The 90,893-nt window shown below is 68.5% G+C and carries 85 protein-coding genes and 1 pseudogene (1 of these 86 only partly in view); 37 read left to right on the forward strand and 49 right to left on the reverse strand.

Annotated elements, in window-relative coordinates; translation table 11 throughout:
• From J8I34_RS12020 to J8I34_RS12040, 5 genes are all read left to right on the forward strand, one after another.
• Positions 1-1,255, forward strand: partial view of an AMP-binding protein gene (locus J8I34_RS12020; protein WP_209806132.1) — the 3' portion only. It extends 299 nt beyond the left edge of the window; only the last 1,255 of its 1,554 coding nucleotides appear in the window; its start codon lies off the left edge, out of view; it ends in the stop codon at positions 1,253-1,255.
• A gap of 18 nt (positions 1,256-1,273) precedes the next feature.
• Complete coding sequence (locus tag J8I34_RS12025; RefSeq protein ID WP_029044522.1) at positions 1,274-2,479, forward strand: acyl-CoA dehydrogenase family protein; 1,206 nt, start codon at positions 1,274-1,276, stop codon at positions 2,477-2,479.
• Between the two features lie 63 nt (positions 2,480-2,542).
• Positions 2,543-3,532, forward strand: a complete 990-nt coding sequence (locus J8I34_RS12030; protein WP_209770309.1) for a tripartite tricarboxylate transporter substrate binding protein — start codon at positions 2,543-2,545, stop codon at positions 3,530-3,532.
• Between the two features lie 28 nt (positions 3,533-3,560).
• A complete protein-coding gene (locus J8I34_RS12035) occupies positions 3,561-4,661 on the forward strand; it encodes a CaiB/BaiF CoA transferase family protein (RefSeq protein WP_209806133.1) in 1,101 nt (366 codons plus the stop codon).
• Between the two features lie 138 nt (positions 4,662-4,799).
• Positions 4,800-5,492, forward strand: a complete 693-nt coding sequence (locus J8I34_RS12040; protein ID WP_209806134.1) for an aspartate/glutamate racemase family protein — start codon at positions 4,800-4,802, stop codon at positions 5,490-5,492.
• 73 nt (positions 5,493-5,565) lie between these two features.
• Here the strand turns inward: J8I34_RS12040 and J8I34_RS12045 are convergent, their stop codons facing one another.
• From J8I34_RS12045 to gtdA, 5 genes are all read right to left on the reverse strand, one after another.
• The gene (locus tag J8I34_RS12045) at positions 5,566-6,906 is read right to left on the reverse strand and encodes an MFS transporter (protein WP_209806135.1); all 1,341 of its coding nucleotides are present in this window, start codon (positions 6,904-6,906) and stop codon (positions 5,566-5,568) included.
• Between the two features lie 111 nt (positions 6,907-7,017).
• On the reverse strand, positions 7,018-8,244 hold the full coding sequence (locus tag J8I34_RS12050; RefSeq protein ID WP_209806136.1) for a 3-hydroxybenzoate 6-monooxygenase: 1,227 nt from the start codon (positions 8,242-8,244) through the stop codon (positions 7,018-7,020).
• Between the two features lie 28 nt (positions 8,245-8,272).
• Positions 8,273-8,914 (reverse strand): maleylacetoacetate isomerase, encoded by a 642-nt coding sequence (gene maiA / locus J8I34_RS12055; RefSeq protein ID WP_209806137.1) that lies wholly within the window; start codon positions 8,912-8,914, stop codon positions 8,273-8,275.
• 36 nt (positions 8,915-8,950) lie between these two features.
• On the reverse strand, positions 8,951-9,649 hold the full coding sequence (locus J8I34_RS12060) for a fumarylacetoacetate hydrolase family protein (RefSeq protein ID WP_209806138.1): 699 nt from the start codon (positions 9,647-9,649) through the stop codon (positions 8,951-8,953).
• 92 nt (positions 9,650-9,741) lie between these two features.
• Positions 9,742-10,788, reverse strand: coding sequence for a gentisate 1,2-dioxygenase (gtdA, locus tag J8I34_RS12065; RefSeq protein ID WP_209806139.1), 1,047 nt, complete (start codon positions 10,786-10,788; stop codon positions 9,742-9,744).
• 155 nt (positions 10,789-10,943) lie between these two features.
• On the opposite strand from gtdA, the gene J8I34_RS12070 reads away from it, so the two are divergent.
• From J8I34_RS12070 to J8I34_RS12080, 3 genes are all read left to right on the forward strand, one after another.
• Positions 10,944-11,885, forward strand: a complete 942-nt coding sequence (locus tag J8I34_RS12070) for a LysR family transcriptional regulator (protein WP_209770251.1) — start codon at positions 10,944-10,946, stop codon at positions 11,883-11,885.
• Positions 11,886-12,022: 137 nt separating this feature from the next.
• Positions 12,023-12,211 (forward strand): YjfB family protein, encoded by a 189-nt coding sequence (locus tag J8I34_RS12075; protein ID WP_209770243.1) that lies wholly within the window; start codon positions 12,023-12,025, stop codon positions 12,209-12,211.
• A 109-nt stretch (positions 12,212-12,320) separates the two neighbouring features.
• Complete coding sequence (locus J8I34_RS12080) at positions 12,321-13,226, forward strand: YihY/virulence factor BrkB family protein (protein ID WP_029044551.1); 906 nt, start codon at positions 12,321-12,323, stop codon at positions 13,224-13,226.
• 11 nt (positions 13,227-13,237) lie between these two features.
• Here J8I34_RS12080 and J8I34_RS12085 read toward each other — a convergent pair whose 3' ends face one another.
• From J8I34_RS12085 to J8I34_RS12100, 4 genes are read right to left on the reverse strand one after another with little or no spacing between them, the layout of a single operon-like run.
• A complete protein-coding gene (locus J8I34_RS12085; RefSeq protein WP_209770241.1) occupies positions 13,238-14,182 on the reverse strand; it encodes a CobW family GTP-binding protein in 945 nt (314 codons plus the stop codon).
• Positions 14,179-15,834 carry an amidohydrolase gene (locus tag J8I34_RS12090; protein ID WP_209806140.1) on the reverse strand — a complete coding sequence of 552 codons (1,656 nt, stop codon included), beginning with the start codon at positions 15,832-15,834 and terminating at the stop codon, positions 14,179-14,181. The genes J8I34_RS12085 and J8I34_RS12090 overlap by 4 nt, the downstream gene beginning before the upstream one ends.
• A 24-nt stretch (positions 15,835-15,858) precedes the next feature.
• Positions 15,859-17,241 (reverse strand): sodium:solute symporter family protein, encoded by a 1,383-nt coding sequence (locus J8I34_RS12095; protein ID WP_209806141.1) that lies wholly within the window; start codon positions 17,239-17,241, stop codon positions 15,859-15,861.
• 10 nt (positions 17,242-17,251) lie between these two features.
• Positions 17,252-17,458, reverse strand: a complete 207-nt coding sequence (locus tag J8I34_RS12100; protein ID WP_209806142.1) for a DUF3311 domain-containing protein — start codon at positions 17,456-17,458, stop codon at positions 17,252-17,254.
• A gap of 147 nt (positions 17,459-17,605) precedes the next feature.
• On the opposite strand from J8I34_RS12100, the gene J8I34_RS12105 reads away from it, so the two are divergent.
• Complete coding sequence (locus J8I34_RS12105; protein ID WP_209806143.1) at positions 17,606-18,541, forward strand: LysR family transcriptional regulator; 936 nt, start codon at positions 17,606-17,608, stop codon at positions 18,539-18,541.
• Positions 18,542-18,603: 62 nt separating this feature from the next.
• Positions 18,604-19,641 (forward strand): LacI family DNA-binding transcriptional regulator, encoded by a 1,038-nt coding sequence (locus tag J8I34_RS12110; protein WP_209770218.1) that lies wholly within the window; start codon positions 18,604-18,606, stop codon positions 19,639-19,641.
• A gap of 4 nt (positions 19,642-19,645) precedes the next feature.
• Here the strand turns inward: J8I34_RS12110 and J8I34_RS12115 are convergent, their stop codons facing one another.
• Genes J8I34_RS12115 through J8I34_RS12125 form a run of 3 tightly spaced genes read right to left on the reverse strand, consistent with a single transcriptional unit; the run spans position 19,646 to position 23,188 of the window.
• Positions 19,646-20,353, reverse strand: a complete 708-nt coding sequence (locus J8I34_RS12115) for a sulfite exporter TauE/SafE family protein (protein WP_209770387.1) — start codon at positions 20,351-20,353, stop codon at positions 19,646-19,648.
• A 2-nt stretch (positions 20,354-20,355) separates the two neighbouring features.
• A complete protein-coding gene (locus J8I34_RS12120) occupies positions 20,356-21,819 on the reverse strand; it encodes an amidohydrolase family protein (RefSeq protein WP_209770216.1) in 1,464 nt (487 codons plus the stop codon).
• A 19-nt stretch (positions 21,820-21,838) separates the two neighbouring features.
• Positions 21,839-23,188: a uracil-xanthine permease family protein gene (locus J8I34_RS12125; RefSeq protein ID WP_209770214.1), complete on the reverse strand. Its 1,350-nt coding sequence runs from the start codon at positions 23,186-23,188 to the stop codon at positions 21,839-21,841.
• 300 nt (positions 23,189-23,488) lie between these two features.
• On the opposite strand from J8I34_RS12125, the gene sorA reads away from it, so the two are divergent.
• From sorA to J8I34_RS12145, 4 genes are all read left to right on the forward strand, one after another.
• The gene (gene sorA / locus J8I34_RS12130) at positions 23,489-24,751 is read left to right on the forward strand and encodes a SorA family sulfite dehydrogenase catalytic subunit (protein WP_209770212.1); all 1,263 of its coding nucleotides are present in this window, start codon (positions 23,489-23,491) and stop codon (positions 24,749-24,751) included.
• Between the two features lie 10 nt (positions 24,752-24,761).
• A complete protein-coding gene (gene sorB / locus J8I34_RS12135) occupies positions 24,762-25,406 on the forward strand; it encodes a SorB family sulfite dehydrogenase c-type cytochrome subunit (protein ID WP_209770210.1) in 645 nt (214 codons plus the stop codon).
• A gap of 88 nt (positions 25,407-25,494) precedes the next feature.
• Entirely contained in the window at positions 25,495-25,881 is a 387-nt protein-coding gene (locus J8I34_RS12140; RefSeq protein WP_029044563.1) for an ArsR/SmtB family transcription factor, read from the forward strand.
• The gene (locus J8I34_RS12145; RefSeq protein WP_209770207.1) at positions 25,853-26,341 is read left to right on the forward strand and encodes an SRPBCC family protein; all 489 of its coding nucleotides are present in this window, start codon (positions 25,853-25,855) and stop codon (positions 26,339-26,341) included. The genes J8I34_RS12140 and J8I34_RS12145 overlap by 29 nt, the downstream gene beginning before the upstream one ends.
• A gap of 30 nt (positions 26,342-26,371) precedes the next feature.
• Here J8I34_RS12145 and J8I34_RS12150 read toward each other — a convergent pair whose 3' ends face one another.
• Entirely contained in the window at positions 26,372-27,208 is an 837-nt protein-coding gene (locus J8I34_RS12150; protein ID WP_209770205.1) for a universal stress protein, read from the reverse strand.
• 173 nt (positions 27,209-27,381) lie between these two features.
• Positions 27,382-27,690, reverse strand: coding sequence for a hypothetical protein (locus J8I34_RS12155; protein WP_029044566.1), 309 nt, complete (start codon positions 27,688-27,690; stop codon positions 27,382-27,384).
• Positions 27,691-28,141: 451 nt separating this feature from the next.
• Between J8I34_RS12155 and J8I34_RS12160 the strand changes: the two genes are divergently transcribed.
• A complete protein-coding gene (locus J8I34_RS12160; RefSeq protein WP_209770203.1) occupies positions 28,142-28,528 on the forward strand; it encodes a hypothetical protein in 387 nt (128 codons plus the stop codon).
• Between the two features lie 76 nt (positions 28,529-28,604).
• Entirely contained in the window at positions 28,605-28,829 is a 225-nt protein-coding gene (locus J8I34_RS12165; RefSeq protein WP_063240740.1) for a DUF3820 family protein, read from the forward strand.
• 11 nt (positions 28,830-28,840) lie between these two features.
• Here the strand turns inward: J8I34_RS12165 and ggt are convergent, their stop codons facing one another.
• The 7 genes from ggt to J8I34_RS12200 all read right to left on the reverse strand — a co-directional run bounded on the left by ggt (position 28,841) and on the right by J8I34_RS12200 (position 36,893).
• Entirely contained in the window at positions 28,841-30,559 is a 1,719-nt protein-coding gene (gene ggt / locus J8I34_RS12170) for a gamma-glutamyltransferase (RefSeq protein WP_209806144.1), read from the reverse strand.
• 77 nt (positions 30,560-30,636) lie between these two features.
• Positions 30,637-31,173: a DUF1097 domain-containing protein gene (locus tag J8I34_RS12175; protein WP_029044570.1), complete on the reverse strand. Its 537-nt coding sequence runs from the start codon at positions 31,171-31,173 to the stop codon at positions 30,637-30,639.
• Positions 31,174-31,200: 27 nt separating this feature from the next.
• Positions 31,201-32,469 (reverse strand): amidohydrolase family protein, encoded by a 1,269-nt coding sequence (locus tag J8I34_RS12180; protein ID WP_209806145.1) that lies wholly within the window; start codon positions 32,467-32,469, stop codon positions 31,201-31,203.
• A gap of 136 nt (positions 32,470-32,605) precedes the next feature.
• Positions 32,606-33,274 carry a response regulator gene (locus J8I34_RS12185; protein ID WP_209806146.1) on the reverse strand — a complete coding sequence of 223 codons (669 nt, stop codon included), beginning with the start codon at positions 33,272-33,274 and terminating at the stop codon, positions 32,606-32,608.
• Positions 33,271-34,341: a PAS domain-containing sensor histidine kinase gene (locus J8I34_RS12190; protein WP_029044573.1), complete on the reverse strand. Its 1,071-nt coding sequence runs from the start codon at positions 34,339-34,341 to the stop codon at positions 33,271-33,273. Before J8I34_RS12190 ends, J8I34_RS12185 begins: the two co-directional genes overlap by 4 nt.
• A gap of 232 nt (positions 34,342-34,573) precedes the next feature.
• Entirely contained in the window at positions 34,574-35,713 is a 1,140-nt protein-coding gene (locus tag J8I34_RS12195; RefSeq protein WP_029044574.1) for an acyl-CoA dehydrogenase family protein, read from the reverse strand.
• Positions 35,706-36,893 (reverse strand): CaiB/BaiF CoA transferase family protein, encoded by a 1,188-nt coding sequence (locus J8I34_RS12200; RefSeq protein WP_029044575.1) that lies wholly within the window; start codon positions 36,891-36,893, stop codon positions 35,706-35,708. The genes J8I34_RS12195 and J8I34_RS12200 overlap by 8 nt, the downstream gene beginning before the upstream one ends.
• Before the next feature lie 93 nt (positions 36,894-36,986).
• Here J8I34_RS12200 and J8I34_RS12205 point away from each other — a divergent pair, with 93 nt between their 5' ends.
• The gene (locus J8I34_RS12205; RefSeq protein ID WP_209806147.1) at positions 36,987-37,961 is read left to right on the forward strand and encodes a LysR substrate-binding domain-containing protein; all 975 of its coding nucleotides are present in this window, start codon (positions 36,987-36,989) and stop codon (positions 37,959-37,961) included.
• Positions 37,962-38,017: 56 nt separating this feature from the next.
• Positions 38,018-38,821 (forward strand): BPL-N domain-containing protein, encoded by an 804-nt coding sequence (locus J8I34_RS12210; protein WP_029044577.1) that lies wholly within the window; start codon positions 38,018-38,020, stop codon positions 38,819-38,821.
• A 15-nt stretch (positions 38,822-38,836) separates the two neighbouring features.
• Here the strand turns inward: J8I34_RS12210 and J8I34_RS12215 are convergent, their stop codons facing one another.
• The 5 genes from J8I34_RS12215 to J8I34_RS12235 all read right to left on the reverse strand — a co-directional run bounded on the left by J8I34_RS12215 (position 38,837) and on the right by J8I34_RS12235 (position 44,334).
• Complete coding sequence (locus J8I34_RS12215) at positions 38,837-39,889, reverse strand: DUF2955 domain-containing protein (protein WP_209806148.1); 1,053 nt, start codon at positions 39,887-39,889, stop codon at positions 38,837-38,839.
• Entirely contained in the window at positions 39,879-41,030 is a 1,152-nt protein-coding gene (locus J8I34_RS12220; RefSeq protein ID WP_209806149.1) for an HlyD family secretion protein, read from the reverse strand. The genes J8I34_RS12215 and J8I34_RS12220 overlap by 11 nt, the downstream gene beginning before the upstream one ends.
• Positions 41,027-42,601, reverse strand: a complete 1,575-nt coding sequence (locus J8I34_RS12225) for an efflux transporter outer membrane subunit (protein ID WP_209806150.1) — start codon at positions 42,599-42,601, stop codon at positions 41,027-41,029. Before J8I34_RS12225 ends, J8I34_RS12220 begins: the two co-directional genes overlap by 4 nt.
• 16 nt (positions 42,602-42,617) lie before the next feature.
• Positions 42,618-43,739: an AI-2E family transporter gene (locus J8I34_RS12230; RefSeq protein ID WP_209770178.1), complete on the reverse strand. Its 1,122-nt coding sequence runs from the start codon at positions 43,737-43,739 to the stop codon at positions 42,618-42,620.
• Positions 43,740-43,893: 154 nt separating this feature from the next.
• Positions 43,894-44,334, reverse strand: coding sequence for a ferritin-like domain-containing protein (locus tag J8I34_RS12235; protein WP_029044582.1), 441 nt, complete (start codon positions 44,332-44,334; stop codon positions 43,894-43,896).
• Positions 44,335-44,534: 200 nt separating this feature from the next.
• Here J8I34_RS12235 and J8I34_RS12240 point away from each other — a divergent pair, with 200 nt between their 5' ends.
• The 5 genes from J8I34_RS12240 (at position 44,535) to J8I34_RS12260 (ending at position 48,298) form a co-directional block, all read left to right on the forward strand.
• Complete coding sequence (locus tag J8I34_RS12240; RefSeq protein ID WP_232232282.1) at positions 44,535-45,446, forward strand: adenylate/guanylate cyclase domain-containing protein; 912 nt, start codon at positions 44,535-44,537, stop codon at positions 45,444-45,446.
• Between the two features lie 200 nt (positions 45,447-45,646).
• Positions 45,647-46,102 carry an Ohr family peroxiredoxin gene (locus J8I34_RS12245; protein WP_029044584.1) on the forward strand — a complete coding sequence of 152 codons (456 nt, stop codon included), beginning with the start codon at positions 45,647-45,649 and terminating at the stop codon, positions 46,100-46,102.
• Between the two features lie 141 nt (positions 46,103-46,243).
• The gene (locus J8I34_RS12250) at positions 46,244-46,705 is read left to right on the forward strand and encodes a MarR family winged helix-turn-helix transcriptional regulator (RefSeq protein ID WP_029044585.1); all 462 of its coding nucleotides are present in this window, start codon (positions 46,244-46,246) and stop codon (positions 46,703-46,705) included.
• 39 nt (positions 46,706-46,744) lie between these two features.
• The gene (locus J8I34_RS12255; RefSeq protein ID WP_029044586.1) at positions 46,745-46,996 is read left to right on the forward strand and encodes a hypothetical protein; all 252 of its coding nucleotides are present in this window, start codon (positions 46,745-46,747) and stop codon (positions 46,994-46,996) included.
• A gap of 105 nt (positions 46,997-47,101) precedes the next feature.
• Positions 47,102-48,298 (forward strand): MFS transporter, encoded by a 1,197-nt coding sequence (locus J8I34_RS12260; protein WP_209806151.1) that lies wholly within the window; start codon positions 47,102-47,104, stop codon positions 48,296-48,298.
• Positions 48,299-48,426: 128 nt separating this feature from the next.
• On the opposite strand, the gene J8I34_RS12265 is transcribed toward J8I34_RS12260, so the two are convergent.
• Entirely contained in the window at positions 48,427-49,329 is a 903-nt protein-coding gene (locus tag J8I34_RS12265) for a LysR family transcriptional regulator (RefSeq protein ID WP_209806152.1), read from the reverse strand.
• A 104-nt stretch (positions 49,330-49,433) separates the two neighbouring features.
• On the opposite strand from J8I34_RS12265, the gene J8I34_RS12270 reads away from it, so the two are divergent.
• Entirely contained in the window at positions 49,434-50,435 is a 1,002-nt protein-coding gene (locus J8I34_RS12270) for an NAD-dependent epimerase/dehydratase family protein (protein WP_209806153.1), read from the forward strand.
• Here J8I34_RS12270 and J8I34_RS12275 read toward each other — a convergent pair.
• The 4 genes and pseudogenes from J8I34_RS12275 to J8I34_RS12290 all read right to left on the reverse strand — a co-directional run bounded on the left by J8I34_RS12275 (position 50,389) and on the right by J8I34_RS12290 (position 55,904).
• Positions 50,389-51,434, reverse strand: a pseudogene (locus J8I34_RS12275) (transporter). The gene J8I34_RS12270 and the pseudogene J8I34_RS12275 overlap by 47 nt on opposite strands.
• A 95-nt stretch (positions 51,435-51,529) precedes the next feature.
• Entirely contained in the window at positions 51,530-51,757 is a 228-nt protein-coding gene (locus tag J8I34_RS12280; RefSeq protein WP_245175896.1) for a DUF2501 domain-containing protein, read from the reverse strand.
• 129 nt (positions 51,758-51,886) lie between these two features.
• Positions 51,887-52,228, reverse strand: a complete 342-nt coding sequence (locus J8I34_RS12285; RefSeq protein WP_209770161.1) for a hypothetical protein — start codon at positions 52,226-52,228, stop codon at positions 51,887-51,889.
• 97 nt (positions 52,229-52,325) lie between these two features.
• Positions 52,326-55,904: an indolepyruvate ferredoxin oxidoreductase family protein gene (locus tag J8I34_RS12290; RefSeq protein ID WP_209806155.1), complete on the reverse strand. Its 3,579-nt coding sequence runs from the start codon at positions 55,902-55,904 to the stop codon at positions 52,326-52,328.
• Between the two features lie 116 nt (positions 55,905-56,020).
• On the opposite strand from J8I34_RS12290, the gene J8I34_RS12295 reads away from it, so the two are divergent.
• Positions 56,021-56,956, forward strand: coding sequence for a LysR substrate-binding domain-containing protein (locus J8I34_RS12295; RefSeq protein ID WP_029044592.1), 936 nt, complete (start codon positions 56,021-56,023; stop codon positions 56,954-56,956).
• A gap of 168 nt (positions 56,957-57,124) precedes the next feature.
• Positions 57,125-57,577 (forward strand): cupin domain-containing protein, encoded by a 453-nt coding sequence (locus J8I34_RS12300; protein ID WP_209806166.1) that lies wholly within the window; start codon positions 57,125-57,127, stop codon positions 57,575-57,577.
• Positions 57,578-57,903: 326 nt separating this feature from the next.
• On the opposite strand, the gene J8I34_RS12305 is transcribed toward J8I34_RS12300, so the two are convergent.
• Together J8I34_RS12305 and J8I34_RS12310 are read right to left on the reverse strand one after the other, a co-directional pair.
• Positions 57,904-59,205, reverse strand: coding sequence for a UDP-N-acetylglucosamine 1-carboxyvinyltransferase (locus J8I34_RS12305; protein ID WP_029044594.1), 1,302 nt, complete (start codon positions 59,203-59,205; stop codon positions 57,904-57,906).
• A 189-nt stretch (positions 59,206-59,394) separates the two neighbouring features.
• Positions 59,395-60,459, reverse strand: a complete 1,065-nt coding sequence (locus J8I34_RS12310; protein ID WP_209806156.1) for a VWA domain-containing protein — start codon at positions 60,457-60,459, stop codon at positions 59,395-59,397.
• Positions 60,460-60,533: 74 nt separating this feature from the next.
• Here J8I34_RS12310 and J8I34_RS12315 point away from each other — a divergent pair, with 74 nt between their 5' ends.
• The 4 genes from J8I34_RS12315 to J8I34_RS12330 are packed head-to-tail and all read left to right on the forward strand — an operon-like array spanning position 60,534 to position 64,546.
• Positions 60,534-61,457: a S1C family serine protease gene (locus J8I34_RS12315; protein WP_029044596.1), complete on the forward strand. Its 924-nt coding sequence runs from the start codon at positions 60,534-60,536 to the stop codon at positions 61,455-61,457.
• Between the two features lie 23 nt (positions 61,458-61,480).
• Positions 61,481-62,494 (forward strand): AAA family ATPase, encoded by a 1,014-nt coding sequence (locus J8I34_RS12320; RefSeq protein ID WP_029044597.1) that lies wholly within the window; start codon positions 61,481-61,483, stop codon positions 62,492-62,494.
• On the forward strand, positions 62,472-63,470 hold the full coding sequence (locus J8I34_RS12325; RefSeq protein WP_209806157.1) for a DUF58 domain-containing protein: 999 nt from the start codon (positions 62,472-62,474) through the stop codon (positions 63,468-63,470). Before J8I34_RS12320 ends, J8I34_RS12325 begins: the two co-directional genes overlap by 23 nt.
• Complete coding sequence (locus J8I34_RS12330) at positions 63,467-64,546, forward strand: VWA domain-containing protein (RefSeq protein ID WP_029044599.1); 1,080 nt, start codon at positions 63,467-63,469, stop codon at positions 64,544-64,546. The genes J8I34_RS12325 and J8I34_RS12330 overlap by 4 nt, the downstream gene beginning before the upstream one ends.
• Before the next feature lie 28 nt (positions 64,547-64,574).
• On the opposite strand, the gene J8I34_RS12335 is transcribed toward J8I34_RS12330, so the two are convergent.
• Genes J8I34_RS12335 through J8I34_RS12345 form a run of 3 tightly spaced genes read right to left on the reverse strand, consistent with a single transcriptional unit; the run spans position 64,575 to position 68,184 of the window.
• The gene (locus J8I34_RS12335) at positions 64,575-65,576 is read right to left on the reverse strand and encodes an NAD(P)H-dependent flavin oxidoreductase (protein WP_084402319.1); all 1,002 of its coding nucleotides are present in this window, start codon (positions 65,574-65,576) and stop codon (positions 64,575-64,577) included.
• 28 nt (positions 65,577-65,604) lie between these two features.
• Entirely contained in the window at positions 65,605-67,155 is a 1,551-nt protein-coding gene (locus J8I34_RS12340) for an AMP-binding protein (protein ID WP_245175897.1), read from the reverse strand.
• Positions 67,156-67,182: 27 nt separating this feature from the next.
• Positions 67,183-68,184: a Bug family tripartite tricarboxylate transporter substrate binding protein gene (locus J8I34_RS12345; protein ID WP_209806159.1), complete on the reverse strand. Its 1,002-nt coding sequence runs from the start codon at positions 68,182-68,184 to the stop codon at positions 67,183-67,185.
• 188 nt (positions 68,185-68,372) lie between these two features.
• On the opposite strand from J8I34_RS12345, the gene J8I34_RS12350 reads away from it, so the two are divergent.
• From J8I34_RS12350 to J8I34_RS12365, 4 genes are all read left to right on the forward strand, one after another.
• On the forward strand, positions 68,373-69,020 hold the full coding sequence (locus tag J8I34_RS12350) for a TetR/AcrR family transcriptional regulator (RefSeq protein WP_051320267.1): 648 nt from the start codon (positions 68,373-68,375) through the stop codon (positions 69,018-69,020).
• A gap of 343 nt (positions 69,021-69,363) precedes the next feature.
• Entirely contained in the window at positions 69,364-70,665 is a 1,302-nt protein-coding gene (locus tag J8I34_RS12355) for an MFS transporter (protein WP_029044603.1), read from the forward strand.
• A gap of 2 nt (positions 70,666-70,667) precedes the next feature.
• Positions 70,668-71,900, forward strand: coding sequence for a metal-dependent hydrolase family protein (locus J8I34_RS12360; protein ID WP_209770136.1), 1,233 nt, complete (start codon positions 70,668-70,670; stop codon positions 71,898-71,900).
• A 58-nt stretch (positions 71,901-71,958) separates the two neighbouring features.
• Positions 71,959-72,861 (forward strand): LysR substrate-binding domain-containing protein, encoded by a 903-nt coding sequence (locus tag J8I34_RS12365; RefSeq protein WP_029044605.1) that lies wholly within the window; start codon positions 71,959-71,961, stop codon positions 72,859-72,861.
• Here J8I34_RS12365 and J8I34_RS12370 read toward each other — a convergent pair.
• A complete protein-coding gene (locus tag J8I34_RS12370) occupies positions 72,858-74,078 on the reverse strand; it encodes a M20 aminoacylase family protein (RefSeq protein WP_209770134.1) in 1,221 nt (406 codons plus the stop codon). The two genes, J8I34_RS12365 and J8I34_RS12370, sit on opposite strands and share 4 nt — an antisense overlap.
• An 8-nt stretch (positions 74,079-74,086) precedes the next feature.
• Positions 74,087-75,091, reverse strand: a complete 1,005-nt coding sequence (locus J8I34_RS12375) for a Bug family tripartite tricarboxylate transporter substrate binding protein (protein ID WP_209770132.1) — start codon at positions 75,089-75,091, stop codon at positions 74,087-74,089.
• A gap of 126 nt (positions 75,092-75,217) precedes the next feature.
• On the opposite strand from J8I34_RS12375, the gene J8I34_RS12380 reads away from it, so the two are divergent.
• Positions 75,218-76,129 (forward strand): LysR family transcriptional regulator, encoded by a 912-nt coding sequence (locus J8I34_RS12380; protein WP_209770130.1) that lies wholly within the window; start codon positions 75,218-75,220, stop codon positions 76,127-76,129.
• A gap of 32 nt (positions 76,130-76,161) precedes the next feature.
• Here J8I34_RS12380 and J8I34_RS12385 read toward each other — a convergent pair whose 3' ends face one another.
• The gene (locus J8I34_RS12385; RefSeq protein WP_209770128.1) at positions 76,162-77,058 is read right to left on the reverse strand and encodes a LysR family transcriptional regulator ArgP; all 897 of its coding nucleotides are present in this window, start codon (positions 77,056-77,058) and stop codon (positions 76,162-76,164) included.
• A gap of 74 nt (positions 77,059-77,132) precedes the next feature.
• Between J8I34_RS12385 and J8I34_RS12390 the strand changes: the two genes are divergently transcribed.
• A complete protein-coding gene (locus tag J8I34_RS12390) occupies positions 77,133-77,783 on the forward strand; it encodes a LysE/ArgO family amino acid transporter (RefSeq protein WP_209806160.1) in 651 nt (216 codons plus the stop codon).
• Between the two features lie 67 nt (positions 77,784-77,850).
• Here J8I34_RS12390 and J8I34_RS12395 read toward each other — a convergent pair whose 3' ends face one another.
• The 10 genes from J8I34_RS12395 to J8I34_RS12440 form a co-directional block, all read right to left on the reverse strand.
• Entirely contained in the window at positions 77,851-78,861 is a 1,011-nt protein-coding gene (locus tag J8I34_RS12395) for a transketolase family protein (protein ID WP_209806161.1), read from the reverse strand.
• Entirely contained in the window at positions 78,858-79,703 is an 846-nt protein-coding gene (locus J8I34_RS12400) for a transketolase (RefSeq protein ID WP_209770121.1), read from the reverse strand. Before J8I34_RS12400 ends, J8I34_RS12395 begins: the two co-directional genes overlap by 4 nt.
• An 83-nt stretch (positions 79,704-79,786) precedes the next feature.
• Complete coding sequence (locus J8I34_RS12405; protein WP_029044612.1) at positions 79,787-81,115, reverse strand: MFS transporter; 1,329 nt, start codon at positions 81,113-81,115, stop codon at positions 79,787-79,789.
• 83 nt (positions 81,116-81,198) lie between these two features.
• Complete coding sequence (locus J8I34_RS12410; RefSeq protein WP_029044613.1) at positions 81,199-81,948, reverse strand: SDR family NAD(P)-dependent oxidoreductase; 750 nt, start codon at positions 81,946-81,948, stop codon at positions 81,199-81,201.
• 172 nt (positions 81,949-82,120) lie between these two features.
• Positions 82,121-83,008 carry a LysR substrate-binding domain-containing protein gene (locus J8I34_RS12415; RefSeq protein ID WP_029044614.1) on the reverse strand — a complete coding sequence of 296 codons (888 nt, stop codon included), beginning with the start codon at positions 83,006-83,008 and terminating at the stop codon, positions 82,121-82,123.
• 89 nt (positions 83,009-83,097) lie between these two features.
• Positions 83,098-83,436 carry a copper-binding protein gene (locus J8I34_RS12420; protein WP_209770117.1) on the reverse strand — a complete coding sequence of 113 codons (339 nt, stop codon included), beginning with the start codon at positions 83,434-83,436 and terminating at the stop codon, positions 83,098-83,100.
• Positions 83,433-86,603 carry an efflux RND transporter permease subunit gene (locus J8I34_RS12425; RefSeq protein ID WP_209806162.1) on the reverse strand — a complete coding sequence of 1,057 codons (3,171 nt, stop codon included), beginning with the start codon at positions 86,601-86,603 and terminating at the stop codon, positions 83,433-83,435. The genes J8I34_RS12420 and J8I34_RS12425 overlap by 4 nt, the downstream gene beginning before the upstream one ends.
• On the reverse strand, positions 86,600-88,147 hold the full coding sequence (locus J8I34_RS12430; protein ID WP_209806163.1) for an efflux RND transporter periplasmic adaptor subunit: 1,548 nt from the start codon (positions 88,145-88,147) through the stop codon (positions 86,600-86,602). The genes J8I34_RS12425 and J8I34_RS12430 overlap by 4 nt, the downstream gene beginning before the upstream one ends.
• Positions 88,144-89,445: a TolC family protein gene (locus tag J8I34_RS12435; RefSeq protein WP_209806164.1), complete on the reverse strand. Its 1,302-nt coding sequence runs from the start codon at positions 89,443-89,445 to the stop codon at positions 88,144-88,146. The genes J8I34_RS12430 and J8I34_RS12435 overlap by 4 nt, the downstream gene beginning before the upstream one ends.
• A 68-nt stretch (positions 89,446-89,513) precedes the next feature.
• Complete coding sequence (locus tag J8I34_RS12440) at positions 89,514-89,777, reverse strand: hypothetical protein (RefSeq protein ID WP_369796384.1); 264 nt, start codon at positions 89,775-89,777, stop codon at positions 89,514-89,516.
• A gap of 467 nt (positions 89,778-90,244) precedes the next feature.
• On the opposite strand from J8I34_RS12440, the gene phaP reads away from it, so the two are divergent.
• Positions 90,245-90,640 (forward strand): TIGR01841 family phasin, encoded by a 396-nt coding sequence (gene phaP, locus J8I34_RS12445; protein ID WP_051320268.1) that lies wholly within the window; start codon positions 90,245-90,247, stop codon positions 90,638-90,640.
• The last annotated feature ends 253 nt before the right edge of the window (positions 90,641-90,893 follow it).

A 90,893-nucleotide genomic window follows, 5' to 3' on the forward strand; every position in this document is an offset into this window, starting at 1 on the left:
CGTGCTGATCGCCGGCCCCGGCTACACCGGCTACTCACGCTCCACGCCGGGCTTCGGCAGCGTCGAGACGTTTATCGCCATTGGCGAGGCGCCCGCCGGCTATGTCGGCTACGAATCGCTGCTGGCCAACGCCGGCACCACCGCGCCCGATATCGTCCCCGCCGCCAGCGACCTGGCCGTGCTGCACTTCTCGTCCGGCTCCACCGGCAAGATCAAGGCGGCCATGCAGACCTACGGCAACCGCATGGCGGCGCTGCGCAAAATGGTGGCCGGCATGGACCGCCCGGCTCGCCCCGGCGACCGGCTGGCGCTGATCGGCCCGGTCACGCACGCCTCCGGCATGCTGATGCAGCCCTACCTGTACCTGGGCGCGACGCTGGTGCTGTTCGACAAGTTCGAGCCCGCGCACTTCCTCGCCGAGGTGGCGCGGCTGCGCATCACGCACGTGTTCATGGTGCCGGCGATGATCAACATGCTGATGGCCGAGCCCTCGCTGGCGCAGGCCGACCTGTCCAGCCTGAAGACGCTGGCCTACGGCGCCGCACCGATGGCGCCGGCGCGCATCCGCGAAGCCTGGGAGCGCATTGGCCCGATCCTGTCGCAGGGCTATGGCGCCAGCGAATCCACCTCAGGCGTCACGCGCCTGTCGACCGCTGACCACGCCGACGCGATCGCCAATCATCCCGAGCGCCTGGCCTCATGCGGCCGCGCGCTGGGCGAGACCGAAGTGCGCGTGGTCGACGAGCAAGGCCGCGAGGTGGCAGTGGGCGAGATCGGCGAACTGGTGATCCGCGGCGAAGACGTTTTCCAGGGCTACTGGGGCGAGCCCGCGCTCACCGCCGAGACCATCGTCGACGGCTGGCTGCATACCGGCGACATGGCACGCGTGGACGACGCCGGCTACCTGTACCTGGTCGACCGCAAGAAGGACATGATCATCTCCGGCGGCTTCAACGTGTACCCGACCGAGGTCGAAGCCACGCTGTACCAGCACCCCGACGTGCTCGAAGCCTGCGTCATCAGCGTGCCCGACGACACCTGGGGCGAGAGCGTCAAGGCCGTGGTCACGCTGCGCCCGGGCCGCGAAGCCAGCGCGCAGCAGCTGATCGCGCACTGCCGCGAGCGCATCGCCGACTACAAGTCGCCGCGTTCGGTCGACTTTGTCGCCGAGCTGCCCAAGAACGCCAGCGGCAAGCTGGCCCGCAAGATCGTGCGCGAACGCTACTGGCAAGGCGTGGCGCGCCGCGTCAACTGACTAGCCGAGGATCCCGCCATGTTCGATCACCTGACCAACCCCGTGCTGGTGGAAACCCGCGCCGGCATCCGCCGCTTTATCGACGAAGAACTGCGCCCGCTGGAGCAGGAACTGGGCCTCGGTTCCGAAGACCCGTGGCCGCGCGAGGTGCTGCGCAAGGTCTGGCGCCGCTCTTACGAACTGGGGTTCTATGCCGCCTGCCTGCCGGAATCGCTCGGCGGCAAGGGGCTGAACATCCAGGAGCAATGCGCGTTGAAGGCCGACCTGGCCGCCAGCGGCTCGACGCTGGCCGCGCACGTGCTGGGCGACCTGGGCGGCCCGCCGCGCGTGGGTAACATGCTCAAGTACGCCACGCCGGCGCAACTGAAGCAGTACTTCGAGCCCGTCATCCGCGGCGAGAAGTCGACTTGCTTCGCGCTGACCGAAACGCATTCCGGCTCGGACGCGCAGAGCATCAGGACCACCGCAATCGCCGACGGCGACGAGCTGGTGATCAACGGCGGCAAGCACTACATCAGCGGCGCGCCGTTCGCGGACTTCGCCATCGTCATGTGCGTGACGGATGCCACCACTACGCCGCCGGCGATCAGCGCGGTGCTGGTCGACCTGAACCTGCCGGGCGTGACCGTGACCAATGAATACGTACCGATGTCGGGCCAGCATATCGACGGCGATATCCGCTTCGACAACGTGCGCGTGCCGCGCGCCAACATCTTCGGCGGCGAGGGCAACGGCTTCAGGCTGGGCATGTCGCGCATCAACGTGAACCGCTTGCTGCACTGCCCGTCGATGCTGGGGCTGGCCATGCGCGCCTACGAGTCGTCGGTGGAATACGCCGGCAAGCGCCGCCAGTTCGGCGGCCCGATCGCGCGCTTCCAGGCGATCCAGCACATGCTCGCCGACATGGCCGCGGCGCTGTGGGCCTGCGAAAGCATGATCGCGCACACCGCGGCGCTGGCCGATGCCGGCGCGGACCTGCGCATGAAAGCCGCGGCATGCAAGCTCTTTGTCTCGGAACGCTGCTTCGAAGTGGCCGACAAGGCGGTACAGATCCACGGCAACGTGGGCGTCACGCGCGGGCATCCGGTCGAGCAGACCTTCCGCAAGCTGCGCATGTTCCGCATCTTCACCGGCACCAGCGAGATCCAGCGCAACACCATCGCGCGCGCGATACTGGAGCCGCTGCAGCAGCAAGCGCAGCCGCCGAAGCAGCAACAGGCTTGACCGTGCCGGCGGCACGGTCGCCGCCGGCATCAGGACAATACAACAAGACCACGGAGACCTAGCATGAACCGCCGAGAATGGCTCGCCACCGCTGGCGCCGCCGCGCTGGGAAGCGCCCTGCTGCCCGCCCGCGCTGCCGCGCCCGCCAACTACCCCAGCCGCCCGATCCGGCTGATCGTCCCGTTCATCGCCGGCAGCACGCCGGACAGTACCGCCCGCACGCTGTCTGCGGAGCTGGGCCAGAAGCTCGGCCAGCCGCTGGTGGTCGAGAACATGCCTGGCGCCGGGGGCATCATCGGCGCCACCGCGCTGCGGCGTGCGGCGCCCGACGGCTACACGCTGGGCATCCTCGCCAATACGCATGTGATCAACGTGCACATGTACCGCAAGATGCCGTACGACCCGGCGCGCGATTTCACGCCGATCACGGCGCTGTCCGGCGGTCCGACCGCGCTGGTCGTGCCCGCATCGTCGCCGTACAAGACCGCGGCCGAGCTGGTCGCCGCGATGAAGAAGGCGCCGGGCAAGTTCAACTATGGCTCCGGCGGCAAGGGCAGCATCGCGCATCTGGCGGTGGAAGCCATGCTGCACCAGACCGGCTGCGACGCGGTCCATATCCCTTACAAGGGTGCGCCGGAAATCATTACCGCCATGCTGACGGGGCAAACCCAGTTCGGCATGCCGGTGCTTGGCACGGCCACCCAGTACGTGCGCAACAAGCAGGTGCGCGTGCTGGCCGTCACCGCCGCGGCGCGCTCGCCGTTCTTCCCGGACGTGCCAACAATGGCCGAAGCACTGCCGCCCGGCTTTGTCATCGACAACTGGAGCGGGCTGTTTGCGCCGGCCAATTTCCCGGCCGAACTGGCGCAGAAGCTGCATGCCGCGGTCGCCGCGCTGCAGAATGCAGGCGTTTTCGACGCTCAGCTCAAGGCCAGCGCGGGCGAACTGCGCCGCAGCGCCACCCCGGCCCAGTTTGGCACCGTCGTGGCCGCGGACAACTCCCGCTACGGCGAGTTGATGAAGTCGATCGGCATGGTCGGCGATTTGGGCTGAGCGCACTGCTTTTGAACCGGGATGACACATGAAGCCAGAATGGTCCTGCCTGAAGGACGTCACCATCATCGACGCCAGCCAGCTGCTGCCCGGCCCGCATGCCTGCAGCCTGCTGCGCCAGTTGGGGGCCGATGTGATCAAGGTGGAGCAGCCCGGCAGCGGGGACTCCATCCGCCAGCTCGGTCCGGCGGCCTATGCGCAGTTCAACCGCGGCAAACGCTCCGTGGCGCTCGACCTGAAGACCGACGCCGGCCGCGAAGCCTTCCTTGAACTGGCCCGGAATGCCGACGCCGTGGTGGAAGGCTTCCGCCCAGGGGTCATGAAACGGCTGGGACTCGACTATGCGGCATTGGCTGCCGTCAATCCGGCCATCGTGCTGTGCTCGGTCTCGGGCTTCGGGCAGACTGGCCCGTACGCCAGCCATGCGGGGCATGACCTTAACTACCTGGCGCTGGCGGGCTACTGGGCGACGCCGGTGCAAGTCCACGACAAAGTCTCGCGCCCGCGCGTGCGGGTGTCTGACTACGCGGCCTCAGGCTATGCCGCGCTGTCGCTGGCCGTAGCCATCATGAGCGCGCGGCAGCACGGTCGCGGGCAGCATCTGGACGTATCGATCCACGACGCCATCCTGTCGTGGACCGCCCACGGCGCCTGGGCCGCGCGCGGACACGAGGCCGCGCCGCAGGAATCGCCGACGGTGATGCCGGAAAACGACCTGTTCGAGACGCGCGACGGGCGGCATCTGGCGATGGGGATTCTGGAGAACAAGTTCTGGGTCAATCTGGGCGAGGCGCTGGGGGAGGAATTTCCCGCGCTGCGCGATCCGCGATATGCCACGCGGGCCGGGCGCTATGGGCATAAGCTGGCGGTCAATGACCTGCTGGCCGCTGTGTTCAGCACGCGTGACCTGGCCGAGTGGGAGGCATTCTTCGGGCCGCTGGACGTACCGTTTTCGCCCGTGCTTGGAGCGGGGGAACTGTTTGAGGATGTGCACGTGCGGGCACGGGAGGTGGTAAGGCCAGCCAGGGGCGAGGACGGGATTGCCGTGAACTTTCCGGTCAAATTTTCACTGGGACTGCCGGAGGGCGACGATTTCGTGGCTAGGGTTGGGGAACACGGTGCGGGCTAGACTGCCCGTCCGCGCTCGCCGCTGAAGTCACCGGCACTGGCCGGGTCGGATTCAACGAAACTGTCCATGGCAGGCGCCGTTCCGAGTTGCTAGATTTCCCGGCATCACATGCGCGGTTGGCGAAAAGGGAGTCCAAGCATGAAAACCATCGGACTGATCGGCGGCATGAGCTGGGAATCGTCCGCCGAGTACTACCGGCTCATCAACCAGGAAATGAAAGCGCGGCTGGGCGGGCACAACAACGCCCGCAGCCTCATGGCCACCGTCTGCTTCGAAGAGATCAAGGCACTGCAGCACGCTGGGCAATGGGACGAACTTGGCCGGCTCATGCAGCAGGCCGCACGGCAGGTCGAGGCCGGTGGCGCGGATTTCGTACTGCTCTGTACGAACACCATGCATCGCGTGGCGCCAGCGATCGAATCCGTGCTCAATGTGCCCTTCATCCATATCGTCGACCCGACGGCGCGAGCACTGCAGCACGCCGGCATCCGGCGCGTCGGCTTGCTCGGCACTCGCTTCACGATGGAGCAGGATTTCTACCGCGGGCGGATGCGCGACCTGCATGGCATCGACGTGGTGGTGCCGGAACAGGCGGACCGCGACCGGGTGCACGCTGTCATCTATGAAGAGTTATGCCACGGCATCGTGCGGGATGAGGCAAGGGCCGAATACCAGCGCATCGTCACCGCGCTCGTGGCGCAGGGCGCAGAAGGCGTGATCCTCGGCTGCACCGAAATCACGCTGCTGCTCGGGCAGGGTGATGTGGCGCTGCCGGTGTTCGATACCACGGCGCTGCATGCGCAGGCGGCGGTAACGCTGGCGCTCGGCTGAGCGGCCGTGCCCATGTGTGGGCAATCTCTGAGGCGCTGGCCCACATGATTCAGGCAAGCGCTTCAGTTGCATTTCAAACCGCCAGCCGCCCCGCCACCCGCTCCCGCCTGACCACCCCCAGCGAGAACATCGACACCCCCGCGATCAGCGCCGGGACGCCGACCAGCACGAACAGCGCCGGCATCCCCAGCCCCATCGACAGCATGGTGGCGCCGCCCACAGAGCCCAGCACCGAGCCGATGCGCCCCACCCCGTTTGCCCAGCTCACGCCAGTGGCACGGCAATCAGTCGGATAGAAGCTGGCCGACAACGCATTGGCCCCCACCTGCGACCCGGAGATGCAGAACCCCGCGAGGAACACCGCAAACCCCGCGGCAACCGGCTCGGACGCAAAACTGCCCACCGCCGCGATGCACACCGCTGCCAGCGAATAGCTGGAAGCCAGCACGTAGTGCGGATTGATCCGGTCCATCAGCCAGCCCAGCGCGATGGCGCCCACGGTGCCGCCGACCTGGAACATGGTGGTCACCAGTGCTGCCGTGCGCAGCGAATGCCCGGTGCCGCGCAGCAGCGTCGGCAGCCAGCTCGACAGCAGGTAGATCACCAGCAGGCTCATGAAGAACGTCAGCCAGAACAGCAGCGTGCCGCGCAGCAGCTCGGGGCGGAACAGGTGCCGCACCGGCGAGGTGGTGGCGCGCTGCTCGCCGACGGCGAAGGTGGCGCTGCGCAGGTCTTCATGCGGGGCGATCTTCTGCAGCGTGGCGACAACGCGCTCGCGCGACTTGCCGGTCATCACCAGGTAGCGTACCGATTCCGGCAGCATCCAGACCAATGCCACCGCCAGCAGCAGCGGCAGTACGCCGCCGGCCACCAGCACCGAGCGCCAGCCGAAGGCATCGATCAGCCCGGCCGAGGCCAGGCCGCCGAAGGCGGAGCCCAGCGTGAAGCCGCAGAACATGGTGGTGACCAGGAAGGAGCGCCGCTTGTCGGGGCAGAATTCGGAGGTCAGCGTGATCGCGTTGGGCATGGCGCCGCCCAGGCCCAGGCCGGTCAGGAAGCGCAGCAGCACCAGCGTCCACAGATCTTGCGACCACGCCGAAGCCAGGCTGGCCGCGCCGAAGAACAGCACCGACAGCACCAGCACGCCCTTGCGGCCGAAGCGGTCGGCGAGCGGGCCGAACAGGAAGGCGCCGGCCATCAGGCCGCCGAGGCCCGCGCCAAACAGCGGCGCAAGCTGTGCCGGCGTCAGCTGCCATTCCGCGCGGATGGCGGGCGCGATAAAGCCGATCGCGGCGGTATCGAAGCCGTCGACGGCGACGATCAGGAAGCACAGTACGACGATGGTCACCTGGAACGCCGACAGCGGCTGGCGGTCGATGAACGCGGTGACGTTGAGCGGTTGGCTGGCAGGCATGGTGTCTCCTCCTTGTTGCCAGGATCAGGGGCGAGAGAGGGCCGGCGGCTTCGTCGGCCGCCAGCTCGCTATCAGGGTTTTCAGCGCGGAGAGAACGCCGCGCTCAGCGGCTTACAGCCACGGCGTGGGACTCAGGCAGTTCTGCGCGCGCCAGCCGTGCAGCCACTGCAGCGCGTCGTAGAACTGGGACTGGCTGCGGCCGGTCCACAGGCTGTTGCGCACCAGGCGATCGACGCCCTTGGCGTGGTAGACACGCCCCATGTCGCGCGCGGCGTAGAGCACGCGCGCGGTGCGCGGTATGCGGGCCTGTTCGTACAGCTGGAAGGCCGCTGCGTAGTCGCCATCCGCCGCTTTCACCGCGGCGCCGAGCGTCACGGCATCCTCCAGCGCCTGGCAGGCGCCCTGCGCCACGTACTGGGTCATCGGGTGCGCGGCATCGCCGAGGATGGTGGCGCGGCCGAAGCTCCAGCGCTCGACCGGGTCGCGATCGGCGGTGGCCCAGCGCTTCCATGAGGTCGGCCGGTCCAGCATCTGGTGCGGCAGCGGGTGAATGCCCTGGAAATACGACAGCACTTCTTCCTTGCTGCCGTCGCGCACGCCCCAGGTCTCCTGTTCGCGGCTGTGGAAGGTCACCACCAGGTTGTACTGCTGGCCGCCACGCAGCGGGTAATGCACCAGGTGGCAGTTCGGGCCGGCCCACACCACCGGGGCGTTGACCTGCAGGTCCTGCGGCATGTTGGCCACGTCGACCACTGCGCGGTAGACCACGTGCCCGGTCACGCGCGCTTCATCGCCGATCAGCGCCTGGCGGATCGCGGACTTGACGCCGTCGCAGCCGATCACCGCATCGCCGCGGTGGTGCTCGCCATGCTGGTCGATCACGGTCACGCCGTTGTCGTCCTGCAGCAGTTGCTCTACGCGCGTGCTGGTGCGGAAGGTGATCAGCGGATGATCCTGCACGGCTTCCAGAATCGACAGGTGGATGTCGGCGCGGTGGATCACCGCATACGGGTTGCCGAAGCGCTCGCGGTACGGCTGCCCGACATCCACTTGCGCGATGACGCTGGTGTCGATGGCGTCGCGCAGGCTGAGGTAGTCGGTAAAGACCGCGCGGCCGCGCGCGGCCTCGCCCACTCCCAGCGCATCGAGCGCGGCGAAGGCGTTGGCGGCCAGCTGGATGCCGGCGCCGATCTCGCCGATCTGCTCGGCCTGTTCCAGCAGTTCGATGCGGATGCCCTGGCGTGCCAGCGCCAGCGCCGCGGCCAGGCCGCCGATGCCGCCGCCGATGATGAGGACCTTGCCGGTCGCGTTGTTGGTCTCGTTGTTGGTGCTGCTCATGTCTGTCTCCTGGCCTGCGCCGCTGGCGTCAGGCGATGTAGTCTGGCTGGCGCGCGGGCGCGGCCTGGGCGAAGGCGGGATGGGTGCTGGCGTGGGCGTAGACGGCCAGCGCGCGCTCGTAGCGGCCCAGGTCGCAGCCCATGCGCAGGGCATTAGCCACCTGCGGCACCAGCGCGACATCGGCCAGCGTGGGCGCATTGCCGAAGCACCAGTTGCCGTGGCCGTGGCATGCCAGCAGCCGTTCCACGCCGGCCATGCCTTCGTCGATCCAGTGGCGGTACCAGGCGTCCTTCTGCTCTGGCGTAGCCTTCAGCGTGTCCTGCAGGTAGCGCAGCACGCGCAGGTTGTTGACCGGGTGGATATCGCATCCGACCAGCATTGACAGCTCCAGCACGCGTGCGCGCTGCACAGGATCCTGAGGCAGCAGGCGCGGCTCGGGATGGCGCGCGTCCAGGTAGTCGATGATCGCGAACGACTGGCCCAGCGTGAAGTCGCCGTCGACCAGCGCGGGCACGGAAGCGGACGGGTTGATGCCATCGACATACTCCGCCTCGCGGTGCTGGCCGGTGCGGATATTGACGCCGAGGTAGTCGTACGGCAGGCCCTTGAGGGCCAGCGCGATGCGCACCCGGTAGGAAGTCGAGCTGTTGAAGAAACTGTAGAGCTGCATGGTTCGGAGTGCCTGTGTGCTATGCGTGGCGCGGGATCAGACCACGCGCACGGTCAGTTCGCCCAGGCCGTCGACGCCGGTGACCATGGTGTCGCCGGCCTTGACCGCGCCCACGCCTTCAGGGGTGCCGGTGAAGATGACGTCGCCCGGCTCCAGGCGGAAGAACTGCGACAGGTAGGCCACGGTCTCGGCGACCGACCAGATCAGGTGCGCCACGGTACTGCGCTGCCTGGTCTCGCCGTTGACGGTCAGCCAGAGCCCGGCCTGCTGCGGATGGCCGATGTCGCTGGCGGGGTGGATCGGGCCGACCGGCGCCGACGCATCGAAGGCCTTGCCGATTTCCCAGGGGCGGCCCATCTCGCGCATCTTCATCTGCAGGTCGCGGCGGGTCATATCGAGGCCGACGGCGTAGCCCCACACGTGCTCGAGCGCCTGCTCGACGGGGATATCCGAGCCGCCCTTGCCGATCACGGCCACCAGCTCGGCCTCGAAGTGATAGTTCTGCGTCTGCGCGGGGTACGGCAGGTCGAGCGTGGTGCCAGCCTGCACCGGGACGATGGCGTCGGCCGGCTTGCAGAAGAAGAACGGCGGCTCGCGGTCGGGATCGAAGCCCATTTCGCGGGCGTGGGCGGCGTAGTTGCGGCCGACGCAGTAGACGCGGCGCACGGCGAACTGGTCGTCGCTGCCGGCAACGGGGATGGCAACGGTGGCGGGGGGCGTGAAGACGTAGGACATGGTCAAGGTTTCCAGGGATCTGTCAGGTGAGCGCCGGCGCGGCGGTGCCGGCCGGCATCGCGCGTGGCGGCATTTGTCAGGATTTGTCGGGCTCAGGTGCGAGACTCGCGCAGCAGGTTCAGCGCGGACAGCACCGGCCGGTCGGAATAGCTGAACAGCACGGCGTCTTCCAGCGCGCCGAGCTGCACCGGCGCCCACGACGGCACCACGAACACGTCGCGCGGCTCGAACTGGAACTGCGCATCGCCGATGCGCACGGTGCCGCGCCCTTCCACCACGCTGTACACGGTGGCATCGGTGCTCCGATAGGTCTTGCCCTGGAAGCCCGCCGGCAGGTACTGCATGAAGGTAGCGATGGTCGGCATCGGCCAGCCGCCGGTGGCAGGGTTGACATAGCGCAGCTTGACGCCGTCCCAGGGATCGAGTTCGCCGTTGCGGTAGAGCTGGTCCAGCGCCTCGCGCGACCGGGCGTACGGGTAGCTGAAGATCGGCGAGGTGGGATCGGTCACGCGGTGCCGCACCGGCACCATGTTGTGGCCGAAGCGGGCAAAGCTGTCGCCTTCGGCACGGGTCACGGGCTGCTGCGACTCGGGGTAGTTCTCGGCAAAGCCGGCGTCGAATTGCTGCACCAGGGGGATATCCAGGCCGTCGAGCCATACCACCGGCTCGCCGCCGTTCTCTACGCTCGGATTGCCATGGTCATGCCAGGTCCACGACGGCGTGATGATGAAATCGCCGGGATGCATGGTGGTGCGTTCGCCGTTGACGGCGGTCCAGGCGCCCTTGCCTTCGACGATAAAGCGCAGCGCCGACTGCGTATGGCGGTGGCTGGGGGCGATCTCGCCCGGCAGGATCAGCTGCAGCCCCGCGTACAGCGTGGAGGTAATGCTGGACTTGCCAGGGATGCCCGGGTTCTCCAGCACCAGGACGCGGCGCACCGCTTCCTCGGCGCTGATGACACCGCCGGCCTGCATCACCAGCGGGCGGATCTGCGCGTACTTCCAGATGGCGGGAACGATCTGCGGCCGCGGCTGCGGCGGGACCAGGGCGTGCAGCGACTCCCACAGCGGGGTCATGTGGCTGCGGCCGATTTCTTCGTAGTAGGCCACGCGGGCCGGGTCTGGGGTGTGCTCGGACATGCTGTCTCCGTAACTTCGTACAGGGCTTTCGAGAGCGCTTTGGGTGGGTGCCTGGATCACTGCGCACCGTCTGTGTTGTCGTTATACGCGGCGCCCTATAAGATTTGAAATGAACTTTTCATCTTATCGATACGATTTACCGTATAGGTCACCCAATGGATTGGACCCAGAGACTGCGCCTGCGCAACCTGCAGATGCTCCTGAGCCTGGCCGAGACCGGCAACATGAGCCAGTCCGCCGCCATGCTGAACACCACCCAGCCCGGCCTCTCCAAGTGGCTGAAAGACCTTGAGGACGATATCGGCCTGCCGTTGTTCGAGCGCCAGGCACGTGGCCTGCGCCCCACGCCCTATGGCGAGTCGCTGATCGAGCACGCACGGCGGATCGAGGCCCAGCTCGATACCGCCCGCGACGACCTGCAGGCCATGCGCGACGGCGGCAGCGGGCTGGTGGTGGTGGGCACGTCGGGCGCTTCGGCGGCGGACACGGTGCCGCTGGCCGCGCTGCAATTGCTGCAGCAAATGCCGCGCGCCAGCGTGCGGCTGCTGGAAACCACCATGGACCGGCTGATGGGGCAGCTCGCGCGCAGCGAGCTGGATATCGTGGTGGGCCGTTCGGCACCGGAGCTGCAGGATGCGCAGATGCGGACCGAATCGCTCTACATGGAGCCGATCCATTTCGTCGCGCGCCCGCGGCACCCGCTGCTACAGGGTGGCAAGGTGGCCTGGGACGACCTGTACCGCCACCGCTGGGTGGTCTGGCCGCGCGGCACGCCGATCCGCAATGCGCTGGAAGGGGCACTGGCCAGCGCCGGGCGGGCGTTGCCGGCGGACTGCGTAGAAAGCAACTCGACCGTGCTCAACCTGACCCTGTTCAATAACAGCGACATGGTGGGGCTGGCCTCGCACCGCACCGCGCGGCGGCTGGAAGAGCTGGGCGCGCTGCGCATCGTGCCGCTGCGGCTGGCGGGGTTCGGCTCGGTGTCGATGTACTGGCGCGCGGATGGCGAGTCGCGCGCGGCGGTGGCGGCGATGCTGGATTGCCTGCGGCGGGCGGCGGGGGCGCAACAGGTGCCGGCGGAGGCGCCGCTGGCGTAGGGGCATCCGGACCCCTGGCGCTCAAGGTTGGGCGGACGGGGCCGTCAATGGGTGTTGGCGGCAGCTCCGTCCCGGCCGCCCGGCGCGGCGGCAATCCCGCCGCTTCCTACCAACCGCCTTCACCAAGGAAACTTTACATGGAAATTTCCAACGTCACCGCCGGCCTGGCGGGCGATCCGGGCGCCGATCCGGTGAGCCTGATGATGCTGCGCAAGTCGCTGGACATGCAGGCACAAGGCGTGGCTGCACTGCTGCAGGCCATGCCCCAGCCGGTCGCAGCCAGCAACCCGCCGCACCTGGGCCAGACCATCGACGTCAAGGTCTGAGTTCGCGCGGCGCAAGCCATCGCGACGCGGGCGTCGCCGGCACCTTGGGCCGGACACATGGGCGCCGGCCGACGCATAATGTCGGCACCTGCTCTCTCCGGTGCCCGCCATGCAGCTTCTCGACGCCCGCGTCCGCGACCTGCTCCGTCATCCGGGGCGTTTCCTGTGGCGCACGCTGGTGCAGTTTCGCGCCAACCAGGGCCTGCTGCTGGCCGGCGCAGTGGCCTACTACGCGCTGCTGTCGATCGTGCCGTTGCTGATCCTGATGGTCATCGGGCTGTCGCACGTGATCGACCCGCGGCTGTTGCTGTCGACGCTGGCGCGCTACCTGGAGTGGGTCGTGCCGGGACAGTCCAGGGCGCTGGTGCCCGAGCTGGCGTCGTTCCTGCGCAGCCGCGCCACGGTCGGCTGGGTGCTGCTGGGCACGATGTTGTTTTTCAGTTCGCTGGCGTTCACCGTGCTGGAAAACGCCATGTCAGTGATCTTCGTCCATCGCGTAGCGATCCGGCGCCGCCATTTCCTGATCTCGGCGGTGCTGCCTTACTGCTATATCGCGGTGCTGAGCGTGGGGCTGCTGCTGGTGACAGTGGTCTCGGGCGGGCTGATCGCCATTGGCGAGCGGCACGTGGAAGTGCTGGGCCATGACTGGTCGCTCGACCGGCTTTCCACCACGCTCCTTTACCTGCTCGGCTTCCTGGGCGAGATCCTGCTGCTGACGTCGATCTACATGGTGATGCCAGTCGGCCGGTTGTCTTTGCGGCATGCGCTGTGCGGCGCGGTGCTTGCCGCGGTGCTGTGGGAAATCTCGCGCCACGCGCTGGTGTGGTACTTCACCACGCTGTCGCAGGTGGGGCGCGTCTATGGCTCGCTGACCACCGCGATCGTGGTGCTGCTGAGCCTGGAGATCGCGGCAACGCTCTTGTTGCTCGGCGCGCAGGTGATCGCGGAATTCGAGCGCAGCGGCTGGGAGCAGCCACCTGCTTCGGACGGCCCCGCCGGCGAGTTCCATACCTGACGCTTGCCGCTTCAGGCCAGTGCGGACGCCATGCAGGCGCGGATGGAATCGGCCCCGGCGGCATCAAAGGCGCCGATGAAGACCAGCGCCGATTCGCCGGCCCCGCCGTGCGCCAGGGGCCGCATTCGCATCCTGCCCCCGACCACGTGTACCTCGTGCAGCCGCGGATCGGCCGCCAGCCGGACCAGTCCCTTGGCGCGCAGCAGGCGCACGGGCAGCGTCGACAGTGCATGCCGCAGCCGCGCCTTGTCGAAGCCGCGGCCTGTCTGGTAGGCGATGCTGCGGATGCCGGTATGCGGCGTGGAACGATGCCAGCCTGAATGCGATTGCAGCACGCCGGTGCCCGTCGGCGCCGGGATGGCTGCGTCGATAAAGACTGACAGCGGCATGTCGCCATCGCGCGCTGCCAGCACCGTGGCGCGCGGCGCAATCGTACCGACAGTCTCGGCTACTGCCGCTGCGCCGCCGGCATCGCAGAGATCAGTCTTGGTCACCGCCACCACCGAAGCCCCCGCGATCTGCTGCCTCACCATCTCGCCTACCAGCGGGTCGCGCAGGCTGTCGTGCACGGCGGCGGCATCCACCGCCACCAGCACCGCGTTGAGCCGGAACGCCGGATCCAGCAATCCGATCTGCGCGATGCGCTGCGGATCCGACACGCCGCTGGCCTCGATCACCAGCAGGTCGGGCCGCGCGTCGCGCTCGGCGATCGCCACCAGGGCCTCAGCCAGCCGGCCGCCGATGGAACAGCACACGCAACCGTTCTCGAGCTGGATAACATCGTCGCTGCGCGCCCGAATCAGCGCGGCGTCAATATTGATCTCGCCGAAGTCGTTCACCAGCACGGCAATGCGCAGCCCCTGCGCATTGGCCAGCAGCCGGTTCAGCAGCGTGGTCTTGCCTGCGCCAAGGTAGCCGCCGACGACGACCAGCGGGATCGGAGGCCGGGCGTTCATCGGGAAGGCGCCTCGAACACGCGGCCGCCCAGCACCGTGCCCCACACGCGTACGTCCTTGAGCTGCGCCGGATCCACGGTGGCGGGATCGCCTTCCAGCACCGCGAAGTCGGCCAGCTTGCCGGGCGCGATGCTGCCGATGCGATGGTCGAGTCCGAGCGTGTAAGCCGCGCCCATCGTGACCGCATAAAGCGCGTCGGCCACCGTCAGCCGCTCGGCCTCGCCCATGTCACGGCCCGAGGCGCTCTGGCGCTGTACCGCGCACCAGGCGGTGAAGAGAGGGTTCAGCGGCGTGATCGGCGCATCGGAATGGATCGCGAACGGAATGCCGAGGCGCTGCGCGGTGCCTGCCGGGTTCATGCGCGCGGCACGCGCCGGGCCCACGGTCTGCGTGGCATGGGCATCGCCCCAGTAGTAAAGATGGTTGGCGAAGAAGTTGATGCACAGCCCGAGGCGCTTCGCCCGCGCCAGCTGCGCGGCATCGGCAAGCTGGCAGTGCTGCAGCGTATGGCGATGGCCGGCGCGCGGATGGCGCGACAGCAGCGCTTCCAGCGTGTCGAGCACGACCTCGGTGGCTTCGTCGCCGTTGGTGTGGATATGCAGCGGCAGGCCGGCGAGGTGGAACGGCGCGAATGCGTCCAGCAACTGCTCGGGCGGGATCAGCCACAGGCCGTTGGGCTGGCCGCCGGCGTAGCCGGGCGCGCGCAGCCGCGCGGTAAAGCCCTGGATCGAGCCGTCGACGATGAACTTGACCGGGCCGAAGTGGAGCTTGCCGGAGCCGGCCGCTGCAGCCTGCCGCACGCGCTCCGGCCCGCCCTGCGCGTCACGCTGCGGCGCGAACGCGGGCACGATGCGCAGCGGGAAGCTGTCGTCCGACGTCACGACGTGCAGCGTTTCCAGCCCCCTGGCCGACAGGTCGTTGACCAGGTCGGTCGCCGTGGTCACGCCAGCCAGCTGCGCCACGCGCCCGAAGCGGCGCACTGCCTCAGCGTCCTCCGCCGCAGCCAGCGACAGGCCGCGGCCGATCACGCGCTGCACCGGGAACATTGCCGCGAACTCCTGCAGCTCGCCGGTGGGCTTGCCATCCGCGTCCTTGTGCACGCCGTCGATGTCGGTGTCTTCATCGATGCCGGCCAGCGCCAGCATCGCCGAATTGACGTTCATCAGATGCACGCTGGCATGCATCACCACGACCGGCCGCGTCGCCGATACGCGATCCAGCTCGCGCACCGACAGCCGCGCGCTGCCGAAATAGATGGGATCGAAACCCCACGCCAGCAGGGGCGTGCAGGAGTCTTGCAGCTTGCCGGCGGCATCGGCAAGGCGCTCGATGACTTCGTCCATCGTGCGCAGCCCGCGCCAGAGCCTGCCATCGGGATCGCGGCGGTCGAAGTAGCCGACGTAGACCGCGTCCCACATCGCGCCTTCCATCAAATGGCAATGGCCTTCGACCATGCCGGGCATCAATACCTTGTCGCGGAAGGTGTCGACCACCACCGCGTCGGGCCATGGCGCCATTTCCGCCGCGCCGCCGACCGCAAGGACCTGGCCGTCGCGTACCGCGACATGGGTCGCTTCCGGCTGCGCCGCTTCCATCGTGAGGATCTTGCGCGCCACGAATACCTGCGTGCGCGCCGTGTCGTTGTGATTCATCGCTGCTTGCATGAGTCGTAAGGATCAGGCCGGCTGCACGCGCGCCAGGCGCGGCGCGTAGTTCGCCACCACGGTCACCAGCAGGTTGACCGCAAGGCTGACCAGGCCGAGGTTGATGCCGCCGAAGTCGGCCTGCTGCGCGTACAGCGCGATCGCCAGGCCCTGCCCGCTCAGGATGCCGAGCGCAATCGCCATCGGCCGCACCTTCAGCGAGAACAGGATCACGATGACGCCGGGGAAGAACTGCGTCACGCCGTAGTAAGTGGTGTTGATCAGCGTCAGCATCAGGTTAGGCGTGGCGAGTGTCATCGCGATCGACAGCACCAGGTACACCACGATCACCACCTTGGCCCCCTGCTTCTGGCGCTGCTCGGGCATGCCCGGCAGCAGGTTGCGCGTGACGATCGGGCCGATCGCCAGGCAGATGCCGGCCAGCACCAGCAGGCCCGACAGCGCGGCGCCGGCGGTCACCAGCCCGAGCAGCCAGTCCGGCAGCAGCCGCACCGCCGCCGCGAAGAAGGCTTCATTGGGCGAGGCCAGCTGCAGGTTCTGGCTGATTGCGTAGTACGACGCCAGCACCAAAAACGGGTACATCAGCATGTACAGCGGCATTGCCACCTGCGTGCGGCGGATGGTGTTGGCGCTCCTGGCGGTAAAGAAGTTCTGCACCGCGAACGGCATCACGTAGAAGCCCAGCGCCTGGAACAGCATGGTACTCATCGAGAAGCGCAGCTGCGTGTCGTTCATCTGGTTGCTGACCTGCAGGCTGGCGGCATGGAAGACATCGCCCACGCCGTCCTTCCAGCCAACCGCGACGCCGGTGGCGACGATCGCCACCACCATCAGGATGTCTTTCAGGATGGCGATGTAGGCCGACGCGCGCACGCCGGAGATGGCGATATAGGTAAAGGCCAGCGCCGCCGAGATCAGCACCAGGTACACGGGATCGAACTCCCAGCCCAGCCCCTTGAGCGCCGCCACCAGCCCGGTGAACTGCAACTGGCCCCACGGCAGCAGGAACAGGATCGAAGAACCGGCGACGATCAGTTCCAGCGCACGGCTGCCGTAATGGCCCTTGAACAGGTCGGGCAGCGTGATCGCGTTGTAGCGCGCGCCCGCCTGCCAGATCTTTGGCCCAAGGAAATAGCCAAGCGGGTAAGCCAGCAGGATGTAGCCGAGGAACCAGACGCCATAGGTCGGCCCCTTGGCATAGATGCCGCCGGGAAAGCCCACCATGGTGCCGATGCTGTAGATCTCGCCGGCCGCCAGGAAGAACACCAGGTAGGCGCCGAACTGCCGCGACGCGACGAAAAAGTCATGGACACTCTGCGCGCCGTGGCCCTTCTTCGAGCGAATGGCGAGATAGAGCGAGAAGACGATAAAGCCGAGAAATACCGCTGTAGTCATGGCTGGCCCCTCACGCTTCATGCACCGCTTCGGCGGCATGGCGGTCGAACAGCAGCCAGCAGGCCAGCATGCAGCCCGAGGTCAGCACGAACCAGGCAAAGATCCAGGCATAGATAAAGGGCACGCCGAGCACGAAACGCTCGACCGAAGCCACCCAGGGCAAGAGCCCGATCACCCCGATATACGGGATGCCGAGGCCGATGAACAGCTTGAGCATGTGTTGTCTCCGATGTTTTCCGATAAACGGTGCGCGGTGCCTGCCGCATGGGGCCCACGCTGGTTTCCGGTCATCATAGGGAGCACCGATGTATGATTCAAATGCAAATATCTAACCGCTTCCATAACCAATCCGCATGGATTCCGCATGGACATCCAGAAACTTCTGCACCTGCTCGCCATCGTCGAGCACGGCACCTTCTCCGAGGCCGCACGCGCCGTGCACCTGACCCAGCCCGCGCTGAGCCGCAGCATCCGCGCGCTGGAGCACGAACTGAAAGCGCCGCTGTTCGACCGCGGCGCGCGGCGCGCGCGCCTGACCGTGTTCGGCGAGCTGGTGGCCGACCGGGCGCGCCGCATGCGGCTGGAAGAACGCCAGTTGCGCCGCGACCTGGAACTGCTGCGCGGCGGCGAGGAAGGCTCGCTGACGATCGGCGTGGCGCCCGCGCCCGCCGCGCTGCTGCTGACGCCGTTCCTGATCCACATGGCGCAGGCGCACCCGCGCATCAAGGTCCGCACCGAAACCGGCGCCACCAGCGCGCTGCTCGACGCGCTGCGGCGCGAGACCATCGACGCCATCGTCGGCGACGCCTACGTGCTGCGCGCCGCCGACGACATCGAACTGGAGCCGCTGGGGGAGCTGCCCGCCGGGCTGGTGTGCCGCGCCGGCCATCCGATCCTGCGCAAGCGCCGCATCGATATCGAGACGATCCGCGCCTATCCGGTGGCGACCACCACGCTGAGCACCATCGTCAGCCGCCAGCTGGCCGAGCTATGGGGCCCCGAGGCCGCCCCCGACAAGCTCTTCACCCTGCACTGCGACAACCTCGACATGTTGCGCAGCGTGACGCTGGCCACCGACACGCTGCTGTTCGGCGTACTGTCGATCACCCGACAGGAACGCGCCGCGGGGCTGATGGCGGAAGTGCCGATGCCGCCCGACCCGCGCCGCTGCGGCCGCTACGGCATCGCGCGCATGGCAGCACGCTCGCTGTCGCCGGCGCTCGAGACGCTCTATGCATTCACGCGCGAGCACTGGAAGGAATTGTCGTCGGCGCCGGCGAGGCAGGGCGCGCGGCGCTGACCTGCCTGACCTGCACTGGCCGCTGATGTATGCTCCGCCCTGATCCCCAGCTCAAACCCGGCATGACCGATTCCACGCCAGACCGCCCCCGCCGCCTCACCATCCACGACGTCGCCCGCGCCGCCGGCGTGTCGCTGACCACGGTCTCGCATGCGCTGAACGACCGCGGCGTGCTGGACCCGGCCACGCGCGCACGGGTCAAGCGCATCGCTGCGGAACTGGGCTACCGGCCCAGCGTGCGCGCGCAGCGGCTGCAGTCGGGGCGCGCCAACTGCATCGCGCTGCTGTCGTCGATGCCGTTCGCGGTGGCGGGCGGCACCTCGCGGCTGGGTTTCATGATGGAAGTGGCCGCGATCGCGGCGGAAGCGGCGATGGGCCGCGGACTCGGCGTGGTGCTGGTGCCGCCGCTGGAAGGCGCGGGCGGATTGCTCGATACGCTCGATATCGACGGCGCCATCGTGATCGAGCCGATTGCCGCCGATCCGCATATCGCGCGGCTGCGCGAGCGCGGGGTCAGCATCGTCTCGATCGGACGCGAGCCGCTGACCGAAACGCCGGTGCCTTGCGTCGACCTGCAATCGGCCGAAACAGCGCGACTGCTGCTGGAACACCTGCACGGCCATGGCCGCCGGCATATCGGCCTGATGATCGGCGCCGCCGCGCGCCAGTCGTACGTGGAAACCGAGCGCGCCTATCGCGAGTTCACGCAGGCGGCCGGCCTGCCCTGCCATATCGTCAAGGCGCCCGAGGAGCGCGGCGAAGCCGGCGGTGCCGATGCCTGCGCGCAGCTGCTGGCGCAGATGCCGCAGCTCGATGCGCTGTGCGCGCCGGTGGATGCGTTCGCGGTGGGCGCGATGGCTCACCTGCAAAGCCTGGGCAAGCGCGTGCCCGACGACGTGCTGGTGGTGACACGCTACGACGGCATCCGCGCCCGCGGCGCGCAGCCGCCGATCACCGCGGTCAACCTGCACCTGGAACGGGTGGCGTCGCTGGCTGTGGAGCTGCTGTTTGCCCATCTGTCCGGCGACCGCAGCCGCACGGTGATAGCCGGGCCCGCCCCTGAACTGGTGGTGCGGGCCTCGTCTACGCCAACTGCCTGACTTCCTAGCCGCGCAGCAGCACCACCGCGCCCGACACCAGCGCGAACACCAGCACGCCGATGCGCAGCATGCGCTGGTTGATGCGCCGGTGCACCAGGTGGCTGGCGACCATGCCGACGCCCAGCACCGGCAACAGGCCGGCGGCGTAGAGCACCTGCTCCGTGCCGAGCTTGCCGCTCAGTGCCAGCACCACCAGCGAGATCACCTCTCCCACCAGGAAGCACAGCGCTACGGTGGCGCGCAGCGTCGCCACCGGTGCGTGCTGGTAGGCCAGCGCCAGCGGCGGCCCGCCCACGCCGGTGGCGGTCTCGGTGACGCCGGTGATGAGCCCGGTCGAGGCAAAGGTCAGCCGCCCCGGCGTAAAGGCCGGCGCCAGCAGCGACGCCAGCGCGGCGGCGATGGTGCTGCCCCCGACCAGCGCGTTGAGCCACGCCATCGGCATCGCCACCAGCACCCACAGCCCGCCGAAGGTGCCCGCCAGCCGCCCGGCGCTGATCCAGCCCGCGCCGCGCAGGTCGATGGCATGGCGCTCGCGCCAGGCCACGTAGGCATTGAGCGGCAGCATCGCCAGCAGCAATGCGCCCGGCAGCATCGCCGGCGCGGCCAGCGCCAGCACCGGCACCACGATCAGCGCGAAGCCCATGCCTGTCGCGCCCTGCACCAGCGCGCCGGTGAAGACCGCCACGCCGACACTGAACCACGTCATGTCCATCGTCACGCTGCCTCGCCGGTTGCGGTGGTGGCACCGGCGTGGCGCGCACGGTGCGCGTCGGCCGCTTCGTGCAGCTTGCGGATCGGGGCATTGGCGACGGTGTCGGCGGCCATCGCGTGGATGGCCTGCATCAGCGCGCGGGCATCCCAGTCGGTGGGCCAGCCTTGCCACAGCCGCAGGCTGCCGTCGACAAAGACCGCGCGGATCTGGTCGCGGTTGGCCAGCCGCACCAGCTCCCAGGTCAGGTCCCATGACGGCGCCAGCTCGGGCACGTCAAGGTCGACCAGCAGGAAGTCGGCGCGCTTGCCCGCGGCGATCTCGCCGGTCAAGGCGCCCAGTCCCGCGACGTCGGCGGCATCGTGCGTGGCCATGTCGACCCAGCGCCAGCCGGCGCCGCACGACGAATCGCCCACGCCGATGCCGAAGGCAAAGCGTTGCGCCGACTCGGCGTAGTCGAGCAGGCGGAAAGCGTCGCTGCGGGTGCCGTCGGTACCCAGGCCAAGGCGCACGCCGAAGGTCGCCATGGTTTCGGCGGGCGCCACGGCGTTGCCCTTCCAGGCACTGGCCACGGGGTTGTAGGCCACGGCCGCGCCGGTATCGGCCAGCAGGCGGATCTCGTGCGGCGTCACAAGCGTGGCGTGCGCCAGCAGCGCCGCCGGGCCCAGCGCGCCGACCGCTGCCAGGTGTTCGATGGGCCGGCGGCCGCAGGCGTTGAGCGAACGCTCCACCGCCACCAGGTGCTCGTTGGCGTGGGTCTGGAAGATGCGGCCGGATTCTGCGCAGAGCTGGTAGACGTGGTGCAGCATCGCTTCGGAGGCGACCTCGGGGATCGAGATCGCCAGCGACGGCGCCACCAGCGGGTCGCCGGCGTACTTGTCGAGGTGCGCGGCGGCGCGGCGCAGGATCGGCGCGGCGTCGAGCGTTTCGGCGCCCGGCTTGTCATTGCAGATCAGCCCCAGCACGCAGCGCACGCCGGCATCGGTGACCGCGCGCGCGATCGCATCCAGCCCGGCGTCGCTGCGCGTGCCGGCGTCGACCACGGTGGTGAAGCCGCCGCGCAGCGCTTCCAGCGCCGCCAGCCTGGACGACAGGTACAGGTGCTCCGCCGTCAGGCTGCCCTCCAGCGGCACCCAGACGCGGCGGAAGATCTCCGACGGCTCGCCGAACACCAGCGACTTGCCGAACGACTGGGTCAGGTGGTGGTGCGTGTCGATCATGCCCGGCATCAGCAGCATGCGCGGCAGCGGCAGGGTTTCAAGCCCCGGGAAGCGCGCCTTCACCTCATCGGCGCTGCCCACGGCGGTGAAACGGCCATCCTCCACGACCACGGCATGCCCGCGCACCGCGCCCTGGCGCAGCAGCGTCCATTCCGGCAGCAGGATGCGGGGTTGCCTGAACAGCTCCGGTTGCAGTGCCGGAGTATTTTCGCCGGGCCAGGCCGGCAGGATTGCATCGTGTCGAGTCATTGCGATTCAGGAAACGGGATCAGTGCGTGGCGGCGGCATCGTCGCCGACCGCCGGGGCCGGTGCCGCGGCACGCAGGCCCGTGTGGAAAAACAGGAAGTTGAGCAGCGCGGCGGTGATGGCGCCCATGGCCACGCCGTTGCCGACCAGGATGCGCAGGTTGGCCGGCAGGCCGCCGTAGATGCCGGGCACCAGGATCGGCAGCAGGCCCACGGCCAGCGCCACCGCCACGACATACATGTTGGCGTGATGGCGCAGGTCGACCTTGCGCAGCATGTCGATGCCCATGGTGCCGACGATGCAGAACACCACCAGGCCGGTGCCACCGACCACCGCCTCGGGGATCGCGCTGATCAGCGACGACACCGGCACCAGCAGCCCGAACACCACCAGGATCGCGCCCGACACCGCGGTGACGAAGCGCGAGCGCACGCCGGTCGCACGGACGATGCCGATGTTCTCGCCGCTGGTAATGACCAGCGAGGTGCCGAACATCCCGCCCACCAGCGAGGTGAGCGCATCCGCGCGGATGGTGCGCGGTACGTCGCGCTGCTGGTCCACCGGCTTGCCAACCGCATCGCTGATCGCCAGCGTCTGGCCGGTGGCCTCCACCATCGAGATCACGGCAAACACCATCAGCGGGATCGCGGCCACCACGTCGAAGGTCGGCATGCCAAACGGGAACGGCGTGGGCAGCGCGATCACCGGCGTCATCGACACATGGCCGACATGGAAGGCACCGGTCAGCACCGCCACCAGCGCGCCGCCCAGCAATCCCAGCAGGATCGCCAGCTGCGCCAGCATCCCCGTCAGCAAGCGCGAGGCAGCCACCGTGCAGGCGATGGTGGCAAACGCCAGCAGCAGGTTGAGCGGATCGACCGTGGCGCCCGCGGCAGGATGGCCGGCGACCAGCCGTCCCGACACCTGCGCCAGGTTGATCGCCACCAGCAGCAGCATCGTCCCCACCACCACCGGCGGGAAATAGCGCAGGCAGCGCCGGAACACGGGCAGCACACAGAAGTAGAAGACGCCGGTCAGGATCACGGCGCCGGCGGCGGTCTGCACGTCGGTCTGCTGCGCGATCAGGATGAACAGCACGATCGGCGCGCCGCCGGGCAGCATCACGAACGGCAGCCTGGCACCGACGCCGCGCTTGCCCAGCGACTGCAGCAGCGTGCCGAGGCCGCAGATCACGAAGGTGGCACTGAGCAGCTGCACCGCCAGCGCCGGCGGGAAGTCGAGCGCCTTGCTCATCAGGAACACGGACGCGATCGGCGACGCGGCCATGACAAGGACATGCTGGAGGCCGAAAACGAACAGGCGCCGCCATGGCAGCAGTTCGTCCACCGGCGCGGGGGCGGCGTGGGACATGAATAGGCTCCTCGTTTGGTGTGCCGGGCGTTGTGCGGTGGCCGAAGACCAGCCGCTGCGTCTGTGCGCAGTTCGCCTCAGATGTGATGAAATTCCGCTAACAAAAACGTTTTGGTAAGTCTAGGGAAAGCGAATCTTTGGCGCAAGCGGTTTCTACCGGCGCCAACAGCGGAGTTTCCCCTATATCGATCAAATCGATAACTGCTAGCAGGAAAACCCGTTTCACAAGCTAACGCCGTGGGTGCAAAGTGAGCGCCACACCGCATCGCGCACGCCCCGCGAGCGCCAAGGAGACGCCCCATGCGAGACAAGAACACACCCGCCGACCTTGCCGGCAGCCCCCAGCCTGCCCCCGCCCGCCGCCGCTTTGTCCGGCATGTCGGCGGGCTGGCGCTGGCCGCCTCACCGCTCGGCGCCCTCGCGGCAAAGGCAACCGACGGCGTCACGCTCGCCGACGGCCCGCGCCCGCTGGTGCGCTATCCCGGCAAGCGCCCGCTGGTGCGCGTCAGCACCCGCCCGCCGCACCTGGAAACGCCCTTCTCCACCTTCAACGAAGGGCCGATCACGGCCAACGACGCCTTCTTCGTGCGCTACCACCTGGCCAATATTCCGCTGTCGGTGGACCTGAACACGTACCGGCTGAGTGTGGGCGGCCATGTCGGCAAGCCGCTGCGCCTGTCGCTGGACGAACTCAAGAAGCTGGCCGACCCGGTCGAGGTGGTCGCGGTGAACCAGTGCTCGGGCAACAGCCGCGGCTTTTCCGAACCGCGCGTGTTCGGCGCGCAGCTGGCCAATGGCGCGATGGGCAATGCGCGCTGGACCGGCGTGCCGCTGCGCAAGGTGCTGGAGCATGCGGGCGTCAAGGCCGGCGCCAAGGTGGTGACCTTCAACGGCATGGATACGCCGGTGCTGCCGAGCACGCCGGATTTCCGCAAGTCGCTCGATATCGCGCACGCCATGAACGGCGAGCCGCTGCTGGCCTGGGGCATGAACGGCGAAGACCTGCCGCTGCTCAACGGCTACCCGCTCAAGCTGGTGGTGCCCGGGTATTTCGGCACCTACTGGATCAAGCACCTGTCCGAGATCGAAGTGCTCGACCACCCGTTCGAGGGTCATGACGCGTTCTTCATGACCAAGGGCTACCGCGTGCCGGACAACGATTGCCAGTGCGTGGCTCCCGGCACGCCGGCGGCCAAGACGCGGCCGATCTCGACGCTGGCCGTGCGCAGCTTTATCACAAGCGTGGGGAGCGGCGGCAGGCTGCCGGCCGGCCGCACGGTGGCGCTGAAGGGCATCGCCTTCGATGGCGGCTCCGGCATCCGCACGGTCGAGGTTTCCGTCGATGGCGGGCAGAACTGGCAGGTCGCGAAGCTGGGCGAAGACCTGGGCCGCTTCTCGTTCCGGGCGTGGCACTTGCCGGTGAAGTTCGCCCGCAAGGGCCCTGCGGTGCTGATGGTGCGCGCGACCAGCAACAACGGCGAGACCCAGCCGGCCAAGGCCAGCTGGAACCCCGCCGGCTACCGCCGCAATGTCATCGAAGCCACGCCGGTCACCATCGCCTGAGGAACGCGCCATGAAAGCAACCATCGCCCCCGCGCTGCTGGCGCTCGCCTTGCTCGGTGCCGGCAACGCCAGCGCCGCACCGCAGGACATCAAGCTGCCCGCGGAAAACGTCAAGCTCAAACCCGCCAGGCTGCCGGGCTATGGCATCGCCATGCAGAAATGCGCGATCTGCCATTCGGCCGACTACGTCTCCTACCAGCCGCCCGGGCTGAGCCTGGCGCAGTGGACCGCCGAGATGAAGAAGATGCAGCAGGCCTACGGCGCGCCGATCGACGATGCCGAGGTCGAGCAGCTCGGCGCCTACCTGGCGGTGGCCTATGGCTCGGCCAAGGCGAAGGACCCCGAGATCGTCGCGATCGCGCAGAAGGCGGGCAAACCGGCGGTGCCTGCCTCCGCCGCTCCCGGCGTCGACGTGCAGGGACTGCTGGCGAAGAATGCCTGCCTGAGCTGCCACGGCGTGACGCAGAAGGTCGTCGGGCCGGCCTACCATGAGGTCGCCGTGCGCTACAAGAACGATGCGCAGGCCCAGGCAAAGCTCGAAGCCAGTATCCGCGGCGGCAGCAACGGCAAGTGGGGCGCGGCGCCAATGCCGCCATTTGCCAGCCTGAAGCCGGAAGAAGTGCGCGCGTTGGCGACATACGTGCGCCAGCAATAATTTTCCACGGCAACCAGCGCCCCGGCTCTTCGCCGGGGCGTTTGCATTTCTCCTTGCCACGCGCGACGTGCCCCCTATACTTAGCCACATGGCTAACCATCATGCCGCGCTTCCTGCGGTTCCCGAGCTGTCCGACGTCTTCTACGCGCTGGCCGATCCCACCCGCCGCGCCGTCGTCACCATGCTCGGGCGCGGTCCGGAAACGGTCTCGGCACTGGCGGCGCCGTTCGCGATGGCGCTGCCCTCGTTCCTGAAGCACCTCCAGGTGCTGGAGCGCAGCGGCCTGATCCGCTCGCGCAAGATGGGGCGCGTGCGCACCTGCGAGCTGGTGCCGCAGCCGCTGAGCGAAGCGCGGCAATGGCTGGCCGATCAACACGCGCTTTGGGAGGCCCGCACCGACCGACTCGCCACCTTCGTCGAAGCGCTTCACCAGGAGGAACTGTCTGATGCCGAACGGAAACAACGCAAGCCCTGAAGCCACCCAGGACCTGGTCATCTCGCGCCTGCTCAAGGCCCCGCGCGCCAAGGTCTGGCGCGCATGGAGCGATCCGGAGCTGCTCAAGCAATGGTGGTGCCCCAGGCCCTGGACCACCGAGGTGCGCGCCTTCGACATGCGCCCGGGCGGCGCCTTCCATACCTTCATGCAGGGCCCCGACGGCGGCACCAGCGACAATCCCGGCTGCTTCCTGGAGGTGGTGCCGATGGAGCGCATCGTCTCCACCTCGGCGCTGGTGGCGGGCTATCGGCCGGCCACGCCCTGGCTGTCGATGACCGCGGTCATCACCATGGAAGACGAAGGCGACGGCACGCGCTACACCGCGCGCGTGATGCATCCGGACGAAGCCACGCGCAAGCGGCACGAAGAACTGGGCTTCCACGAGGGCTGGAATATCTGCATCACGCAGCTGGAGGAATTCGCCTCGCAGCTGAAATAACACACGCCATTGCGCCCCGGCGCGTGGTGTTCAGTGCGAGAACAGCACCGGCACGGTCATCGACTGCAGCAGCACGCGGGTCACGCCGCCAAGGACCAGTTCGCGCAGCCGGCCATGGCCGTAGGCGCCCATCACGATCAGGTCGGCGCCAAAGTCCGCGGCGCGCGACAGGATCAGTTCGCCGATGGTCATGTCGGCGCCCCCAGGGCCATGCTCGATCTCGACCGAGGCACCCTGCCTCTCAAGCACCCGCACCGCGTGTCCGACCGGCGTGGCATCGGCGCGCAACTCCCTGGCGGCGGTATGGGCGCCGAGTATGCGGACTTGCGCGCCAGCCAGCAGAGGCAGCGCGTCGTGCAGCGCGCGCGCGGCCTCTCGACTGCCGTTCCAGGCCAGCAGCACGCGTGTGCCGATGATGCTGAACTCGCCGGCGCACGGGACCACCAGCAAGGGCCGGCCAGATTCCAGCAGCAGCGCTTCCAGCAACTGTCTGGCAACCGGGCCTTCGACGTTGTCGCCATCGTACTGGCCGGACACGATCAGCCCGGCCTCGCGCGCTTCGCGCAGCGCCAGCGTGACGGGGTCGCGATCGACCGCACGCCATTCGGCCACGACCCCCAGTTCGCGGGTGGCGGCCTCGAAGGCGCAATGCATGTTTTCGCGCTGCAGCCGGCGGCGCTCCTGGTCTTCGGCCAGGCAGCGCTGGGCATTGTCCATGCGGTAGGACCAGGCGGGGTCGGGCACGCGCCCGGCCAGCAGGCCGATCAACGGGCAGCAGGCAGCGCTGGCGAGGCGGCCGGCAAGGTGCAGACGGCGGGAGGACTGAGGATTGCCGTCCAGGTGGACCAGGATGCTGTCGTAGGCCATGATGCCCTCGCTTCGGTCTTGGTTGCAGGTTGCATCCAGTCTAGGCCGCAAGACCGATTGGGCCTTGACCCGCGTCAAGGCGGCCGGAGCCCGCGCTTCATCCGGCCGGCACGAAAAGGGACAAGAAAAGCGACAAGAAACGGACGACAGGCGCCATTCGCCGCCAGCATCACTCAGTCGTCGTGGTCTTCGTGCCAGTGGCGCCATTCACGCTCGCGCCGCTTCTGTTCGCGCCATTCGCGCTCGCGCCACTTGCGCTCCCGCCATCGCTGTTCGCGCCAGTCGTCGTAATAGCCCGGCGCCACGACCACCGGCTGTGGCGGGGCCACGTAGACCGGCGCCGGCTCGTAGTAGACCGGGGGCGGCGCCACGGCATAGCCGGGAATGCCGATGCCGATATCGACGTTGACGCGGGCCTGGGCGGTGCCCGGGCCCATGACTGCGATGCCTGCCAGAGCGCAGGCGGCCAGAATGCTTCGCATGGTGATGTCCTCCTGGCCGGCAATGTAGCGGCGCCCCGCGGCGGCAGGTGTTCGCAGAAGGTTAGGCACGTAGCAACGTGTAACCGCACCGGCGCTTTTGCTGCGCTGGTGCTTGCCCTTGCTGTCGGCCTTTCTGCGTCCGCTGCCCGGCGCTGCTCCAGGAACTGCATCGGCGCACTGCCCGCGCGCGCCGTGCGCTCACGCCGGGCGGGCACCAGCAAAGCCACCGACGCGCTGTCGCAACTCCAGTCGGCCAGCACGCGCGCTTCGGGCTCAAGGTGGAGGTGGAGGTCGACGTAGAAGCGGTGGCACAGGCATCGCGCGCAATTAACCCACTCACGCGTGCTTGGCAAGACTGGTAAATCACCGTTGCAAAAACAAACAGAATGTCAGGTGCCTCGGCGCTAAAGTGGTCTTTCCCATGCCTGAAGGCTAATTTGGAGGTACACGCATGAAGCAACATCTGGCGAAATCCCTGTTGATGGCTGGCGCGATGGTCGCGTCCTACCCGCTGTTCGCACAGCAGGCCCAGCCCCTTCAACCGGCCCAGCCGATGCAAGCCACGCAACCGATGCAAGCCACCCAGCCGGCGTCCGCGCAACCGATGCAAGCCATGCCGGGCGCTGCACCGTCTGCCCAAGTCGCGCAGGCCCCGGGCGCAGCCAGCCCGTACGCACCGGCAGGCCAGGCCGCTCAGCCGGGCATGGCACCCGCCCCGGTCGATCCGATGCAGGCGAGCGCGCCTGGCAGCGCCGTCGACCCCGCCAGCATGAGCCTGGCCCCCGATGCGCTCGGCACCCGCCTGGGCCTGCGCAGCGCGTTCCTCGACGGCGCCTGACGCCAGCCCCCCCCCCCGCGCGTCAACGGCGGGCGCAAGCTGTGGTAGCGTAGCGCCCTGCCGATTTGACGCCACCATGACTCCGTTCGATTCCGACGCACTGAAGCGGCTGGTCAGCGTCACCATGCCCTACGGCAAGCACAAGGGCACGGTGATCGCCGACCTGCCAGGCAACTACCTGAACTGGTTTGCCCGCGAAGGCTTCCCGCCAGGGGAGATTGGCGGGCTGCTGGCGTTGATGCACGAGCTCGACCACAACGGGCTGTCGCACCTGCTCAAGCCGTTGCGCGGACGCGGCTAGCACCGCGCCGGCTACAGTCCCAGCGCGCGGCCGTCGCTGCGCGGGTCGTGCGCGCCGGCAAGCTGCCCTTGCGGACCGATCCGGATCGCGCCCGGATGCCCGGCCAGCTGGCTCTGCGCCGGGATCGGGCTCAGCTGGTGGCCACGCGCCGCCAGTTCACTGAACACCTGCCGGCCGGCGTCCTGCTCCAGCTTGAGGCTGTCGCGGCTGTCGGAGAAAGTCTTGCCCAGCAGGAAGCGCGGCCGGCCGAGCGCGGTCAGCGGATCCATGCCGTAGTCGATCATCCGCGTCAGCACCGCCGCCAACGTCTGCGGCTGCCCGTCGGCGCCCTGCGTCCCGTACAGCAGCCGGGGTCGGCCGTTCTTCAGGTAGATGCCCGGATTCAGCGTGTGGAAAGGCCGCTTGCCGCCCCGCAGCACGTTGGGGCTGGCGGGATCGAGGCTGAACGACGCGCCGCGGTTGTGCCAGAGCACGCCCGTGTCGCCCACCACCACGCCGCTGCCCCAGTCGAAATACACCGTCTGCAGCATGCTGACGCAGCGGCCCTCGCGGTCGGCCGCGCCGATATACACGGTATCGCCGTGCTGGTAGGCATGCGGCCACGGCATGGCCCGCGCCATGCGGATGCGTTGCGCCTGCGCATCCAGGTGCCGGCGCGACAGCAGCCGGTCCACCGGCACGTCGACAAAATCGGGGTCGGCAACGTAGCGGTTTCGATCGAGGAACGCCAGCTTCACGGCTTCGACCAGCAGGTGGTAGTAGTCGGCACTGCCTTCGGGCACGGCCGCCAGGTCGAAGCGGTCGAGGATCCCCATGATCTCCAGCGTCGTCACGCCCTGCGTGGGCGGACGCAGGCCCAGCAGTTCGCCGCCACGGTAGGCAACGCGCAGCGGCACTTCCTCGCGTGCCTGGCAGCGCGCCAGGTCGCTGGCGCGCAACGGCGAGCCGGCCTGCGCCAGGCCTGCCGCAAGCCGGCCGGCGATGTCGCCCTCATAGAACTCCCGTCCGCCCTGTGTCGCCAGCCGGTCCAGCGTGCGCGCCAGTTCGGGCTGGCGGAACATTTCGCCCGCCTTCGGCATGCGTCCGTCCGGGGCAAACACGCGGCCGAAGCCGCCCCAGGCCGGCAGGTCCGCGGCGCGGAACTCCTGCCAGAAGCATTGCGACGGCGTGACCGGGAACCCGTTGGCGGCGTACTCGGTGGCGCGCCCCAGCAGGCTCGACCATGACTGGGTACCGGCCCACTGGCTCTTGCTGAAGGCAAAGGCACGGTCCCAGATCGCGACCGTCGCGGCCGCGGTCAGCGCGGCGCCCGGCCCGCGCAACGGGATGGCGCCGCTGTAACCCGGCGTCTCGGCGGCGGCCTGCCCGATCCCCGAGAACGAGCGCACATTGCCGTCGCGGTCGCTGATCACCAGGAAGGCATCGCCTCCCAGCCCGGTGAAATGCGGATAGGTCACGCTCAGCACCGCGCCGATCGCAATTGCGGCCTCGATCGCATTGCCGCCGGCCTTCAGCACTTCCAGCCCGGCCTGGCTGGCGAGCCCATGCGGGCTGGTGACCATGCCCGCATCCGAATGCGCCAGTCCGCTGCGCGCCGCGGGCGCGGCGTCCTGCGCCGCCTCGGCGCTTGCCGGCGCGAGGATCGTGCTGCCCGCCAGCGCTGCGGAACTTGCCAGGAAAGCCCTGCGCGAGGTGCCGCCGCAGGGATCGGCTTCAATCATATGTTCCATGTCCACTCCCCCGAATCGGCTGCGCCGTGCTGTCGCCGCGCGGGCAGCCGCGATGATGATGACGATGCGATGGCGGCTCAGGCCTCGCGCTTGCGCGCCTGCCATGGGCGCTCGACCAGGCTTTCCGGCGCCGAGTAGCGCGCCTTGATCCAGGCATAGGCGGGGCCCATTGCATTCATGGCGACGACGGCACCGAGCGCGGCGACCGGATCTCCCGGCGCGGGCCCGAAGCCGCCGAACAGCGTGGCGAAGTACGAGGCGAAGCCGAAGAACATCCCGGGGATAAAGCGCAGCGTGTAAAAGACGCGCGCCAGGAACATCATGCTGGCGTTGAGCATGAACAGGATCACCATCTCCGCCGCGATCAGCGCCGGCCCCGAGAACTGCTCGGCGGCCTGCCTGAAACACAGCACGATCACGAACGCGAACAGCGACCCCACCGGCAAGGTCGGCCAGATCTTCTTCAGGTTCTCCGGCGTGGGCCCGCCCATGGCAAAGGTCGCGGCCCAGCTGATAAAGATGGCCCACGGCGGCAGGTGCGAGGCATGCGCGGCAATGGGAACGGTGGTGATGGCCAGCAGCGAGGCCACGACTTCGGCAGGCAGCTTCTTCATGATCGTCTCCTTGTGGGTTGGGGCGGTTCAGTGCGCGCAGCAGCGGTGCCGGCGGATGTCGCAGCGGTGCTGCGTCACCACCGTGATCCGCCCGCGCTTGACCACCCACAGGCGCGGCGGAATGTCGATCAGCGCGTCCGCTACCTTGAAGGTGTCGAGGATCACGATATCGGCCTGCCGGCCCACTTCGAGGCCATAGCTGTCGTGCAGCCCGATCGCGCGCGCGGCGTTGTGCGTGCCCATGCCGAGCACCGCGAGCTGGTGCTCCGGCACGCCGAACTGCGCCACGTGCGCAAGCATGTTGCCGATCTGCAGCATGTCGGCCTTGCCGAACGGCGTGAAGGCATTGCGGATGTTGTTGGACGAATACGCCACGTTGACCCCGCCGTGATGCAGCGCCTTCACCGGCGTCAGCCCGCGGCGCTGGTTCTGCTGGTCCTTGCGCCCGCCCAGGTACAGGTCGGTAGCAGGCAGGGTCACGATGCTGATGCCGGCCTCGCGCAATTGCGCCACCAGCGGCTCCAGCTGCGCCGCGTCGAGCGCGCCCAGGCTGGTCACATGCCCGAGCGAGACGCGGCCCTGGTAGCCGCATTCAATGGTCTTTTGTGCGATGTAGTCCACCGCGGCAAAGCGCTGGTCGGCGGTGTCGTCGGCAAAATCGGCATGCATGTCGACCGGCGCGTCATAGCGTTGCGCCAGCTCGAACACCAAGTCGATATGGCGCACGGTATCGGCCCAGCTCAGCTCGTTGTACGGGCAGCCGCCGACCACGTCCGCGCCCATGTCCATGGCCTCGATCATCAGTTCGCGCGTGCCCTGCGACTTCAGGATGCCCTCCTGCGGGAAGGCCACGATCTGCAGGTCGAGCAGGTCCTGGTACTCCGCCTTGAGTTCCAGCAGCGTCTCCACCCCGACCAGCCCCTGGATCAGGTCGACGTCGGGATGGGCGCGGATCGCCACGGTGCCATGCCTGACCGCCATGTCCAGCACCTGGCGCGAGCGGTCCAGCACATCGTGCCGCTGCTGCTTGCTCTTCAGGATGCCGGTGACGCGGATGGCCTCGTCCAGCGTGCCCAGCCGGGCGGGCAGCCGGCGATGCAGCAGCGCCTTGTCCAGGTGCAGGTGCGGTTCCACCAGGCCCGGGATGGCGGCGCGGCCGCCGGCTTCGATCACTTCGTGCGCCGGCGCGTCGATGCCCGGCTCGATGGCGGCAATGCGCCCGTCGCGGATGGCGATATCGGTCAGGGGCGCGTCGTCGCGGACGCACGCATCCCGGATCAGCAGGTCCAGCTGCATGGCGTGTCTCCTTCAGGTCTTGTCGTTCTGCCGGAGCCGCTGCTCCGTGACCTGAAGCGTAGGTGCCGGCGTGCGCCGGCTGCATCAGGATCGGCTGAATTCGACCTAAGGATCGGCCTAGCTGCGCTGCACAAACCTATGGGATCTCGCTCACCTCACCTGCTTCTCCCGCTTCCGCCAGCATCCCGTGCCGGATGGCGTAGTGCACCAGCCCCGCGGTCGAAGAGAGTTCCAGCTTGGCCATGATGTTGGCCTTGTGCGTACTGACCGTCTTGCCGCTGAGCGACAGCGTCGACGCAATCTCATTGATGCCTTGCCCTTCGGCCAGCATCTGGAACACCTGCAGTTCGCGCGCGGTCAGCCGCGCATGCGGCAAGGCTGCCAGCGGCTGGCGCGCCTGTCCGATCAGCTTGTCGGCGATCGCGGCCGACACCGCGGTGCCGCCGCGCGCCACCTTGCGGATGGCGCCGATCAGCTGGTCCGATTCGACATTCTTGGTGAGATACCCGGCGGCGCCGGCGCGGATCGCCTGCACCGCGTACTGCGACTCGCGGTACATGCTCAGCACCAGCACGGGCAGCGCGGGATAGCTGGCCTGCAGTTGCTGGATCAGCACGATGCCGCTGCGGCCCGGCATCGACATGTCGTGCAGCAGCACGTCCGGCAGGCCGGCGCGCAGCAGTGCGAGCAGTTCATTGCCGTCGGCGGCCTCAGCCACCACCTGCATGTCCGGCACGGTGGAAAGGATCTTCTTCAACCCGTCGCGGATGATGGTGTGGTCGTCTGCCAGCAGGATGCGGATCATCTGGCATCTCCCCCCGTCGCCTCGGCAACGCCGGCATCGCGCGGGATCAGCGCCTCGATCCGCGTTCCGTGGCCCTTGCCGCTGGTCACCACCAGCTTGCCGCCCAGCATCAGCGCGCGCTCGCGCATGCCGAGCAAACCCAGGCTGCGCCGGCGGCCGGTCACGGAGGCATCGATGCCGCAGCCGTTGTCGGCGACCACCAGCCGCACGATGCCGCCCGTCTCGCCCAGTTCGACGCGCACGCGGTCGGCCTGGCCGTGGCGGCAGGCATTGGTCAGCGCCTCCTGGGCGATCCGGAAAACCGCGGTACTGACTTCGGCGCCGAGGCCTGCCACAGGCTGGAGCGCCTTCTCGCAGGCAATGCCACTGCGCTCCGACATCGACTCGACCAGCCACTCGATCGCCGAGGCCAGCCCCAGCTCGTCCAGAAGGGGCGGGCGCAGGTCCGCGGCAATGCGCTGCACGGCTTCCACCGTCGAGTCGGCGATCTCCTTGAGCATCTGCACGTGCTTGCGATACGCATCGTCGGCGGCCGGGCCCTGCTGTGCCTCGATGAAGCTCAGTCCCAGGCGTAACGCCGTCAGCGACTGCCCCAGCTCATCGTGCAATTCGCGCGAGATACGGGTGCGTTCGGCCTCGCGCACGGATTGCAGGTGCGCTGACAGCTCGCGCAGTTGCGCGCGCGAAGCCAGCAGCTCCTCTTCGGAGCGCTTGCGGTCGGTGATATCGCGCGAGATCCCTACCGTGCCGACGACCTCGCCGCGCGGGTTGCGGATCGGCATCTTGATGGTGTCGAACCAGCGCACGCCGCCGTCCGTGCCATGCCGGCTTTCCTCGTAGCGGCGGCGCACGCCGCTGTTGACCACCGCCCTGTCGGTATCGAGGTAGACCTGGCCCCATTCCGCGGACCAGACCTGGTCGGGCGTGCTGCCCAGGATCTCGGCCTCGGTCCGTCCGCACGCGGCCATGAAGGCGTCGTTGACCAGCACGTAGCGCGAGCTCGCGTCCTTGAGCCAGGCCTGGTCCGGAATGTTGTTCAATATGGCGCGCTGCAGTTCGACATCCATGCCTCCCCCCCGCAGGGCTGCCCACCGCCCTGCCGTTCCAGACTTCCTGATTGATTCGGGGCGCGCATGCATGCATGCCGATCGCGCATAAGTTGCGTGGATTACGCAAGCGGCGCGCTGGGCAAGCCCCGGCCCCCCGCAGACTATAGCCAGCGGCGGGCGGCTGCGCCCTTGTCGTTTTCCTGAATGGGCGAGATCGCCGGATGCAGTCGGGGCGTCTTTGCCGCGCGCCCTATGCCAGCACCGCGCGCGCAATCACCGTGCGCTGGATCTCCGACGAGCCTTCATAGATGCGCAGGATGCGCGCATCCCGCACCAGCCGCTCCAGCGGCATTTCGCGTGTGAAGCCGTAGCCACCGTGGATCTGCAATGCGGTATCGGTAACGAAGGCTACTGTCTCCGAAGCATAGAGCTTGGCCATCGATGCATGCTCGGTGAAAGGCTCGCCGTCGCGGCGCCGCACCGCAGCCTGCAGCGTCAGCAGCCATGCCGCTTCCAGCCGCGTGCGCATGTCCGCGAACATCCACTGCAGGCCCTGCTTGCGCGCCAGCGGCTCGCCGCCGACCTGGCGCTGCCTGGCCCAGTCGACCGCGCACGCGAGCGCCGCCTCGCTGATGCCGAGGCTGGTGGCGGCCACGTCGAGGCGGCTGTTGTCGAGCACCTTCATCGCGGTGCGGAAGCCGCTGCCTTCCGGTCCCAGCCGGTTGGCGGCGGGGACGAAGCAGTCCAGCGCCACCTCGTGCGCCGGTGCGCCGCGGATGCCCATCAGCTTCTCGGCGGGCGCGACGTCCACGCCGGCGCTGTGCCGATCCACCACGAAGGCGCTGATGCCGCGCGTGCCGGCCGCGGGATCGGTCTTGGCGTAGACGACGATAAAGTCGGCGGCGGCGGCGTTGGAGATGAAATGCTTGACGCCGCGCAGGCGGTAGCCATCGCCTTCCGGCGTGGCGCGCGTGGCCATGTCGGCGGGGTTGGAACCGGCGCGGGGCTCGGTCAGCGCGAACGCGCCCAGCTTGCGGCCGGCGGCGGCATCCGGCAGGTAGCGTTCACGCAGGCTGTCGTCGCCGCCGATCAGGATGGAGTCGGTGGCCAGGTAGTGCGCGCCGATCATCGACGAGGTCGAAGCGCAGGCCTTCGCGACTTCGGCCAGCGACAGGATCAGCGCGACCGGCGAGGTTTCGGTGCCGCCCCAGCGTTCGGGCAGGTTCATGCCCATCAGGCCGAGCTCGGCAAGCTGCGGCACGTAGCGCGTGGTGGAGGTTTCGTCGCGATCCACTTCGGCGGCGTTCGGGGCCAGTTCGCTCTGCGCGAAGCGGCCGATCGCATCGGCGATCTCCAGGTCTTCCGCTTCGACGCCCATTCGCTTATGCATGTTGCTTCTCCTTGTCGAAATCGTGCGCGGCCAGGATGGCCTTGGTGTGCTGGCCCAGTGCCGGCGCGGGCGTCACGCGGTTGGCGCCGTAGGCAGAGAACTTGACCGGCTGCGACGGCAGGCGCACCGTGCCGCCGCCCGTGTCGGGCACCTCGGTCAACAGGCGGCGATGCGCCGCGTGCTCGCTCTCCAGCGCTTCCTTGACATTGCGGATCGGGGCGACCGGGATGCCGGCGGCGCCGAGCACTGCGTTCACCTCCGCGACGGTGCGCGCAGCCGACCAGCTTTCCAGCATGGCGCGCAAGTCCGACTCGAAGCGGCACCGCGTCTCGTCATCGGCAAAACGCGGGTCGTGCGCCATCGCAGGCTGGCCGATGGCGTCGGCGAGCGCCTGGAACAGCTTGTTGTTCAGCACCGCCACCACGTAGAAGCCATCCGCGGCGCGATACGCGCCAAACGGCGCCGACGACGGATGGCGGTTGCCGACGCGCCGCGGCGCCAGCCCGGTGGCCGCGTAGCGCGCGACCAGCGTGGCGCTGAGGCTCAGCGTGGCATCGAACATCGACACATCGACATGCGTGCCGCGCCCCGTCTTCTCGCGCGCCAGCAGCGCGGCCAGCACGCCCCACGAGGCGAACAGGCCGCTGACGGCGTCGGACACGGCCTCGCCGAGCATGGTCGGCGCGCCGTCGGGCGCGCCGGTGGCGTCCATCAGCCCGCACATCGCCTGCAGGATGATGTCGTAGGCCGGGCGGTGCGATTCCGGGCCGGTCTGGCCGAAGCCAGACACGCTGGCGTACACCAGCGACGGGTTCAGTTCGCGCAGCGCGGCGTAGCCGATGCCGAGCTTGTCGGCCACGCCGGGGCGGAAATTTTCCACCACCACGTCGGCACCGCGGCACAGCGCGCGGGCGACATCCAGGCCGTCCTGCGTCTTCAGGTCGATCACGATGCTCTGCTTGTTGCGGTTCATCGCGGAGAACAGGCCGCTCTTGCCGTCGGCGAAGGGGCCGACCGCGCGATAGTCGTCGCCGCCGGGCGGCTCGACCTTTATCACCTCGGCGCCGAGGTCGCCGAGCAGCGCGGTGCAATAGGGGCCGGCGAGCACGCGCGAGAAATCGATCACGCGCAGGCCGGCTAGCGGGAGATCGGGCAAATCAGGCAGGTTGGATTGCGTCATGGTCTTGCTCCTCCAGGGCTTGTGGGCCGATTCTGCGCAGCGCAGGCTATCAAGTAAAATATTGATTTCGAGTAGCGCCTATAGGATTTCCTAATGACATCGCAGCAGTCTTCGCCGCGCTCCTCGCGCATCTCGCTGCGCCTGTTGCGCTACTTCGCCGCCACAGCGGAAACCGGCAGCACCACGGCCGCGGCACGGCTGCTGAACGTCTCGCAGCCTTCCATCTCGGTCGCCATCCGCGAGCTCGAAGCCCTGTTCGACGAAGCCCTGTTCGCCCGCGATGCGGGCGCAAGGCTGGCCCTGACCCGCTTCGGGGCACGCAAGCTGGCGGAAGCGCGCCGGATCCTGGGCGCGGCAACGGCATTCGAGATTGACAAGCGCGGCGACGGCGAAGCCGGCGAGGTGCGCATCGGCGTGTTCCGCACGCTGGCGCCGGCCTACCTGCCGGCGGTGCTGCGCGTGGCGCGCGAGCGCTATCCCAGGCTGGCCGTGCGTTTTGTCGAAGGCGACCTGGCGCAACTCGAAGACTGGCTGCACGGCGGCCAGATCGAACTGGCCCTGACCTACGACGTGGGGCTGCCTGCCGAGATCGGCCGCGAAGTGCTGGCCGAACTGCGGCCCTACGGGCTGGTGCCGGCCGGATCGAAGCTTGCCCGCGGCAAGGCCGCAATCTCGCTGCACGCGCTGGCGCGCGAGCCGCTGATCCTGATCGACCTGCCTCACAGCCGCGAATTCCTGATGGCGCCGTTCTGGCAATTCGGCCTGCAGCCGGAGGTACGCTACCGCGCCACGTCGCTGGAACTGGCGCGCAGCATGGTAGCGAACGGACTGGGATGCGCGCTGCTGATCACGCAGGCACCCGCCTCCGGCCAGTCGGCCAGCGTGGTGGAAAAGCCGATCCTGGAGGAAACGGTGCGCCAGCCGCTGGTGATCGCGCAGGCCGGTATCGGCCAGACGCGCGCGGCGGCGCTGCTGGCCGAATGCGTACGTGAAGCCGTCAGTGAAACCATGGCGGCGCGGGCGATCCCCAGGAAATCCGGTACTGCGCCAGCGCGAAAACTAAGGTAGAAAGCAAGCCAGGGGCGCGCATTGCCCGCGCCCCCGACCAAAACGCCACGACCAGCATGTCCAAGCCCCAGATCCTGACGTATGTCGATGCCGGCGCCTCCGACTGGACCGCCTGCCTGATGCGCACCATCGGCCACCAGCTGCAGGCCGGCGCCTACGAAATCCGCGCGGTCATGGCCGACGATATCCGCCACGACCCCACGCTGTTCGACGACGCGGTGATGTTCGTGATGCCCGGCGGCGCCGACCTGCCCTACTGCGCGGCGCTCAATGGCGCACCCAACGCGCGCATCCGCAGCTTCGTCGAACGGGGCGGCGTCTACCTCGGCATCTGCGCCGGCGCCTACTACGCCTGCCGCGAACTTGCGTTTCACGCCGGCACTTCAGGAGCGATCTGCGGCAAGCGCGAGTTGCGCTTTGTCGACGCGGTGGCGGTCGGCTCGTTGCCGGACCTCACCGGCGGACGCCTGTACGACGGCACGCCGCGCACCGCCGCCGCCGTGGAGATCCGCACCACCAACCACCTGACGCAAGCGCCGGTGTCGCTCTACACGCATTACCACGGCGGCTGCCTGTTCGATTTCGGGGGCGAGCCCGGCCCCGATACGCAGGTCCTGGCGGTCTACACGGGCATGGCCGGCACCCCGCCCGCCATCGTGGCGGCGCGCGTCGGCTACGGGCGCGCCATCCTGACGGGGGTCCACCTGGAGATTTCCGAGCGCGAGTGCAAGGACGCGCTGCGCGGCCACAGCGACATGGATGCCCACGTCCACGTGTGCCACCGGCTGGCCGAGACCGGTGAAAGCCAGCTGGCAGTGTTCCGCCAGCTGCTCGCGCATGGCGGGCTGGCGCTGGGATAGAACGCGGCGCCTGGATCAGATAGCGTTGCTGCGCACGGCGCGCGGCTGGTCGAGCAGTTCGATCATCAGCCACGCGTACAGCGTGACGCCGATAAACAGCCCCATGCGCACGATGAAGGCGGTATAGACGTCCTTGCCGGCCGCGCTGTCCTGCACCGACTGCCCCAGCAGGATGACCAGCGTCACCAGCGTATTGAGCCAGAAGCCCGGCGCCAGGCGCGTGGGGCTGAGTCCGTAGAGCTTGCGCGCCACCAGCAGCACGAACAGCAGCATCCACAGGAAATACATCCACAGGTGCACGAACAGGCTGAGCGCGCCCCAGAACGCGATCGCCAGCAGGCCGCCGAGCAGGGTCGAGCCGAGCAGCTCGCGGCCCGCGTTGCGCGCGGAGGTGGTGCAGCTCTGCCGGCCCAGGCTGACCGCCTTCATGATGATCGGCATGTAGGCGGTGGGATCGGTCATGGTGAGCAGGAAGGCGGGCATCACCACCAGCGCCGCGCGCAGCGCCACCCACGCCGCCAGGTCGTCCGGCAGCGCGCTGGCCGGGGGCGCCGGCGGCACGCCTGCTGGCTCGGGAAAGAGCCAGTGCCCGAGCGCCAGCGCCAGCACGGCGAGCAGCAATCCCTTGACCAGCGCGGCAATGACCGTCACGGCCAGGCCGAAGTCGAAGGTTCCTGCCGACGAGATCATGGTCAGGCCGACCACCAGGAAGGTCGACACCAGGTTGTTGCCGCCGCGCAGCCCATAGCGGAATGCCAGGAACAGGCACAGGCCGGTCAGCAGCACGCCGCTCGCCGGGTAGTGGCGCAGCAAGGGAATCAGCAGCAGGCCGCTGCCGGTGGTCAGCATCGTCACCAGCGCCAGGCCCACGCCCGCCTTGAAGGCCAGCGGACGGTTCATGCTTGCCAGCAGAAATATGGCCAGCACGGGGGCGAGCATCGGGATCGGCAGGCCCAGCCCGAAGCTGGCCGCCAGGCACAGCGCGGTGCCGCTGGCCAGGCGCAGCGCGCGCCGTGCGCGTGGCGAAGGCGGCGGCCGCGGTGTCGGCGCGGGGCTGTCAGTAGACATACGACAGCCAGCTCATCAGGTACAGGAAGGCGCGGCCGAGCGGGTTGAGCGGGTTGCCCTCCGTCGGGAACGCCATGACTTCGGCCTGCCCGCCCACGCGCACGCCGCGCAGCGACGACAGCTGCCCCGGATCGAACTCCACCGTCACCGGGAAACGCTGGGCCGGGCGCAGCCAGTCGCGGCTGTTCTGCACTGTCGGCAGGCTGCCGGGCTGCGTGGGGGGCCCGCCGATACTGACGCCGTAGCCGACGCTGCGCACGCGCCCGGTGAAGATGCGGCCCGGCAGCGAATCCAGCACGATCGCCACCGGCGTGCCGGGCACCACGTGGCCAAGGTTGTTCTCGGTCATCTCCGCGTTGATCCACACGTCGTGGATGGTGATCAGCGTCATGACCGGATGCCCCGCGGCGGCAAACTGGCCGGTCTCGGTGCGCAGGTCGGTGACCAGCCCGGCCGAGCGCGCGCGCACGCTGGTATTGGCCAGGTCCAGCTCGGCCTTTTCCAGCGCGGCGGCGGCGCTGCGCAGCTTGGCGTTGTCTTCCGCGCTGCCGCCCTCCTGCTCGCGCGCGCGCTGGACCTCGGCGCGCGCCGCGGCCACCTGCGCGGTAGCCGCTTCCAGGCTGGCACGCGCGATCTCGAGCCGGCGCAGCGAGATGGTGCCCGGATCCTCGCGGTACAGGCGCTCCAGGCGTTCGCTGTCCTGGCGCGCCTTGACCTCGTTGGCGCGCGCCGCGCGCAGCGCCGCCTGCGCCGATTCGATGCCGGCGGTGCTGGCGCCGATCTGCCGGCGCGTCGACTCCAGGTCGGCGCGCGCGCGGTCGGCGGCGATGCGGTAGTGCTGCGGATCGACCTCGAACAACACCGTGCCGGCCGCCACGTCCTGGTTGTTGCGCACGTGCACGCGGGTCACGCGCCCCGCCACCTCGGATGCCACCGGCACCACGAAGGCCTGCACGCGCGCCTGCTGCGTATAGGGCGTGAGCCGGTCGGCCAGCAGATACCACACCAGGCTGACGGCAATCAGCACGAGCACCAAGCGGATGCCTTTCTTTGCCGGATCGGCGGCCGGCGCCGCCGCGGGTGGCGGCGGCGCCGGCGCTGGCGGGGGCGGAACGGCTGCGGGCTGCGGCGTGTCGCTCATCGGGCCTCCACATTGGATACCTGCCGTGGTGTCGCAGGAACACCGGCGCCGGCAGGGACGGCCGGCCGCCCGGCTTCGTCGAACAGGTCGCCCCAGTTGGTGCGCTGCTGCATCTGCTGGCGCGTCGCCGGGTCCACCAGCGGCAACTCGCTGTGCCAGCCACCGCCCAGCGCCTTGTACAGCGCGATCAGGTTGCTCACGGCGCTGCTGCGGTTGAGCACATAGGCGTCCTGCTGGGCCGCCAGTGCGCGCTGGGCGTCCAGCACGCGCTGGAAGTCGGAATAGCCCTCGCGGTAGAGCGAGTTGGCCAGCGACAGCGAGCGGTTGGCGGCGACGGTGCCTTCGCGCAGGATCTGTTCGCGTTCCAGCGACTTGAGCAGGCCGCTGGCGGCATCGTCGGCTTCGCGCGCGGCCTGCCGCACCGCGTCCTGGTAGGCCACGATCAGCTGCTGCAGACGTGCGTCCTGCACCCGCACGTTGTTGCGGATGCGGCCATAGTCGAACACGTTCCAGCGCAGGCTGGGCCCGCCGACCAGCGCCAGCGTGTTGGGCGTGCCGGCCAGCGTGCCGGCGGACCAGACGATGCTGCCCAGCAGCGACAGCGACGGGTAGAGATCGGCCTCGGCCACGCCGATCAGCGCGGACTGCGCCGCGATCTGCAGCTCGGCGGCGCGCACATCCGGACGGCGCACCAGCAGGCTGGCCGGCACGTCCTGCACCACGGCGCGGTCGATCAGCGGGAGCGCCCCTTCCCGCTCCGCGAGGTCGGGCAGCTCCGGCAGCGCGCCGGGAGGGTGGCCCGCCAGCACCGCGAGCGCATTGCGCGTGCGCAGGATCTGGCCCTCGAACTCGGGAATGCTGCTGAGCGTGCCCAGGTACTGCGTCTTGGCTTGCTGCAGGTCGAGCTCGTCGGTCTCGCCGCTGCGGAACAGGCGTTCGGTGATTTCATAGCTGCGCTGCTGCAGCCGGGCATTGTCGCGGGCGATGCGCAGCCGCGCCTCGGCGGTGCGCAGCGCGAAGTAGGTTTCGGCCATCTGGGCGCGCAGCAGGACCAGCACATCCTCGTGGTTGGCGCGCGCGGCAAAATACGCGGCATCGGCCGACTCGATGGCGCGGCTGAAGCGCCCCCAGAAGTCCAGCTCCCAGCCGATGTCGAAACCCGCGCTGAACTGCCAGAAGCGGCTGTTCTGCGGATTGCGCCCGCCGGCCTGGCGGGTGGAGGTGTACAGCGCATCGGTGCTCACCTGCTGCAGCTGCGGGTAGCGGCCGCTCTGGGCGATGCCGAGCTGCGCGCGCGCCTCCATCACGCGCAGGCCGGCGATGCGCAGTCCGGCGTTGTTGGCATCGGCCTCGGCGATCAGGCGCTCCAGCGTCGGGTCGCCGAATATCTGCCACCATTGCCGCAGGTCGGGGGCGGGGCGCTGCTCGGTGGCGGCCTGCAGCGCAGGGCTGTCCCATGTGGGCGTCCACGCCTCGCGCTGCGGCTGGAAGTCGGGCCCCACCCGCGCGCATGCGCCCAGGCACAGCACGCCGGCCAGCAGCATTCCGTTCGGCCGGTTGCGGACGGGCATGAGGCGAACGCCTGCACTATTCCGCGGTCTGCTCGATCGATTCGTGCACCGGCTGGGCAGGCTGCGGTGGCGGCTGGTCTTCGACCCACTGCCAGAACAGCCGGTAGGCCACGGCCAGCATCACGGGGCCGATAAACAGCCCGATGACGCCGCCTGTCACCATCCCGCCCAGCGCGCCGATCAGCACCACCGGCATCGGCACGTCCACGCCGCGGCCGAGCATCAGCGGCTTGAGCACGTTGTCGGCCAGTCCGGCGATAAAGGTGTAGACGGCAAATACCACGGTCGCCCCGGTGGCACCCTCGGCGGCAAAGACAAGGATAATCACCGGGATGGTGATCAGCGTCGCGGGCAGCTGCATGATACCGAGCAGCAGCACCGCCAGCGCCAGCAGGCCGGCGCCGGGAATGCCCTTGATCACGAAGGCGACGCCGATCAGCAGCATCTGGATGAAGGCGATGCCCACCACGCCCTGCGCCACCGCGCGGATAGTGGCGGTGCACAGGTCGGCCAGCCGGGGGCCGCGCTCCTGGCCAAACACGCGCGAGGCGATCTGCCTGGCGCTGCGCGTCCCTTCCTCGCCATAGGCCATGATGATGCCGGCGATGATCAGCGCGAACAGCAGGACCAGCAGGGCCACGCCGACGCCGGCGAGCTTGCCCAGCAGCGCCAGGCTGAAGCCCTTGAGTTGGGGCATCAGCTTTTCCATCACCGCGGCCATGTCGGTGGCGGCCTGCAGCCAGAAGTCGTAGAGCCGCTCCCCGACGAATGGCCAGGCGGCGACCGACTCCTCCGGCATCGGGATATGCACGCGGTCGTCCCTGACCATGGCGATGGCGTTCTCCACGGACTCGACCAGGGCGTTGCCCAGCAGGTAGGTCGGCACCAGGATGATGGCGAGGACCAGCACCACGATCAGCGTGGCGACGCGCCCGTCATGGCCGCCCAGCCGCGCGCGCAGCCTGACCTGCAGCGGGTACATGGTGACCGCCAGGATCACCGACCACAGCAGCAGGTCGACGAACGGGTGGAAGATCTGGAAACAGAAAACCGCCAGGACGGCGATCAGCCCGGCGCGGATCAGGACGTCAAGCAAGCCGCGGGACAGCGCCTTCTCGGATATGGGCGTAGGCAACATCGATCGACTCCCCCGGGTGCAAGCCGCAAAGGTTCACATCGGTACGCCAGCCTTGTACTCAGCGCCGGCCGCAATCCAGTCTAGGCGAGCCAGGGGGCTCGGGCAACCTTTTCGTCACCCGGACCACAGGCGTGCCGCCCGGGCACGCACGGGCTTACGGTTGTCCGGGCTTGCGCAGCATCTTCTCGACCTCGCCGGCGTGCAGTTCCTCCAGCTGGATCGACTCGCGCGCATATTCTTCCAGCGCCACCGAGCGGCCCTCGACCAGGGCCAGCAGCTGGCGGTACAGCTCCAGCGCCTGCCGCTCGGTCGCCAGCGATTCGCGCAGGATGGTGCCGATGTCGGTGGTGTGGCTGTCCAGCAGCGCGGCGATGCCGAGCGAGGGATACGCGCCCAGGGTGGTGATCCACTCCCCGGCCTGCTGCGCATGGAGCAACGATTCGCTGGCCTGTTCGCGCAGCCAGGACACCACGGGGATGCGGCCGAAGCCGAACACCAGGAAAGAATAGTGCGTATAGCGCACGACCCCGGCGAGTTCGGCTTCCAGTATCTGGTTCAGCACCCCGACGACCTTGTCTTTCTCGATTTCCGCCATGGCATCTTCCTCACGGGTTGCAGGCACAAAAGCAGGCTGATTCATTCTAGTCGGCGCCGCGCCACACCTGAGCGTTCGCGCCTGGCGGCAAACGCGTGCGGGGCAGCAATCCGGCATTGGAATTCCTATCATGCAGACGTGGCGCGCGCCTGAGGTAGCCGGGCGCGGCCCGCCCCGGAAAACTGACAACATCGCCGGTGATGCAAAAGGATCCAGGTTCGCCAGCCGACCAATGCGACGGCGCCGTGATGTTCGCGGACATCTGCGACAGCACGCGGCTCTATGACAAGGCCGGCGACGCGGTGGCACTCGCCGCGATCCGCCATTGCCTGGGGCTGATGAAGACGCGCGCCGCGCTGGCGCAGGGGCGCGTGGTCAAGACCATCGGCGACGAGATCATGGTGCTGTTCCCCGCCGCCGACCAGGCGATGCAGGCGGCACTCGACATGCAGGAAGGCGTGGCCGGGCTGGCGCCGATCGCCGGCATTGCCCTGTCAATCCATATCGGCTTCCACCATGGCCCGATCCTGTCGGACGAAGGCGGCGACGTGTTCGGCGACACGGTCAACCTGGCCGCGCGGCTGGTCAAGCTGGCCTCGCGCGGGCAGATCATCACCAGCAAGCATGCCGTCGAGCAGCTGTCGGCACCGCTGCGGCAGATGACGCGAGCGCTGTATCCGATCCAGGTGCGCGGCAAGCACCAGCTGGTGGAGCTGTACGAGGGGATCTGGCAGCAGAACACCGAACTGACCCTGGTCGCCCCGATGGACGTCGCCGTGCGCCGCTCGCTGTTCCTGTCGCTGCGCTACCGCGACACCCTGTTCGAGATGGACGCCACCTCGGCGCCGCTGACCATCGGCCGCGACTCCACCATGAGCATCGTCATCCTGGACCGGCAGGTGTCGCGCTTCCAGGCCACCGTCGAGCCGCGCGGCGGCCGCTTCGTGCTGATCGACCGCAGCTCCAACGGCACCCACGTCCGCATCGACGGCGAAGACAGCCTGATGCTGCGCCGTGACGAGATCACGCTGCGGGGCCACGGCTGGATCACGTTCTCGCCGCCCGGGGACGCCCACCAGGAGGCGATCGAGTTCTTTGTCGAAGAAGACTGAGGCGGTCACCGCACAGCTGCAGGATAGCGTGGAAATTCTCCTTGACTTCAGCTGTTCCGTATCCCATCATGCTTTCCATCGCATGCGATTGAAACGCTTGCGACAGATCAGCGGAAGCTGATTGTTTTTTGCCTATATATATCGTATGCGATGTAATCGCATACGATTATGAAAGCCAACCCACCGAGAGGAACCCCACCATGAGCAAGATCGCCAAAGTCCTGGCCAGCGGCAAGACCTACACCACATTCAGCGCCGCCGGCAACACGCCCCGCGGACATGACGGCACCGTCGACATGCGGCTGTCGTCGCCCGGCACCGAGGCCAACCCGACCCATGTCTTCGATGGCAGCGACGCGCATCCCACCGCCGAGCGGCTGTTCGCCGGTGCGTGGTCGGCGTGCTACATCAGCGCGGTGGCACTTGCGGCCAAGACGCACAAGCTGACGCTGCCCTCGGACCTTGCCGTCGAGATCGAGGTTGACCTGGGCCAGACCGGCCGCGAGTACCTGCTGCAGGCCCGCCTGAACGTGCGCATGCCTGGCGTGCCGCACGACGTGGCGACGGCGGTGGCCCATGCCGCCGATGAAATCTGCCCGTACTCCAAGGCCACGCGCGGCAACATCGACGTGGCGATCAACGTCATCACCGGCTGACGCAGGCGCGCGGCGCCGGACCGCGCCCCCCCGGGGCGCGGTCCGGCGCCCATGGGTCCGAGCCGGTTATCGCATCCCCGATACAATCGCATACGACCTATAATTTCCCGCAGCGTCACATCCAGACACGGGAGCCAGACCATGAAAGCCACCGACAAGGCCGCTGCCGCGGACCCCAAGCTGTCCGATTTCCTCTGCTTCGCCGTCTATTCCGCCAACCTGGCGTTCGGCAAGGCGTACAAGCCCGTCCTCGAACAGCTGGGCCTGACCTACACGCAATACATCACCATCGTGGCGTTGTGGGAGGAAGACAACCAGACCGTGGGCAGCCTGGGCGAAAAGCTCTTCCTGGAATCGAACACGCTGACGCCGATCCTGAAGAAGCTGGAAGCCATGGGCTACGTCGAGCGGCAGCGCGATCCCGAGGACGAGCGCCAGGTGCGGGTCAGCCTGACCCGCAACGGGCGGCGCCTGCGCGAAAAGCGCCTCGAAGGCAGCCTGGCGGGCGCCACCGGCCTGGCGCCGGACGAGTTCGCACGCCTGCAGAAGGCGGTGGCGACGCTGCGCAACAACCTGATCCGGTCGGTCAGGTCCGGCGACTGAAAATGCGCCGGCGACCGCCCTGCTTTGCGAGCTACTGACATGAACCACGCATCCACCCCGTACATCCCGATCAGCTGCGAATTCCACGATCGGCTCGAAGCGCTGGCCACCGTGCGCCGGCCCGCCGTGATCCGTTATCGCGACCATGATGGCGCTGCGCAACAAGTGACGGCCACGATCACCGATATCTTCAGCCGCGAGCGGGCGGAGTTTGTCTCGCTCAGCTCGGGCGAGGCGCTGCGGCTTGACCAGCTCGTCGAGGTCAACGGCGACAAGCTCAGCGACGACTGAGCCCCTCCCCCGGCTTTACTCCCGGCATTACGCCCGGCATTACTCCCGGCTTTACCCCGTCCTTGCCCTATCCTTCCAAGGAAAACACCGGGCAAGGTGGGCCGCATGCGCGCATTGATCTTCTGCTCCGTGCAGTTCCTGCTGGCGGTCACGTGGACCCTCTACGTCGCGTTCCTGCCGCAGCTGGCCACACAGGCCGGCATCCCGCGCGCGCACGTGGCGTGGATCCTGGTGATGGACCAGGTGATCTTCGTCGCCATGGACCTGGCGCTGGGCATCGCCGCCGACCGTGTCGCCAACGGCATGCGCCGGCTCGGCGGCTGGATCCTGGCGCTGTCGGTGGTTTCCGCGCTGGCGTTCGTGCTGCTGCCTTCGGCTTCCTCGCCTGTGCTGCTGCTTGCCCTGACCGCGTTATGGGCCGCCACCTCTTCGGCCTTGCGCGCGCCGCCCATGGTCATCATCGCGCGGCGGCTGCAGGGATCGGCTTCCTCGTTCCTGATACTGGTGTCGCTGCTCGGCATCGGCCTGGCCGGCGCGGTCGCACCAGTGCTGACGGCGCGGCTGCGCGAGGCTTCGCCGCTGATCCCCTTCGCCGCGGCCAGTGCGGCGCTGGTGCTGGCCGTGGCCGCCCTGCGCTGGGTTGAACTGCCGCCGGCAAGCCAGCGTGCCGACGCGGCGCCGACTGCCAGCGCCGGCCCGCGGCGCCTGTGGCTGCTGTTCGCGGCGGTCTGGCTGCTCGCGCTGGGCTTCCAGGTCCACACCGCGATCAATTCGGGGCCGGCCTACCTGCGCTTCGTTGCCAGCGCCGAGCTGGTGCGGGTGATGCCGGCGTTCTGGATCGGCTTCGCCCTGTGCGTGCTGCTGCCCGAGACGCCATGGCTGCGGCGCTTTCCTGCCTGCGTGCTGCTGCTCGCCGCATCGGTGCTGGGCACGCTGGCTTTGTCCGGCTTCATTGGCGCCGCTTCGCTGCAGGCGGTGCTGGCCGCGCAATGCCTGGCCGGCGGCATGTGGGGCATCATGTTCGGCGCGGCGGCCAATGCCGCGCTCGATGCCGGGCATGTGGGCCGCGAAGGCAGGCTTGCCGGGCTGGTGTTTGCCGTGCTTGCCATGGCCGCTTTCCTGCGCATCGCCATGGTGGCGTCCGGCGCCGCCAGGGGCGCGATGCTGGCCAGCCTGATGCCGTGGGTGCCGGCGCTCGCATGGAGCGCGGGCGCGCTGCTGCTGGCGTTCTTCGTCACGGCAAACCTGCCCTATCTCGCCGCCCGCACTCGCAACTTGCGCCAGCAGGCACGCTCCGGCTAGCGTGGCCGGCGACCGTTCACGGGCGCCACGGCAGTTCGACCACATGGCCGCGCAGCAAGCGGCCCGGGGCGGACTGGCAGCAAGGCCACCGGCGTGCCGCCGCAGCAAGGCCCCGATCGACGCCGCGGCTATGCCCCTTCCGCGTAGCCTCGCAGCCCGGCCACCAGCGCGGCAAAGGTCACCGCGCAGCGCGCACTGCCGCGCAAGTCCTCATGCATCGCCACCCAGGTATCCATCGCCACGGAAAACTCGCTGCGCAACACCCTGGCCAGCCGCGGGTCGCGCGCCGCCAGCGCGGTCTGGCACACGCCGATGCCGAACCCGGCGCGGATCGCGCCCAGTTGCGCCAGGTCGCTGTCGGCGCGAAAGGCCGGGCGCTGGCGCGACAAAGCCGGAAAGCGCTCCAGCAAGCGGCGGATGAACGGCGTCTCCCGGTCGAAGCCGATTACGGCAAACCCGGCCAGTTCCTCCAGCGACTGCGGCGCCCCGTGCACGGCCAGGTAGCGCTCATGCGCATGCAGCCCCAGTTCGATGCCGCCGACACGCTGGGCCACCAGCGCGTCCTGCTCCGGCCGGAACATCCGCACGGCGATATCGGCTTCACGATGCAGCAGGTCGTCGACGCGGTTCGACAGCACCAGCTCGATCTCCAGCGCCGGGTGGGCTTCGCGCAGTGCCGCGAGGATCGGCGGCAGGACTTCGACGCCGACGACTTCGCTCGCCGACAGCCGCACCGTGCCGCGCACGCCGTCGCCATGCCCGCTGGCGGCGCGCCGCATGGCCGCGGCCGTGGCGGCGAGTCCGGCGGCATAGGGCCGCAGTGTGTGCGCGGCGTCGGTGGGGGCGAAGCCGTCGAAGGAGCGCGTGAAGAGCTTGATACCCAGCGCGGCCTCAAGACTGTCGATATGACGGCCGACGGTCGGCTGCGTCAGCCCCATCGCGCGCCCGGCGGCCGACAGCGAGCCGGTTTCCAGCACGTGGAGGAAGGTGCGGTACCACTCCCAGTTCGGTTCGCCGGCCATGCTATGCATTTTTGTTTAGCGACCAGCCGATTATAGGTAATTTTCTTTTCGCTCCGGTGGCCGCAAACTGGCCTGCATCAGACCACGGCAGTACCCATGCAAAGGAGAATCCCATGTCCAGGATCGCGCTCTTTGGCGCCGCCGGCGCCATCGGCCACAGCATCGCCACCGCGCTGGCAAGCCGGGGCGAGCCGTACCGCGTGGTCGGCCGCGATGCGACGCGCCTGCGCCAGGCCTTCGGGGCCGACCCGCTCGCCGAGATCGTCATGTGGGATCCCGACTCGCCGGCCTCCGTCCAGGCCGCGGCGAACGGCATCGACACACTGGTCTACATGGTCGGCGTCGACTACTGGCGCTTCGAGCTGCACCCGGAACTGCTGCGCAAGACACTGGATGGCGCGCTCGCAGCGGGCGTCAGGCAATTCATCCTGATCGGCACCGTCTACCCATATGGGCGCGTCCAGGGCGGCAATCCGGTCAGCGAGAACCACCCGCGCGCGCCGCATACCTTCAAGGGCCGCATGCGCAAGGCGCAGGAAGACCTGCTGATGCAGGCCGACGCCGCCGGCCGCATCCGCGCCACGGTGCTGCGGCTGCCCGACTTCTACGGCCCGGGCGTGCAGGCCAGCCTGCTGCACCGCGCGGCGCAGGCTGCCGCATGTGGCGGCACCGCGGACCTGATCGGGCCGATCGATGCGCCGCACGAGTTCGTCTATGTGCCGGACGTCGGGCCGGTGGTGACGCGGCTGGCCGATACGCCCGCGGCCTTCGGCAAGATCTGGCATCTGGCCGGCGCCGGCGTCACGACACAGCGCGAACTGGTGTCGGAAATGGAAAGGCAGACCGGCCGCCAGCTCAAGCTGCGCATCGCCGGCAAGGGCATGCTGCGCCTGCTCGGGCTGTTCAACCCGTTCATGCGCGAACTGGTCGAGATGCACTACCTGATGACCGATCCGCTGATCCTGGACGATGCCGCGCTGCAGCGGCTGATCGGACCGATCCGCAAGACGCCGTACGCCGAGGGCATCCGGCAGACGCTGGCGGCATGCCACCCAGGCCGGCCCGCCCCTAACCTGCCTGCTTGCGAAACGCCCAGCGCCCCGCCAGCACGGTGAAGCTGGCCACCAGCGCCACCAGCACCCAGAAGCCGTGCGGGTGCCCGGCCAGCGGGACGCCGCCGACGTTCATGCCGAAGAAGCCGGCCACGATATTGATCGGCAGCGCCAGCACGGTCACCAGCGTCAGCGTGAACAGCGTGCGGTTGGTCTGCTCGTTGAGCTTGGCGGCGATCTCTTCCTGCAGCAGCTTGATGCGTTCGACCAGCGCGGCAAGGTCGTTGAGCACCAGCGAGAATTCTTCGGTCGATTCACGCAGTTCCTGCAGGTCGGTTTCCTGCAGCCACGCCGGCGGCCGGTTCAGCAGCCGGAACAGCGCGCCCGGCTCTGGCGCCAGCAGCCGTTGCAGCCGCACCAGCCCGCGCCGCATCGCGCCCAGGTCAGCCCGGTTGCCCTGCAGGCGCTGCGACAGCAGCTGGTCCTCGATCTGGTCGACGTTCACGCCGGTCTCGCGCACGATCTGCACCAGCACGTCGGCCTGGTCGCGCAGCAGGTGCACCATCAGGTCCAGCGGCGAGCGGAACATCTCGCCGTGCCGCACCGCCTCGCGCAGCCGGTCCACCGAGCGCAGCGGGCGCGCCCGGGCCGTGACCAGCAGGCGGCGGTCGGCGTGGACCCACATGGTCGAAATGTCCGTCGATGCGACGCCGAAGTTGTAGATCACATCGTTGACCACGGCCAGCAAGGCGGCGTCCAGACGCTCGATCCGGGTCGAGCGCGAGCCCTGGCGCAACGCCTCGAAGTACTCGTCCGGCAGCCCCAGGTGCGCCTTCATCCAGCGTTCGCAGGCGCTGTGCGACAGGTTGAATGCAGCCAGACGAAGGGGCCGAAGGAGCCGGAGGGGCGCTCGTGCGCGGCATCCGGCGGCGCCTGCTGGAGCCACGCCGCCGCGCCCCGCGAATCGATCTCGCGCACGGCCCCGCCGGGCGCGAACAGGAAACCGCTGACCAGGCCGACCGGGTCCGATCCATAGCCCGCCTCGACAATGCCCGCTTGCATGCCTGCTCCCTTCACATTGAATTTGCCTCGCGCGACGTTAGCACGCCGCCATGACAGTGCCGCGAAGTGAAGGCGCGGGCGCGTCGTGTGGCTTGTCAGAGCATCGACTTGCCCTGCGCCAGGATCTTGTCGCAGACCTGCTTGGTGACTTCGGCCTTCAGGCCGCTGCCGCTCAGGTCGAGCTTGTTGCTGCCGCTGGTGGACAGGATGCCGCGCGAGCCATCGGTGTAGCCGCTGTCACTGGTCCCGCCGGACACCGAGCCGAGCAGCTTGTCCTTCACCGCGGAAGTGGCGGCATCTGCGTTCAGGTAATTGTTTTTCATGCAGAACTCGATCACGCCGGCGGCATTGCCGGCAGTGCCGGACGTGAGGGAAGACGGCCACAGCCCGCCCATGCCGCCGAGGCCGCCCAGCGCACCGGCCGCGCCGGCTTTCGCCCCGTGCCGGTCCGCTCAGCGCTGACCCGCATCGAAGGCCTTCCGCCAGACATCGTGGTCCGGCGGATACACCGCGTCGAAATGCTCGCGCAGCGCGGCGATCTCCTGCACGATCGCGAACGAAAAGCCCTGGCGGCCGCCGCGGTCGTCGAACTGCAGGCCGTTCAGGTAGTCCCGGCACCCGACCGCATCGAACCACCTGGCGGCGACGGTATTGATGATCCGGGGGAAGGCCCGCCCGAGTTCTACCGGACGGACGGCTTCGGGCAACTCGGCCATCCAGCGGATGGCCTCGCGGCGCAGCGTCAGGTCATCGTCGGTGGCGGTCTTGCGGTGGAAGGCTGGGTCTTGCGTCAAGGGAGTCTCCGGGTGCAGCCGGGAGGATAGCCGATTGTGGCCGGACCATGCCAGGCCCGGCCAGCCGGGCTTTCCCCCGGTTGCACGCCGGCAAGGCTCAGGCCGCGGCCCGGCGTGCCGCCCCGCGATACTGCGCCAGCAGCGCTTCGCGGCGCGCGGCCGCTGCCTGCATGCTGGCTTCCTTGACGTGGCCGTAGCCACGGATGTCGTCGGGCAACGCAGCCAGCGCCAGCGCGGTGTCGAGCTTGTCGGCGCTCAGCGACGCTACGAACTCGTCGACCATCGCCAGGTAGTCGGCCACCAGCGCGCGCTCGGCGCGACGCTCGGCGGTCTTGCCGAACAGGTCGAAGGCGGTGCCGCGCAGGCCTTTCAGGCGGGCCAGCAGGCGGAAGGCTGTCAGCGTGCGCGGGCCGAAGCGGCGCTTCATGGGATGGCCCTTGCTGTCAGTCTTGCCCGCATTCGTCAGCGTCGGCGGGGCCAGCCAGAAGTTGAGCTGGTAGTCGCGGCCGGGCTCGCCTTCGAACTGCGCGCGCAGCTTGTCGAGGAACGCCGGATCGGCATACAGGCGTGCCACCTCGTACTCGTCCTTGTACGCCATCAGCTTGGCCAGGTTGCGCGCCACCGCTTCGGTCAGCGGCAGCTTGCGGTCGGTGCCCAGCTCCTGCTCGGCGGCGCGGATGCGCTCGACCGCGTCCCGGTAGCGCCGGGCGTACGCGGCGTCCTGGTAGTCGGTCAGCATTGCCTCGCGCTTGCGGATCAGCGTGTCGAGCGTCTGCGGCAACGCCACCACCTGGGCAGCCGGCGCACTTGGCGCATTCGGCAGCAGCGCCTTGACCGAGGCCTCGCCGTGGTGCGCCAGGTACCGGCCCCATTCGAACGCCTGCCGGTTCTTGTCGATTGACACGCCATTGAGTTCGATCGCGCGCAGCAGGCTGGCATGCTGCAGCGGGATCCAGCCCTTCTGCCAGGCAAAACCGAGCAGCAGCGGATTGGAGTAGATGGCATCCGCCAGCAGCGTGACGGCCCAGGCGCTGGCGTCGATAAAGGCGCTGGCCTCGCCCACGCTGTTGCGCAGGTCCTGCTCGGCGCTGGCGCCGGGGAATTTCCACTTCGGGTTCTTGATGAACTCGGCGGTCGGGGTGTTGGCGCTGTTGACCACCGCAGCGGTCACGCCGTGCCGGGTCTTGGACAGCACCTCGGCCGAGGCCGAGACGATGGCGTCGCCGCCGATCACCAGCCGCGCTTCGCCGGTGGCGATGCGCGTGGCATGCAGGTCGTGCGGCGCCGGTGCGATCTGCACGTGGCTGATCACCGCCCCGCCCTTCTGCGCCAGGCCCGCCATGTCGAGCACGGTGACGCCCTTGCGTTCCAGGTGCGCGGCCATGCCCAGCAGGCCGCCGATGGTCACCACGCCGGTGCCGCCCACACCCGTCACCAATACGCCATACGGCCGTTCCAGCGCGGGCAGCGAAGGCATCGGCAGCGCCTCGAAATCGGCGCCGGCGCCCTTGCCGCCCGCCGCCGCCGGCTTGCGCACCTGCGCGCCCTCGGCGGTGACGAAGCTGGGGCAGAAGCCGTTGACGCAGGAGAAATCCTTGTTGCACGACGACTGGTTGATCCGGCGCTTGGTGCCCAGTTCGGTCTCCAGCGGCTCCACCGACAGGCAGTTGGACTTGGCCGAGCAGTCGCCGCAGCCCTCGCAGACCGCATCGTTGATAAAGGCGCGCTTTGCCGGATCCGGATACGTGCCGCGCTTGCGGCGCCGGCGCTTTTCTGTGGCGCAGGTCTGGTCGTAGATCAGGATGGTGACGCCTTCAGTGTCGCGCAGCTCCAGCTGCACGGCATCGAGCTGGTCGCGATGGAACACGGTCACGCCGGACGGCAGCATGCTGCCGTCGCCATACTTCTGCGGCTCGTCGGTAACGACGACCAGCTTCTTCGCGCCCTCGGCCAGCACCTGGTGGGCGATCTGCGGCACGGTCAGCACGCCGTCGATGGGCTGGCCGCCGGTCATCGCCACCGCGTCGTTGAACAGGATCTTGTAGGTGATGTTGGCCTTGGCCGCGATCGAGGCGCGGATCGCCAGCAGGCCCGAGTGGAAATACGTGCCGTCGCCCAGGTTGGCGAACACGTGCTTGTCGCTGGTGAAATGCATCTGGCCAGTCCACGCCACCCCTTCGCCGCCCATCTGGCTGAAGGTGTCGGTATTGCGGTCCATCCACAAGGTCATGTAGTGGCAGCCGATGCCGGCCAGCGCGCGCGAGCCTTCCGGCACGCGCGTGGAGGTGTTGTGCGGGCAGCCCGAGCAGAACCAGGGCTTGCGCTCGGCCGAGATGCGCGGCTGCATGGCCTCGCGCTCCTTGGCCTCGATCACCGCGACGCGCGCGGCAATGCGGGCACGCACGGCTTCCGGCAGGTCGAGGCGCTCCAGCCGCCGGGCGATGGCCTTGGCGATCAGCGCCGGCGACAGCTCGTAGTGCGCCGGCAGCAGCCAGTTGCCGCGCGGCACCGACCATTCGCCGCCGTCGTTGCCGCGCTGGTCGAACTTGCCGAACACCTTGGGCCGCACGTCCTCGCGCCAGTTGTACAGCTCTTCCTTGAGCGCGTATTCCAGGATCTGGCGCTTCTCTTCCACCACCAGGATTTCTTCCAGGCCGGTGGCGAATTCGCGCGCCCCGTGGGCCTCCAGTGGCCACACGCAGCCCACCTTGTAGACGCGGATACCGATGCGGGCACAGGTCTCGTCATCGAGGCCAAGGTCCACCAGTGCCTGGCGCACGTCCAGGTACGCCTTGCCCGCCGTCATGATGCCGAAGCGCGCGTTGGGCGAATCGAGCACCACGCGGTTCAGGCGGTTGGCGCGGATATAGGCGAGCGCCGCATACCACTTGTGGTCGAGCAGCCGCGCTTCCTGTTCCAGCGGGGTATCGGGCCAGCGGATATTGAGGCCGCCGGCCGGCATGGCAAAGTCTTGCGGCAGCACTACCTGCACGCGGTCGGGGTCGATCTCGACCGAGGCGGTCGACTCGACCACGTCGGTGACGCACTTCATCGACACCCACAGGCCGGAATAGCGGCTCATGGCCCAGCCGTGCAGGCCGTAGTCGAGGTATTCCTGCACGTTGGCCGGATACAGCACCGGGATGCCGGCGGCCTGCAGCACATGCTCGGACTGGTGCGCGACGGTGGAAGACTTGGCGGCATGGTCGTCGCCGGCCAGCAGCAGCACGCCGCCGTGGCGCGACGAGCCGGCGGAATTGGCATGCTTGAGCACGTCGATGGACCGGTCCACGCCGGGGCCCTTGCCATACCACATCGAGAACACGCCGTCGCGCGAGGCGTTGGGAAACAGGTTGACCTGCTGCGAACCCCACACCGCGGTGGCGGCCAGGTCTTCGTTGACGCCGGGCTGGAACACCACGTCGCTGGCCGCGAGGTGCTGCTTGGCCTTCCACAGCGCCTGGTCGACGCCGCCCAGCGGCGAGCCGCGGTAGCCGGAGATAAAGCCGGCCGTGTTCAGGCCGGCGGCGCGGTCGCGCACCTTCTGCAGCATCGGCAGCCGGACCAGCGCCTGGACGCCGCTCATGTAGACGCGGCCTTTTTCCAGGGTGTACTTGTCGTCCAGGCTGGCGCTGGCCAGGGTGTCGAGCAGGGCGTGGGGTAGCGGTGCGTTCACGATGTCTCCGTGCTTGAAGTTCTGATGTCCGGAGCAGTGTAGGAATCCCGGCGGCTATCGTAAAATCAAGAATTCCTACACCTGATATCCGCAAAACGGATACCCAAAAGACAATCATGGCGAAAGCGCGCGAGGTCTCGGAGAGATTTGCCAAGGAAATCACATTGCGGCAGTTCCGCTACTTCGTCGCGGCCGCGGAAACCGGACAGTTCTCGATGGCGGCAACCGCCGAGCATGTGTCGCAGTCGGCGGTCACCAACGCCGTGCTGGCGCTAGAGCAGCGGCTGGCGGTGCGCCTGTTCGAGCGGCGCCCGCACGGCGTGACGCTGACGGCGGAAGGCCACCTGTTCTACCAGCATGCGCGCCAGATCCTGGATTCGGTCGAGGACGCGCTGCGCGAACCGCGCTTCCAGGTGCACGGCCTGCAGGGCAGCGTGCGGCTGGCCGCCTCCTATACCGTGCTCGGCTACTTCCTGCCGGGCCTGCTGGCGCGCTTTCGCACCAACTACCCGGATATCGAACTGGACCTGCTCGACATGGACCGGCCGGATATCGAGCGCGCCGTGCTGGCGGGCGAGATCGAGCTGGGGATCGCGCTGCTGTCCAACCTGGAACGGCCGCAGCGCTTCAAGCGCCACACGCTGATGCGCTCCCGCCGCCAGCTGTGGACCTCGGCCAGCCATCCGCTGCTGGAAGTCGAGCGGCCGTCGCTGCGCGACATCGCGGCCTACCCGTACATCCTGATCACCGTCGACGAGGCCGAGGAATCGACCATGCGCTACTGGCGCAGCCTCAGGCTCTCGCCCAATATCGCCTTCCGCACCGGGTCGATGGAGGCCCTGCGCGGGCTGGTCGCGCACGGCTTCGGCGTCACCGTGCTTTCCGACATGGTGTACCGCCCGTGGTCGCTGGAGGGCAAGCAGATCGAAGCCCGGCCGATTGCCAACGCGGTGCCGGACATGGAGGTGGGCATGCTGTGGCAGCCGGGGCGCAAGCTGGACAAACCGGCCGATGCGCTACGGGAATTCCTGATCCATGCGTGCGGCAGCTGATGGGGCATCCATGCGCCGACGGCCGCCCCGCATCACGCGCGCGTCGCGCGCGATTCCAGGCTAGAACGGCCCGGCGCCCGCGCCTAGAATAGGCCTGACACCACGGCGCCCGGTACGGGCGCCGGTGCCATTCCGGATCGAGTTCCCGACAGAACGGAGGCGCACATGATGAAGCCACAACCCTTTGTGGTAACGCCGGACAAGTATGCGCGCGCGCTCAATGTGGTCGGCGAGAAGATCACCGTACTCGCCTCCAACGCCGCCACGCAGGGCTATGAAGTCTTCCTGCAGCAGGGCGACGAGGGCACCGGCCCACCGCCGCATTGCCACGACTGGGACGAATCGTTCTTCGTGACCCGCGGGACGATCGAGATCGGCTACGGCGGGCAGGCGGTCCAGGCGGCAGCCGGCACCTTTGTCCACGTGCCGGCGGGCACGGTACATTACTTCCGCTTCGGCGCCGGGGGCGGCGAAATGGTTTCGGTCACCAGCCACAACGGCAAGGCGTCGCGCCTGTTCACGCAACTGGATGAGGAGATCCCGCCTGGCGCGCCGGATTTCGACAAGCTGCTGGCCGTGGCGCAAGCGTGCGGCGTCACCGTGCCGCCCCCGGAGCACTGATGCCGCTGATCCCGCTGCTGCGTTGCACCGTTCCCGAGTCCATCACAGCAGGCATATAGTTCCGCGCAAACCTAGGTTCCTCTGCCGCCATGGCTGGACTATGGTGGAAGCGTTCCCCCGCGCATGCCAGTTGCCGGGGGCCGCAAGGAGGGTTATGGACCTGCTCGACTGGATCACCGCCGTGGCAACCGTGGTCCTGGTGTATGCCGCGCTGCGTCATCCGCTTTATCCGCCCGGCTGGAACCGCCGGAAAGACGACCGCTCGTGACGGGGCCGCCGCCAGGCGGTCCCTTTGTTCGTCGCCGGGCACGGCGCGCCCAGGAGGATCATTCCTCGCTGGTCCACTCCACATGGACGCCGAGGCTGCGCAGGTTCTCGACAAAGCGCGGATGCGCGCGCCGGATCGGCGTGGCGTTGCGGATTTCAGAGCGCCCTTCGATGCTGGCCGCGACCATGAACAGCGCGATCGCGACGCGGATGATGTACGGGCTTTCCACCACCGCCGGCGTCAGCGGATTGCCGCCGAAGGTGATCAGCCGGTGCGGGTCCGACTGGAACACATGCGCGCCGAACTTCGACAGCTCGCCGGTCCAGCCGAGCGCGCCGTCGTAGATCTTGTTCCAGAACATCGCATTGCCCTGCGCACGCACGCCCAGCGCGATAAAGATCGGCAGCAGGTCGACCGGGAAGTACGGCCACGGCGCGGCCTCCACCTTGGTCAGCACATTGCTGGTGAAAGGCGTCTGCACCTTCAGCGGGCCCTGCAGCAGCGCGCGCGACCAACCGTCTTCATGCACCACCTGCACGCCAAACTTGGCAAAGGTGCGGTCGATCAGCGGGAAATTGCCCGGCGTGCTGTTGCGCACCACCACATCGCCGCCGGTGATCGCGCCCAGCGCGAGGAAAGTGGTGATCTCGTGGAAATCTTCCTCGAAGGTGAACTCCCCCCCGCGCAGCCGGCCGCCGCCGCGCACGGTCAGCCGCGAGGTGCCGATGCCGTCGATGTCGGCGCCAATCCTCTGCATGAAGCGGCAGAACTCCTGCACATGCGGCTCGGACGCGGCATTGGTCAGCGTCGATTCGCCTTCGGCGGCGGCAGCGCACAGCACGAAGTTCTCGGTGGTGGTCACCGAGGCATAGTCGAGCCAGTGGTGCGTGGGCTTCAGCGGGCCGCCGCTGCGCACCAGCAGCGAGCCACTGGCGCGCTCCACCTCGCCGCCGAACGAGCGGAAGATGTCGACGTGCGGGTCGATCTCGCGCACGCCCAGCGTGCAGCCCTTGACGTTGTCTTCCAGCCGCGCCACGCCGAAGCGGGCCAGCAGCGGCGGCACGAGCATGATCGACGAGCGCATTTCTTCGGGCAGCCGGTGCGTGGCCGCGTCGAAGGTGGTGTCGCGGTGGTGCAGGTCGAGCGTGCCGGTCGCTTCATCGAGACGGACGTCGCTGCCCAGCATGCGGAAAATATCGAGGATCTTGCGGACATCGGTGATGTCCGGCACGCCGTGCAGGCGCAGCGGCTGGTCGGTCAGCAGCGTGGCGCAAAGCACCGGCAGCACTGCATTCTTGTTGGCCGAGGGAATGATGCGGCCGCGCAGGGGCGTGCCACCGTGGACGATGAGATTGGACATGGGCGATGCGTGGCAGTCGGATGGCGGTTCGGGTGCCGAAAAAGGCAGATCCGGTATATCGAGCGTCCGGCATTGTACTGTCCCTGCGCGCCGCGCCGGCTCGCGCGGAGCAACGCGCCCGATGCCACAGGCCATGAAGTGACCGGTACGCTGCCACGGCGTGACGCGACCTGCGCTTGCCGGCGCCAGTCAGCGCCGGAACCACAGTATCGACAACCCGGATGCCAGTACCAGCAGCACCGCCGCTGCCGCCGACAACAGCGCGCTCACCTCGGTCTCGCGGCGCTCCAGCGCGAAACGGGCACTGAGCTGGCGATAGACCTTGGTCAGGTCGGCGGCCGATCCGGCCTGGAAGTACTCGCCGCCGGTCAGCGTCGCCACCGCGCGCAGGACTGGTTCGTCGAGCTGCATGAAGTACGCCAGGCTCGACTCCGGCTCGCCCCCGCCCTGGGGCGAGCCGAAGCCCACGGTATAGACGCGCACGCCGCGCTCGGCCGCCATGCGCGCGGCGTCGATCGGGTCCGGACCGGTGGTGCGGCGGCCGTCGCTGAGCAGGATCACCGCGCCATGCCGGTATGCGCCCGGCTGCATCGGCTGGCGCTGCTGCTCGCGCTTGCGGGCGGCCTCGGCGGCGGCGGCCTCGTCAAGCGACGGCGCGCGCCCGCCGAAAAGCGTCGCGCTGTCGCCGAAGAGAATCGCCTCCAGGTCGATGCCGTCGTCGGGGAACAGCACCGCCAGCGCCTGGATCAGCCCGCTGCCGGTGGCGGTCGCGCGCTGCAGCTGCATGCGATCCAGCGCGTCGAGCATGTCCTGGCGATTACTGGTCGGCGGCAGCACCACGGTCGCGGTGGCGGCGAAGGTCACGATGCCGAGCCGCACGCTGGCCGGAAGTCCCACGATCAGGTCACGTGCGGCCTGCTTGGCAGCGGCGAGCCGCGTGGGCGGCACGTCGGTGGCGTCCATGCTGCGCGAGGTGTCCATGGCCAGCACCAGCGTGACGGTGTCGGACGGCAGGGTGACGGTGGCGGTGGGCCGAGCGCACGCCAGCAGCGCCGCGCCCAGCGCGACCAGGAACAGCAATGGAGGGATGTGGCGCCGCAGGCGTTGGCGCCGGCCCAGCGCGGCGCGGGGCAGCGCAAGGCTGGCGTACAGCAGGGCGGATTTCTTGCGCCGCGCGAGCACGTACAGGTAGGCGGCTGCCAGCACAGGAAGCGCCAGCAGCAACCAGAGCATCTGCGGCCAGAGAAACTGCATGCCCTGCTCCTTGGCGCGTGGTTAAGGGGATGGTACTGTATTTTTTAAGGCGGGACGGGACCTGGGGGGCTGCGATGAAACGGGTGACGATCTACGGGCTGGTCTCGGCGGCGGTGGTCGTGGTCATCGCAGCGGGCGCGGCCATCGCCTGGTGGTCGCAGCCGCCACCCCGCGTGCTCAAGCAGGCAGACATCGACGCCGCGGTACTGCACACGCTGCAGACCAAGAGCCTGCCGTCGCGCACGGCCAGGGCTGCGGAGGCGGTGCGCGAATCAGTGGTGGAGGTCCGCAGCTATACGCCGGAGGAGAAACCCGTGGAAGCCGCCTCGGCGCCGAAGGCCAAGCGTGATCCCCCTGCCACACGGCGCAAATCTACGCCGCCCGCCCAGCCCGCGCCACAGGACGAGCTCGCCAGGCGCGACCCGGCCGACGGCAAGGATCCGGCCGGCGGCACGCGCGAAGCGCGCCACGTCGGCTCTGGCGTGGTCGTGACCGAAAGCGGCATGGTGCTGACCAGCTATCACGTCGTCGCCGATGCCAAGCGGGTGGAGGTCAGGTTCCACGACGGTCACATGGCCGAAGCCACCGTGGTGCAGGCCTTCCCCGAAAAAGACCTCGCCGTGCTCCGGCCCAAATCCATTCCCGACGACCTGCCGGCGGCGACACTCGGCTCCAGCCGTGAACTGGCGCCCGGCAGCGAAGTCGTGGCGGTCGGCTTCCCCTTCGGCATCGGCCCGTCGGTGTCCGCCGGCGTGGTCTCCGGGCTCGACCGCCATTTCGTCTCGCCGGACCGCAAGCAGAGCCTGGACAAGCTTATCCAGTTCGACGCCGCCGCCAACCCGGGCAATTCGGGCGGGCCGCTGGTGAACATGGACGGCGAAGTCGTCGGTATCGTCACCGCCATCCTCAACCCTAACCAGAGCGGCACTTTCCTCGGTATCGGCTTTGCCGTCACCATCGAGAGCGCCGGCGTTGCCATCGGATCTTCTCCTTTCTGAAACTTCCTGAAACGTGGGGGCCTATGAACGACCAAGCCAGGGGCGCTGCCGACAGCGCAGACTTGATGGAACGCCTGCTGTACGAGGTAAAGCGCGTGGTCGTGGGCCAGGACCACTTTCTCGAACGTGTGCTGGTGGCGATGCTCGCCGGCGGGCACCTGCTGGTCGAAGGGGTGCCGGGGCTGGCCAAGACGCTGACGGTCAACACGCTGGCGCGGACCATGAGCGGCACGTTCAAGCGCATCCAGTTCACGCCCGACCTGCTGCCCGCCGACCTGATCGGCACGCGCATGTATAACCAGGGCACCGGCGAGTTCTCCACCGTGCGCGGCCCGGTGTTCGCCAACCTGCTGCTGGCCGACGAGATCAACCGCGCGCCGGCCAAGGTGCAGAGCGCGCTGCTCGAAGTCATGCAGGAGAAGCAGGTCACCATCGCCGGCGAGACCCACCGCGTGCCTGCGCCCTTCCTGGTCATGGCCACGCAGAACCCGATCGAGACCGAAGGCACCTACCCGCTGCCCGAGGCGCAGGTCGACCGTTTCATGATGAAGGTGCTGGTGGGCTACCCGAGCGAGGAAGAAGAGGTCGTGATCGTCAACCGCGTCACCGGCCCGCGCATCAACGTGGGCGCGGTGGCCACGCCCGAGCACCTGGCCGAGCTGCAGGAGGCGTGCCGCAAGGTCTATGTCGATCCCGCGCTGATCCAGTACGCGGTGCGCGTGGTCGCGGCCACGCGCAAGCCCGGCAGCTACGGCGTTGAAGACATGGACCGCTACATCGCCTTCGGGGCCAGCCCGCGCGCCACCATCGGCCTGATCGAAGGCGCGCGCGCGCTGGCCTTCCTGCGCGGCCGGCACTATGCGCTGCCGGAAGACGTGACCGACCTGGTGCCTGACGTCTTGCGCCACCGCCTGGCGCTGTCCTACGAGGCCATGTCCGACGGCGTCACCGCCGACCAGCTGATCGGCCGCATCCTGCAGGCACAGCCGGTCCCCGAGCGGCCGCTGGAATCCCATGTTCGGGCGGCTGAACGCTAGGCGCCGCCGACAGGCGGAGGCCGCGGCACCTGCCCCCGCAGCCGCCAGCGCGGCAGTGGCCGCGGTCGGGTCGAAGCAGACCGAAGCGCTGCTGCGCCGGCTGGAATGGACGGTAGTGCGCCGCCTCGACGGGCTGCTGCAGGGCGATTACCGCACGCTGTTCCGCGGCTTCGGGCTGGACCTGGCCGACCTGCGCGAATACCGCCCCGGCGACGACGTGCGCCATATCGACTGGAACGTGACCGCGCGGCTGCAGACCCCGCACGTGCGCGAGTTCCAGGAAGACCGCGACGTCTCGGCGTGGTTCGTGCTAGACCTGAGCGGGTCGGTCGAGTTCGGCTCGGGCACCGTGCGCAAGCGCGACCTGCTCACCGACTTCACCACCGTGATGGCGCTGCTGCTGACGCGCTACGGCAACCGCGCCGGCGCGGTACTCTATGGCGGCGCCACCGACAAGGCGGCGACCGTGATCCCGGCGCGCTCGGGCCGGCGCCAGCTGCTGCACTTGCTCGACCGCATGCATGCCACGCCGGCGGCCTGCCCGGGCGATACCCGCCTGCGCGACCTGCTGGAGCAGGCGCGCCTGGTCGCCAGGCGGCGCTCGGTGGTGTTCGTCGTGTCCGACTTCATCAGCGCACCGGGCTGGCAGGCACCGCTCGGCATGCTGGCGCGGCGCCATGAAGTGGTCGCGGTGCGGCTGGTCGATCCACTCGAACTGGCCCTGCCCGACCTGGGCCTGGTCGTGCTGCAGGACGCCGAGACCGCCGAGCAGATCTTTGTCGACACGCATGACCCGGCCTTCCGCAAGCGCTTCGCCGCCGCGGCCGAGGCGCGCGAGGCCGAGCTGCACCAGGCCTTCGCGCGTGCCGGGGTGCAGTGCCTGACGCTGTCGACCTACGCCCGGCTGGACCTGGCGCTGCTGAATTTCACGCGCCAGCGGCGCCACCGGCAAGGAACCGCCAGGGGGGCCGCATGACCGATGCGATCAGCCGCTTGCCCGTCTTCAGCTTCCTGTGGCCGAGCATGCTGTGGGGGCTCGCGACCGTGCTGGTGCTGGCGGGAGGTTACCTGTGGCTGGATGCGCGCCGCCGGCGCGCGACCGTGCACACCCCCGCGCTGAAGCCTGTCGGCGTGCCCGTCCGTGGCGGTCCGGGCTGGCGCCGCCACGTGGCGCCGGCACTGACGCTGCTGGCGCTGACGGCGCTGATCGTCGCCATCGCCCGGCCCCAGGCCCTGCTGACGCTGCCCTCGCGCATCAAGACCGTGATCCTGGTCATCGACCTGTCCGGCAGCATGCGCGCGCAGGATATCAAGCCCAGCCGCATCCGCGCCGCGCAGCAGGCCGCCCGGGTCTTGCTCGCAGACCAGCCCGCCAGCGTCAGCGTCGGCGTGGTGGCGATGGCGGGCACCGCGGCCGTGGCGCAGGCTCCCAGCCGCAGCAAGGACGACGTGGCTGCCGCCATCGAGCGCCTGAAGCCGCAAGGCGGCACGGCGCTGGGCAATGGCGTGCTGATCGCGCTGACTGCGCTGCTGCCGGAGGCCACCAACGAAGCCGAGCGCCTGATGAACGACGACATCCCGCAGTCGAGGAAGCCGCCGGGCAGCGCCTCCTCGTCCTCCGGCGACAGCGACACGGATGCCGTCACGCCCGGCTCGTACGGCGCGGGCGCGATCGTCTTGTTCTCCGACGGCGAGAGCAACGCCGGCCCCGGCGCGCTGCAGGCCGCGCAGCTTGCCGCCACCTACGGCGTGCGCATCTATACCGTGGGCGTCGGCACGCCTGAGGGCGTGGTGCTGTCGGTCGACGGCATGTCCTCCCGCGTCCGGCTGGACGAGAAGGTGCTGAAGCAGGTGGCCGACGCAACCGGCGCCGAGTATTTCCGGCTGGAAGATACGGCCCAGCTGAAGAAGGTGTACAGCGCGCTCAGCGCGAAGCTGTCCCTCGACAAGCGCGACCAGGTGGAGGTCACCGCGTTCTTCGCCGCGCTGGGCGCGCTGCTGGCGGCGATGGCGGGGCTGCTGTCGCTGTGGTGGTTCGGCCGGGTGATGTAGTGCGGCGGCTTGCGCCAGGCGTAGCTGGTCAGGCGCAAGCCTCCGGTGCCAGTGCCCGGCATGCCGCGGCGCGCGCCGCATCAAATTCGCGCCGCGTGCGCGCGACCAGTTCCGCCACCGGCTCCACCTGCGCGACACCCGACACCGAGTGCCCCGCGCTCCAGATATCGCGCCAGCGTCTGATGCCGGCCGAGCCCTGGCTGCCGTAGAGCGCATTGGCGCGCTCCTGCGTCATGTCGGTGGGCAGGTTGGCCGGGTCGAGGCCGCTGGCGATGATCGACGGGCGCAGTGTGTTGGTCTCGAGCCCGGTGAAGGCGCGCGACAGCATCACGTCGTCCAGCTCGCTGCTGACCAGCATGTCCTTGTACCCGTCGACGGCCATGCTTTCACGCGTGGCGATGAAGCGCGTTCCCATGTAGGCAAGGTCGCAGCCGAGCACCTGTGCCGACAGCAGGCCCACGCCGTCGGAGATGCCGCCCGCCAGCACCACCGGCCCGTCGAAGAAACTCCGCACCGCGCGCACGAAGGCAAAGCCATTGGCCCACCCGGTCTGTCCGCCCGCGCCGGCGGTCAGCAGGATCAGGCCGTCGGCGCCGGCCGCCACCGCCTTGCGCGCATGCCGCACCGATGCCACGTCGGCCAGCACCAGGCAGCCGATCTCGTGCAGCGGGCCGACCACGGCATCGGGCGCGCCCACGCTGGTGATGACCATCTCGACCCGGTGCCGCAGCAGGCAGTCCAGCTCCTGCTGCAAGGCCTCGCGGCGCATGATCAGGTTGGGACAGACCGGCGCGTCGTCGCGGGTCAGCTCAGCGCCGAAGCGCGTCATCCACGCGTCGAGTTCTTCGGTCGAGCGGCAGTTCGCAGTGGGGAACGATCCGATCACGCCGGCACGGCACGCGGCCAGCACGAGCTCCGGTCCCGAGACGCGGAACATCGGCGCGGCAATCAGCGGCAGCGACAGGCGGCGGGTGATCGATTGCGGCAGGCGCCGGCCGGCAGCAGCGGCGTTCACTGGGATGGCGTTCATATCGATGCAGGCAGAAGAGTTTGCGGGGTCAGGCAACGTTGCGGCCTTGGCCGTTCCAGTGGCGCGCGCGCAGCGCCTTCTTGTCGAGCTTGCCCAGCGCCGTCAGCGGCAGGGCCGCGACGATCTCCACGCGCTTGGGCGTATTGACGCTGCCCTTGAGCGCCTTGACATGGCCAATCAGCTCGTCCGCCGTCGCCGACTTGCCGGCGCGCAGCACCACGTAGGCGGTCACGGCCTCGCCCCATTTGGCATCCGGCACGCCGATCACCGCGCCCAGGCTGACCGCGGGGTGGGTGGCCAGCGCGTCTTCCACCTCGCGCGGATAGACGTTGAAGCCGCCGCTGACGATCATGTCCTTCTTGCGGTCCACGATGTAAAGCCGTCCGCATTCATCGGCCACGGCAACGTCGCCGGTATGGAGCCAGCCGCCGGCAAAGGCCTGCTCCGTCAGTTCCGGCTCGCGCCAGTAGCCGCTCATCGCGGCGGGGCTGCGCACGCAGATCTCGCCGTGCTGGCCCGGCGCCACCTCGCGGTTGTCGTCGTCGAGCAGGCGCACTTCGCAGCCGGCCAGCGGAAAGCCGCAGGCATCCATCAGCGCCGGTTGCGACAGGTCGTGGTCTTCCTTGCGCAGCGCGGTCATGGGCGAGCATTCGGACTGGCCATAAAGCTGGCAGAACACCGGCCCGATGCGCTCGATGCCCTCGATCAGGCGCTGGCGCGAGACGGGCGCGCCAGCGTACAGCAGCGTTTCCATTGAAGACAGGTCGAAGGCACCCAAGCGCGGATGGTCGAGCAAGCCATACACCATGGTCGGCACCATCATGGTCGCGTTGATGCGCTCGCGCGCGATGGTGGCGGCCATCTCCTCCGGGTCGAAGCGCGCCATCAGATGGACCGTGCCGCCGCGCAGCAGCGTCGGCACGACATTGGTGCCGGTGACGTGGGTGATGGGCGCCACCGCCAGGAAGCGCGGCGCCCGCGGCATGTCGAAATGGGCCAGCATCTGCAGCGCGACATGGCCGTTGGCGCCACCCGACTTCATCACACCCTTGGGCCGGCCGGTGGTGCCGCCGGTATAGGAGAGCGTGGCCATGGCGCTGGCCGACGACTGGTCGACCGGGGCGGGATCGCCTATCGCCTCCGCCAGCGCCGCCAGGTCGGTGCCGGTATCGCAGGCGCCCAGCGTCAGGATGCGGCTGCCCGGCAGGCGCGCGGCAATCTCACCGGCGCGGTGGCCGTAACCGGCGGCGTCGACGATGACCGCCGCGACGTCGGCATCCTCGACCTGGAAGCAATGCGCGTCGAGCGAGCCCATCGGATGCAGCCAGCTGGCGGCGGCGCCCAGGCCCTGCACCGCGATGCCGGCGCACCAGCTGTCGGCGCGGTTGGCGCTGAGCAGGGCCACGCGCGTGCCGGCGCCGATGCCATGCCGCGCCAGCACGGACTGGTAGCGGCCGATCAGGCTGGTGGCCTGCCGGTAAGTCAGCCGGCCGCCGGCCCACTGGAACGCGATGCGATCGGGATAGCGGCGCAGTGCCGCCAGCGCCAGCGAGAAGAATGAAGGCGAAGCGTGGATCATGGTCATGGTTCCGAAGCAGTCGGCGCCTCAGTCGGCGCGGATGGCGGCATTGGTAATGACGGTGCGCCACTTCTCTTCGTCGCGCCGCAGCTTGGCGGCGAACTCGTCGGGGCTGTTGCCGACCACGGTCACGCCCAGCTCTTCCATGCGCCGGGACACATCGGGGTCGCGCAACGACTTGCCCACGGCCGCCGACAGCTTCTGCACGATGGCCGGATCGGTCTTGCCCGGCGCCAGGATGCCGAACCAGCCTTCGAGGTCGAGCCCGCGGATGCCGAGTTCGCCGAAGGTCGGCGTCGACTTGAAGTGCGGCGAGCGCTCGCTGCTGGTGATCGCCAGCATCTTCATGCGCTCGTTGCCGGCATTGGCGCGCGCGCTGGCGAAATCGAGGAATGCCACCGGGATATGGCCCGCCTGCAGGTCCGACAGCAGCGGCGCGCCGCCGCGGTACGGCACATGGACCATGCTGACGCCGGCGCTCTGCTTGAACAGCTCGCCGAGGATATGCGACGAGGTGCCGTTGCCGTACGAGCCATAGCTGTACTGGCCGGGGCGCTGCTTCGCCGTCGCGATGAAATCCTTGACGCTGCCGGTCTGCGCCGACGCGGCGCCGATCAGCACGAAGCTGGAGCGGGCCACCTCCGCGACCGGCGCCAGGTCGGTAAAGACGTCGTATGGCGGTTTGGCCTTCTGCACCGACGACTGGATCAGCGCGGTCCAGGTGAACAGGATGGTGTAGCCGTCCGGCTGGGCGCGCGCCACCGCCGTGGTGCCGATCACGCTGCTGGCGCCGGGCTTGTTCTCCACCACCACGGGCTGGCCCAGCGTCTTGCCGAGCTTGTCGGCGACCAGCCGCGCGAGGATGTCGGCGCCGGCTCCGGCGGTCGACGGCACCACCATGTGGATCGGCTTCTTCGGGTAGTCGCCCGCCTCGGCCGAGGTGGCCAGCGCCGGGGTGGTGCCCCATCCGAGCGCGCACGCCGTCATCGCCACGGCACAGGTTTTCCTGCTTGAAACGCTAACGGTCACGGCTGTCTCCTGGTGTTCTTGTCATGACGGGCTGGTCTGTCCGTGGGTCGGGCATGCCCGCCGGAGAAGCTTATAACTTGCTTGTTGATAAGCAAGTAAGTGAATTCCCGAGGCGTCGCGGCAGGGTTATGCCCGCGTCACTGCGTTACCATCGGCGTGTCCACGGCGGATTTCCACGGAGAACCCAGATGACGACCGAAGTCGGGGCCGCGCCGGCCCCCGCCCGGCGCCGCACGCAAAAGGAGCGGCGCGACGAGGCCGCGCGCCGGATCATGGACAGCGCCATGGCGCTGGTGTGCGAGAAAGGCATCGCCGGCCTGACGCTGGGCGAGGTGGGCGAACGCGCCGGCTATAGCCGCGGCCTTGCCGCGCACCACTACGGCCACAAGGAAGGGCTGCTGGTGGCGCTGGTCGAGCAGATCGGCAAGGATGTGCGAGACGTGCGCCAGCAGGTGGCCAACTGGGCCCCGGGGCTGGAAAGCGTGCTGGGGATCGTCGGCTTCTACGTCGGCCGCCACCCGTCGCTCGACACCGCGCTGCGCGCGCTGCACGTGCTGCTGTCGGAAAGCGTGGTCACCCGCGGGGCGGTGGCGGACGCGCTGGACCGGCTCAACCGCGAGTCGGTCTCGATCCTGGAAGGGCATATCCGGCGCGGCGTCGAAGCGGGCAATATCCGCGCCGATGTCGACCCGCTGGCCGAATCGGTGGCCATCATCGGCGCCATGCGCGGGGTGTCGGCGCAGTACCTGTTCGGCATGAGCGATGCCAGTGCCAGGGCGGTACGCAATGCGCTGGTGGAGACGTTGCGGCGAGGACTGCGGCGCGAGCCCGGCTGACCGCCTGCGTCCCGGGCCGAGGCATGCGCGGCGCGCATGCCCTGCGCCGGCATCAGGGCAAACCCTGATATTCCCTGTTTCGTCCATGCCGGCGGCGTGGCACAAGGCTTCCGGCCTGCTCCCCGCCAGCCCTGCGCCAGCGCGGCCGGGCCGTGGTCCACCGCAGGCCTCGGCCGCTCCGCCATGCGCTACGCGCATGGCTCCATGCGCAGATATCGTTTTTTTCATCATCGGGCCGACACCTATCATCGGTTTGCCTACCGATGCCTGCCGCCCTCGCCCCGGGTGCAAGCGCGCCCGGCATTCCCGTAGCCCCCTGATCTGTCGCCTGGAGTGGAGTGACATGCAAGCCAACCCAACCCTTGACCGCCTGAGCGCGCCGATCGGCGCCAGCCAGCGGCGCCGCGCCATCGTTGCCACCGTGATCGGCAACGGTCTCGAGTGGTTCGATTTCACCGTCTACAGCTTCTTCGCGGTCATCATCGCCCGGCTGTTCTTCCCCACCGGCGACGAACTGTCATCGCTGCTGCTGGCCGTCGCCACCTTCGGCGTCGGCTTCTTCATGCGGCCGGTGGGCGGCATCATCATCGGCATCTATGCCGACCGCGTCGGCCGCAAGGCGGCGCTGTCGCTGACCATCCTGCTGATGGCGGTGGGCACCACGCTGATCGGCATCGCGCCGACCTACGAGCAAGTGGGCCCGTTCGCGCCGATGCTGATCGTGCTCGCGCGCCTGCTGCAGGGCTTCTCCGCCGGCGGCGAGATGGGCGGCGCCACCGCCTTCCTGACCGAATACGCGCCCGAGCGCGAGCGTGCCTACTACTCCAGCTGGATCCAGGCCAGCATCGGCGTGGCCGTGTTGCTGGGCGCCGCGGTCGGCACCTTCGTCACCTCGTCGCTGCCGCCCGAGGCGCTCAACAGCTGGGGCTGGCGCCTGCCCTTCCTGATCGGCATGCTGATCGGCCCGGTGGGCTACTACATCCGCCATCACCTCGATGAGACGCCCACGTTCCAGCAGACCAAGGACAAGACCGATTCGCCGCTGAAGGAAGTGCTGCGCGACTACCCGCGCCAGACCGCGGCCAGCTTCTCGATGGTGATCCTGTGGACGGTGTGCACCTACGTGCTGCTGTTCTACATGCCGACCTATGCCGTCAAGGTGCTGAAGGTGCCGCAGTCGTCGGGCTTCGTGGCCGGCATGGTCGGCGGCATGGCGATCCTGGTGTTCGCGCCGCTGGTGGGCCGCCTGGCCGACCGCTTCGGCCGCCGCATCCTGCTATCGGGCTCGGCGGCGCTGATCTTCGTGCTGGCCTGGCCGATGTACGTGTACATCAACCAGGTCCCGGGCCTGTTCTCGCTGCTGGTGTTCCAGCTGGTCTTCGGCGTGCTGATCGCCGGCTATACCGGCCCGATCCTGGCGGCCTTCTCCGAACTGTTCCCGGCCAAGGTGCTGTCGACCGGCCTGTCGGTCGCCTACAACCTGGCGGTCACCATCTTCGGCGGTTTCGCCTCGTTCATCATCACCTGGCTGATCGCCACCACCGGCAGCACCATGGCGCCCGCGTTCTACGTGATGATCGCCGCCGCCATCAGCTTCGCCGGCACGCTGCTGGTGCGCGAACCCGCCTACCTCCGCAAGCAATGACCATGAACCAGATCCTGTTGAAGGGCGGCAACGTCCTGGACCCCGCCCGCGGCACCGCGCTGCCGCGCGCCGACGTGCTGATCGAGGGCGAGCGCATCGTCGAAGTCTCCGCGCAAGGCATCGTGGCGCCGCATGCGCGGCAGATCGATGTCGCCGGCAAGACCGTGATGCCCGGCCTGATCGACTGCCACGTGCACGTGCTGGCGTCGCTGGCCAACCTGGGCCTGAACGCGGTGCAGCCCAACGTGCTGGTGGCCTTCCGCGCCATGCCGATCATGAAGTCGATGCTGGAGCGGGGCTTCACCACCGTGCGCGATGCCGGCGGCGCCGACTGGGGCCTGTCGCAGGCGGTCGCCACCGGGCTGATCCCCGGGCCGCGCATCTTCCCGTCCGGCAAGGCGCTGTCGCAGACCGGCGGGCATGGTGACTTCCGCCCGCGCGCCGATGTGCTGGAGCCCTGCTCGTGCGCCTTCCGTGCCGGCGCCATCGCGCGCGTTGCCGACGGCGTCGACGCGGTGCGCCTGGCCGTGCGCGAAGAGATCCAGAAGGGCGCCACGCAGATCAAGATCATGGCTTCCGGCGGCGTGGCCTCGCCGACCGACCCGATCGGCAACACCCAGTACAGCGAGGACGAGATCCGCGCGATCGTGGCCGAGGCCGAGGCCGCGCAGACCTACGTGATGGCGCACGCCTACACCGGCCGCGCCATCACCCGGGCCATCCGCTGCGGCGTGCGCACCATCGAGCACGGCAACCTGGTCGATGCCGCGGCGGCGCGCGTGATGCGCGAGCACGGCGCCTTCGTGGTGCCGACGCTGGTCACCTACGATGCGCTGGCGCGCGACGGCGCGCGCCTGGGCCTGCCGCCGGAGTCGGTCGCCAAGATCGAGACCGTGCGCGAGGCTGGCCGCAACTCGCTGGCGATCTACGCCGAGGCCGGCGTGCCGATGGCCTTCGGCTCCGACCTGCTGGGCGAGATGCACCACTACCAGTCCGACGAGTTCCGCATCCGCGCCGGGCTGCTTGGCGCGCTCGAGACCATCCGCTCGGCCACCTCGATTGCCGCCGCGGTGCTGCAGCGCGAGGACGAGCTGGGCACGGTCAGGGCCGGCGCGCTGGCCGACCTGCTGGTGGTCGACGGCGACCCGCTGCAGGACATCGGCCTGCTAGGCGGCCAGGGCGAGCATATCTCGCTGGTCATGCAGGCTGGCCGCATCCACGCGCGCCAGGGCTGAGCGTTCTGTCGGCTTTCCCTTAAGATGGGCGGCTGGATCCCCGACGTCCGGCCGCCCCATGCGCATCTCCCCCCTCCCTCCCCTTCCCTGCCTGGTCGCCTTCGAGGCGGCCATGCGGCACGGCAATTTCACCCGCGCGGCCGCGGAACTGCACCTGACCCAGAGCGCGATCAGCCGGCAGGTGGCGCAACTGGAACGCTTCCTCGGCAAGAAACTCTTCGAGCGCGGCCCGCGCGCGCTGAGCCTGACCGTCAGCGGCCAGCAATACGCCGAGCAGGTCCAGCGCCTGCTGGTCGACTGCGCCGAAGCCACCGAAAGCGTGATGCGGCGCAAGGGCAGCACCGAGCTGACGGTGGCGGCGTCGTCGGGCGTTTCCACGCTGTGGATCGCGCCGCGGCTGGCGCAGTTCCGCGCCGAGCATCCCGACGTGCAGGTGCGGCTGTTCGTCAGCGACGGGCTCGCGTCGCTGGTCGACACCAGCTTCGATGTCGCGCTGTACTACCTGCGCGAAGGCCCGCCGCAGGGGCTCGCCGCGCAACGGCTCTACGACGAGGAAGTGATGCCGGTCTGCGCGCCCGGCTACCTGCGCGGCCGGCGACTGGCCGTGGCCGACTTGCCGGGCGAGACGCTGCTGGTGCTGGAAGACGCGCAGCGCCAGTGGATGTCGTGGCCGGCGTGGCTGGCGCAGAACGGGCTGGGCAAGGCGCGCGTGCAGAACACGGTAGTGTCGAACGCCTACCCGATCCTGGTGCAGCTGGCGATCGAAGGCCACGGCATCGTGCTGGGCTGGCGCCACATGATCGACGGCTGCCTGAAGGACGGCCGGCTGGTGCGCGCGTGCGAGGCCAGCGCCACGCTCGGCGGCGGCTACTACGCGCTGTGGCACCGCGACCGGGTCGAGACGTCGGTCGCGCGCACTTTCCGCCAATGGCTGGTGCAGCAGAGCGGCAGGCCGGCCTAGGCGTGCGCCGCGTTCACCGCGTGCACCGCGTTCACCGGCCAGGGCTGGTCCACCAGGAAGCGCTCGCATAGCAGCGCCCAGTACGCCGCGCCAACCGGGATATTGCCGTCGTTGAAGTCATATCCGGGGTTGTGCACCATGCAGCCGCCCTCGGCTCCCTCGCCATTGCCGATCCACAGGTAGCAGCCAGGCACCGCGTCCAGCATGAAGGCGAAGTCCTCGCTTGCAGCGATCGGCGGCGCCTGGCAGTCAACGTGGCCGGGCCCCAGCAGCTCCAGCGCAACCTGGCCGGCAAACGCCGTTTCCGCCGGCGTATTCACCAGCACCGGGTAGCCGCGCTCGTAGTCGATCCGCGCCGTCACGCCATAGCTTTGCGCCTGCGCGGCAACCAGTTCGCGGATGCGCTGCTCGAGCTGGTCGCGCACGCGGCGGTCCAGCGCGCGCACGCTCAGGCTAAGCACGGCCTGTGCGGGAATGATGTTGGAGACGGTGCCAGCCTGGAACGCGCCCACCGTGACCACCGCTGTCTGCAGCGGATCGACGTTGCGCGCCACGATGGTCTGCAACGCCATCACGATCGAAGCGCCGGCCACGACCGGGTCGGCCGCGTTGTGCGGGAACGCCGCATGGCCGCCGATGCCGGCCAGCGTGATGGTCACGCTGTCGGCCGAGGCCTGCGCCGCGCCCTGGCGCAGCAGCAACCGGCCCGGCGCCGTGCCGGGGACGTTGTGCATGGCGAACACGGCATCGCACGGGTACTTGTCGAACAGCCCCGCTTCCATCATCCGCCTGGCGCCGCCCAAGCCCTCCTCCGCCGGCTGGAAGATCAGGTTCAGCGTACCGCTGAAATTGCCTTGCCGCGCGAGATGCCTGGCGGCGCAAAGCAGCATGGCGGTATGTCCGTCGTGCCCGCAGGCATGCATCACGCCGGGATGGCAGCTGGCATAAGGCAGCCCGGTGGCCTCGGCCATCGGCAGCGCGTCCATGTCGGCGCGGATGCCGAGGCGGCGGCCGCCGCTGCCCCGCCGCAACCGGCCAACGACGCCGGTGGTGCCGAGCCCGCGCTCCACCTCGTAGCCCCATTCGGCGAGCAGGCTGGCCACGATGTCGCTGGTGCGGTGTTCCTCGAAGCCAAGTTCCGGATGGCGATGGAGATCGCGGCGGATGGCAACGAAGGCTTCCGCGCTGTCTTGCAGCGTTTCCAGGCGGGGATGCATGGCGGCCTTCATTGCGGCTGCAGGCCGATGGCACGCGCGATGCCGCGGTACTGGTCGATACTCTGCTGATAGGCCTTCTGGCTTTCCGCCAGCGATGCCGGACGGGATGCGGGCAGGTTCGCGGCATCCAGGCTGGCACGCACCGCCGGGTCGGCCAGCGTCTGCGCCAGCGCCTTGTGCAGCGCCTGCACGACCGGCTCGGCGGTGTCCTTCTTCACGAAAACGCCGGCCCAGGTCGAGTAGTTGAAGCCGCGCAGCGCCCTGCTCTCATTGACGCTCGGCACGGACTTGACCGCGTCGAGCCGCGCCGGCGACAGCACCGCCAGCATCCTGACCTGGCCGGTGCGCATGCGCTCGATGTCGGGCTTGCCGAACGGCGAGACAAAGATATCGACGATGCCGCCCACCAGGTCCTGGATCACGGGCGCGCCGCCCTTGTAAGGCACATGCGTCATCGGCGCGCCGATGGTCTGCGACAGGTGCGCCCCCAGCAGGTGGTAGAGCGAGCCGACGCCGACGCTGGCATACGTCAGCGGCTTGCCCGCCCGGGCCGCCTGCGCGGCATAGGCCGCGAGTTCATCGACATCCTTCACCGGCAGGTCCTTGCGCACCAGGATGGCCAGGTCGACCGCGCCGACCATGTGGACCAGCCGGAAGTCCTCGCTCTTGTACTTGATCGCAGCGTTCGCCAGCGGCGCCGTGATCAGCTCGCCGGGACCGGCCTGGAGCAGCAGGTGCCCGTCGGCCGCCGCATGCAGGACCTTCTGCGCCGCTATCGCACCGCCGGCCCCGCCCAGGTTTTCGACGATGACCGGCTGGCCGAACTGCCGGCCCATTGGCGCATTGAGGTTGCGGGCGACCACGTCCGACAGCCCGCCCGCCGGGAACGGCACCAGCAGCGTGACCGGCCGGTCGGGATAGGCGTGGGCCGGCGCCAGGCCTACGCACAGCAGGCTGGTCACCACCCCGCGCAGCAGCCGGCGGGCAATGTTCTGGAATCGGATTCGGGTCATGGCAGTCTCCTCGGCGCCTTGCGTCGCTTTGTGTGTTGTGCGACCGGATCGTATCGGGCAGCTTGCTATGTGTCCAATGCATTACTCGTCTAAAATTTATTCGTAAAACTCATTCAAAAGGCATCGATGCACCTCAAACACCTGCGCCACCTGCTCATGGTCGCGGACGTGGAATCGTTCAGCCGCGCGGCGCAACGGCTGCACCTGACCCAGTCGGCGCTGAGCCGCAGCATCCAGGCGCTGGAGGACGAACTCGGCGGCAAGCTCATCGACCGCCATGGCCGGCGCAATGTGCTGACCCCGCTGGGCGAACTGATCGCCGAGCGGGCCCGCCGCATGCTGTTCGAGGAAGCCGAGCTGCATCGCAGCGTCGAACTGTTTCACCGCCATCACCTTGGCGCCATCCGCGTCGGACTGGGCGCCGGCCCTGGCGCGGTGCTGATGACGCCATTTCTGCGCCACATGGCCATGCACCACCCCGGCATCCAGGCGGCGGTGTCGCTCGGCACTTCCGACGCGCTGCTGATCCAGCTGCGCCAGCGCACCCTGGATGCGGTCATCGTCGAGGTCACCAGCGTGGCGCCGGCCACCGACCTGCGCCACGAATTGCTGGCGCAGCTTCAGGGCCGTTTCATCTGCCGCGCGGGCCATCCGCTGCTATTGCAGGCCGCTGCCGGCGAGGCCGTGACCTTCGACGATGTCATGCGCTATCCGCTGGCGTCGGCACCGCTGAGCCCGGAAGTCGCGCGCGGGCTGGTCAAGCGCTTCGGCCCGCGCGCCGACCCCGAGCATTGCCTGAGCCTGCGCTGCGAGAACGTGCGCAGCCTGGTGGAGGCCGTACTGGTTTCGGACGCGATCCTGTTCAGCATCGTCGCGGCGGTGCGGACGGAAATCGCCGAGGGGAAACTGTGCGAACTGGCGACCACGCCGGCGGTCGACGACGGCCCCCGCTACGCGTTCTTCACGCTGGCGGGCCGGACCGAGGCGCCGAGCATGGCGCTGTTCCGGCGTTTCGTGGACGAGCACCTGCACGACTGACACCGGCACGCCGGCGCATTGCCGCAGGCAAGTCAGGGCGCCAGCAACGCGGCGCGGCCGGCGGCCAGCACCTCGCGGCTCAGGCCGTCGAGCAGGCCGGACGCGGCGCGCGCGTATTGCCAGTGCAGCGGCACGTCCAGCGGCGTACCCGGCACCAGCTCGACCAGCGAGCCGTCGTCGAGTTGCGGCGCGACCAGCGACTGCGGATGCAGGCCCCAGCCCATGCCGGCCAGCGCCGCGGTCACGAAGGCCTGCGACGACGGCAGCGTGTGCCGGGGCAGCTCCACATGCCGGTGGCACAGCCGCCGCGCCCAGCGCGCCTGAAGTTCGTCCTTGGTGTTGAACACCAGGCTGGGAGCTTGCGCCAGCGTGCCGGCTCCCACGCCGCCGGCAAAATACTGCTGCACGAAAACCGGGCTGGCGGCCGCCAGGTAGCGCATCGCCCCCAGCGGCTGGCTGTTGCAGCCCGCCGCCGGGCGTGCCGTTGCGGTCACGGCTGCCAGCACGGCGCCGCTGCGCAGCCACTCGGTGGTGTGGTCCTGGTCGTCCACGGCCACTTCCATCAGCACGGGGCTGGCCGCCGCGAAGGCCGCGATGGCCGGCGCGGCCCAGGTCGCGAGGCTGTCGGCATTCACCGCGATCGGCAGCGCGACGCGCGCGATTCCTTCCGGCGCGAGCGCGGGCAGCGCGCCCTGCAGATCCTGCTCGAGCAGCCGCACCCGGTCGACGTGCTGGCACAGCCTGCGCCCCGTCTCCGTGGCACGGCAAGGCTGGTCGCGCACCACCAGCGCGCAGCCGAGCCGCTCTTCCAGCAGCCGGATGCGCTGGGAAATGGCCGATGGCGTGACATGAAGCGCGCGCGCGGCACGCTCGAAGCTGCCTTCGCGCACCACGGCGGCCAGCGCGGAGAGCGCGGAATAATCCAGCATTGCCTTAAGTTTTCCTAAATCCAATGAAGTAAAGATAGTTTGTCTTCATTGACTCGGGCAGGCAAGCTGCGCCCATGATGACGCCACTCGCCACCCCTTCCCTATCCTTGTCGGTCTCGCTCCAGGGTATGGCCCTGGGCCTGGGCCTGATTGTCGCCATCGGCGCGCAGAACGCGTTCGTGCTGCGCCAGGGCCTGCGCCGCGAGCATGTCGGCAGCGTGGTGCTGTTCTGCGCCGTTGCGGACGCCTTGCTGATTGCGGCAGGCGTCATGGGTATGGCCCGGGCGCTGGGCGATAGCCCCGGCCTGGCGCGCGCGCTGGCGCTGGCCGGTGCCGCGTTCCTGGCGCTATACGGATGGCGTGCCCTGAAGCGCGCGCGCCAGCCGCACCAGTTGCGGGCGGCGGCCGGACAGGATGGCCTGAGCCGCGGTGCCGCGCTGGCGCAGGCGGCGGCGTTCACGCTGCTCAATCCTCATGTCTATCTCGACACGGTGCTGCTGGTCGGCAGCATCGGCGCGCAGCAGCCGGCGGCGCTGCGCGGCTGGTTCGTGGCGGGCGCGAGTTCGGCCAGCCTGTTCTGGTTCGGGCTGCTGGGATTCGGGGCGCGCTGGCTGGCGCCGTGGTTTGCGCGGCCGTGGGCCTGGCGGGTGCTGGACGGGCTGATCGGCGTGACGATGTTCGTGCTGTCGGCACTGCTGCTGCGTCACGCCCTGGCCGGGAGGTGAAGGTCATTCCCGCGGAAGCGGGAATGACGATGGCCTATGGCGATATGAAAGACGGGCAAGACGGCCGTCAGGCAATCCAGTTGCGGATCGATTGCGCCATCACGCCCGCCGAGATGCCATAGCGGTCGTGCAGCGTGGGCAGTGCGCCGGCATCGAGGAATGCGTCGGGCAACCCGACCTGCCGGAACGGCACCATGGTGCCCGCCTGCATCAGCGTGGCCGCGACCGCCTCGCCCAGGCCGCCGACCACCGTGTGGTTCTCGGCTACCACTACCAGGCGCCCTTGCCGCTTGGCTTCGCGCAGGATGGTCTCGGTATCGAGCGGCTTGATGGTCGGCACATGCAGCACCGCCACGCCAATGCGGTCCTTCTCCAGCGCCTTGGCCACCTCCAGCGCGCGCATGGTCATGATGCCCGACGAGATCACCAGCACCTCGGCGCCGTCGCGCAGCAGCTTGGCCTTTCCAAGCTCGAACTTGTAGTCGTATTCGTCCAGCACCACCGGCACGTTGCCGCGCAGCAGGCGTGCGTACACCGGGCCGTTGTGCGCGGCAATGGCCGGCACCATCTGCTCGATATCGATCGCGTCGCACGGGTCGATCACCGTCATGTTGGGCATGGCGCGCATCAGCGCCAGGTCTTCGGCGGCCTGGTGGCTGGGGCCGTAGCCGGTGGTCAGGCCGGGCAGCGCGCAGACGATCTTCACGTCGAGGTTGTCCTCGGCAATGGTCTGGTGCATGAAGTCGTAGGCGCGGCGCGTGGCAAATACCGCGTAAGTGGTGACGAAGGGCTGCGCGCCTTCATGCGCGAAGCCGGCGGCGGCGCCCATCAGCAGCTGCTCGGCCATGCCCATCTGGTAATAGCGCTCCGGGAACGCCTGCGCAAAGATATGCAGGTCGGTGTACTTGCCCAGGTCGGCGGTCATGCCGATCACGTTCTGCTTCTGGCGGCCCAGTTCCACCAGCGCGTGGCCGAACGGGGCGGCCCGGGTGGCCTGTCCTTCGCCGGCGATGGAGGCGATCATGGCCGAGGTCTTCAGCTTCGGCTTGGCGTTGGTGGTGGCGATGGTATTGCTCATGCTTGTCTCCCGGCTTCCAGGGCCTGCAGTGCGAGTTGCCATTCGTGGGCATCCACGCGGATAAAGTGGTTCTTCTCGCGCTGCTCGAGGAACGGCACGCCGCACCCCATGCGCGTATCGCAGACGATCATGCGCGGCTGCGCGCCGCGATGCTCGCGCGCCGCGCGGAAGGCGGCGGCGACAGCGTCGATGTCGTTGCCGTCGACGCGCTGCGTGAACCAGCCGAATGCTTCCAGCTTCGGCACCAGCGGCTCGAACGCCATGATCTGCGTGGACGGCCCGTCGGCCTGCTGGTTGTTGACGTCGACGATCGCGATCAGGTTGTCCAGCTTCCAGTGCGCGGCGGACAGGATGCCCTCCCAGATCGCGCCCTCGTCCAGCTCGCCGTCGGAGAACAGCGTGTAGACGAAGTTGTCGGAGCCCTTGCGCTTGAGGCCCAGGCAGCGGCCCACGGCGATGGTCAGGCCCTGGCCCAGCGAGCCGCCGGACATTTCCATGCCGGGCGTGTAGCTGGCCATGCCCGACATCGGCAGGCGGCTGTCGTCGCTGCCATAGGTCTCCAGCTCTTCGGCGGGCAGGATGCCGGCCTCCAGCAGCGCCGCGTACAGCGCGATGGCGTAGTGGCCATTGGACAGCAGGAAGCGGTCGCGCCCTTCCCATTCGGGGTCTTCCGGGCGGTAGCGCATGGCGTCGAAGTAGGCCACGGCGAGCACGTCGGCGATATCGAGCGCCTGGCCGATATAGCCCTGGCCCTGGACTTCGCCCATCAGCAAGGCGTTGCGGCGGATGCGGTAGGCGCGTTCCCGCAAGGACACGGCCTTGTCGGTGGTTGCTTGTTGCATGATGTCTCCAGCAATCGGTTCGATCAGAGTTTCAGAAGGTCGGCAAAGAGGGGGGCTTCAGCGGTTCACTTCAGCGGTCCACTTCAGCGGTTCACGGACCTGGCCGGGACCAGGAGCACCAGCATCGCCCCGAAGACCACGGTGCCCGAGATGAACACCAGTCCGGCGGTGGACTTGCCAGTCAGGTCGTTCAGCCAGCCTACGATGGCGGGCGAGAAGAAGCCGGCCAGGTTGGCGACGCAGTTGACCGCGGCGATGCCCGCTGCCGCCGACATGCCGCCAAGCAGCGCGGTGGGCAGCGCCCAGAACTGCGACGACGAGGCCAGGATGCCGGCGGCGGCGATGCACAGGCACACCAGCGACGCGCTGACACTGCCCAGCAGCGGCAAGGTGGCAAAGCCGGCGGCGGCGACCACCATCGGCACGATCAGGTGGAAGCGGCGCTCGCGGCGGCGGTCGGCGCTCATGCCCACCAGCGGCAGCGCCACGATGGCGCACAGGTACGGCAGCGCGGTGTAGATGCCCACCCACAGCGGATCGGCAACGCCGGCCTTGCGGATGATCGTTGGCAGCCAGAAGGTCAGCCCGTACTGGCCCAGCACCACGCAGAAGTAGATCGCTGCCATCAGCCACAGGCGGCGGTCGCCCATGAACGAGCGGATCGACATGTGCTCCATCTTGTGCGCGTTGTCGCCTTCGATATTGCGCTTGAGCAGCGCCTTCTCGGCGTCGGTCAGCCAGTGCGCCTGGTCGATGCCATTGTCGAGGTAGTACAGGATCGCCACGCCCAGGCACAGCGACGGCAGCGCTTCGATCAGGAACAGCCACTTCCAGCCGGCCAGGTCGCCCACGCCGTGGAAGGCATGCATGATCCAGCCCGACAGCGGCCCGCCCACGATGCCGGCCAGCGGAATCGCCATGAAGAACATCGACAAGGCCTTGGCACGCCGCTCGGACGGGAACCAGTACGTCATGTACAGGATCACGCCAGGTGCGAAGCCGGCCTCCGCCACGCCGAGCAGGAAGCGCAGCACGTAGAACTGGGTTGGCGTGGTGACAAAGGCGAAGCACGCCGAGATCACCGCCCAGGTCAGCATGATGCGCGCCAGCCAGCGCTTGGCGCCGACCTTGTGCAGGATCACGTTGCTCGGCACTTCGAAGATGAAGTAGCCGAGGAAGAAGATGCCGGCGCCGAGGCCGTAGATGGTTTCGCTGAACTGCAGGTCGCTCAGCATCTGCAGCTTGGCGAAGCCGACATTGACCCGGTCCAGGTAGGCGCCCAGGTAGCACAGCATCAGGAACGGGATCAGCCGCTTCACCACCTTGGCGTAGGTGCGGGTCTCGAAGGTGGCGGAATCGGCGTGCAGCGTCGCTTCGCCGCCAATGGGCGAAGCCGCGTATTTGGTCTTCATCGGTTGTCTCCTGCCTGGTGGCGCCGCGCTGCGGTGCCCCGGCTGTTGAAGGTCCCGCCTCTTTCGGGCGGCTTCACTTGAATTTAGTGGATCAGCATGCCGCCGTTGACGTCGAGCGTGATGCCGGTCAGGTACGCGGACATGTCGCTCGCCAGGAACACGCAGGCGTTGGCCACGTCGGCGGCATTGCCCAGGCGGCCCAGCGGGATGCCCTTGATGATGTCGGCGCGCATCTCTGGCGTGAGCTTGTCGCCGGTGATGTCGGTCTGGATCAGGCCCGGCGTGATCGAATTGACGCGGATGCCGTCCGGCCCGAACTCGCGCGCCATGGCGCGTGCCAGCCCCAGCACTCCGGCCTTGGCGGCGCTGTAGTGCGGCCCGCCGAAGATGCCGCCGCCGCGCTGCGCCGACACCGACGACATGCACACGATGCTGCCGCGCTTCTGCTCTCGCATCTGCGGCAGCACCGCCTGCGACATGTACAGCGTGCCGCGCAGGTTCACGTCGAGCACGGCGTCGTAGTTGGCCGCCTGGATATCGAGCGTGCGCACCGGCTGGGTGATGCCCGCGTTATTCACGAGGGCGTCGATGCGGCCGTAGCGCTGCAGCACGGCCTGCGCCGCGCGTTCGCAGGCGGCCTTGTCGGTCACGTCGCAGGCCAGGCCCAGGTGCCGGTCACCGAGCTCGCCGGCGGCGGCCTGCGCGTCTTCAAGGCGCAGATCCAGGATCACCACGGTGGCGCCCTGCGCGGCGAAGGCCCTGGCGGTGGCCTTGCCGATGCCGCGCGCCGAGGCGGCACCGGTGATGATGACTACGTTGTTCTCGACCAGCATCTTTGTCTCCTTGCAATTGGACTTGGGATGTGTCGAGTTTTGTCGCTGGCGGCCTGACGATCAACGCGGTCTGCCTCAGCTATTGCTGAGAAATTTTCAAATGTCGGCGAAGGCGCCCGGAAGAGTGAGACGCTTCATTCACTTCACTGGCCCCGCAGGGGGCGTCGCGCGTTCAGCGCGGCGCCGGCAGCTGGCGGTCGAGCCAGGCCAGGAAGCGCGCCACGCGCGGCAACTCCGCGTTCTGCGCCGGGCAGACCAGGTGGTGGCTGCCCACCTCCAGCGCGTGGCTGTCGTCGAACACCGGCACCAGCGCGCCCTTGCGGATCTGCACCGATGCCAATAGCGTGCTCTCCAGCGCCACGCCCAGTCCCAGTGCGGCAGTCTCCAGCGACATGTAGGAGCGGTCGAAGCTGAAGTCGAAGGTCTTGTGCGAAGCCGGCACGCCGAACCGCGCGAACCACTGTTGCCACTGCACCAGCGGCGTTTCGGAATAGATCAGCCGCTGCGCGAGCAAATCCTCGGGTGTACGGATCGGATGCTTTTCGAGATAGGCGGGAGAAGCCAGCGGCGCAATCGTCTCGCGCCGCAGCGTCTTCACCTGCAGATCGCGCCAGTGCGCGTAGCCGTGGCGGATATCAACATCGTAGTAGCCGCTTGTGAACGACACGTCTTCATACGAGCAGGACAGGTTGAGCTGGATATCGCCATTGTCGGCCTGGAACGATTCCAGCCGTGGCAGCAGCCACATCAGGCCGAAGCTCGGGCTCGAATGGACACGCAGAATCTCGATATTCGCGGGGCTCGAGGCGCGTTCGGTAGCGCGGTTGAGATCGGCAAGCACGCCGGTGATATCGCGCAGATACTGCTCGCCAACCGACGTCAGCGCCAGCCCGCGTCCTTGCCGGAAGAACAGCGCCTGGCCAAGGATCTCTTCCAGATTGCTGAGCTGGTGGCTGACGGCGGACGCCGTCAGGCCGAGTTCCTCCGCGGCGCGGCTGACGCTCTTGGTCCTGGCGACGCTTTCGAAGGCGATAATGGCCTTTACCGGAGGAATCCGCATGGCATGTGGTTCGGCATGGAGTCGCAGCGATTCTACTGGGTGTTGCGGGCCGCGTGCCGCCGAATGCGGCGGTCCGCGGTCCGCCGCGGTTACTTGCGCTGCATCCCGACCACGGTCGGCTTGCCGTCGACATTGTCGAATGTGGCCCACACCGATTCGCCTTCCCGGAAATGCTGCAACGAGGCGCGATCCTTGACCGGGAACGCCATGGTCATGGCGGACATGCCGAGGTTCTCGACCGGGTCATGCCTGAGCGTGACTTTGCCGGCCTTCATATCGATCTTCTTGATTTCCGCCGCAACCGGGCGGGCAGCCTGCTTCGACCCCGCCGACGGCTTCATGTCCATGCCGTCCATCGATCCCGCAGCGAATGCCGCCGGAGTGGCGGCGAGGGCCAGCACGATTGCGAGAGTCTTGACGCGTTTCATCTTGATTCCTCCTGAAGCGAGGGTTGAGTGGAAAGTGGGGTGGATCCTGGCTTGCGCCTGCGCATCAGCAGGTACGCCGCCGGCACGACAAACAGGGACAGCAACGGGGCAGTCACCATGCCGCCGACCATCGGGGCGGCAATGCGCTGCATGACTTCCGAGCCGGTGCCGTGCGACCACATGATGGGAACCAGGCCTGCGAGAATAACCGCGACCGTCATGGCTTTGGGGCGCACGCGCAGTACCGCGCCTTCCTGGATGGCTTCCATCAGGGCAGCCGAGCCGGTCTCGCCACGGTCCTCGCGCAGGCTCCAGGCCTGCTTCAGGTAGAGCAGCATGATTACGCCAAACTCCGCCGCAACCCCGGCCAGCGCAATGAAGCCGACGACGCCGGCCACCGACAGGTTGTAGCCCAGCAGGTAAAGCAGCCAGAACCCGCCGATCAGCGCCAGCGGCAGCGTGCCCATGATGAGCAGCGCTTCGTCGAGACGGCCGAACACCAGGTAGAGCAGCACGAAGATGATCAGCAGCGTGAACGGCACTAACACCTTCAGCTTCGCCGTCGCCCGCTCCAGGTACTCGAACTGCCCCGACCAGCTGAGCGAGTAGCCCGCCGGCATCGGCACCGCCTTTGCCACCGCGGCCTGCATGTCCCGGACGGCCGAGCGCAGGTCGCGTCCGCGGATATCCACGTACACCCAGCCGGACAGGCGGGCGTTTTCGCTGCGAAGCATCGGCGGCCCCTGCACCACCTGGATGCGCGCCACGTCGGCCAGGACGATCTGCTGGCCCCTGTCGGTGACGATGGGGAGGTTGCGCAGCTGCTCGACCGATTCGCGGTAGTCGCGCGGATAACGGACGTTGATGGGAAAACGCGCCAGCCCGTCGACGACTTCCCCCACGTTGTCGCCGCCGATCGCCGACGACACGATGCGCTGGACATCCTCGATGTTCAGGCCATACCGGCCGGCCGCCATGCGATCGATGTCGACGTCGATATAGCGCCCCCCGGTCAGCCGTTCGGCGAGCGCCGAGGTGACGCCAGGCACCGCCCTGACGGCGTCTTCGATGCGCGTGGCGAGGCGGTCGATTTCCTTCAGGTCAGCGCCGGCCACCTTGATGCCCACGGGACTCTTGATGCCGGTGGCGAGCATGTCGATGCGGTTGCGGATCGGCGGCACCCAGATATTGGACAGGCCCGGCACCTTCACCACCCGGTCGAGTTCCTCCACCAGCTTGTCGGCCGTCATGCCGGCACGCCACTGGTCACGCGGCTTGAACTGGATGGTGGTCTCGAACATCTCGATCGGCGCCGGATCGGTCGCGGTATCGGCGCGGCCCGCCTTGCCGAACACGGTGGCCACCTCGGGCACGGTCTTGATCATGCGGTCGGTCTGTTGCAGCAGCTGCGCTGCCTTGCCGACGGACAGCCCCGGCAGCGCCGATGGCATGTACAGCAGGTCGCCCTCGTCGAGGGGCGGCATGAACTCGCCGCCGATCCGCATGACCGGCCACGCGGTCGCAAGCAACAGCAGCGCGGCGATCGCCACGGTGGCCCGGGGAAAGGCAAGCACCCTGGCGAGCACGGGCCGGTAGGCGCGGATCAGCCATCGGCTGAGCGGATTCGACTGCTCGGCAGGGATCCTGCCGCGGATCAGGTAGCCCATCAGGACCGGCACCAGGGTCACGGACAGTCCCGCCGCCGCGGCCATGGAATAGGTCTTGGTGTAGGCCAGCGGCGAGAACAGCCTGCCCTCCTGCGCTTCGAGCGCAAACACCGGGATAAACGACAGCGTGATGATCAGCAGCGACAGGAACAGCGCGGGCCCGACCTCGGCTGCCGCCCCGCCGATCACGCTCCAGCGCTCATGCCCGCCCAGCTCGCGACCGGGATTGTCCGCATGCCAGTGCTCCAGGTGCTTGTGCGCGTTCTCGATCATGACAACCGCGGCATCGACCATGGCGCCGATGGCGATCGCGATTCCGCCCAGCGACATGATGTCGGCATTGACGCCCTGGTATCGCATGACCAGGAACGCGGCCAGCACACCAAGCGGCAATGAAACGATGGCCACCAGCGCTGAGCGCAGGTGGAACAGAAAAGCCAGGCAGACCAGGGCGACGACAATAAACTCTTCGGCCAGCTTGTGCGCCAGGTTTTCCACCGCCCGGTTGATCAGCGCAGAGCGGTCGTAGGTGGTAACAATCTGCACGCCAGCCGGCAAACTCTGCTGCAACGTGGCGAGCCTGGCCTTGACCGCCTCAATGGTTTCCAGTGCGTTCTTGCCCGAGCGCATCACGATGACGCCGCCGGCGACCTCGCCCTGGCCGTCGAGCTCGGCAATGCCGCGACGCATCTCGGGACCGAGCTGGATGACGGCGACATCGCCCAGCCGCACCGGGATGCCGGCGTCGCTGGTCACCAGCGGGATCTGCCGGAAATCGTCGAGGGTCTTCAGGTACCCGCTGGCGCGGACCATGTACTCCGCTTCCCCCAGCTCCAGCACCGAGCCGCCGGTTTCCTGGTTGGCCCCCTTTAGCGCCGCCAGCACACTGGCCTGCGACAGGTTGTAGGCGCGCAGCCGATCCGGCATCAGCACGATCTGGTACTGCCTGACCATGCCCCCCAGCGAGGCGACTTCGGCGACGTTGGGCAGCGATTTCAGCTCGAAGCGCAGGAACCAGTCCTGCAGCGCGCGCAACTGGCTCAGGTCATGCTGCCCGGACTTGTCCACCAGCGCGTACTCGTAGATCCAGCCGACGCCGGTAGCGTCCGGCCCCAGTGCCGGCCTGGCTGCGGCGGGCAGGCGCGACTGCACCTGGTTCAGGTATTCCAGGACCCGCGACCGTGCCCAGTAGAGGTCGGTGCCATCTTCGAACAGCACGTAGACAAAGGAGTCGCCAAAGAACGAATAGCCGCGCACGGTCCTGGCGCCGGGCACCGACAGCATGGTGGTGGTCAGCGGATAGGTGACCTGGTTCTCGACAATCTGCGGCGCCTGGCCGGGAAACGGCGTGCGGATGATGACCTGCACGTCGGACAGGTCCGGCAATGCATCCAGCGGCATGCTGCGCGCCGCCCACAGTCCCCATGCGGTCAGCAGGATCGTGGCCAGCAGTACCAGGAAGCGGTTGCGGATGGACGCAAGAATAAGCCGGGCGATCATGGCTTGGCCTCCTGGGTGACGCCAGCCGGCTCGACCGAAGACAGGATCGCCATGCCGTCCTTGTCCAGGTGGAAGCGGAACCGGATGCGGTCACCGGGCTTGAGCCCTTTCGGCAGGCCCGCAGGCGGCGCGGCGAAATCCATGGTCATTGCGCCCCACTGCACCGAGGGGATGGGGCCGTGCGAGATGGTCAGGCTCTCGGTGCCACGATCGCTGCCGTTGACTGCCTCGATGCGGCCGAGGCCCTCGTGCCCGGGCGCGGCTGCCGCCGGCGCGGAAGCCGCCGGAGAAGCACCCATGCGCTCTGCGGTGCCGCGCAGGCTGGCCTCCGAATCGATCAGGAATTGTCCGGAGGTGACCACCTTCTGGCCAGCCCTCAGCCCATCCAGCACCTCGACCATGCCCGCGGCCTCGCGTCCGGTCCTGATGTCGGTTGCCACAAAACCTGCCGTGCCGGCATCCACCATGACGATGCTGCGCCGGCCGGTCCGGATGACGGATTCCAGGGGAATCATCAGCGCCTCTTTCTGCTCGCCGCTGTCGAAACGGGCCGTCACGAACATGCCCGGCAACAGCTGCCTGCCCTTGTTGGGCAGGACAATGCGCACCTTGACGGTACGCGTGGCCGGATTGACGTCCGGCAGGACGGTGTCGATCGTTCCGGCCAGTGGCTCGGTTGCGCCGGCGGGCAATACCTTGACCGCCTGGCCGGGAACAATGGCGCGGGCCTGGCCCTCCGGGACCTCGGCAATCACCCAGATCCGGCTCAGGTCGGCCAGGCGGAACAGTGTCGTGCCCGGGGAAACCGTCATGCCCTCGCGGACCGCGACCTCGGTCACGACGCCGTCGACCGGACTCACGATGCCAGCATGGGGCTGGAGCTTGCCGGACGACTCGACCGCGCTCACCTGGCCTGGCGTCATGCCCGCCTGCAGCATGCGGGCCCTGGCCGCACCGAGCAGGTCAGTCCGGCCATCGGCGGCCGTGCGGGACACGGCGAGGTATTCCTCCTGCGCGGCGATCCAGTCGGGGGAGTACACCGTCACAAGGACTTGCCCGCGCCGAACCGGGTCGAGGGTTGCCTTGACGGCAACATGCTGAACGAAGCCAGTGGTTCGTGCCTGAATCACCTGGACACTGCGTTCGTCGATGGCGACATTGCCTGGCGCCTCGAGCACGGCGCTGAGCCGGCCGGTCCTGGCCTCGGACGTGCGGATGCCCAGATTCTGCGCGACACGGCTGTCGACCGTGACCCCGCCGCCCGCGCCTTCCCCATCGGCGTAGACCGGCACGAGCTGCATATCCATGAAGGGAGACTTGCCCGGCTTGTCGAAGCGCTGGCCGGGCACCATCGGATCATGCCAGTACAGGATCTTCTTGCCGGTCTTCGGATCGATGTCACCTGCCTTGAGCGCGGGCCCGGCGCCGGGTGTCCGCGACTGGGCAAGTTGTGTCCCGCGCGTGACGCCGAGATGATAGGCGCTATAGATAGCGGCGCCGGCGAGAACGAGGGCGGCGGCCGCTGCAATACGTGCTTTTTTCATTGGAGATCCTTGATGGCCGGCCCGGTCTGCGCGGTTGGCAGAGGGACCAGGAAGGTCAGCTCGGCCCAGAGCCTGGCCGTCCTGGCCTCCAGCGCCAGCCGTTCCGCCGCCATGTCGATGGCGCGATGGCTGGCCTCGGCGACAGCGGGCAGCGACCCGGTATTGGCCCGGTAGGCCGTGAGCGCGGCATCCGCTTGCGCGCGGGCCAGCGGCAAGGTCTTCTCGTCGTAGCGCTTGAGCCGCTCCAGATTGCGCTGCAGTTCGGCAAGCCTGGCGCCCACCATGGCCTGTGTGTTGCGGCGGATGATTTCGGCCCTGGCGCGCGCCTCGTTGGCCTGTGCGAGCCTGGCTGCGACATCGCGGTCCTGGCGATTACCGCGGTCCCAGGGTACCGGGAAGCTGACGTTGAGCGACCCCATATTGGAGTAGGCCGGGCCGCGCTGGCTGTACATCAGCTCTACCGTCACATCCGGTTTGCGGGCTTCTGTCGCCACCTGGATCTCCGACTCCGCCAGGGCCACTTCACGCCGCGCCGCCGTCACCTCAGGCACCGCGTCGAATTCGCCTTGCAGCAGGTGCTGAATGCCTTGCGGCACGTCGAGCGGCGGGCGCTCCGACAACGGGCGCCTGGCCGCGGGCCCGACCCAGCGCTCGAGATTGAGCATGGCCGTTGCAATAGCGGCACGGTTTTCGTCCTGGCGGTCGTGCAGCTTCTCGATTTCAAGCTCCATCGCCAGGACATCCGCACGCGAGCCACGCCCGCTGCGATAGGCGGCCGTCGCCGCCTGGAGCGCCAGATCCAGCGGGTGGACGTGATGGCCGAGGAGGACGGCGGTCTGCTCGGCGTACCACAGGTCAAGCCAGGCACCGACCGCATTGCGCTGCACGCCGGCCAGTCCGACGGCTCGTTTCGCCTCGGCGGCGGTCGCCTCGGCCGCGGAACGCGCCGCTCTTGCGCGGCGCTTGTCCGCGCGCGTGAATTCCTGCATCACGCTGACCGACCGCATGGTCATGAAGTCCCGGGTCAGCGAGAACTGGTCCGGCCCGTTCAGGGGGACGTTGTTCAGCCCGAGCTTGAGCACCGGATCCGGCAACTGGCCGGCGGCGACCGCCATTTGCGCGGCCGACTCGACGGCGCCGGGAGAAGATTCGGCATTGCCCGCGTGGGCCGTCGCGAGCGCGACGGTTTCCTCGAGGGAAAGAGTTGGAGCGGCTTGCGCGGCTGCGGCGTGCAACCACGCCGGGCCCAGGGCAGGCGCGCACAGCAGCGCCAGTGCCAGGCGACGAAGAGAAAGCATAAAGCCTCCGTGAGCGACGACAGCTGCCCGGTCTGGCGGGCAGCGCTGAATGGACGTCGATCCGGAGGCTACGTTTGGAAACTGCAGTGAAGGATGTTCAGGGCCGGTGGGCCGCGGGCTTCCACTTCCGCGCGCAGCGCGACGCGGATATCAGCGAGGACCACGCGCGTGGGTTCCACGATGCTCCTCAGCACCGGCAGGAATGCCGGCAGCTGCGCGTGGGCATGGTCCGCACTCCTGGAATCGGCCTGGCAGTGCGCCTGGCATAGCCCGCTCTGGTCAATCCCCTGGTAGTCGCTGCCAGGCGCCATGTCGGCGCACGATTCGGTCATTGCCGCCGCCGTGCCACTGCCATCCATCTGGTAGCGGATGCCGGTACAGGCGTACGCGGCCGCTGCCAGTTGAACTGTCAGAAATACAACAAGCAGGAGGCCGGCGAAGACGGGATGCCGGCGGACAGCGTGGCGCAAGTGATGTGTCGGTGGCGTGCGCGGTTGCGTACGTGAGGAAGGATACTGCGTTTTCGGGTGATCGACGTGACTCTTGGCGGATTGCAGGGCGTGTCAACAAGAATGCACACAGAAACGAAAACGAAAGCACAAAATCGTGCAAAAACGCTGAAACCATCGGGGAATGCCCCTAGGGCACCGGGCAACATTGTTTAGAGTGCTTACTCTAGAATGGGTCGCGAATGATGCAACGCAGCACGCCGGGCGTCTCCTTCGACGCACACGGTCGTGCGTCCACCAGCTACCGTCGTCGGGCAACCGTGCCCAGGCGGATCCAAGGAAACCATTGCATGCCCGTTTTCGCGCCCGATCAGCTCGCTGCCACCCACGGCAGCGGCTTCGCTGACTGCTTTGCCTACTCCAGCATCCTGTTTGCCGGCTTCCAGCGGATCGCCGAGCTGAACCTGCAGACCGCGCAGGCGGCCTTCGAGGAAAGCCAGCAACGCATGCAGGCGCTGCTGGCCAGCAAGGACCTGCGCAAGGTCCTCGACATGCAGAACGGCCTGACACCCCTTGCCGCCGACAAGGCCTGCGCCTACACGCGGCAGGTGTGCGAAATCGCGTCCGAAACGCAGGCCGAACTTGCGCAGCTGGCGCAGGCTCGCTTCCAGCAAGCGGTCGAACTTGCACAATCCAGGCTGAGCCACGCCACCGCGTCGGCTTTCGCCGGGCGAGTCGCTGCATAAACCACGGCCGCCGGGCGCGCCGCGCCGCATGCCGCCCCTGCCGCGGCCGCGGCGCCGCGTCAGTGCACAAGAGAGAAGCGTGCAATGAAGGTGCTGTTGATTGAATCCCACGCTTTGCTACGGGTGGCGTTGCGCAGGACGCTTCGGCGGGCCGGGTGTCAGGCACGTTGCCTTAGCAGGCTGCTGAAGTACTAGCCGCGCAAAAAGCGAAGCTTGCCTCTACAAGGCTGAAGGGCTCGCTATTTTTCACAAT

This window comes from Cupriavidus phytohabitans (genome assembly GCF_017815025.1).
In the GTDB taxonomy this organism is placed as follows: domain Bacteria; phylum Pseudomonadota; class Gammaproteobacteria; order Burkholderiales; family Burkholderiaceae; genus Cupriavidus.

What these genes read in the sequence shown, in the direction of transcription:
- J8I34_RS12025 (WP_029044522.1), top strand. Translation starts at nt 1,274, where the DNA reads ATGTTCGATCACCTGACCAACCCCGTGCTGGTGGAAACCCGCGCCGGC.
- J8I34_RS12030 (WP_209770309.1), top strand. Translation starts at nt 2,543, where the DNA reads ATGAACCGCCGAGAATGGCTCGCCACCGCTGGCGCCGCCGCGCTGGGA.
- J8I34_RS12035 (WP_209806133.1), top strand. Translation starts at nt 3,561, where the DNA reads ATGAAGCCAGAATGGTCCTGCCTGAAGGACGTCACCATCATCGACGCC.
- J8I34_RS12040 (WP_209806134.1), top strand. Translation starts at nt 4,800, where the DNA reads ATGAAAACCATCGGACTGATCGGCGGCATGAGCTGGGAATCGTCCGCC.
- J8I34_RS12045 (WP_209806135.1), bottom strand. Translation starts at nt 6,906, where the DNA reads ATGCCTGCCAGCCAACCGCTCAACGTCACCGCGTTCATCGACCGCCAG.
- J8I34_RS12050 (WP_209806136.1), bottom strand. Translation starts at nt 8,244, where the DNA reads ATGAGCAGCACCAACAACGAGACCAACAACGCGACCGGCAAGGTCCTC.
- maiA (WP_209806137.1), bottom strand. Translation starts at nt 8,914, where the DNA reads ATGCAGCTCTACAGTTTCTTCAACAGCTCGACTTCCTACCGGGTGCGC.
- J8I34_RS12060 (WP_209806138.1), bottom strand. Translation starts at nt 9,649, where the DNA reads ATGTCCTACGTCTTCACGCCCCCCGCCACCGTTGCCATCCCCGTTGCC.
- gtdA (WP_209806139.1), bottom strand. Translation starts at nt 10,788, where the DNA reads ATGTCCGAGCACACCCCAGACCCGGCCCGCGTGGCCTACTACGAAGAA.
- J8I34_RS12070 (WP_209770251.1), top strand. Translation starts at nt 10,944, where the DNA reads ATGGATTGGACCCAGAGACTGCGCCTGCGCAACCTGCAGATGCTCCTG.
- J8I34_RS12075 (WP_209770243.1), top strand. Translation starts at nt 12,023, where the DNA reads ATGGAAATTTCCAACGTCACCGCCGGCCTGGCGGGCGATCCGGGCGCC.
- J8I34_RS12080 (WP_029044551.1), top strand. Translation starts at nt 12,321, where the DNA reads ATGCAGCTTCTCGACGCCCGCGTCCGCGACCTGCTCCGTCATCCGGGG.
- J8I34_RS12085 (WP_209770241.1), bottom strand. Translation starts at nt 14,182, where the DNA reads ATGAACGCCCGGCCTCCGATCCCGCTGGTCGTCGTCGGCGGCTACCTT.
- J8I34_RS12090 (WP_209806140.1), bottom strand. Translation starts at nt 15,834, where the DNA reads ATGAATCACAACGACACGGCGCGCACGCAGGTATTCGTGGCGCGCAAG.
- J8I34_RS12095 (WP_209806141.1), bottom strand. Translation starts at nt 17,241, where the DNA reads ATGACTACAGCGGTATTTCTCGGCTTTATCGTCTTCTCGCTCTATCTC.
- J8I34_RS12100 (WP_209806142.1), bottom strand. Translation starts at nt 17,458, where the DNA reads ATGCTCAAGCTGTTCATCGGCCTCGGCATCCCGTATATCGGGGTGATC.
- J8I34_RS12105 (WP_209806143.1), top strand. Translation starts at nt 17,606, where the DNA reads ATGGACATCCAGAAACTTCTGCACCTGCTCGCCATCGTCGAGCACGGC.
- J8I34_RS12110 (WP_209770218.1), top strand. Translation starts at nt 18,604, where the DNA reads ATGACCGATTCCACGCCAGACCGCCCCCGCCGCCTCACCATCCACGAC.
- J8I34_RS12115 (WP_209770387.1), bottom strand. Translation starts at nt 20,353, where the DNA reads ATGGACATGACGTGGTTCAGTGTCGGCGTGGCGGTCTTCACCGGCGCG.
- J8I34_RS12120 (WP_209770216.1), bottom strand. Translation starts at nt 21,819, where the DNA reads ATGACTCGACACGATGCAATCCTGCCGGCCTGGCCCGGCGAAAATACT.
- J8I34_RS12125 (WP_209770214.1), bottom strand. Translation starts at nt 23,188, where the DNA reads ATGTCCCACGCCGCCCCCGCGCCGGTGGACGAACTGCTGCCATGGCGG.
- sorA (WP_209770212.1), top strand. Translation starts at nt 23,489, where the DNA reads ATGCGAGACAAGAACACACCCGCCGACCTTGCCGGCAGCCCCCAGCCT.
- sorB (WP_209770210.1), top strand. Translation starts at nt 24,762, where the DNA reads ATGAAAGCAACCATCGCCCCCGCGCTGCTGGCGCTCGCCTTGCTCGGT.
- J8I34_RS12140 (WP_029044563.1), top strand. Translation starts at nt 25,495, where the DNA reads ATGGCTAACCATCATGCCGCGCTTCCTGCGGTTCCCGAGCTGTCCGAC.
- J8I34_RS12145 (WP_209770207.1), top strand. Translation starts at nt 25,853, where the DNA reads ATGCCGAACGGAAACAACGCAAGCCCTGAAGCCACCCAGGACCTGGTC.
- J8I34_RS12150 (WP_209770205.1), bottom strand. Translation starts at nt 27,208, where the DNA reads ATGGCCTACGACAGCATCCTGGTCCACCTGGACGGCAATCCTCAGTCC.
- J8I34_RS12155 (WP_029044566.1), bottom strand. Translation starts at nt 27,690, where the DNA reads ATGCGAAGCATTCTGGCCGCCTGCGCTCTGGCAGGCATCGCAGTCATG.
- J8I34_RS12160 (WP_209770203.1), top strand. Translation starts at nt 28,142, where the DNA reads ATGAAGCAACATCTGGCGAAATCCCTGTTGATGGCTGGCGCGATGGTC.
- J8I34_RS12165 (WP_063240740.1), top strand. Translation starts at nt 28,605, where the DNA reads ATGACTCCGTTCGATTCCGACGCACTGAAGCGGCTGGTCAGCGTCACC.
- ggt (WP_209806144.1), bottom strand. Translation starts at nt 30,559, where the DNA reads ATGGAACATATGATTGAAGCCGATCCCTGCGGCGGCACCTCGCGCAGG.
- J8I34_RS12175 (WP_029044570.1), bottom strand. Translation starts at nt 31,173, where the DNA reads ATGAAGAAGCTGCCTGCCGAAGTCGTGGCCTCGCTGCTGGCCATCACC.
- J8I34_RS12180 (WP_209806145.1), bottom strand. Translation starts at nt 32,469, where the DNA reads ATGCAGCTGGACCTGCTGATCCGGGATGCGTGCGTCCGCGACGACGCG.
- J8I34_RS12185 (WP_209806146.1), bottom strand. Translation starts at nt 33,274, where the DNA reads ATGATCCGCATCCTGCTGGCAGACGACCACACCATCATCCGCGACGGG.
- J8I34_RS12190 (WP_029044573.1), bottom strand. Translation starts at nt 34,341, where the DNA reads ATGGATGTCGAACTGCAGCGCGCCATATTGAACAACATTCCGGACCAG.
- J8I34_RS12195 (WP_029044574.1), bottom strand. Translation starts at nt 35,713, where the DNA reads ATGCATAAGCGAATGGGCGTCGAAGCGGAAGACCTGGAGATCGCCGAT.
- J8I34_RS12200 (WP_029044575.1), bottom strand. Translation starts at nt 36,893, where the DNA reads ATGACGCAATCCAACCTGCCTGATTTGCCCGATCTCCCGCTAGCCGGC.
- J8I34_RS12205 (WP_209806147.1), top strand. Translation starts at nt 36,987, where the DNA reads ATGACATCGCAGCAGTCTTCGCCGCGCTCCTCGCGCATCTCGCTGCGC.
- J8I34_RS12210 (WP_029044577.1), top strand. Translation starts at nt 38,018, where the DNA reads ATGTCCAAGCCCCAGATCCTGACGTATGTCGATGCCGGCGCCTCCGAC.
- J8I34_RS12215 (WP_209806148.1), bottom strand. Translation starts at nt 39,889, where the DNA reads ATGTCTACTGACAGCCCCGCGCCGACACCGCGGCCGCCGCCTTCGCCA.
- J8I34_RS12220 (WP_209806149.1), bottom strand. Translation starts at nt 41,030, where the DNA reads ATGAGCGACACGCCGCAGCCCGCAGCCGTTCCGCCCCCGCCAGCGCCG.
- J8I34_RS12225 (WP_209806150.1), bottom strand. Translation starts at nt 42,601, where the DNA reads ATGCCCGTCCGCAACCGGCCGAACGGAATGCTGCTGGCCGGCGTGCTG.
- J8I34_RS12230 (WP_209770178.1), bottom strand. Translation starts at nt 43,739, where the DNA reads ATGTTGCCTACGCCCATATCCGAGAAGGCGCTGTCCCGCGGCTTGCTT.
- J8I34_RS12235 (WP_029044582.1), bottom strand. Translation starts at nt 44,334, where the DNA reads ATGGCGGAAATCGAGAAAGACAAGGTCGTCGGGGTGCTGAACCAGATA.
- J8I34_RS12240 (WP_232232282.1), top strand. Translation starts at nt 44,535, where the DNA reads ATGCAAAAGGATCCAGGTTCGCCAGCCGACCAATGCGACGGCGCCGTG.
- J8I34_RS12245 (WP_029044584.1), top strand. Translation starts at nt 45,647, where the DNA reads ATGAGCAAGATCGCCAAAGTCCTGGCCAGCGGCAAGACCTACACCACA.
- J8I34_RS12250 (WP_029044585.1), top strand. Translation starts at nt 46,244, where the DNA reads ATGAAAGCCACCGACAAGGCCGCTGCCGCGGACCCCAAGCTGTCCGAT.
- J8I34_RS12255 (WP_029044586.1), top strand. Translation starts at nt 46,745, where the DNA reads ATGAACCACGCATCCACCCCGTACATCCCGATCAGCTGCGAATTCCAC.
- J8I34_RS12260 (WP_209806151.1), top strand. Translation starts at nt 47,102, where the DNA reads ATGCGCGCATTGATCTTCTGCTCCGTGCAGTTCCTGCTGGCGGTCACG.
- J8I34_RS12265 (WP_209806152.1), bottom strand. Translation starts at nt 49,329, where the DNA reads ATGCATAGCATGGCCGGCGAACCGAACTGGGAGTGGTACCGCACCTTC.
- J8I34_RS12270 (WP_209806153.1), top strand. Translation starts at nt 49,434, where the DNA reads ATGTCCAGGATCGCGCTCTTTGGCGCCGCCGGCGCCATCGGCCACAGC.
- J8I34_RS12280 (WP_245175896.1), bottom strand. Translation starts at nt 51,757, where the DNA reads ATGAAAAACAATTACCTGAACGCAGATGCCGCCACTTCCGCGGTGAAG.
- J8I34_RS12295 (WP_029044592.1), top strand. Translation starts at nt 56,021, where the DNA reads ATGGCGAAAGCGCGCGAGGTCTCGGAGAGATTTGCCAAGGAAATCACA.
- J8I34_RS12300 (WP_209806166.1), top strand. Translation starts at nt 57,125, where the DNA reads ATGAAGCCACAACCCTTTGTGGTAACGCCGGACAAGTATGCGCGCGCG.
- J8I34_RS12305 (WP_029044594.1), bottom strand. Translation starts at nt 59,205, where the DNA reads ATGTCCAATCTCATCGTCCACGGTGGCACGCCCCTGCGCGGCCGCATC.
- J8I34_RS12310 (WP_209806156.1), bottom strand. Translation starts at nt 60,459, where the DNA reads ATGCAGTTTCTCTGGCCGCAGATGCTCTGGTTGCTGCTGGCGCTTCCT.
- J8I34_RS12315 (WP_029044596.1), top strand. Translation starts at nt 60,534, where the DNA reads ATGAAACGGGTGACGATCTACGGGCTGGTCTCGGCGGCGGTGGTCGTG.
- J8I34_RS12320 (WP_029044597.1), top strand. Translation starts at nt 61,481, where the DNA reads ATGAACGACCAAGCCAGGGGCGCTGCCGACAGCGCAGACTTGATGGAA.
- J8I34_RS12325 (WP_209806157.1), top strand. Translation starts at nt 62,472, where the DNA reads ATGTTCGGGCGGCTGAACGCTAGGCGCCGCCGACAGGCGGAGGCCGCG.
- J8I34_RS12330 (WP_029044599.1), top strand. Translation starts at nt 63,467, where the DNA reads ATGACCGATGCGATCAGCCGCTTGCCCGTCTTCAGCTTCCTGTGGCCG.
- J8I34_RS12335 (WP_084402319.1), bottom strand. Translation starts at nt 65,576, where the DNA reads ATGAACGCCATCCCAGTGAACGCCGCTGCTGCCGGCCGGCGCCTGCCG.
- J8I34_RS12340 (WP_245175897.1), bottom strand. Translation starts at nt 67,155, where the DNA reads ATGATCCACGCTTCGCCTTCATTCTTCTCGCTGGCGCTGGCGGCACTG.
- J8I34_RS12350 (WP_051320267.1), top strand. Translation starts at nt 68,373, where the DNA reads ATGACGACCGAAGTCGGGGCCGCGCCGGCCCCCGCCCGGCGCCGCACG.
- J8I34_RS12355 (WP_029044603.1), top strand. Translation starts at nt 69,364, where the DNA reads ATGCAAGCCAACCCAACCCTTGACCGCCTGAGCGCGCCGATCGGCGCC.
- J8I34_RS12360 (WP_209770136.1), top strand. Translation starts at nt 70,668, where the DNA reads ATGAACCAGATCCTGTTGAAGGGCGGCAACGTCCTGGACCCCGCCCGC.
- J8I34_RS12365 (WP_029044605.1), top strand. Translation starts at nt 71,959, where the DNA reads ATGCGCATCTCCCCCCTCCCTCCCCTTCCCTGCCTGGTCGCCTTCGAG.
- J8I34_RS12370 (WP_209770134.1), bottom strand. Translation starts at nt 74,078, where the DNA reads ATGCATCCCCGCCTGGAAACGCTGCAAGACAGCGCGGAAGCCTTCGTT.
- J8I34_RS12375 (WP_209770132.1), bottom strand. Translation starts at nt 75,091, where the DNA reads ATGACCCGAATCCGATTCCAGAACATTGCCCGCCGGCTGCTGCGCGGG.
- J8I34_RS12380 (WP_209770130.1), top strand. Translation starts at nt 75,218, where the DNA reads ATGCACCTCAAACACCTGCGCCACCTGCTCATGGTCGCGGACGTGGAA.
- J8I34_RS12385 (WP_209770128.1), bottom strand. Translation starts at nt 77,058, where the DNA reads ATGCTGGATTATTCCGCGCTCTCCGCGCTGGCCGCCGTGGTGCGCGAA.
- J8I34_RS12390 (WP_209806160.1), top strand. Translation starts at nt 77,133, where the DNA reads ATGATGACGCCACTCGCCACCCCTTCCCTATCCTTGTCGGTCTCGCTC.
- J8I34_RS12395 (WP_209806161.1), bottom strand. Translation starts at nt 78,861, where the DNA reads ATGAGCAATACCATCGCCACCACCAACGCCAAGCCGAAGCTGAAGACC.
- J8I34_RS12400 (WP_209770121.1), bottom strand. Translation starts at nt 79,703, where the DNA reads ATGCAACAAGCAACCACCGACAAGGCCGTGTCCTTGCGGGAACGCGCC.
- J8I34_RS12405 (WP_029044612.1), bottom strand. Translation starts at nt 81,115, where the DNA reads ATGAAGACCAAATACGCGGCTTCGCCCATTGGCGGCGAAGCGACGCTG.
- J8I34_RS12410 (WP_029044613.1), bottom strand. Translation starts at nt 81,948, where the DNA reads ATGCTGGTCGAGAACAACGTAGTCATCATCACCGGTGCCGCCTCGGCG.
- J8I34_RS12415 (WP_029044614.1), bottom strand. Translation starts at nt 83,008, where the DNA reads ATGCGGATTCCTCCGGTAAAGGCCATTATCGCCTTCGAAAGCGTCGCC.
- J8I34_RS12420 (WP_209770117.1), bottom strand. Translation starts at nt 83,436, where the DNA reads ATGAAACGCGTCAAGACTCTCGCAATCGTGCTGGCCCTCGCCGCCACT.
- J8I34_RS12425 (WP_209806162.1), bottom strand. Translation starts at nt 86,603, where the DNA reads ATGATCGCCCGGCTTATTCTTGCGTCCATCCGCAACCGCTTCCTGGTA.
- J8I34_RS12430 (WP_209806163.1), bottom strand. Translation starts at nt 88,147, where the DNA reads ATGAAAAAAGCACGTATTGCAGCGGCCGCCGCCCTCGTTCTCGCCGGC.
- J8I34_RS12435 (WP_209806164.1), bottom strand. Translation starts at nt 89,445, where the DNA reads ATGCTTTCTCTTCGTCGCCTGGCACTGGCGCTGCTGTGCGCGCCTGCC.
- J8I34_RS12440 (WP_369796384.1), bottom strand. Translation starts at nt 89,777, where the DNA reads ATGACCGAATCGTGCGCCGACATGGCGCCTGGCAGCGACTACCAGGGG.
- phaP (WP_051320268.1), top strand. Translation starts at nt 90,245, where the DNA reads ATGCCCGTTTTCGCGCCCGATCAGCTCGCTGCCACCCACGGCAGCGGC.